Genomic DNA, 113,259 nt, shown 5'->3' with positions numbered 1-113,259 from the left:
CGCAAGGGATGCCCCGCAAGGAAGTCAGAGGAGTTCCATGGGACGCAACACGAGAAAACGCCGTACACCGCTGGCCACCAAGGTGATAGCCGGGGCGGCGGCCCTGGCGATCGGTGGGGGCGGTCTGGTCTGGGCCAACTTCTACGCCTCGGCGCACGAGAAGAACGGCGGGCAGAACACCACCAGGTCGGGGCAGGCACGGGTCGCCACGATCAACTGTCCCGACGTCGGCCAGAAGCTGACCAAGGTGCCCCGCAAGGCGCGCTGGGGCGTCGCGCGTGAACTGGCCCGGCTCGACCGGCAGATCACCGACGCGTACACGCGTCTCGCCGAGACGCGCCAGGCGCAGGCGGGCGACGCGAGCTACGTCGACAACGCCATCCTCGCCCCGCTGAAGGACAAGCGGGCGGCCACCCTGGACCGCATCAACATCAACATCAAGCGGGCCGGCGGCCAGGAGCGCGACCTCGGCCGGTTCGCCCGCTGCCAGGGCGTGCCCGCCGAGCAGCCCGGCAACGGTGACGGCGGCCAGGGCGACGGTCAGGACGGCGGAGGCCAGAACGACGGCGGCCAGAACGACGGCGGCCAGCAGGACGGCGGCCAGAACGGCGGCGGTCAGGACGGCGGCCAGGACAACGGCGGCCAGGCCGGGAACGGTCCGGCGGCGGACGACTTCATCCGCATCGAGGACGTCCAGCCGGGCACCCGCAACCTGCCCAACGGCCTCCCCGCGAACGGTGACTCCGGCTCGACCGGCAGCTTCACCACCGTGTGCGGCACCAACGAGAACGCGCTGCGCAACTCGGACAACGTGATCGTGGCCCCCGGCGTCAGCAACGGCGCCCAGCACCAGCACGACTACGTCGGCAACCAGGCCAACAACGCCTTCGCGAGCGACGAGGACCTGGCGGGCGGCGACACGAGCTGCCAGAACCAGGGCGACCGGTCGTCGTACTTCTGGCCGGTGCTGCGGATCCAGGACGGTACGCAGGACATCGACCAGGACCAGCCGGGCGGCGGCCAGGACGGCAACGTGGGCAAGATCGTCGCGCCCACCGAGGTGAACCTGACGTTCGTCGGCAACCGCACCAGCGAGGTCGTGGCGATGCCGCGGGCGCTGCGCATCATCACCGGTGACGCCAAGGCCTTCACCAACGGCCTGGGCAACGCCAACACCGCGTGGAGCTGCACCGGCTTCGAGGACCGTCAGGTGACGGACAAGTACCCGATCTGCCCCGAGGGCAGCGGCGTGGTCCGTACGACCGCCTTCCAGAGCTGCTGGGACGGCCAGAACACCGACAGCGCCAACCACCGCACGCACGTCGCGTTCGTCGGCGAGGACGGCAGCTGCCCGAACGGCTTCCAGGCCATCCCGCAGCTCCAGGTCCGCCTGGTGTACGACAACATCCCGGCACCGCAGGTGGACAACGGGCAGCTGGTGAACCCGTACGCGGTGGACACCTTCCCGGAGCAGCTGCACAAGCCGATCACCGACCACAACGACTTCATCAACTTCTTCGACGAGAACGTGATGAACGAGATGGTCGAGTGCATCAACAGCGGCCAGGACTGCCAGTAGACGGCAGGGCCGCTGAGGAACCCCCGGGGAACCGAGGGGACTGAGGGGAACTGAGGGAAAAGGGAGAAGGCCGGCGGTGGGAGATCCCACCGCCGGCCTTCTGTCGTACCGGTGACTCGAGCGGGTCAGCCGTGGTGACCGCCCTTGTTGTGGCTGCCGCCGGGGTTCATGTGCTCGGAGCCCTCCTCCAGCTCGCCGCCGAGCTTCGTCCGCAGCGCCTCGACCGTCCTCTCCTCGCCGACGGCGACCCACTTGCGGCCGACGAGGTAGTAACCGCCGTAGTCCTTGGCCGTGCTGAGCCACTCGGCCTGGCCGCGGTCGGTGGAGAAGGTGGCGAGGACGTACTTCTCGCCGCCCTTCCCGCACAGCGCCTGCCGGATGGTGTCGGCGTCGGTCTGCATGTCCGGGTCGCACTTCGCCTCGGCGGCCAGCTTCTCCAGGCTGCCGGTGGCGGTGGGCGGCACCTCGTGCCCCCCGTGGCCGCCGGACCCGCAGCCCGCCAGCGCCAGGGCCGCCACCGCGCAGGTCAGCGCGAGCTTCGGTCGGGTCACCCTCATGTGTTCCTCCGGTCCTGACGGCGACATCGTGGGGCGGCGACATGCCGCTCGGAGCCCCGGCGCGGGGCTCTCGGCATTCGATACGGCTGCGGCGCGCCGCGCGCTCAATCGCCGCGCCGGGTCCGCGCGGCCGGTGGCCGGAAGGACGCGGGTGTCAGGTGACCAACGGCGGATTCGCTCGTTCTGCTGAACGTGCAGTCACAGGATGCCGCCGCCCAGTCCCCCGCGCCCTCCTCCCCGGCCGGTCCGGCCGTGGACGTCGAACAGGCCGAGGCCGCGCTCGTCGAGCACTATCCGCGGCTCGTGCGGCTCGCCTACCTGGTGCTTCCGTCCCGTATGGGCCGCACCCGGCGGGTGCTCACCGCGCACGCGCTGGTCCAGCGGGCGCTGCCCCGGGGCACGGCCGACGCGCCGCTGATCCCCGCGCAGAGCGCCGGCCGGGACGGCGACCCCGGGTACGCGCTGGTGCGGCTGCAGGTGGTGCGGTCGGCGCTGGAGGCGGGTCTGCCGCTGCGCCGCCGGGGCCTGCCGAAGCGGGCCCAGCTGCCGCCGCTCCTGCCCCAGGTGTGGGGGTTGCGGGTGTTCCCGAGGCCGGGCGGCGCCGACGAACTGGCCCTCGACCAGCGGCTGTCGGGGCTGTCCGGTCCCGCCCGTGCCGCGCACGCGCTGCGCGGTCTGGAGCTGCTGCCGGACGCCGACGTGCGCCGGGTGCTGGACGACGCGGGCGTCGCGGACCCGGACGCCGTTCTCGTGGAGGCCGACTCCGTCCCCGACCCGTACCGGCTGCTCGAGTCGCCCGAGTTCGACCCCTGTTCGCTGCAGGCCCGGCCGACGGACCTGCTGCGCCGCCGCCGGCATCTGAAGGCCGCGCTGGTCGGGGCGGCGGCGCTGGCGGTGTGCGGGGCGCTGCTGTCGCTGCCCGGGGACGGCTGGGGCGCCGACGGCCCGGCCGCTCCCCCGTACGCGCGCAATCCGGCCGCGCAGGCCGCGCTCGACCCCGCGAAGCTGACCCGGGTGCCGGCGTCGGCGTGGAAGTCGTCGGCGCGTACGGACTTCTCGGTGTGGCCGGCGCGGGGCGCGCTCACCGGCGACCGGGCGCTGCTGCGCCGTGCGCTCGCCGTGTGGGCGCGGCCTGGTGAGGGCGTCACGGCGTCGGCGACCCCGGGCACCCCCACGGGCGGGCCCGCCGGACCGCCGCAGCTGCTGTACGCGGGCACGGTGGACGCCGCGCGCGTGGTGATCCTGTACGACGGCTGGCGTCTCGCCCGGTACGCCGAGCCGGAGCAGGGGGAACAGGGCGCGGTCCTGGACCTGGCGCGGGTCGACGGGGCCGGGCGGACCGGGGCGGGCGCGGTGGTGCTGAGCCGCTCGGACGGCAACGTCCGCTTCCTGCTGGCCCCGTGGGTGAGCGGGGCGGGCGAGCGGGATCTGCGCGAGCCGGACGAGGGCGCGAAGGAGCTGCCCCTGGAGGACGGGGTGACCGGGCCGTTCGTCTCCGGTCAGGGGCGGGAGCCGTGCACGGCGTGGAACGCGCTGGAGCTGACCGACGGCGCGGACACCCGGCTCCTCACCGACCTGGGCGAGCTGGTCCCGGCGCGGCTCACCACCGGCCGCCCGGGCGAGGTGAAGGACGTGTCCGGCGAGACGGCGCTGCGGACGTGGGAGCCGTACGCCTGCTCGCTGGCGGTGATGCGGTCGGCGGGCGTGCGCAGCGTCAACGCCTGGGCGTACGCGGAACAGCCGCTGCCCGGCACCGACGAAGAGGCCGAGTGGCTGTGCACGCGCGGGGAGACCTGGCGGGGCACCGGGGCGCGGGTGCTGGCGCAGTTCCATTCGCCGGGCGCGCGGTACGGGGCGGTGGCGGCGCGCGCGGAGAACACGCCGGCCTGCGGGAAGCGGCAACCGGACGTACTGGCGGGGGTGTTGTGGAAGTCCGCCGGCGGCACCTGGTACCTGCTCGCGGCCGGCAGCGAGGGGGTGACGTCCGTGGAGGCGACCGGCGGCATCGAGGGCAGGGCGAAGGACCGGCTGCTGTCGGTACGCGCCGAGAAGGGTGCGAGGGCCGACCTCGAGGGCACACTTGAGGACGGGGGGTCGGTCGGCGGGCTGCGGTGATCCGGGGGAACACCGGTGTCGGCTCCGGCCCGTGGGAGGCCGGAATCGATCGGTAAGGTGTTCGTATGAGTACCGGGGTGCGTCGGAGGATGGGAGTCGAGGAGCGCCGGCAGCAGTTGATCGGCGTGGCTCTCGAACTGTTCAGCAAGCGTTCCCCGGACGAGGTCTCGATCGACGAGATAGCGTCCCGCGCGGGCATCTCGCGCCCGCTCGTCTACCACTACTTCCCCGGCAAACTCAGCCTGTACGAGGCCGCGTTGAGGCGGGCGGCGGAGGACCTGTCGTCCCGGTTCGCCGAGCCGCACGAAGGCCCGCTGGGGTCGCGGCTGCGGCGGGTGATGGCGCGCTTCTTCGACTTCGTGGAGGAACACGGCCCCGGCTTCTCCGCCCTGATGCGCGGCGGCCCCGCCGTGGGCTCCTCCACCACCAACGCCCTGGTGGACTCCGTGCGTCAGGCCGCCTACGAGCAGATGCTGGCGCACATGGGCGTGGTGGGCCCCGCGCCCGCCCGCCTCGAAGTGGTGGTGCGCTCGTGGATCTCGCTGGTGGAGTCGACGGCGCTGATCTGGCTGGACGGGCGGCGGGTGCCGCGCGAGGAGCTGGAGACCAAGCTGGTCCAGGACTTCGCGGCCCTGGCCGCGGTGGCGGCGGCCCGCGACGAGGAACTCGCCACGCTGCTGCGGGGCCTGCTCAAACAGGAACCGGGCGACGGCCCCTTCACCGACCTCGCCACCCGGATGATCTCGCTGGCCCAGGAATGAGCGCGGTGACGACGCGGGGCCTGGTCGTCGGGACGACCGTGGGCACCGGGGAGCGCAGGCACACGGAGGCCACCGTGGTGGCGCACGTCGGGGGAAGCCGGGCGGAGGCGCTCGCGGAGCTGGAGCGGCGGGCGCGGGCGTATGTGCCCGCCCATCCCTTCCACCACGACCGCCGCCGCCTGCTCAGGGACGGCGACGGCTTCCTGCTCGTCGTCGACGGGGCGTGGCGCTCCCAGCGGGACGAGGACGGCGTGCCGGTGGTGCCGGCGTGGCTGGGCCGGCCCGACCTGCACTGAGGGCTACTCCCCCTCGAACTTCCGGTAGGACGGGTCCAGGTCGCGAATCTCGGCCGAGGCGTGCAGCATCTGGCCGTCGGCCGGCTTCACGTACTGCCGCAGCAGGTCAAGGGCCGTCTCCGTGAGGCGGGACTTGGTTTCGTCGGTGCGGCCGGGCAGCAGGGCGATGTGGACGTGGACCAGTGCGTGGCCCTCGGTGTCGGGGCCGACCACCGGGTCCTCGGTGCGCCGGAAGCGCGTCTTGCAGGCGGGCGGTTTCGCCGCCGCGATCTCCACCACGGCGGAGTGCAGGTCCCGGGCGAACGCGGGCCGGTCGAAACCGTCCGCGAGGTTGTCCGAGTAGTCGACGGTGATCTGCGGCATGGGCCCTCCTGGTCCAGGTCAGGAGGGCCCACACTAGCCGCAGCCACGGTCAGCCGGTCAGCCGGCGGTGAACACCGCCACCGTGCGGGCCGGCACCGTGAACGTGCCGGTCGCCGTCGCGTAGGACGAGGTCTTCACGACCGCGTCCCCGCCCGCCGCCTGCACCGGGTGCAGACGGTGGTCCGTCCCGGCGAGCGCGGCGACCCGCTGCTGCTGCCGCTCCGGCGTGGCGTTGAAAACCACGACCAGGTCGCCCAGCCTCATGGTGATCACGCCGGGCGTCTCGTCCTTCCCGGACAGCGGGAAGGAGAGCCGGGACTGCACCTGCTCGGCCGTGTCGAGGGAGAACACCTTCTCCGTCGTACGGATCTTCAGCAGGTCCCGGTACGCGGCCGAGGCGCCCTCGATCTGCGGGCAGCCCACCGTGACGGATCCGAGGAGCGGCTCGGCGTACGGCCACTTGTCCTTGTTGTCGGCGGCCGGCGGCAGACCCCGGCCCATGCCGTTGCCGTCCGCGCAGTTCCAGTGGATCGCGTTGAACCAGTCGCCGCTGTCGAAGGAGTTGCGGTCCAGGGACTTGGAGCGCAGCAGGTCGGTGCCCGCCTGGGAGAGCGCCGGGCCCTGCGAGAGGGCGGCGGTCGCCATGGCGAGGACCTGCATGCGCGCGCGGTCCGCGGCCGGGGTGTCCTTCGGCAGCTTGAAGGCGAGCGCGTCGAACAGCGACTCGTTGTCGTGCGCGTCCGCGTAGGCGAGGGCGTCGCCGGGGGCGGCCGCGTAGCCGGCGGGTGCGCCGTTGTAGTCGACCTGGGAGCCCTTGACCTGCTTGCCGTCGGTGTCGGTGAACGTGTAGCCGGCGAGGTTGCCGCTCAGGCCCACCTTGATGAGGTCCTGGTAGTGCAGCAGCCGGGCCTTCTGCTCCGCCGGGGTGCCGTTGGCGGCCGAGGAGTTGGGGTCGGTGTAGAGACCGGAGGCGAAGCCCTGCACGCCGGGGTCCTCGTCGAAGGGTCCGCCGCCGCGCACGGCGTCACGGGCCCGGTCGGAGAAGGTGGCGATGCCGGTGCCGGCCATGTTCTTCTGCGTGGCCTGCTCGAAGCGGGCGTCGTCGGCGATCTCGCCGAAGTTCCAGCCCTCGCCGTACAGGATGATCTTCTTGCCGTCGACGCCGTCCTTCTTCGGCGTGAGGGCGTCGAGGGCCTTGCGGACGGCGAGGATGTTCTCCTTCGGGTGGTGGCCCATGAGGTCGAAGCGGAAACCGTCGACCTTGTACTCCTTGGCCCAGGTGACGACCGAGTCCACGACCAGCTTGCCCATCATGGCGTTCTCGGGCGCCGTGTTGGAGCAGCAGGTGCTGTTGGCGACGGAGCCGTCGGCGAGCAGCCGCTGGTAGTAGCCGGGGACGATCCGGTCGAGCACGGAGGTCTTCGCCTGGCCGTGGGCGGCGGTGTGGTTGTAGACCACGTCCATCACCACGCGCAGGCCGTCCTCGTTGAGCGCCTTGACCATCCTGCGGAACTCGACCGTGCGGGCCGTGCCGTCCGGGTCGGTGGCGTAGGAGCCCTCGGGGACCGTGTAGTGGTACGGGTCGTAACCCCAGTTGTAGGCGTCCTTGGCGGCGGCCTTGGCGACGCACTCCTGCTGCTTGTCGGAGCCGGCCGGGTAGGAGGCGAGGTCGCAGTCGACGGTCACCTGGTCGGACTTCCGCTCCGGGATGGTGGCGATGTCGAACGCGGGCAGCAGGTGCACGTACGAGGTGCCGGCCTGGGCCAGCTTCCGCAGGTGCCTGCTGCCGTCGCTGTCCTTGTCGGTGAACGCCAGGTAGGTGCCGGGGTGCTCGGCCGTGCGGTCCTCGACGGAGAAGTCGCGGATGTGCAGTTCCTGGATCTGCGCGTCCTTCAGCGGCACGGCCTTGGGCTTGGTGTAGCCGTCCCAGCCGCGCGGCTGGAGCGACCGGTCGGCCAGGTCGACGACGAGGCTGCGCTCGGAGTCGGTGGTCAGGGCGGTCGCGTACGGGTCGGTGACCTTGTTGGTGACCACATCGCCGGCGGCGGGCGCCCACACGGTCACCGCGTACCGGTACTCCTTCCCCTTCCAGGAGGCGGGGCCGGTGACGGACCAGACGCCGGTGGCGTCGTCGCGGCGCATGGCGACCGTGCGGCCGCCGATCTCGAGGGCGACCTTCCGCGCGGTCGGCGCCCACACGGAGAGGGTGGGCCGGCCGTGGCGGAAGACCGGGCCGAGCTGTGCCCTGGTGGCGCCGGAGGCGTACAGGTCGTCGAGGACGCCGGCGGTCTGCACGCCGGTGGCCGCGAGCACGGCCCCGTTGGCGGCGCGCTGGGTGGCGACGACCTGGCCGCGCAGGGCCTCGCGCACCCGGTCGCGGTCACGCGGGTCGACCGTCCAGGCGGTGCCCTTGGCGAGGTGGGGGAACTCCGCCTTCTGCGCGTCGGTGAGGGCCGACTTCGTCAGGCGGATCCAGCGGGCGTCGCCGGTGTCCAGCTTCCCGTCCTTCACCACGACCGAGCCGGTGCGGGAGGCGAGGAGCTGGGTGGAGGCGGCCGCGGCGGAGCCGTCCCAGACGAGGGTGGAGCGGTCGGTCCAGACCGCCTTGGAGGTGGTCAGGTCGAGGGCGGCCGCGGACCCGGCGGGCTGCGGCAGCAGGTACTTCTCCTGCCCGCTCACCAGCCACACCTCGTGGCCGTTGGCCTTGAGGTCCAGCGACCGGTCGGTCGGGAGGTCCTTCTCGTCGCCCTTGTGGAGGATGTAGCTGAGGCTGGTCGCACCCTCGGCGAGCGGCACCTCGAACACAGCGCCGTACGCGTCGGTCTTCACCGGCTCCAGCGGCTTCGACCAGTCGGTGGGGTTCGCGGCGCCGGTCCAGGTGTGCAGGCCCCAGCCGTCGTACTTCCCGTCGGCGCGGTGGTAGTGCAGGACGGCCTTGGTGGTGTCCTGCGCCGGGTACTCGGGCCGCTCGGTGGTGACGGTCTCGTCGCCCTGCTTGATCCAGATCTCGCCGGTGCGGGTCACGTCGATGGTGCGGTCGGTCGCGACGTCCTTGTTGCCGTCCTTGTCGACGACGAGGAAGCCCACGTCGGAGGCGCCCGGCTTCAGCTTGACCCAGGCGAAGGCGCCGTAGGCGTCGCGGCCGGTGAAGGCGTGGCCCGTCGGCCACTCGGTGGCCTCGCCGTCCGCCAGGTCGCCCCAGGCGTACAGGCTCCAGTCCGCGTAGTCGCCGTCGGGGCGCTGGTAGTGGACGATCGCGTAGTCACGGGAGGCGGCGGCGGGCTCCTCCTCGGCGGGCGGGGTGCCGGTCGTGGAGGCGGCCAGGGCGCTCGCGGTGCGGCCGGCCGAGTCGATCACGACGGCCTTGTAGCGCAGGGCGGTGCCGGCGGGCACCTCCTCGCCGATGGTGTGGGTGACCTTGTAGGGGGCGTGGTCGGCGGAGCCGAGCGTCTGCCAGGTGCCGTTGCCTGTCTGGGCGGCGAAGACGACCCGGTTGAGCCGGCCGCCCTGGACGTCGGCGGTGACCTCGACGGTGCCGGTGGCGCCCGCCTCGGGGGCCTTCAGGGTGAGCGTGGGCTTCGCCTCGGGCTTGGCGAGCGGGGCGGCGGCCCTCAGGACGATCGCGGAGCGGGCCGGGACGGAGACGGTGATCTTCTTGTCGGCGTCGCTGCGCACGGTCGCGTCGGTGCCGTGGACGCCCTTGAAGGTCATCCCTGCGGAACCGGTCGCGAAGGTGGCCTGCCTGGTCTGAGCGGCGTTGTTGAAGGCGACGACGTACTCGGTGGTGTCCTTGCCGGCCGCGGTGCGCGAGAAGGCGTAGACGCCGGGGCCGTCGTCGGCGTACCGCTCCTGCTGGACGCCGTCGGTCAGCGCCGGGTGCGCCTTGCGGAGCTCGGCGAGGGCGCTGATCTGCCGGTACAGCGGGGAGCGGGTGTCGTAGGTGTCCTCGGCGTGGGTGCGGTCGGTGCCGATCAGGTCGTCGTCGAGGTAGTCGGCGGTGCGGGACGCGAAGAGGGTCTGGCGGGCGTCCTTGTCGCCGCCGGCGCCGGTGAAGCCCTGCTCGTCCCCGTAGTAGACGACCGGGTTGCCGCGGCTGAGGAACATCAGCTCGTTGGCGAGCATGGCCCGCCGCAGCAGCTCCGCGTCGGACGCCTCCGGGTTGTCCTGCTTCAGGAACGTGCCGATGCGGCCCATGTCGTGGTTTCCGAGAAAGGTGACCTGCTCGTACGCGTTGGCCTTGTCGGTCGTGTACTTGAAGTCGTCACCGAAGACCGAGGCGAGCTTCTTGGCGCTGCCGCTCAGGGAGGCGTACGTGCGGGCCGCCTCCTGGAAGGGGAAGTCGAGGGTGGCGTCGAGCCGGCCCTGCGTGACGTAGGGGGCGGTGACGTCCGTGTCGGAGGAGAACACCTCGCCGAACATGAAGAAGTCGTCCCTGCCGTGCTTCGCCGCGTACGCGTCGAGCGCGGTGGCCCACTGGGTCCAGAACTCCATGTTGACGTGCTTCACGGTGTCGATCCGGAAGCCGTCGATGTCGAAGTCCCGCACCCAGCGCTGGTAGATCTTCTCCATGCCGTCGACGACCTCGGGACGCTCGGTCCACAGGTCGTCGAGGCCGGAGAAGTCGCCGTACTCGGCCGACTCGCCGGCGAAGGTGGAGTCGCCGCGGTTGTGGTACATCGACGTGTCGTTGAGCCAGGACGGCACCTTGAGGCGCTTCTTCGCCGCGGGCACCACGGGGGTGCGCGGGAAGGCGCCGGCGTCCACGCCCGGGAACTTCCGCGTGCCGTCGGCGTAGTCGGAGTCGTCGAAGGGCACGCCGTCCTTCGTCAGGTACGGGAAGGCGCCCTTGGAGAGGTAGTCGTAGGACTTCTCCTCGTAGTCGACGACGTCGGCGGTGTGGTTGGTGATGACGTCGAAGAAGACCTTCATGCCCTTGGCGTGGGCCTTGTCGACGAGGGTCTCGAGGTCCTGGTTGGTGCCGAAGTGCGGGTCGACCTGCGTGAAGTCGGTGATCCAGTACCCGTGGTAGCCGGCCGAGGCGTCCTTGCCGGTGCCCTGCACGGGCTGGTTCTTGAAAATCGGCGCCAGCCAGATGGCGGTGGTGCCGAGCCCCTTGATGTAGTCGAGCCTCTGCGTGAGCCCCTTGAGGTCGCCGCCCTGGTAGAAGCCCTTGTCGGTCGGGTCGTACCCGTGGGCGAGGCGCGAACCGGTCAGTCCGCCGCGGTCGTTCCTGGGGTCCCCGTTGGCGAAACGGTCCGGCAGGACGAAGTAGAACTGCTCCCGCGTCAGGTCGTGGCGCGCCGGGGAGGAGGCGAGCTTCGCGTCCGAGGGGGGCGCGGGCGGGGTGGCGGCTCGGGCGGCGACCGGCTGCACGAGTGCCGCGGCGAGCGCGGCCACCGTGACGGCGGCGACGCGGCGGCCCCGCGCGGTGCGGCGCCCCGGGGGCGCGGGCCATCTGGGTATCAAGGCGTGAACTCCTTGCGCTTACGGCTCATTGGGTCCGACCCCACGCCCCGGCGGGGACTGTTTCGGCCACATCACCGGAGCGTCGGCGTGACCGTACCCTCGTTGAAAGCCTTACAGCAATAGTCGTGAAAGAGTCGGCAAGAACTTCCAGCGGGAGCTTTCCGGCAGGGGCGGACGAGTCAGACGGACGCGGAGGGTGCGTCGACGTCCGGCGGCCGAGGAGCGGGCCGCCGGACGTCTCGGTCAGTGCTTCAGCAACTGCTCCTGCCCGCATGCACGGCGAGGGCGGTGTTGCTGCCGAGGGTCGCGGTGAGCTGGCCCGAACCGTTCACCGTCACCGTCCTGTTGCTCTGCACGTCGCAGTACGTGCCGGCCGGGAGGGAGGTCTGGTAGGTGCGGGTCAGGGAGCCGGACTCGTGGTTGATGGCCACGAAGCCCTTGCTGCCCCGGCCGAAGGCGATGGCGTCACCGCCGTTGTCCCACCAGTTGGTGACGGCCTGGCCGCGGGTGGCGTTGCGGAAGCCGACCATCGACTTGATCTCCGGCCAGTTGTGCTGGCACTTCCAGCCGCTCTGCCAGCAGGCGTCCACACGGCCGCCGTTGGGCGGTCCGGCGTCGTTGTTGGAGAACTCGTAGCCGGAGTTGATGTCCGGGGCGCCGTAGGGCCAGGCCAGCATGAAGACGTTGGCCAGGGTGTAGTTGGCGTTGTCCTTGTAGCTGAGCGTGGAGCCGTTGCGCTCGGTGTCGTGGTTGTCGACGAAGACGCCGGCGGAGCCGCTGTTCAGATAGCCCCAGCCCTCGCCGTAGTTCTTCAGGTAGGCGAGGTTCTCGTTGGTGAAGACCCGCTTGAGGTCGTAGGCGTAGCGGAACTCCTGGACGTCGCCGGTGCCGGTGTACTCGGTGGGCTGGACGGCCTCGCCTGCGCCGTAGATGACCTCCTGCTTCCAGTACGCGGAGGGGTTGTTCAGGCGGGACTTGATGTTCGCCAGGTCGGCGGCGGCGATGTGCTTGGCCGCGTCGATGCGGAAGCCGTCCACGCCGAGGGAGAGCAGGTCGTTCATGTACCCGGCGATGGCCCCGCGGACGTAGTCCTCGCCGGTGTCGAGGTCGGCGAGGCCGACCAGTTCGCAGTTCTGGACGTTCCAGCGGTCGCCGTAGTTGTTGATCTCCGACGTGCAGTTGTCGAAGTCGTAGGAGGAGTACAGGCCGGGGTAGTTGTACTTCGTGTACGACGAACCGCCGGTGCCCGTGCCGCTGCCGGCGGACATGTGGTTGATGACGGTGTCGACGACGACCTTCACGCCGGCCGCGTGACACGTGTCCACCATGCTCTTGAAGGCGGAGCGGTCGCCGAGCCGTCCGGCGATCTTGTAACTGACGGGCTGGTACGAGGTCCACCACTGCGAGCCCTGTATGTGCTCGGCGGGCGGGGAGACCTGCACGTAGCCGTAGCCCGCGGGGCCGAGGGTGGTGGTGCACTCACGGGCTACCGAGGCGAAGTTCCACTCGAAGAGGACGGCCGTGACGTCCTTGGAGCCGGGCGGGGAGGCCTCTGCCACTGTCGGGGTCATGACAGCCGAGGCGGCCACGAGGGCGGCTATCCCGGCGAGGGTTCTGCGTGCCATGTGGGTCCTTCTTCATCGAAGGGTGTGGGGAGTACCGCACAGGTTGGTTGAATCTTCTTGCAGAAAGGTTCAGCAACCTTGCGGCAACGCAGATGTTAGAGGCCCGCAACCCGAAAGGGCAGCGGGCCGTACCAACTTGAAGGAAAAAAGTTGCGGGGCGTACGACCGTCAGGCCGTCGTCCACCACACGGTCGTGTCGGCCGCGACCACGGCCTCGCCGCCCGTCTCCTCCACCTCGCCGCTGGTGATCAGCACCCGGCCGTACGCGGGCACGGTCACCGGGGCGCCCGTGGTGTTGGCGACGCACACGAACTCACCGCGGCGGAAGGCCAGCACGCCCTCGGGCGCGGCCAGCCACTCGACCGCGTCGCCCGCACCCAGGTCCGCCTGCTCGCGCCGCACGGCGAGCGCCGAGCGGTACAGCTCCAGCGTGGAGCCGGGCACGCCGGTCTGCGCCTCGACGCTCAGCTCGCCCCAGCCCTCGGGCTGCGGCAGCCAGCTGCCGCCGTCGCCGAAGCCGTAGCTGGAGCCCTCACGGGTCCACGGGATCGGCACGCGGCAGCCGTCACGGAAGCCGTCCTGACCCGCGCCGCGGAAGTACGCCGGGTCCTGGCGCACCTCGTCCGGCAGGTCGACGACGTCCGGCAGGCCCAGCTCCTCGCCCTGGTAGACGTAGGCCGAGCCGGGCAGCGCCAGCATCAGCAGGGTCGCCGCGCGGGCCCGGCGCAGGCCCAGCTCACGGTCGCCGGCCTCGCGGATCTGGGTGCCGAGGCCCGCCGGGTTGGCGAAGCGGGTGGCGTGCCGGGTGACGTCGTGGTTGGACAGCACCCAGGTGGCCGGGGCGCCCACCGGGCGCATCGAGTCCAGGGTGCGGTCGACGACCTCGCGCAGCTCGGCCGCGTCCCAGTGGGACGCCAGGTACTGGAAGTTGAACGCCTGGTGCAGCTCGTCCGGGCGGACGTAGTTGGCGGTGCGCTCGACGGTGGGTGTCCACGCCTCCGCCACGAAAATACGCTCGCCGGAGTACTCGTCGAGGATCAGACGCCACTGCCGGTAGATGTCGTGCACGCCGTCCTGGTCGAAGAACGGGGTGACATCGTTGCCCAGCAGCCGCATCTCGTCGTGCGAGCCCAGGTCCGGCAGCCCCGGGGCCTTCACCATGCCGTGGGCCACGTCGATGCGGAAGCCGTCCACGCCCATGTCCAGCCAGAACCGCAGGATGGAGCGGAACTCGTCGCCGACCGCCGGGTGCTCCCAGTTGAAGTCGGGCTGCTCGGGCGCGAAGAGGTGCAGGTACCACTCGCCGGGGGTGCCGTCGGGCTCGGTGACCCGGGTCCACGCCGGGCCGCCGAAGATCGACTCCCAGTCGTTGGGCGGCAGTTCGCCGTTCTCGCCCTTGCCGGGACGGAAGTGGTAGCGCTCGCGCAGCGGCGATCCGGGGCCCTCCGCGAGGGCGCGCTTGAACCACTCGTGCTGGTCGGACGAGTGGTTGGGCACCAGGTCGACGATGATCCGCAGACCCAGCGCGTGCGCGTCACGGATCAGCGCGTCCGCGTCGAGCAGGGTGCCGAACATCGGGTCGACGGCGCGGTAGTCGGCGACGTCGTACCCGGCGTCGGCCTGCGGGGAGGCGTAGAAGGGGCTCAGCCACACGGCGTCCACCCCGAGGTCACGCAGGTACGGCAGCCGGGAGCGGATGCCTTCCAGGTCGCCCATGCCGTCGCCGTTGCTGTCGGCGAAGCTGCGCGGGTACACCTGGTAGATCACCGCGTCCCGCCACCAGTCACGGCGCCGCGCGACGGTGGCGACGGCCGAGTCGGTCGTGGGGGTCGGGGCCGGGGCGGCGGACTGCTGCTGACTCATGACGTCCTTGATACGGGGTTCGGGCAGGGAAGCTAAGTGGAGGCGGCCGCGATGACAGCGGGGTCGGATGGCCAACGCGGCCGCCTCGGACCCAGGGGAAGGGCAACGCCCTTCAGGGGCGCGGGACTGTGCTGATGTGCGGCTCCGCCGCGTGGGCGCCCAGCCACGGCGAATCCGCAGCCGGCCGACAGCAGAAGTCCCCCGGGACTTACCCCTTGGTGCCACCGGCAGTAAGGCCGGCGACAAGGTTCTTCTGCACGAGATAGAAGAACGCGGACACGGGTATCGCGATCAGCACAGCCGTCGCGGCCATCAGATTCCGCTGAGCGTCATGCTCACTCACGAAACTCTGCAGCCCCACGGCCAGCGTGTACTTCTTGTCGTCCAGCATGAACGTCGTGGCGAACGCCACCTCGCCGAACGCGGTGATGAAGCTGTAGAACGCCGCGACCGCGAGCCCCGGCTTGGCGAGCGGCAGGATCAGCCGCGCGAACGTGCCGATCGGGGTCAGTCCGTCGACGCGTCCCGCCTCGTCGATCTCGAACGGGATGGTGTCGAAATAGCCCTTCATCAGCCAGGCGCAGTACGGCACGGCCGTGGTGCAGTACACGAGGATCAGGCCGAGGTAGCTGTCGATGAGCTGGAGGTCCGACAGGATCTGGTACATCGGGACCATCAGCACGGCCACCGGGAACATCTGGGTGACCAGCAGCACCCACATGAACTTCTTGTAGCCCGGGAAGCGCATGCGGGAGACCGCGTAGCCGGTGGTGGCCGCCACCAGGACGCCGATGACCGTGGTGCCGAGCGACACGATCAGCGAGCTCTTCAGCCAGTCGAAGAAGTTCGTGTTCTGCAGCACGAACGAGTAGTTGTCCAGTGTCATCTTGCCCCAGATCCCGCCGGGACGCAGATAGTCGTCCTTGTCGGGGCCGAGGGACAGGAAGACCAGCCAGGCGACCGGGAACAGGGCGATCAGGCTGGCCACGATCAGGATGCCGTGGGAGGTGAGGCGGCCCAGGGGGCTGACCTCACCGCGCCGGCGGCCCTTGCGGGGCGCTGCGGTCCGCTCGCCGGCGGTTTCGCCGGCCCCGGCGGCGGTGGGGAGGGTCGAGGTGCTCATGAAGACTCCCGCCTCAGATCGCGAGCTGCTGGTCGTTGCGGTTCAGCCAGCGCCGGTAGAAGGACGTGAAGACGATCAGGACGGCCAGCAGCAGCATGCCGTAGGCCGCGGACTCGGCGAACTCGCGCGGCTGCTGCCCGAAGCCGAGCTGGTAGGCCCAGGTCACGAGGATCTGCGCGTCCGGCGCGGTGTTGCCGAACAGCAGGAAGATGATCGCGAACTGGTTGAACGTCCAGATGATGCCGAGCAGGACCACGGTGGAGCTGACCGAGCGCAGTCCGGGCAGGGTGACGTGGCGGAACCGCTGCCAGGCGCTCGCGCCGTCCATCTCGGCGGCCTCGTAGAGGCTGCTGTCGATGGACTGCAGTCCGCCGAGCAGGGAGACCATCATGAACGGCACACCGCACCAGGTGTTGACCATGATGGCGGCGAACCGCTGCCAGAAGGAGTCCTCCAGCCAGGCCGGGGTGGGCAGGTGGAGGAAGTCGAGGCCGGAGTTGATGATGCCGGAGTCGGCGAGCATGAAGCGCCAGCCGAAGACGGTGACGAAGGTCGGCACGGCCCACGGCAGGATGAGGATCAGCCGGTAGAAGGTGCGGCCGCGCAGCTTCTGGTTGAGCAGCAGCGCGAGGCCCAGACCGATGCCGTAGTGCAGGGCGACGCAGGCGGCCGTCCACACGATCGTCCAGATGAAGTGCGACCAGAACCGGTCGTAGGAGGTCTCCCCCCACAGGATCTCGGCGTAGTTGTCGATGCCGATGAACGTGTAGGTGGCCTCGATCTCGTTGACGCCGATGGTGCGTGCCGAGTTGAGGCTGTCCGCGTCGGTGAGCGTGAGGTAGAAGCCGTAGACCAGGGGGTACAGCACGATGACGCCGAGCACCAGGACGACCGGCGCGATCATGGCGTAGGCGTACCAGTGCTTCTGGTAGGAGCGCTTCAGGCGCTGCCCCGGTCCGGGGCGGGGCGCGCGGTCACCGCGGCGCTTGCCGGTCGCGCGGTCGATGGCGACTGTCATGGTTCGGCACCTTCTGGATGATCAAGGATTACGGCACACAGGCCGGCGGCCGCCGGACCCTCCCCTCCGGGAAGCGGGTCCGGCGGCCACGCGGGCATTACTTGGAGAAGTCCGGCACCAGCTTGGTGAACGCGGCCTCCGCGTCGCTCAGACCCTTGTCCAGGGACTCCTTGCCGCCGGCGATCTGCGGCAGCTCGTCGTCCATCGGGCCCCACAGGGAGCTGTACTCGGGCAGCGCCGGGCGCGGCTGGGCGGCCGAGAGGACCGTCTGGTAGCCGGCGATTCCCGGGTCGGCCTTGACCTGCGCGGTGTAGGCGTCGTCACGCGTCGGAAGCGTGGAGTTCTTCAGCGCGATGGTCTCCTGCGCCTTCGCCGAGGTCATGAACTTCACGAACTTCAGCGCGGCCTCCTGCTTCTCCTTGCTGGAGCCGGCGTAGACGGAGAGGTTGTGACCGCCGGTGGGGGCGCCCGCCTTGCCCGCGGAGCCGGCGGGGACGGTGGCGATGCCGAGGTTGTTCTTGTCCTTGAAGGCGGAGCCCTTGTAGAAGTTGGTGATCTCCCACGGGCCCTGGATGATCGAGGCGACCTTGCCGTTGACGAACGCGTCCTGGATGTGGGCGTAGGCGTCGGCGGTCACGTCGGCCTTGTGCAGGCCCTTGCCCTCGAAGAGGCTCAGCCAGGTGCCGTACGCCTTCTTGGCCTCGGCGGACTTGATCGTGATCTTCTTGGCCTCGGCGTCGACCATGTCGGTGCCCTCGCCGTAGAGGAACGGCTGGGCGTAGTAGCCGGCCGTGGAGCCCCAGTAGCCGTCGACGCCGGTCTTCGCCTTGATCGTGGCGGCGGCCTTCTTCAGGTCGTCCCAGGTCTTGGGGGCCTCGACGCCGGCCTTCGCGAAGAGCTGCTTGTTGTAGACGAACGCGAGGGTGTCCGTGGTGAAGGGGACGCCGTAGGTCTTGCCCTCGTACTTCGCCTGCTCGAGCAGGTTGGGCTTGAACTTGTCCTGCTCGGCGAGGGCTTCGGTGCCGTCGAGGGGCAGGAAGAAGCCCTTCTTGGCGAACGCGGGGGTCCAGCCGACCTCGGAGCGCAGCACGTCGGGGGCGCCCTTGGAACCGGCGGCGGTGTCGAACTTGTTCTGCGCCTGGTCGAACGGGACGTTGACGAAGTTGACCTTGATGTCCTTGTTGGCGGCCTCGAACTCCTTGACCAGGGCCTGGTAGGTCGGCGCCTCGTTGGTCGCGTTGGAGGTGTCCCACCAGGTGATGGTGACCGGGCCGCCGGCCTTGCCTTCGCTGTCGCTGTCGCCGCCGCAGGCCGTCGCCGCGAGGGCGAGGGACGCCACCAGCGCGGTGGCCGCTATGCCACGCCGCATGAGGTTCTCCTTGAGGGTTAAGCCCGTGAGGCGGGAACGGCCCCGTCTGCCGTCCCGCGAGGTGCCGACTGCGCCGTTGCGGCGGCCGGGCGACGTGAACGTAACAGCGCCGGAACTTTTCCGAAAGACCTTGCAGAAAAGTTTTGCAAGAGCCCGCGAGAGTTATGCCGCCGTGACCCGTTCTCGACCGTCGCGCAACCCTGGTTTCCGCCCGTACGCCTTGGGTTCGGACTGTTGTGCAAGACTCTGCAAACACTTGCCATCCGTTGCCGCCGGGGGAATCATCCCTTGCGGAGCGGACGCCGACCACGACTTGAGGGATCGCGATGAGCCAGCAGCCCACCACGGGCCGTCCCACGGCGCGCACCAGGCGTCCGATCGGTGTGCAAGGCGACAACCGGCAGATACAGTCCGGTCCTGTGACCACACGGCTTGCTGATATCGCTGCTCAGGCGGGGGTGAGCGAGGCGACCGTCAGCCGGGTCCTGAACGGGAAGCCGGGCGTCGCCGCCACCACCCGCCAGTCCGTACTCGCCGCCCTCGACGTGCTGGGCTACGAGCGGCCGGTGCGGCTGCGGCAGCGCAGCGAGGGGCTCGTCGGGCTCATCACGCCCGAGCTGGAGAACCCGATCTTCCCGGCGCTGGCCCAGGTGATCGGCCAGGCGCTGACCAGGCAGGGCTACACCCCCGTGCTCGCCACCCAGACCCCCGGCGGCTCCACCGAGGACGAGCTGACCGAGATGCTCGTGGACCGCGGCGTCGCCGGCATCATCTACGTCTCGGGACTGCACGCCGACACCACCGCCGACATGCAGCGCTACGAGCGGCTGCGGGCGCAGGGCGTGCCGTTCGTGCTCGTGGACGGTTTCTCGCCGAAGGTGCAGGCGCCGTTCATCTCCCCCGACGACCGGGCCGCGATGGCGCTGGCCGTCACCCACCTCGCGTCCCTCGGGCACACCCGCATCGGTCTCGCGCTCGGCCCGAAGCGGTTCGTGCCGGTGCAGCGGAAGATAGAGGGCTTCGTCCGGGCCGTCCAGGAGCAGTTGGGGCTGAGCGCGGAGACGGTCGAGACGGAGCTGATCCAGCACTCGCTGTACACGCTGGAGGGCGGGCAGGCCGCGGCCAGCGCGCTGATGGACCGGGACTGCACGGCCGTGGTGTGCGCGAGCGACATGATGGCGCTCGGCGCGATCCGCGCGGCCCGGCAGCGCGGGCTGGAGGTGCCGGACGACATCTCGGTGGTCGGCTTCGACGACTCGCCGCTGATCGCCTTCACCGACCCGCCGCTGACCACCGTCCGCAAGCCGGTCCCGGCGATGGGGCAGGCGGCGGTGCGCACGCTGCTGGAGGAGATCGGCGGCACGCCCGCCCCGCACAGCGAGTTCGTGTTCATGCCCGAGCTGGTGGTGCGCGGTTCGACGGCGTCGGCGCCCGGGGACCGCAATCGTCCTTGAGGGGGAGAGCGGGCGCGGGTGCGCCCTGCCCGGGGAGGAGACGGAGGGCCTGTTCCCGGGGCAGAACATGCGGGTGGGACCCGCCCGGGGGATGATCTGACCGAGAGGTCTTTTCTGGCAGACTCTGTGCCCATGGGTGACTCGACCGTGACCACGCTGGAAGGCCGCGAGGCGGCCTCGGCGAGCCCCGTCGAGGAGGCGGCGGCGACGGGTCGCCTGCGCCGATTTCGCGCTCCCCGCCGGCCTCGGCTGTGGTTCGAGATCCTGCTGATCGCGGTGAGTTACGCGACGTACTCGCTCGTGCGCAACGCGGTGCCCGAGCAGCGGGCGGAGGCCCTGCGCAACGCCGATCTGATCTGGCGGCTCGAGGGCCAACTCGGCGCGGCCTTCGAGGAGTCCGTGAACCACGCGGTGAACTCGGTGACTTGGCTCGTCGTCGGGATGAACTACTACTACGCCACCCTGCACTTCGTGGTGACGCTGGGTGTGCTGGTGTGGCTGTACCGCAGACACCCCGGCCGGTACGCGGCGACCCGCCTCGTCCTGTTCGTCACCACGGGTTTCGCCCTGGTCGGCTTCTACCTCTTCCCGCTCGCCCCGCCGCGGCTGATGAACGGCCAGGACTTCGTCGACACGGTCGTGGTCCACCAGACCTGGGGCTCGATGGCGTCCGGCGACCTGAAGAACGTCTCCAACCAGTACGCGGCGATGCCGTCCATGCACATCGGCTGGTCGCTGTGGTGCGGCCTCACCCTGTTCGCGCTGGCCACGGTGCCGTGGGCGCGGGTGCTGGGGCTGCTGTACCCGGTGGCCACGCTGGTGGTCATCGTCGCCACCGCCAACCACTTCTGGCTGGACGCGGTCGGCGGCGTCCTGTGCCTCGCCGTCGGCTACGGAGTCGCCCACGCCTGGTACGGCCGCCGTCCCTCCGCCCTCCCCCGTCACCTCCCGGACGCTCCCCCGGGACGACAGAAGCGGGCCGCCCCGGAAGGCGTGCCCCCGCAGAAGCAGGTCTGACACCGGGCTGTCCGTACAGCGGCTACAGCCCGCCGTAGAACAGCTCCTCCACCACCCCGCGCGCCCTGCGGGCCGTGCGGCGGTAGGCGTCGAGCATGTCGCCGGCGTGGCCGGGGCCGTAGCCCAGGTAGCGGCCGACGGCGGCCAGCTCGCGCGGGACGGTGGGGAAGGTGTCCCCCGCCCGGCCTCGGACCAGCATCACCGCGTTGCGGACGCGGGTGGCCAGCACCCACGCCTCGTCGAGGATCTCCGCGTCCTCCTCCGACACCAGCCCCGCCTCGCGCGCGGCGGCCAGCGCCTCACGGGTGCGGGTCGTCCGCAGCCCCGGCAGCTCGGCCGCGTGCCGCAGCTGGAGCAGCTGCACGGTCCACTCCACGTCGGACAGCCCGCCCGGGCCCAGCTTGGCGTGGAGTTTCGGGTCGGCGCCGCGCGGCAGCCGCTCGGACTCCATACGGGCCTTGAGCCGGCGGATCTCCCGGACCGCGTCCTCGTCCAGCCCTCCGGACGGGTACCGCAGCGGGTCTATCAGCTCCACGAAGCGGCGGCCCAGCTCCTCGTCCCCGGCCACGGGCTCGGCGCGCAGCAGGGCGTGCCGCTCCCACACCAGCGCCCAGCGCCGGTAGTACGCCTCGTACGAGCCGAGGGTGCGCACCAGCGGGCCCGACTTGCCCTCCGGACGCAGGTCGGCGTCGATCAGCAGCGGCGGGTCGGCGCTGGGCACCTGGAGCAGCCTGCGCATCTCGGCGACCACCTTGTTCGCGGCCTCGGACGCCTCCCGCTCGCTCACGCCCTCGCGCGGCTCGTGCACGAACAGGACGTCCGCGTCGGAGCCGTAGCCCAGCTCGTGCCCGCCGAAGCGGCCCATGCCGATGACGGCGAACCGGGTGGGGAGGGTGTCCCCCCAGCCCTCGCGGACCACCGCGCGGAGCGTGCCGGCGAGGGTGGCGGCGGTCAGGTCGGACACCGCGCCCCCGACCAGGTCCACCAGGGCGCCCTGGTCGGCCTCGGCGGGCTGCGACTCGGTGCCGTAGGAGCCGACGATGTCGGCGGCGGCCGTGCGGAACAGCTCGCGGCGGCGCACCCCTCGGGCGGCGGTGACACCCTGGACGGCGTTGTCGGCGCGGCGGACGGCGGCGAGGATCTCCTGCTCCAGGGACGCGCGGGAGCGCGGGGTGAGGCCGCCGCCGTCCCCGTCGCCGAGCAGCGCGACCGCCTCGGGGGCGCGCATCAGCAGGTCGGGGGCGAGCCGCCCGGCGGACAGCACCCGGGCGAGGTTCTCCGCGGCGGCGCCCTCGTCGCGCAGCAGCCGCAGGTACCAGGGCGTCTTGCCGAGCGCGTCGGACACCTTGCGGAAGTTCAGCAGGCCCGCGTCGGGGTCGGCGGAGTCCGCGAACCAGCCGAGCAGCACCGGAAGCAGGGTGCGCTGGATGGCGGCCTTGCGGGTGACACCGGAGGCGAGCGCCTCCAGGTGGCGCAGGGCGGCTGCGGGGTCGGCGTAGCCGAGGGCGACCAGGCGTTCACGGGCGGCCTCCGCGCTGAGCCGGGCCTCGCCGGGGGCGAGCGCGGCGACGGCGTCGAGCAGCGGCCGGTAGAACAGCTTCTCGTGCAGCCGCCGCACCACGCCGGCGTGGCGCCGCCACTCGCGGGTCAGCTCGGCGACCGGGTCGGTGCGCAGCCCCAGGGAGCGGCCGAGGCGCCGCAGGTCGGCCTCGCCCTCGGGGACGAGGTGGGTGCGGCGCAGCCGGTGCAGCTGGATGCGGTGCTCCAGGGTGCGCAGGAAGCGGTACGCCTCGTCGAGCTGGGCGGCGTCCGCGCGGCCCACGTACCCGCCGGCGGCGAGCGCCTTGAGCGCGTCGAGGGTGGTGCCGCTGCGCAGGGAGGCGTCGGCACGGCCGTGCACCAGCTGGAGCAGCTGCACGGCGAACTCGACGTCCCTGAGGCCGCCGGGGCCGAGCTTGAGCTGGCGGTCGACCTCGGCGGCGGGGATGTTCGCCACGACCCGGCGGCGCATCTCCTGCACGTCGGCGACGAAGTTCTCCCGCTCGGCGGCCTTCCACACCAGCGGCCGCAGCGCGGCCGTGTACTCCTCGCCGAGCGCGAGGTCGCCGGCGACCGGGCGGGCCTTGAGCAGCGCCTGGAACTCCCAGGTCTTCGCCCACCGCTGGTAGTAGGCGAGGTGGGAGGCGAGGGTGCGGACGAGCGGGCCGTTGCGGCCCTCGGGGCGGAGGTTGGCGTCGACGGGCCAGATGGAGCCCTCGACGGTGGTCTCCGAGCAGATCCGCATCATGTGCGAGGCGAGCCGGGTCGCGGCGCGCAGCGCCTTGCCCTCGTCGGCGTCGCCGGCCGCCTCGCCGACGAAGATGACGTCGACGTCGGAGACGTAGTTCAGCTCGTGGCCGCCGCACTTGCCCATCGCGATCACCGCGAGCCGGCACATCGCGGCGTCCTCGGGCGCGTCCGCCTCCGCCAGGGCGAGGGCCCTGCGCAGGGTGGCGGTGGCGAGGTCGGCGAGCTCGGCGGCGGTCTGGGAGACGTCGACGGTGCCGCAGACGTCGCGGGCGGCGATGGACAGCAGGCAGCGGCGGTAGGCGACGCGCAGGGCGACCGGGTCGGCGGCGTCGGCGAGGCCGCGTTCGAACTCCTCCACGCCGGGGTGCAGGTCGCGCGGCTCGTAGGTGACGAGGGCCTGCCAGTCGTGGGGGTGGCGGGCCAGGTGCTCGGCGAGCGCCTCGGAGGCGCCGAGCACGCCGAGGAGGCGGTCGCGCAGCGGCTTGGCCGCTATCACCGTGTCCAGCAGTTCCTGCCGGTCGGTGGCGCTGTCCTGCGCCTCCAGCAGCCGCACCAGTCCGTGCAGGGCGAGGTCGGGATCGGCGGTGCCGCCGAGGGCGTCGAGCAGCACCGGGTCGTTGCGGACGGTCGCCAGCTCGGGGCTGTCGAGGAGGCGTTCGGCGGCCGACGGATCGGTGAAGCCGTGCCGCAGCAGCCGCGTGAAGATACTGCTCCTGCGCCCCGGCGCCGACGTCATCCCCGGCCTCCCTCGTGCCTCGGTTCAGGGTCGTACGGCCCTGAGCCTAACCGGAGGACGCGATCACGGCCCCGAGGCGGCCCGCGGTGAATTCCCGGGCCGGGCGGGGTCTGATGAGGAGACCGCGGTTCCGCGGCCGCGTCCGTCCGACCGTCGAGGAGTTCCCATGACCGACGTTCCCGACACCCCCGCCACGCCCGAAGCCCGGGTCGATCCCCGCTACAGCGACCCGCGGGCGGGTGCGCCGCCCTGGCGGGAGGTGGAGCGGCTGATCGCGGAGGCGGAGCTGTTCTGGATCTCCACGGTCCGCCCCGACGGCCGCCCGCACGTCACCCCGCTCCCGGCGGTCTGGTCGTCCGGCGCCCTGCACTTCTGCACCGGACCGGAGGAGCGCAAGGCCCGCAACCTCGCCGAGAACCCGCACGTCGTGCTGACCACCGGCGTCAACACCTGGGCGGAGGGCTACGACGTGGTCGTGGAGGGCCGCGCGGAACGCGTCGCGGACGACGCGCGTCTGCGCGAGCTGGCCGCGCTGTGGGAGGAGAAGTACGGCGACTTCTGGCGCTTCGAGGTACGGGAGGGCCATTTCCACCACGGTCCGGGCCGCGCCGTGGTCTTCTCGGTGGCGCCGCGCACCATCTTCGGTTTCGGTAAGGGAGAGCCGTTCAGCCAGACCCGGTGGCGGTTCGCCTGACGCGGTACCCGACGAAGGAGCCGGAGGCTCTCATGGACATGACCCTCGAAGTGATCCCGCTGCCGGTGAGCGACATCGACCGGGCCCGGGACTTCTACCGGGACAAGGTCGGCTTCCACGTCGACATCGACCAGGAGGTCATGCCGGGCATGCGCATCGTCCAGCTGACCCCGCCGGGCTCCGGCTGCTCGATCGCACTCGGCGAGAGCATCTGGGAGATGACCCCGGGCCCCACCCCGGCCCCGGGCGCCTACCAGGGCCTCCAGCTCTGCGTCGCCGACATCGGCAAGGCTCACGCGGAGTTCGTCACCCGCGGCCTGGAGATCTCCGAGCCGGTCCGCTACGCCGACTCCGACGGCGCCACGTTCATGCACTTCACCGACCCGGACGGCAACGGCTGGGCGGTCCAGGAGTACCGGCGGCGAGCGACGGAGCCGCTGCACAAGGTCCTGGCGGAGCAGGCCGAGTCCTAGACGCGGCGCGTCGGAAGGCCAGAGGTCGTCGGGCAGGACCAGTACCGGCGTTTCGCCCGCCAGCACATGGTACGTGTGCTGGGCGTCCCCTGTTCACCTGCGTCTTCGCAGGTCAACGCCGATCCATGGGTCCGCGCGAATCCGCTGACGTCAGGCTCTGGCGGGTCCGGTTGCCGTCAGTGTTGCCGTCAGAAGGCCTCTACTGCCGGGAGAGTCCAGCCGGATCGATTGCGATCGGATACGGGGCGTCCAGGTGGGTGGTCGCGCCCGCGAGTGCCGTGGTCCGCTCTACGTAGCGACCGCCCTGCAGTTCATGGATGACGAGCATGGGGGCGGGGTCGAACTCCAGGCGCCAGAAGTGCGGGATGGCGGCCTCGGCGTACAGCATGGGCTTGACCTTGCGGTCCATGGTGCTGTTGCCGGGGGAGACCAGTTCGACGACAAGCTGGACCGCGTCGATGTCGACGGTGACAGGGTCGTCGGCGGTCGCGCCGGCGTCGGCCACGACCAGGTCGGGCACGACGAGCCCGGACGGCAGGACGACGTTGACGCCTTCCAGGATCTCCACCGGCGCGCCGACGGCTCGGGCAGCCGCGTCCAGGGCGACGTGGAGGCGGAACGAGGCCCGCTGGTGGCGGACGCCGGGGGCGGGGGACATGACGAGGGACTCCCCCAGCAGTTCGTAGCGGGTGGTGCGGTCTTCGGGCAGGGCCAGGACGTCGGCGACGGTCCACGGCCCGGTGTGGTCCATGGCAACGCTCATTCCCTTTCGCCTCCTCGTCCGACCGGCAGTCTCGGTGTGACCTGGACACGCGGTACACGGCCAGCATACGGGCGCTCCCACCTGCTGACACGAGGTTTCGCCGCCGTGAGCGAGACCTCGAACGAGTGTGCCGCTCAGGCGCCCACCCCAGGGGCGTCGGCATGGCTCGTCCATGTCTGGTCCGGTCCCGCCGAGTGCTGGCGGTGAGCAGGACGCCCCGACACTGCCGTGGTTCCGGAGCAGCTACAGCAGCAGCGGGGACGGAAACGACTGCGTGGAGGTCGCGATATCCCCCGGTACCGTCCACGTCCGGGACTCCAAAGCCCCCGACGGCCCCCGCTTCACCGTCACGTCCGCCGCGTGGAGCCGCTTCGTGTCGCACAGCGCCTGCTGATGCGGGGGCCGCCGCGAGGACGGCCCCCGCATCGTTCAGCTCGCGTACGTCTCGAACTCCGCGATGCGCGGGGTGCCCGAGGCGTTGGTGATCTCCAGGGTGATCTTCTTCAGGGAGGCCGGGGAGAAGGCGACCGTGCCCGCTCCGCTGCCGGTGGCCAGGACCGCGCCCGTGTCGTGGTTGAGCAGGCGGTAGGCGCCGATGGTGCCGGAGCCGGAGGCCAGGCGGATGTTGACCTTGGACACCGTGGTGGCGGAGCCCCACTTCACCGAGACCGAGCCGGTCGAGCCGGACGGCGACCAGTAGGTGCTGGTGTTGCCGTCGACCACGTTGCCGTAGCTGGTGCCGGAGGCCTTGGAGGAGCCGTCCGCGCCCGCGCCGAGGCTCAGGTTGGTGCTGGCGGGCGGGTCGGTGGGACCGGGGTCGGTCGGCTCACCCGGGTCCGTCGGGCCGGGGTCGGTCGGGTCCGGGCTCTGCGGGGTGCAGCTGCCGTCCGACACCTTCAGCCCCTTGTTCGCGCCCGCCGTCTGCGCGACCACGCTCGGCACGCAGTTCGCCCCGTCCAGGGTGAAGCCGTACGGGATGCTCACCGATGTGTTCGACGTGGGGTTCGGGCCCGCCGGGTTGTGGTCGCCGCTTCGCGAGGACCAGGTGACGTTGTCGAAGACGTTGCCGCCGACCTGCCAGTAGCCGGCCTCGCTGGTGTAGAAGGTGCCGAGGACGTCCTTGGAGTCCTCGAAGTAGTTGTTGTCCACCTTCGCGCGGGCGCCGGCGCGGGAGTTGATGCCGGACTCGTTCAGCCGCTTGTAGTGGTTGTTGTACATGTGCGCGATGCCGCCGCGCAGCAGGGGCGCACGGGAGTCGATGTTCTCGTACAGGTTGTGATGGAAGGTCACGTACCCGTTGGAGCGGTCGCTCTCGCTGGAGCCGATGAGGCCGCCGCGCCCGGAGTTGCGCAGGACGCTGTACGAGAGCGTCACGTACTGGGTGTTGTCCTTCATGTCGAACAGGCCGTCGTAGCCCTCGGACTCACCGCCGGACGCCTCCAGCGTGACATGGTCCACCCAGACGTTTCTGACATCGCTTTCCATGCCGATGGCGTCGCCGCCGTTCGACGTGGGCGAGCCGGACTTCTTGACGTTCTTGACCGTCACGTTCTGGATGACGATGTTGCTCGCCTCGCGGATGTGGATGCCCAGCTGGTCGAAGACCGCGCCGTTGCCGACGCCCACGATGGTGATGTTGCTGACCTGCTTCAGCTCGATCTTGTCGGCGGCGGTGTTGCAGCTGGAGCCGGACACCTTGGTGGTGTTGCCGTGGTTGATGGTGCCCTCGACCTGGATGGTGATCGGGGTGGAGCTGCTGGCCCGACTGCAAAGGGCCTGATGGATCGCGGTGCCGGTGGTGGCGCGGACCGTCTGCCCGCCCGCCCCGCCGGTGGTCCCGCCGTTCTGGGTCGCGTAGCCGGTGACCCCTCCGGTGGCGGCGGACGCGGAGGTCGTGGACAGCGCCACGCCGGTGGCGGCCGTCAGGGCCCCGGCGGCCAGTAACGCGGAGAGCCGTACGGCGACTGCTCGTCTCATGGTCGTTTTCGCCTTTCGTCGTTCACTGTCATGGAAGCTGTCAGGGGCATGTCAGTGGCACCGATGAGCGTGAGGCGGGGTAAGCCTGACCCATCGATGGAGAAAGCGCTTTCTGTCTGTGTGTCGCGACAGTAGAGGCGCGGCTGCGGGCTGACAAGGTTCCGCGCGAGAACGGAGCGGGAGCCTCCGAATCACGAGGCGGAGGCGGCTCCCACTAGGTCATGATCCGACCTACATGGCTCCTAGCGTGTCTCTCGTCGCGCCGGGCACGTACGGCGCGGAACACGCAAGATCACCGAACCCACCACGAAGGCGGAGACCATGACCGCGAACCAGCTGACCACCGACCAGTCCGCCGAGGCCCCCGCCGTCACGGGCGAGCACGCCGACCTGCTGGAGACGCTCGCCAAGCACCGGGACTTCCTGCGGTTCACCACGCGTGGGCTCTCCGACGAGCAGGCGGGCCTGCGGACGACGAAGAGCGAGCTGTGTCTGGGCGGCCTGATCAAGCACGTCACCGCGATGGAGCGGGCCTGGGTGGGCTTCATCCTGGAGGGCCCGTCGGCGATGCCGGACTTCGCGTCGATGACGGAGGAGGACTTCGCGCGCCGGGAGGCCGAGTTCAGGATGCTGCCCGGCGAGACGCTGGCCGGCGTCCTCGACGCGTACGCGGAGGTGGCCCGCCGCACGGAGGAGGTCGTCGCGGGCCTCCCCGACCTGGACACGTCGTGGCCGCTGCCGAAGGCGCCGTGGTTCGAGGGCCAGCCGGAGTGGAGCGCGCGCCGAGTGCTGCTGCACATCCTCGCGGAGACGGCGCAGCACGCGGGTCACGCGGACATCATCCGTGAGGCGCTGGACGGGGCGAAGACCATGGGGTGACGCCCCGGGTCGTCGGACGCACGAACGGGGCCGGCGGTCGTCGACCGTCGGCCCCGTTCGCCGTGCCCGCCGTGTCCGCCGTGTCAGTGGAATCAGGCTCAGCGCCTACAGAACAGGCAGGTTCTTCCTCAGCTCGAACGCCGTGACCTCCGAGCGGTACTCCTCCCACTCCTGCTTCTTGTTCCGCAGGAAGAAGTCGAAGACGTGCTCGCCGAGGGTCTCGGCGGCCAGGTCGCTGCGTTCCATCAGGGCGAGCGCCTCCCCGAGGTTCTGCGGGAGGGGCTCGATGCCCAGCGCGCGGCGTTCCGCGTCGGAGAGGGCCCAGACGTCGTCCTCGGCGCCCGGCGGGAGCTCGTAGCCCTCCTCGATGCCCTTGAGGCCGGCCGCGAGGAGCAGGGCGTAGGCGAGGTACGGGTTGGCGCCGGAGTCGAGGGAGCGGACCTCCACGCGCGCCGAGCCGGTCTTGCCTGGCTTGTACATGGGCACGCGGACCAGGGCCGAGCGGTTGTTGTGGCCCCAGCAGATGTACGAGGGGGCCTCGCCGCCCGCGCCCGCGGTGCGCTCGGTACCGCCCCAGATGCGCTTGTAGGAGTTGACCCACTGGTTGGTGACCGCGGAGATCTCCGCCGCGTGCCGCAGCAGGCCCGCGATGAAGGAGCGGCCCACCTTGGAGAGCTGGTACTCCGCGCCGGACTCGTAGAAGGCGTTGCGGTCGCCCTCGAAGAGGGAGAGGTGGGTGTGCATGCCGGAGCCGGGGTGCTCGGAGAACGGCTTGGGCATGAACGTCGCCTGCACGCCCTGCTCCAGCGCCACCTGCTTCATGACCAGGCGGAACGTCATGATGTTGTCCGCGGTCGACAGCGCGTCCGCGTAGCGCAGGTCGATCTCCTGCTGGCCGGGGGCGCCCTCGTGGTGGGAGAACTCCACCGAGATGCCCATCGACTCCAGCATGGTGATCGCCTGGCGGCGGAAGTCCATGCCGACGTTCTGCGGGGTGTGGTCGAAGTAGCCGGAGTTGTCCGCCGGGGTCGGGCGGGTGCCGTCGACCGGCTTGTCCTTCAGCAGGAAGAACTCGATCTCCGGGTGGGTGTAGAAGGTGAAGCCCAGGTCGGAGGTGCGGGCGAGGGCGCGCTTGAGGACGTAGCGCGGGTCCGCGAAGGACGGGGAGCCGTCCGGCATGAGGATGTCGCAGAACATCCGGGCCGTGCCGGGCGCCTCGGCGCGCCAGGGCAGGATCTGGAAGGTCGACGGGTCCGGCTTGGCGATCATGTCGGACTCGTGCACGCGGGCGAAGCCCTCGATGGCGGAGCCGTCGAAGCCGATGCCCTCGTCGAAGGCCTGCTCGAGCTCGGCCGGGGCGACGGCCACGGACTTGAGGAAGCCCAGGACGTCGGTGAACCACAGGCGTACGAACCGGATGTCGCGCTCCTCCAACGTCCGGAGCACGAACTCCTGCTGCTTGTCCATCTTCCGCTTCCCCATTCCTGCCGGTCAGGCCGCCCGTACCTCCCGGTCCCCAGGAGACGGTCCGGCACTCGTGCATCCCACCACACCAGCGTTTCATACGCGTTGCCGGGCCCGGTCGGGCGACCGGCCGCGGCCTGAACCGCCGGGGCCGTCGAAGGCACGGCTCCTTCGCTCATCTTGCCCGGTCACAGCGGTCGCCACGACAGCGGGAGGAGCGGTACGGGACCCCCGCCTAAATTTGAGTTTCAGATGCAAGTTTTAATGGGGGCGCAGGCATCCGAGCCACGAGGAGACCCGATGCTGTCCGAGCACTCCGCCGCCACCGTCCGCGCCACCCTGCCCGCCGTGGGCGCCTCCCTCGGCGAGATCACCGAGCGCTTCTACGCCGGGATGTTCGCCGCCCGTCCCGAGCTGCTGCGCGACCTGTTCAACCGCGGCAACCAGGCCGCCGGCACCCAGCGCCAGGCCCTCGCGGGGTCCATCGCGGCGTTCGCCGCCCACCTGCTGGACCACCCGGACGACCGGCCCGACGCGATGCTGTCGCGCATCGCCCACAAGCACGCCTCTCTCGGCGTCACCCCGGACCAGTACGCGATCGTCCACGAGCACCTGTTCGCCGCGATCGCGGAGGTGCTGGGCGACGCGGTCACGCCCGAGGTCGCCGCCGCCTGGGACGAGGTCTACTGGCTGATGGCGAACGCCCTGACCGCCGTCGAGAAGCGGCTGTACGAGGAGCGCGGCGGGGCGTCCTGGCGGCCCTGGGAGGTCGTCGAGCGGGTCGCCGAGACCGCCGACGTGGTGACCTTCCGGCTGCGTCCGGCCGACGGCGGCCCGGTGCGCGACTTCCGCCCGGGCCAGTACGTGTCCGTGCGGGTGCCGCTCGCGGACGGCGCCCGTCAGATACGGCAGTACAGCCTCTCCGGCGTGCCCGGCGCCGGCCTGCGGCAGTTCAGCGTGAAGCGGGTGCACGACGGCTCGGCGCCCGACGGCGAGGTGTCCGCCCACCTCCACGCGCGCGTCCGCGTCGGCGACGTCCTGGAGCTGTCCGAGGCGTACGGCGACCTGGTGCTCGACGCCGACGACGACACCCCGCTGCTGCTGGCCTCCGCCGGGATCGGCGTGACCCCGCTCGTCGCGATGCTCGCGCACCTCGCCGGCTCGGGGCACCGCGCCCCGGTGACCGTCGTGCACGGCGACCGCTCCCCCGCCGACCACGCCCTGCGCGCGGACCACGAGGCCTACGCGGCGAAGCTGCCGGACGCGACCGTGCGGTTCTGGTACGAGCAGGACGCCCCGGCGGGCGCCGGCACCGGGTACGTCGACCTCACGGACGTGCCGGTCGCGGCCGGCACGCGCGCGTACCTGTGCGGTCCCCTGCCGTTCATGCGGATGGTCCGCGAGCAGCTCATCACCATGGGCGTGGCGCCTGCGGACGTGCACTACGAGGTGTTCGGGCCCGACCTGTGGCTCGCGCGGTGAGGGTGTGAACCGCTAGCGGACGCGCGGGACGCCCAGCAGCAGGGGCCCTGTCGGGTCCGCGGTGAGGTCCGTGACCGTCAGCGGGTCCAGCGAGGCGTAGAACGCCTCCTGGGCCCGCCGCAGCGCGCCGCGCAGCCGGCAGTCGGAGCGCAGGGGGCAGGGCGCGGTGCTCGCGGCGCCGTCGCAGTCGACGACGTCCCCCTCCCCCTCGAAGGCGCGGACCAGGCCGCCGACGGAGGCCCCGCGGCCCTTCTCGGTGAGGGACAGGCCGCCGCCCCGGCCGCGCCGGGCGGTGAGCAGTCCCATGTGCTGGAGCTCGGCGACGACCTTCGCGGCGTGGGTGTACGGCACGTCCATGGCCGCCGCGACCTCTCGCGTCGTCGGACTGGTGTCGCCGGCCACGGCGAGGCGCATGAGGACCCGCAGGGCGAGGTCGGTGGAGCGCAGCAGCCGCATACCGGCAGCGTAGGTAATCGGAATCCTGGCTCAAAATTTACGGCCGGACCTTCACCGGATCCGCCCGGGGCCGTCCGTCGCCGCCGCCCCCTACGACTCTCCCGGCTCCCCCCTTACGATCAGCTGACCCGATCACCACTCAAGGCCCCACCTCCTCCGACCCGAAGGACACCTCCATGGGCTCCGCCAAGAAGAGCAGCGCGTCACGCACGGCCCGCATAGAGGAGATGCGGCGCGCCGAGCAGGCCCGCGAGCGCCGCAACCGGATCCTCGTCGTCGCCGCCTCCGTGGTGGTCGTCGCCGGCCTGGTCGCCGGCGGGGTGGTGCTGGTCCAGGCGCAGTCGGACGACGGCGGCGGCAGCGCGGCGGACGACGCCAAGAGCGCGGGCACGTTCGTCACGGACGCGGACGGCGTGCGTGCCTGGAAGGGCGAGCTGGGCCGCGAGCACGTCACCAAGTCCGTCGACTACCCGGTGACGCCTCCCGTGGGCGGTGACCACAACCCCGTGTGGATGAACTGCAACGGGGACGTCTACGAGGACGAGATCAACGCGACCAACGCGGTCCACTCCCTCGAGCACGGCGCGGTGTGGGTGACGTACAACGGCGACGCGCCGAAGGCCGACGTGGAGGCGCTGGCGGCGAAGGTGAAGAAGACGCCGTACACGCTGATGAGCCCGGTCGACGGGCAGAAGGACCCGATCGTGCTGACCGCGTGGGGCCACCAGCGCACGGTGAACGGCGCCACCGACCCTGCCGTGGACGCGTTCCTGGAGAAGTTCGTGCAGGGGCAGCAGACGCCCGAGCCGGGTGCGGCCTGCACGGGCGGGCTGTCGAAGTGAGGCGGCCCGCACCGGCCGCCGGCGCGGTGGCGGCGGTGCTCGTCGTCGGCGCGGCGGCCGGGTGGGCGGTCGCCTCGGCGGCCGGCGAGGAGGAGCGCGCCCTGCCCGTCCCGGCGGCGGACTCCGCCGACGCCGGGTTCGCCCGGGACATGGCGGTGCACCACCAGCAGGCCGTGGAGATGTCGTACGTCGTGCGCGACCGCACCGACGACGAGGAGGTGCGGCGGCTCGCCTACGACATCGCCCAGACGCAGGCCAACCAGCGGGGCATGCTGCTGGGCTGGCTCGACCTGTGGGAGCTGCCGAAGGTGTCCGCCGACCCGCCCATGACCTGGATGGGGATGCGCGCCATGGCCGCCGGCGAGGACGGCGCGCTGATGCCGGGCATGGCGACGGACGCGGAGATGGAGCGGCTGGGCCGGCTGAACGGCAGGCAGGCCGAGGTGTTCTACCTCCAGCTGATGACGGCCCATCACCGGGGCGGTGTGCACATGGCCGAGGGCTGTGTGCGCGCCTGCGAGGTGGAGGCGGGCAAGCGGCTGGCGCAGGGGATGGTCGAGGGCCAGGAGTCGGAGATCCGGCTGATGGCGGGGATGCTGAAGGCGCGGGGAGCGGCCGCACGGCCGTGACGGCGCGGAAGGCCCGCAGTGCCGCAACCCCACATCGCGTCGCTCTGACGATTACACTGGCCGGGTGCCTCAACTACGACTCGCCCTGAACCAGATCGACTCGACCGTCGGCGATCTCGCCGGCAACGCGGAAACGATTGTCCGCCGGGCCCGTGAGTCCGCCGGGCAGGGGGCGCATCTCGTGGCGTTCCCGGAGATGGCGCTGACCGGGTATCCCGTCGAGGACCTCGCCCTGCGGTCGTCCTTCGTGGAGGCCTCCCGGGCGTCCCTGCGCGCCCTCGCCGCGCGCCTCGCCGACGAGGGCCTCGGCGACGTGCCGGTGGTCGTCGGCTACCTGGACCGCAGCGCCGCCGCCCAGCCGAAGTACGGCCAGCCCGCGGGCGCCCCGCGCAACGCGGCGGCCGTGCTCTACCGGGGCGAGGTGGCGCTGAGCTTCGCCAAGCACCACCTGCCGAACTACGGCGTCTTCGACGAGTTCCGCTACTTCGTGCCCGGCGACACCCTGCCGGTGGTGCGGGTGCACGGCGTGGACGTCGCCCTCGCCATCTGCGAAGACCTGTGGCAGGACGGCGGCCGGGTGCCGGCGGCGCGTTCCGCGCGGGCCGGGCTGCTGCTGTCGGTGAACGCCTCGCCGTACGAGCGGGACAAGGACGACACGCGTCTGGAGCTGGTGCGCAAGCGGGCGCAGGAGGCCGGCTGCACCACCGCGTACCTGGCGATGATGGGCGGGCAGGACGACCTGGTCTTCGACGGCGACTCGATCGTCGTCGGCGCGGACGGCGAGGTGATCGCGCGCGCCCCGCAGTTCTCCGAGACGTGTCTGCTGGTCGACCTGGACCTGCCGGCCGCGGCGGCCGACGCGCCGGAGGGCGTGGTGGACGACGGGCTGCGCATCGAGCGGGTCGTGCTGTCCGAGGACCCGCTCCCCGCGTACGAGCCGGAGCACACGGGCGGCTACGCGGAGCGCCTCGACGACGACGCGGAGGTGTACTCGGCGCTGGTCGTGGGCCTGCGGGCGTACGTGCAGAAGAACGGGTTCCGTTCGGTGCTGATCGGGCTGTCCGGCGGCATCGACTCGGCGCTGGTCGCCGCGATCGCCTGCGACGCGGTCGGCCCGGAGAACGTGTACGGCGTGTCGATGCCGTCGAAGTACTCCTCCGAGCACTCCAAGGGCGACGCGGCGGAGCTGGCGCGGCGCACCGGGCTGAACTTCCGCACGGTGGCGATCGAGCCGATGTTCGACGCGTACATGGGGTCGCTGGAGCTGACCGGCCTCGCGGAGGAGAACCTCCAGTCACGGCTGCGCGGCACGATGCTGATGGCCATCTCCAACCAGGAGGGCCACATCGTCCTGGCCCCGGGCAACAAGTCCGAGCTGGCGGTGGGCTACTCGACGCTGTACGGCGACTCGGTCGGCGCGTACGGGCCCATCAAGGACGTGTACAAGACGCTGGTGTTCCGGCTGGCGCGGTGGCGCAACCGCGCGGCCGAGGAGCGGGGCGAGACGCCGCCGATCCCGGAGAACTCCATCTCCAAGCCGCCGAGCGCGGAGCTGCGCCCCGGCCAGGTGGACACGGACTCGCTGCCCGACTACCCGGTGCTGGACGCGATCCTGGCGCTGTACGTGGACCAGGACAAGGGCGCGGACGACATCGTCGAGGCCGGCTACGACCGCGAGCTGGTCGAGAAGACGCTGCGGATGGTGGACCGGGCGGAGTACAAGCGTCGCCAGTACCCGCCGGGCACCAAGATCTCCCCGAAGGGCTTCGGCAAGGACCGCCGGCTGCCCATCACCAACGGCTGGCGCGAAGGTCTGCCGCCCGAGGTGTGAGGTCCGGTACGACGACGGCGGGCGGGGTGCGGTGTTCCGCGCCCCGCCCGCCGTCGTGCGTCCGGGCCGTTTCAGCTATTCCGCGGTGTCGGTGACCCGTACCCGTGCCGCTATCGGCAGGTGGTCGCTCGCCGTCGGCGGGAGCGTCCAGGAGCTCTCCGGCTCGGCGCCCCTGACCAGGATCTGGTCGATGCGCGCCATCGGGAACGACGCCGGCCAGCTGAAGCCGAAGCCGCTGCCCACCGCGCCCTGCGTGGAGCGCATCTGGGAGGTGACCGCCTTCAGGGAGCGGTCGTTCATCGTGCCGTTGAGGTCGCCGAGCAGCACCACGTTGTCCAGCGGCTCGTCCGCGATGGCCTCGCCCAGCGCGTCGGCGCTCTTGTCGCGCTGACGGGCCGTGAACCCGGCCTCCAGCTTCACCCGCACCGACGGCAGGTGCGCGACGTACACCGCGACCCGGCCGGCCGGCGCGTCCACCGTGGCGCGCATCGCCCGCTGCCAGCCCAGCCGGATGTCCACCGACCTGATGTCGCTCAGCGGGTACTTGGACCAGAGGCCGACCGTGCCGACCACCGCGTGGTAGTCGTACGTGTCGGACAGCGCGGCCCGGTAGGCGGGCACCTCGGACGCCTTCAGCTCCTCGAGGGCCAGCACGTCCGCGCCCGCCGCGGCCACCTCGCGGGCGGTGCCGGACGGGTCCGGGTTCTCGGCGTTGACGTTGTGCGTGGCCACCGTCAGATCGCCGCCGGAGGCGTTCTTGTCGCTGAGCAGGCCGCCGAACAGGTTCAGCCACACGACGACCGGGAGCACCGTCGCGATCAGCGCCGTCGCCGAGCGGCGGACGAACGCCAGGATCAGCAGCACCGGCACGAACAGGCCGAGCCACGGCAGGAACGTCTCCAGCAGGCTGCCCAGGTTGCCGACCGCGTTCGGGACGTGCGCGTGGGCCAGCATCACCAGCGCCAGCAGGAGCGCGCAGACGGCCACCAGCCGGCCCCTGCGCCAGATGCCGCGGTCCCCGCGCAGGGCGCCCAGCCGCCGGATCAGGCGCCGCAACCGGGAGGCCGGGGTCCGGGGGCCCTGGCGCCCGTCGTCCGTCTCCGTCATGTACGCCTGCTGCGCCATACCGTTGCCTCACAACCTGCCGTGCACACCGTCGCCCCCCGTTGTCCGTAAGACCCTAGGGGATGTTCGGTTCCTTTCCCGCCGCCGCCCGGGCGGCCGTACGGAAGCGAGGACGTGCGGGACCGCGCGGGCAGTTCCTGATGTGCGTGACGGGGGTGGCGTCTGTGACGAAACCCGCACATCGCGGCCACGTCATGACGGGCGCAGTCCTTCCAGCAGGGTGTCGACGACGCGTTCGGCGAGGTCGGCGGGCAGCTCCGCGTCGGGCCGCAGCACGGTGCGCACCAGGACCGTGCCCACCACCATGTCGTTGAGGAGCTCCAGGTCGACGTCGGCGCGCAGTTCGCCGTTGTCGCGGCCCCGGCGCAGCACCTCCAGGCCGACGCGGCGGCGCGGCTGGACGACGGTGTCGTGGTAGGCGGCCCACAGGCGGGGGCTGGACTTCATCTGTGCGCGGACGTTGTGCAGGATCGCGGAGGTGCGGCCGGCCAGGCCGCGCAGCCGCAGCGACTCCAGCAGCACCACCAGGTCGTCGCGCATGGAGGTGCCGGGCAGTTCCGGGTCGGGGGGCTCGGCGGCGCGCATGACGTCGACGAAGAGCTGCTCCTTGCCGGTCCAGCGCCGGTAGATGGCGGCCTTGCCGACGCCCGCGGTGCGGGCGATGCGCTCGATGGAGAGTTCCGCGAGCGGGACGCCGTCCTCCAGGAGCTTCATCACCCCCTCGATGATGGCGCGTTCGACCGCCTCGCTGCGGGGGCGTCCCCGTGCGGGGCCGCCCCGTCGGGGGCCGGTGCCGGCCAGGCTCACGTCGTCGGTCCTTTCGGTGGGCGGGGACGACGATTCTCCCCGGTGGGCGCGGGTGCGGCGCCCCGGTTCAGCCGTCGGCGGACTCCGCGGCGGACACCAGCTTCCCCTCCGCCTCCGCGCCGCCGGGGCCCGGGGTGCGCCCGGGCAGGAACACGGCGACGACGACCGCGCCCAGCACGGCCACCCCGGCGCCCCACAGCGCCGTGACGTGCATGGCGTGCAGGAAGGCGTCGTCGGCCGCGGCCACCAGGGCGTCGGCGCGCGGGCCGAGCCGCTCCGCGACGGCCAGGGTGGCCTCGATGGACTCGCCGGCCGCGTGCCGGGCGCCGGGCGGCAGCACGCCCAGTTCGTCGCGGACCGAGCCACGGTAGGCGGTGGACAGCACCGAGCCGAGGACCGCGATGCCGAGGGCGCCGCCGACCTGCCGGAAGGTGTTGCTGAGCGCGGACGCGGAGCCGGCCTTCTCGCGGGGCAGCGCCTGCATGATGACCACGCTGACCGGGGTCATCACATGGGCCATGCCCGCGCCCATCAGGAAGAAGATCACTTCGAGGATCCAGATGGGGGTGCCGGCGTCCAGCGCGGCGAACGCCGCCAGCATCCCCGCGAGGAGCAGCAGTCCGGCGGTGGTGGTGGCCTTGTTGCCGAAGCGGTCCACCAGCAGCCGGGCGCGGGGCGCGAACACCATCTGGGCGACGGCCAGCGGCAGCATCAGCAGGCCGGTCTCCAGCGGCGAGTAGCCGCGCACGCTCTGGGTGTAGAAGACCGCGAAGAAGGTCACGCCCATCAGGGCGAAGAAAACAAGGGCGATGGCGCCGATCGCGGCGGAGAACACCTTGTCGCGGAAGCAGTCCATGTCGATGGACGGGTGGTCGCTGCGCTTCTCGGCGATCACGAACACGGTGAGGACGGCGAGACCGCCGCCGATGGCGCCCAGCACCACGGGGTCGCCGAAGTCGGCGAGCTGGCCGCCCTTGATGATGCCGTAGACCAGCAGCACCAGGCCGGCCACGGACAGCACCACGCCCAGCGGGTCGATCCGCCCGGGGTCGGGGTCCCGGGAGTCCGGGACCAGCCACAGCATCAGGCCGATGCCGAGGACCACGATGGGCACGTTGACCAGGAAGACCGAGCCCCACCAGAAGTGCTCCAGGAGCAGCCCGCCGGTGATCGGGCCGATGGCGATGGCGAGGCCCACGCCGCCCGCCCAGATGCCGATGGCCTTGGGCTGCTCGTCCCGCTCGAAGACGTTCATCAGCACCGCCAGCGTGGCCGGCATGACGAACGCGGCGCCCAGGCCCATCACCGCGCGGAAGCCGATCAGCTCGGCCGGGGTGCCGGAGAACGCGGCGAGCGCCGAGCCGATGCCGAACACCGCCATCCCGCCGAGCAGCACCTTCTTGCGGCCCAGCCGGTCGCCGAGGAGCCCGGCGGTGAACAGCAGGCCCGCGAAGACGAGGGTGTAGGAGTTGATCGCCCACTCCAGCTCGCTCTGCGTGGCGCCGAGGCCGGTGGGGGCGGGCGTGGAGATCGTCTTGATGGCGACGTTCAGGATCGAGTTGTCCAGGACGACGATCAGCAGGCTCAGCATCAGCACGCCGAGGATCGCCCAGCGGCGGCGGTGGACGGCCTCCGGTACCCGGCGGGCGGGGGCGGCGGGAGAAGTCATGCGGACCAGCCTAGGGACTTCCGATACGGAACGGTCTCGTATTGGAAAGGCTTTGCCGTAGACATGCCCCGGTATTGCACCGCGTTGGGCCGTCCGGAGCAGCGCGGCACGGCGGGGCGGAGTTCACAGGGGTGCCTCTGGCCCTCGTCCGGCGGAGGTGCCACCATGGACGTGGTCCGGGGACGCCGTCAGGGCGCCTCGAGATGACGTGTTGGGAGACGGATCCATGACGCAGCTTTCGGCTGCCCAGACCGGGACGCCCGGTTCCTCCTCCGGCGGCAAGACGCTGTACGGGGGCAAGGGCTCGCGCCGCATCACTGTCCGGGACATCGCCCTCGCCAAGGAGCGCGGCGAGAAGTGGCCCATGCTCACCGCGTACGACGCGATGACCGCGTCCGTGTTCGACGAGGCCGGCATCCCGGTGATGCTGGTCGGCGACTCCGCGGGCAACTGCCACCTCGGGTACGACACCACCGTGCCCGTCACCCTCGACGAGATGACCATGCTGGCCGCCGCCGTCGTCCGGGGCACCTCGCGCGCCCTGATCGTCGGCGACCTGCCGTTCGGCTCCTACCAGGAGGGTCCGGTGCAGGCGCTGCGCTCGGCGACCCGGCTGGTGAAGGAGGCCGGGGTCGGCGCCGTGAAGCTGGAGGGCGGGGAGCGCTCGCACCGGCAGATCGAGCTGCTGGTGGAGTCCGGCATCCCCGTGATGGCCCACATCGGGCTGACCCCGCAGTCGGTGAACGCCATGGGCTACCGGGTGCAGGGCCGAGGCGAGGAGGCCGCCCAGCAGCTGCTGCGGGACGCGAAGGCCGTGCAGGACGCGGGCGCGTTCGCGGTGGTCCTGGAGCTGGTGCCGGCCGAGCTGGCCGCCGAGGTGACCCGCACGCTGCACATCCCGACGGTCGGGATCGGCGCGGGCCCCGAGACGGACGCCCAGGTGCTGGTGTGGACCGACATGCTCGGTCTGACCGGCGGCCGGGTGCCGAAGTTCGTCAAGCAGTACGCGAACCTGCGGGACGTGATGGCCGGGGCGGCGAAGGCGTTCGCCGAGGACGTGGTCGCCGGGTCCTTCCCGGCCGAGGAGCATTCCGTGCACTGACCCGCGCCCGGGTGGGGCGAGCCACCGCGTACGCCCCTGTGAGCCACTGTCGCACCACCACGACGGCCCGCCGATCTTCCCCCGTCGGCGGGCCGTCGCCCTTTCCACAACCCCCCTCAGCACCCCGCCGACACGCTGCCCGGACGTCTGTCGGCGGGGTGTCGGCGGTCTGTCGGGGCTTTGTCGGCGAGCGCTGCGACCGTCGGGGACATGACGCGACACGACGAACGCACGGGGGGCGCGAAGAGCGCCGTGACCGTCCGCGGACTGGTCAAGCACTACGGGGAGACGAGGGCTCTCGACGGGATCGACCTGGACGTGGCCGAGGGGACCGTGAGGGGGGTGCTCGGCCCGAACGGGGCCGGCAAGACCACGCTGGTGCGCATCCTGTCCACGCTGCTCGCCCCGACCGCGGGACACGCCACCGTCGCCGGGTACGACGTGGTCCGCCAGCCGCGGCAGCTGCGCCGGGTGATCGGGCTGACCGGGCAGTACGCCTCGGTGGACGAGAAGCTGTCCGGCTGGGAGAACCTGTACCTGATCGGGCGGCTGCTGGACCTGCCGCGCAAGGAGGCGCGGCGCCGCTCCGACGAGCTGCTGGAGCGGTTCTCCCTCACCGAGGCCGCCCGGCGCCCGGCGGGCGCCTACTCCGGCGGCATGCGCCGCCGACTGGATCTGGCGGCCTCGATGATCGGACGCCCCGAGGTCCTCTTCCTCGACGAGCCGACCACCGGCCTGGACCCGCGCACCCGCAACGAGGTGTGGGACGAGGTGAAGCGGCTGGTCGGGGAGGGGGTGACGGTGCTGCTGACCACCCAGTACATGGAGGAGGCCGAGCAGCTGGCCTCCGAGCTGACCGTGGTGGACCGCGGCAAGGTCATCGCCGGCGGTGGCATCGAGGAGCTCAAGGCCCGGGTGGGCGGCCGCACGCTGCGGATCCGTCCCGCCGACCCGCTCCAGTTGCGTCCGCTCGCCGCCGCGCTCGACGAGCTGGGGATCACCGGCCTGGCCGGCACCACCGTGGACGCCGAGCGGGGCTCGGTGCTGGTGCCCGTGCTCAGCGACGAACAGCTGACCGTCGTGGTCGGCGCGGTCACCGCGCGCGGGATCACCCTCAACTCCCTCACCACCGAACTGCCCAGCCTGGACGAGGTGTTCCTGTCCCTCACCGGCCACCGTGCCGGTGTCCCGCAGGACGCCCTGTCCGCCGACACGTCCGAGGAGGTCGTCGCCGTATGAGCGCCGCCACCGCCGCTCCCGCCGCCGGCGTCCGCCCGGACGCGCGGATCTCGCCGCGGGCCCATCTGCGTCACACCGGGGCGCTGGTGCGCCGCAACCTGCTGTGGATCCGGCAGGACCCCGAGTCGATGTTCGACGCCGTGCTCTTCCCGGTCGTCTTCACCCTGCTGTTCGTGTACGTCTTCGGCGGCTCGATCGGGCAGTCCCTGGGCGGCGGGCAGGAGGCGTACGTGCAGTACATCGTGCCCGGCCTGATGGCCATGATGGGCATGAACATGTCCCAGGGGGTGGGCACCGGGTTCAACCAGGACTTCAACACCGGTGTCATGGACCGCTTCCGGTCGCTGCCCATCGGACGCGGCTCGGTGCTGTTCGCGAAGATCTCCGTCGAGCTGGTGCGGATGCTGATCGCCACCGCGATCCTGCTGGTCGTCGGGGTGCTGGTCGGGTTCGACGTCACCAACTGGCCGGGGCTGTTCGCCGCCGTGGGTCTGTCCACGGTGTTCGGCTCGGCCCTGATGTGGGTCTTCCTCACGCTGGGCGTGGTGATGAAGAACGCCCAGTCCGTGCAGGCGATGGGCTTCCTGGTGCTGATGCCGCTGCAGTTCGGTTCGTCGATCTTCGCGCCGACGCAGTCGATGCCGGGCTGGCTGCAGAACTTCACCGCGTACAACCCGCTGTCCGCGCTGGCCGACGCCGCCCGCGGGCTGATGGTGGGCGGGCCCGTCGCCCACGACCTGTGGATGGTGCTCGCCTGGTCCGTGGGGATGACGGCGGTGATGGCCCCGGTCGCCATCCACAAGTTCCGTACGAAGACCTGATCTCACGCCGGGTCGAACAGGGCGGCGGCCTCCTCCGGGGAGAGGCCGTCGCCCCCGGCGTACGCGGCCTCGAAGGCGGCCTCGTCCAGCAGCCGGCGGATCCGCTCCTCGGCGCGGGCGCGGGAGGTGCGCTCCACGAGGCCCGCGCGGTGTTCCTCGGGCAGCCAGGAGTCGGCGGCGCCCAGGCAGCGGGCCGCGTCCCGGGCGTGCCGTCCGCCGTCCAGTCCCGCGAGGGCGGCGGCGGCCAGGACGACGTACGAGGCGCGCAGGTGCGGGGCCATGGCGACGACCAGCGAGTCGTTCGCCTGCCGCATCGCCTCCCTGACGATGACGAGCGCCCGCTCGTCGTCGCCCTCGGCCACCTCGATCCAGGCCTCGGCGCCGAGGATGAACGCGTCGAAGACCACGTAGTGGGCGAGGCGGAACTCCTCGCGCAGCGCCCGAAGATGCTCACGGGCCTCCCCCGTGCGTCCGCTCACGCACAGCCAGCCGATCAGGAAGAGGCGGGCGGCGGGCAGCGCCTCGACGTGCCGGCCGCGGGTGGAGTCGATGACCTCACGCAGCAGCCGCTCGCCCTCCTCGGTGTCGCCCGCCTCGATCAGCGCGCCGCCGAGCCGGGCGGTGAGCACGGCCGTGTGGGAGCGGGCGCCGAGGCGTTCGGCGTGCTCGATGGCCGCCCGGTAGTCGGCGGCGGCCTCCCGGTAGGCGCCCGCGCGTTCCTGGGCCTCGCCGCGCGCGGAGAGCGCCTCGGCGATGCCCCAGGTGTCGCCGAGCCGACGGTGGATCTCCAGGGCCTCGTCGGCGTCGCGGCGGGCGTCGCCGGCCCAGTCGCTGCGGTTGGCGAGGAAGTTGGCGCGCAGCTGGAGGTTGCAGGCCAGCTCCCACTCGAAGCCCGGGTTCTCCCGGCAGGTGCGGATCGCCGCGTCCACCACCTCGCGCAGCCGCTCCATGTCGCCGGTGAGCATCACGGCGAACGTCCACAGCAGCCCCGGCGGGCGGCAGACCTGCGGCAGTCCCGGCTCGTACGTCGCGGACACCAGGCGCAGCCGGTGCTGGGCCCGCGGGGTCTGCCAGTCGTCCAGCTCGGTGTCCATCTGGGCGAGATGGGCCAGGTGCGCGCCGCGGCGGGCCTCGGCGAGGACCTCGCCGGTCATCGGGGGCGGCGCGTCGGTGCAGCGCTGCCACAGCGGTGCGGCCGGCCGGACGGGTTCGGTGAACGGGTCGGGGGCGAGCGCCATGACCTCCCGGCACCAGTTGCGGGCCTCGATACGCAGGTCGCGCATCTGCCAGTACCAGACCAGGGACAGGACGATGCAGAGCGCCTCCTGCTCGTCGCGCCGGGCGACGGCGTGCCGCAGCGCGGTACGCACGTTCTCGTACTCGCGCTCCAGCCGGGCGACGCCCTCCACCTGGCGCGGGCCGCGCAGCAACGGCTCGGTGGTGCGGGCGAGTTCGCGGTAGTACGTCAGATGGGCGCGTTCGGCGTCGTCGCGTGAGCCGGTCTCGTCGAGGCGTTCGCCCGCGTACTCGGCGACGGTCTCGAGCAGCCGGTAGCGCATGCCGCCGTCGCCCGACGGGGCGGCCGCCACCAGGGACTTGTCGACGAGGGAGCCGAGCGCGTCCAGGGCGGCGGGGCCGCACACGGCCTCGGCGGCGGTGAGGTCGCAGCCGCCCGCGAACACCGACAGGCGGCACAGCACGTCACGTTCGTCCGCGTCGAGCAGCTCCCAGGACCAGTCGACGACGGCCCGCAGGGTCTGCTGGCGGGGCAGGGCGGTGCGGCTGCCGGAGGTGAGGAGGCGGAAGCGGTCGTCGAGCCGGTCGGCGATCTGGCGCGGGGTGAGCATCCGCAGCCGGGCGGCGGCGAGTTCGATGGCGAGGGGCAGACCGTCGAGGCGGCGGCAGATCTCGGCGCACGCCTCCGGGTCGTCGCCGGTGCGGAAGCCGGGGCGGGCGGCGGCCCCGCGCTCGGCGAGCAGGCGCAGCGCGACCGGCTCGGGCAGCGGCTCGACCGGGCGCAGCGACTCGCCGCGTACGCCCAGGGGTTCGCGGCTGGTGGCGAGGACGGTGAGGCCGGGGCAGCGTTCGAGGAGGGTCTCCACCAGACGGGCGGCGGCCTCGACGACGTGCTCGCAGTTGTCGAGGATCAGCAGCATGCGGCGGGGTCCGCAGTGCTCGGCGAGCCGGTCCACGGGGGCGCTGTGCCGGTCGGCCACGGCCCGCATGCCCTCCGCGCCTGCCCCGTACAGCACGGTCTGGCGGGCGCCCACGGCGGTGAGGACCGCCTCCGGCACGGCCTCGGGGTCGTCGACCGGGGCGAGTTCGGCGAGCCACACGCCGTCGGGGTGGGCGGCCCGTACGGTCTCGGCGGCCTCCTGCGACAACCGGGTCTTGCCCGCCCCGCCCGGGCCGAGGAGCGTCACCAGGCGGGCGGCCGACAGGTCGGCGCGGATCGTCTCGATGTCCGCCTCGCGGCCGACGAAGGAGGTCAGGCGGGCGCGGAGGTTGCCGGGGGCGGGGCCGTGCGCGGGCGGTTCAGGCCTCCGCCGCTCTTCGGGGTTGAGCAACTCCGCGTGCAGGGCGCGCAGTTCCGCGCCGGGGTCGGAGCCGAGGCGGTCGGCGAGGAGCCGGCGCACCTCCTCGTAGGCGGCGAGCGCCTCGGCGGTGCGGCCGGTGTCGCGCAGGGCGCGCAGCCGCAGCGCCTGGAGCGGTTCGTCCAGGGGGTGGCTGTCGCAGAGGGCGGTCAGTTCGGGGAGGGACTGCTCGGCCTCGCCGAGGGCCAGGGCGGCGGTGTGGCGGGCCCGCACGGCGTCCAGGTGGCGGGTCTCCACGCGAGCCGCCTCGGCGGTGCGGTCGGGCAGCCCGGGCAGCGCGGGGCCGCCGCGCCACAGGGTCAGGGCGTCGTCGAGCACGGTGGCCGCCTTGGCGGGGTCGCCGTCGGCCAGGGCGCGCAGGCCCTCGCCGGCCAGCCGCTCGAAGCGGTGCAGGTCGACGTCGTCGGGGGCGGCGGTGAGGCGGTAGCCCCCGTCGGCGGAGGCGACCGCGTCCGCGCCCAGCGTCCGGCGCAGCCGTCCCACCAGGGCCTGCACCGCGCCGGTGGCGTCGGCGGGCGGGTCGCCGTCCCAGACCTCGTCCACCAGCAGGCCGACCGGCACGGTGCGGCCGGCCCGCAGGGCGAGCACGGTCAGCAGGGCGCGCAGCCGTGCGCCGCCCACGGGGACGACGGTGCCGTCGGGGCGGACTGCCTGGGTGGTGCCGAGAATGCGGTAGCGCACGGGGTCCATTCTCTCCGGTGCCGGCCGGGGTCCAGGGCGGGGGCGGGGCAGGGGCGACCTCACCTTGCACGGAACCAGGTGGCCGCGCGAAGCGTTTTCCGGGCGTGGCGGGTCCCGGGTACGGTCGGGCGGGCCCGCGCGCCCTTCTCTCCACAGGGAGTCCCATGACCACCGCCGCCACCCGTCCCAGCGACCGGAGGGTCAGTCCCGTCTTCCTGGGCATCCTGGCCGTCTCGGCCGTCACCGGCTGGGCCACCTGGACGGGGTTCGCGGCCGTGCCGGGGCCGGCGGTCTTCCTGTTCGTGACGTCCGCGTGGATCGTCTCCCTGTGCCTGCACGAGTACGCGCACGCGCGGACCGCCCTGCACGGCGGGGACATCTCGGTCGGCGCGAAGGGGTATCTCACGCTGAACCCGATGAAGTACACGCACGCGCTGCTGAGCATTGTGCTGCCCGTGCTGTTCGTGATCATGGGGGGCATCGGTCTGCCGGGCGGGGCGGTGTTCATCGAGCGCGGGCGGATCCGGGGGCGGTGGCGGCACAGCCTGATCTCGGCGGCGGGGCCGCTGACGAACGTGCTGTTCGCGGTGGTGTGCACGGCGCCGTTCTGGCTGGACGCCCTGGACGGCGTGCCGCCGGCGTTCCGGTACGCGCTGGCGTTCCTCGCGCTGCTGCAGGTGACGGCGGCGATCCTGAACTTCCTGCCGGTGCCGGGGCTGGACGGCTACGGCGTGATCGAACCGTGGCTCTCGCACGGGGTGCGGCGCCAGGTGGAACCGTTCGCCCCGTTCGGCCTGCTGTTCGTGTTCGCCCTGCTGTGGGTGCCGTCCGTCAACGGCGTCTTCTTCGCCATGGTCGACGGCTTGCTGGGCTTCTTGGGCATCGAGGAACTGGAGACCTACTGCGGCTTCGACCTGTTCCGCTTCTGGCAGGGGGCGGACGGGTACTGCGCGGTCTAGGCGTCCCGACAACGGCGGTCATCGCCCGGCGGGTTCCGGCCGGCGGCCCGTACCGGTCCCGTGCCCGGCGGACATCAATGGGCGGGCCCTGACTCATTCAATGATTTCAACCCTCTTGATGAAATGCTGGAAAAGCAGCTTCGAGGCCTTGCTCTCACCCAGACCGAGACTGAAGTCGCCGCGCTCCTCCTGCTTCATACCGATGTAACCTCCGAGCGCACCCGAGGACGACGCGGTGCAGTCCGGCCCCTGTCCGCGGTGGGCACGCTCGGGCCGCTGACGGGATGAGGCCGCTGCGCCCACCCGTGCCGCCCCGGCGGCACGACTGCCCGCAGCTTGGCGGACTCGCCGGCCGCTCGACGGGGCAGCCGCAGCGACGCCGGAGAGCTGCCCGTAGCTCACGCAGCTCGCGTGACTGAGCAGCAGAGGCGTCCCGCCGGGACGTGGAGGGCGCTGACCCCCGCGGGGTCAGTTCGTCGCCGGGGTGTCCTCCCGGGACGCCCGGCCACGGCGGACGTAGTACCACGTCATGTTCGACGACAGGCCCGCCAGGAGAATCCACACCACACCGATCAGCACGCTGCCCTGCACGAAGGACACGACGGCCGCCACGACGGCGAGGAGGCATACGGCGAGGGCGTAGACGGCGAGGCGGGGCATGGCGGGGGGCTCCTGTCGGGGGACACTGCTTCCGCTCCAGTGTCCCCCATCGCCTCATACGTCCGTGACGCGGAGCCCGGCGTGCGCCTTGTAGCGGCGGTTGACGGAGATCAGGTTGGCGACCAGCGACTCCACCTGGTGGGCGTTGCGCAGCCGCCCCGCGAAGATGCCCCGCATGCCGGGGATGCGCCCGGCCAGCGCCTGGACGATCTCCACGTCGGCGCGGACCTCGCCGAGGACCATCACGTCGGTGTCGATCTCGTCGATCTCGGGGTCCTGGAGCAGCACCGCCGACAGGTGGTGGAAGGCGGCGGTGACCCGCGAGTCCGGCAGCAGGGCGGCCGCCTGCTGCGCGGCGCTGCCCTCCTCCGGCTTCAGCGCGTAGGCGCCCTGCTTGTCGAAGCCGAGCGGGTTGACGCAGTCGACGACGAGCTTGCCGGCCAGTTCCTCACGGAGGGACTCGAGGGTCTTGCCGTGCCCGTCCCAGGGGACGGCGACGATGACGACGTCGCTGCGCCGCGCGGTCTCGGCGTTGTCGGCGCCCTCGATGCCGTACCCGAGCTCCTCGGCCGCGGCCTGGGCCCGCTCGGCCGCGCGGGAGCCGATGATCACCTTCTGGCCGGCCTTGGCGAGCCGGTAGGCGAGGCCCTTGCCCTGCGGTCCGGTGCCGCCGAGCACGCCGACGACGAGACCGGAGACGTCGGGCAGGTCCCAGGGGTCCTTGGCCGGAGCCTTCTTCGGGGGCTGCTGTGCGCTGTCGGTAGAGGTCATGGGCCGACTCTACGGCCGCGGACGTCCTCGCAGAGGCTGGGCGTGAGGCCCGTCACGCGGCACACCGCCGGTGTTCGCCCCGTGTCCCCGGGTCGGGCGAACCCTCCCCGAACACCGGGACACGGGCGCGCCGTTGGGGGCAGGATGCGGCGGCATGGATGCCGTACGGGTGGCGCTGCTGAGGGAAGTGCTCGCGGGGACGGAGTGGCTGGGGGCGACCCGGCACTTCGCGGGGACGCTGCGCGGGTCGGTGGTGTCGCACGGCGGCGGCCTGCTGCTGGTGGGCACGCCGGAGTACGAGCCATGGCACCTGGCGGCGCACCTGGTGGACGAGGCGGCCTGGTCGGGCACCCCGGAGCTGGCGCCGACGCTGGTGCGGCACGACGCGCGCCCCACGGACCCGGCGCACCTGGCGGTGGGCCTGGGCCGGCTGGAGGCGGCGCGGCGGGGCGAGACGCTGCTGGTGGTGGCGCCCGGCGAGCCACCCGCGGCGCTGCTGGAGCGGGTGTCGGACGCCCGCCGCGCCGGGGCGACGCTGCTGTCGCTGGGTCCGGAGGCGGGCGAGCTGCCGGCGCTGGCGCACGAGGTGCTGCCCGTCCCGGACGGCTCCGAGCTGGACCTGGACACCGTGCAGCACCTGGTGAGCGCGGCGGCCGGGGAGAACGCGCTGCCCGCCCGCCGGGGCCGCCGCCGTTTCCGGGACCGGCTGTCCCGGCTGGCCGACCTGCTCACCGCCCCGCCGCCGACCCGCTGGTGACGCGGCGGCTCAGTCCTCGTCGCCGCCCTTCGGCGCGTCGTGCCACGCGGGGTCGTTCTCCCACTGGAGATTGCGCTCGCGGGCCTTCTCCATCGCGTGCTCCGCCTCGGTGCGGGTCGCGTACGGGCCGAAGCGGTCCTTGGCAGGGCACTCGGGCCCTTCCTCGACCTTCTTGTGCTCCAGGCAGTAGTACCACTCGCCGGGTTTGCCGGCCGTGCGCTTCTTGAACAGGGGCATGACGGCTCCTCTCGCCACGGAAGATGGTCCCCCATCGACGCTGAATTAGACTCGCGGCATGTCTGGCCAGTCACTCCTCGTACCGGGGAAGCTCTCCCCCATCCGCACCGTGCCCGGGAACATCCGCCGTCCCGAGTACGTCGGCAAGCCCGCGCCGACCCCGTACACCGGGCCGGAGGTGCAGACGCCCGAGACGATCGAGGCGATGCGGCGCGCGGGCCGGATCGCGGCGCGCGCGATGGAGGAGGCCGCGAAGCTCATCGCGCCCGGCGTGACGACGGACGAGCTGGACAAGGTGGCGCACGAGTACATGTGCGACCACGGCGCCTACCCGTCGACGCTCGGCTACCGCGGCTTCCCCAAGTCGCTGTGCACCAGCATCAACGAGGTCATCTGCCACGGCATCCCGGACTCGACGGTGCTGCGCGACGGCGACATCGTCAACCTGGACGTGACCGCGTACATCGGCGGGGTGCACGGCGACAACAACGCGACGTACCTGGTCGGCGACGTCGACGAGGAGAGCCGCCTGCTGGTGGAGCGCACCCGTGAGGCGCTGAACCGCGCGATCAAGGCGGTGAAGCCGGGCCGCCAGATCAACATCATCGGCCGGGTGATCGAGTCGTACGCCAAGCGGTTCGGCTACGGGGTGGTGCGTGACTTCACCGGTCACGGCATCAACTCGTCGTTCCACTCGGGCCTGATCATCCCGCACTACGACAGTCCGCACGCGACGACGGTGATGCAGCCGGGGATGACCTTCACCATCGAGCCGATGCTGACGCTGGGCACCCACGAGTACGACATGTGGGACGACGGCTGGACGGTCGTGACGAAGGACCGCAAGCGCACGGCGCAGTTCGAGCACACGCTGGTGGTCACGGACACCGGGGCGGACATCCTGACCCTGCCGTGACGCCCGGCGCGTCCGCGCCGGCACCTTCGAGGGCCCGCCTCCTCCGGGAGCGCGGGCCCTCCGCTTTTCCCGTGTCTCCCGCTGTTCGCCCAGGCTGTGTGCCGGGCACCCGGACGGGGGAAGTTCCCGACACATTGTCGGCAAGGCATTGACTTAGGTAAGCCTAACCATAGAAGATCGGCCCATGGACTCCTTCTCGACCCTGATCCGCACCGCCTCCCACGAGCAGCACGTGGAGGCGGAGACCTCGACCTTCATGACCGATCTGCTGGGCGGACGGCTGGGCGTGGACGCCTACGCGCGCTACACCGAGCAGCTGTGGTTCGTGTACGAGGCACTGGAGTCCGGCGCGCAGGCCCTGGCGTCGGACCGGGTGGCGGGCCCGTTCGTCCGCCCGGAGCTGTTCCGGCTCGCCGCCCTGGAGCGGGACCTGGAGCATCTGCGCGGCCCGGACTGGCGCGCGACCCTCACCGCCCTGCCCGCGACGCGGGCCTACGCGGACCGCGTGGCCACGGTGGCCCGGGAGTGGCCGGCGGGGTACATCGCGCACCACTACACCCGCTACCTGGGCGACCTCTCGGGCGGCCAGATCATCCGCGACAAGGCGGAGCGCACCTGGGGATTCGCGAGGAAGGGCGACGGGGTCCGCTTCTACGTCTTCGAGGGGATCTCCAACCCGGCCGCGTTCAAGCGGGAGTACCGCGCGCTGCTGGACGCGGTGGCGGTGGACGACCTGGAGAAGCAGCGGATCGTGGCGGAGTGCAAGCGGGCGTTCTCGCTGAACTCGGACGTGTTCCGCGCGCTGGGCGAGGAGTTCCCGCTGTCGGCGTGAGCTTGCCGTGCGTACGGGCGGCGCCCGACGCCGATGCCGGATCCGGCCTCCGGCACGGTGAGCTAGCCGTGCGTACGGGCGGCGCCCTGGACGGCGCCACCCGTTCGCCGTGCCGGTCAGCGCTCCAGGTAGACCCGGCCGCCGACCTCCGTCCAGCCTCCCGGCTGGGGCGCTGTGAGGATCTGTGAGCCGGTGCCCTGGGTGATGTTCAGGGCGCGGCCCAGCCGGTCGGTGAGCAGCAGCGCCGCGGCGCCGGTGGCCTCGTCCTCGTCGATGCCGTCGTCCCGGCCGGGAAAGGCGCGGGCCCGGATCCGCCCGGCGGGCTCGTCCAGCCAGGCCCAGGCGTAGATCCACTCGCCCTTCGGGGGCACGGGCAGCTCGTCCACCTCGGCGGCGGTGGCGTACCGGCGCAGGGTGCGCGGCGGCACCCACTCCGCGCGGGCCTCGATCCAGCAGAACTCCCCGTCCTGCCGGGCGCCCACGACGCCGGCGGGCGTGACGAGTTCGGGCACGTCGAGCAGCCAGGCGGCGCCGACGCAGGGGTGGCCCGCGAAGGGCAGGCGGGTGGTGGGGGTGTAGATGTCGATCACCCCGCGCTCGGGGTCGTCGACGAACACGGTCTCACTGAAGCCGAGTTTGGCGGCGAACTCCTGGCGCTCGTCCGGCCCGGGCAGCACCGAGCCGTCCCGGACGACGCCCAGCTCGTTGCCGTATCCGCCGCGTGGGCCGCAGAAGACACGCAGCACGTCGTAAGCAGTCACGGGGGCATTCAAGCACCGCGGACGGGGTCTCAGGACCGGTGGCCATGGATCTCGTTGCCGTAACGAACTGATCAACTTCGCTGATGCGACGCGCAAACGAATGAGCCGGAAGAGTCGGGGTGAAGGCCCATGTTCACGGCAAAGACCCCTTCGGACATGTCCAGGACTTGTACGAATTGAGAGAACTTCCAGGTCACGGGCACCGCTCCCGCCAGGCCGTCGTTCCACCCTCCTCACGGAAACCGGCTGTTACGGTGCCGCACGTTTGCGGGCTCAAACAGCCCGCCTTTGTGTGAACGCACCCGGTCAGCCATGAGGAGGTGGCGCGTGTGGAGGGACTGGAGACGGCCCGCTTCAGCGCACTCGTGGTCGTGGGTCTGCTGGTCCTGTTCTACGGAGGGACCTTCCTGATCTCGGCCCGTATCGGCAAGAAGGAAGAGAACGCCGACGGTTACATGACCGCCGGCAACAACATCGGCTTCGGCATCTCCGCCGCCAGCATGACGGCGACCTGGATCTGGGCGTCCTCGATGTACGCCTCCGCGACCTCGGGGTACACCTACGGCATCTCCGGCCCGATCCACTACGGGCTGTGGGGTGCGCTGATGATTTTCTTCATCTACCCCTTCGGCAAGCGGATCCGTGAGGTGGCCCCGAAGGCGCACACCCTCGCCGAGGTCATGTACGCCCGGCACGGCCGCTCCAGCCAGCTCATGCTCGCCGGTTCGAACATCGTGGGCAGCCTCATCAGCCTGATGTCGAACTTCATCGCCGGCGGTGTGCTGATCTCCATGCTGTCGCCGTTCACCTTCACCCAGGGCGTCTTCGCCGTCGCGGCGGGCGTGCTGCTCTACACCCTGTGGTCCGGCTTCCGCGCGTCCGTGCTCACCGACTTCGTGCAGGTCGTCGCGATGCTCGGCGCGGTCGCCGTCATCGTGCCGTTCATCTTCTTCGCGGCGGACTTCCCTGCCGCCTTCGAGACCGGCGCCGGCCGGCTGACCCCGGAGCAGGGCGACTTCTTCTCCAGCACCGCGTTCATGGAGCAGGGCGCCCCGTACATCGCGGCCGTGCTCGCCTACGCGATCGGCAACCAGACCGTCGCGCAGCGGCTGTTCGCGGTGAAGCAGGACCTGATCAAGCCGACCTTCGTCACCGCGACCGTCGGCTACGGCGCGATGGTCATCGGCGTCGGCATGCTGGGCGTGCTCGCCCTGTACCTCGGGTACGAGCCCACCGGCGGCGACGTCAACAACATCGTGCCGGGGCTGGCCGCCGAGTATCTGCCGCCCGTGCTGCTGGCGTTGTTCTTCATCATGATCGTCGGTGCGCTCTCCTCCACCGCCGACTCCGACCTCGCCGCCCTCTCCTCGATCATGATGGCCGACGTCTACGGCCAGAACGTGGCCGGCAAGGAGAAGGCGAACCCGCGCACGATGCTGCTGGTCGGCCGCATCACCATGGTGGTGGCGACCGCTGCGGCCGTGGCGTTCGCCAGTCTGCGGCTGAACATCCTCGATCTGCTGGTGTTCGTGGGCGCGTTGTGGGGCGCCCTGGTCTTCCCGGTGCTCTCCAGCTTCTACTGGGACAAGGTCAGCGGGAGGGCGTTCACCACCTCGGTGCTCGCCGCGCTCGCGGTGTTCCTGCCGGTGCGCTTCTCCTGGATCCCCGTGGACGGCGTCTTCGGCATCGTCGTGGACGTGCTGTCGGTGCTCGGCATCGGCGTCGTGCTCGGCCTGATGGTGTTCGGCTTCTTCGGCGCCCGCGCGGCGAAGGCGGTGGGCGTGGCGGCGGTCGTGGTGTCGGCGCCGTTCTCCCTGGGTTCGCTGCACGAGTACGCCACCCTGTGCGGCTCGCTGGTGGCCTACTCGGTGTCCACCGTCGTCTGCTGGGCGTTGAGCGTGCGCCGCAGTGAGGGCTTCGACTTCTCCCTCGTCGCCCGCCGCACCGGCGACTTCGACCAGGGTCCGCGGGCCGCGGAGAGCCCGGCCCCGGACACCCCGGAGGCCCCGGAGCCCGCCGGCACCACCACCCCGTGACCCCCGAGGAGGCACCGTGTCCACCGCAGCGCTCACCGCGTACGTCCTGATATGGCCCGTGCTCGTGGCCCTCGTGCTGTTCGTCATCGGCCGCGGCTTCTTCCGCGAGTGGGCGGAGGCCCGCCGCAAGGGCGAGGACCTGATCTGACGCACCGCACCGACGTGCCGTGGGGAGAAGGGACGTCCCTTCTCCCCACGGGCCGTCTCGGGGTCGCGCCCCCAGGAAGTCCCCTACGCGGCGAACGAGTTGATGAGGGGCGTGTCAGGGGCGGCCTCGTCAGCGCGTACGATCCGGCGGCCGGCCTTGATCACCAGGATGGTTCCCGTCCGCAGCACCCACCGCCGCGATCGGAGCCCTTCCATGACCGCACGTCCCACCGCCCGTGCCCGCGCCACGGCCGTGTCCGCCCTGCTGGCCTCGTCCCTGCTGCTCGTCCCCCTCGCCGGGACGGCCGCCGCCCAGCCCGCGCAGTCCTCCCCCGCCGTTCCCGCTTCGCGAGCTGACGGATTCGACGCGACCGCGCTGGAGCGGGCGCTCGCCGAGGTTCCCGACGGGGACGTCTCCGCGGCGCTGATCCGTGTCGGCGGCAGGGGCAGTTGGGCGGGCAGCGCGGGCGTCCGGGACCTGCGCACGGGGGCGGCCGCGCTGCCGCACGCCCGGTTCCGGGCCGGCTCCACGACCAAGGTGGTGACCGCGGCGGTCGTGCTCCAGCTCGTCGGGGAGAAGCGCGTCGCGCTCGACGCTCCCGTCAGCCGCTATCTGCCGGACCTGCTCCCACCGTCCTTCACCGAGCCCCCGACCGTGCGCCAGCTGCTCACCTACACCAGCGGACTGCGCCCCGGCGCGAACCTCGGCTCCACGACCGAGGAGATGTACCCGCACCGCTTCGAGACGCTCACCCCCGAGGAGGTGGTGGCCGCGTCCGTCGCCCAGGGTCCCGCCCACACCCCGGGCGAGCGGCAGGTGTACGGGAACATCCACTACACGGTGCTCGGCATGCTGATCGAGGCGGTGACCGGCGACAGTTACGAACACCAGACCGCCGTACGGGTCTTCCGCCCCCTCCGTATGCGGCACACCGGCTTCCCCGGCGGCCCCGACCCCCGCATCCACGGCCCGCACAACCGCGCCTACGCCGACATCGGCGGCCGTACCACCGACGTCACCGAGTGGAACATGTCCGACCGCTGGGCCGCGGGGGACATGATCTCCACCACCGCCGACCTGGAGCGCCTGGTGTTCGGCCTGTTCGGCGGGAAGCTCGTGCCCCGCCCGCTGCTGGACCAGATGCTCACCGTGCCGGACGTCGACGGCGCCACCTACGGGATGGCGCTCCAGCGGTTCGTGGTCGACGGCCGGGAGATCTGGGGCAAGACCGGCTCCCGGCCCGGCTACCACACGGTGCTGGGCGCCACCCGGGACCTGTCCCGCACGGTGGTCTACTCGGTGAACGCCGAGAGCGCCCGCGACGACGCCTTCCCGCTGGTGCAGCGGTTCGCCCTGCCGGCCTTCGCCGGCTGAGACGTACGCGGAGAGGGCGCCCCCCGGGGTGAGGGCGCCCTTCCGCCGCGTGGCGACGCGTCACATGGGGGGACGGCCTGCGTCCCCGTGGCTCACTCGGCCGCCGGGCGCCTCCGGCGCAGGGCGAGGACGACGCCCGCTCCGGCGGCCACGGCCACGCCGGCCGCAGCGCCGAGAGCGCCGACCGGGACGTCGGAGCCGGTGCTGGCGAGGCTGCCGCCCTGGTCGCCGCCGACGGTCGAGCCGACACCGCCGGTGGTGGAGCCGGAGGCGTCCGAGCCGCCGTCCGTGTCCGTGCCGCTGCCGCCCGTGCCGTTGTCGCCGCCGTCCGTGCCGCCCGTGCCGGCGGGCAGCTCCGCGCCCTCGGTGAGGGCCACGGCCAGGCTCACCGGGTCGAGTTCCGCGCCGGCGGCGTAGAACCCGCCGAAGGCCTCGGCGCCGGCCTCGGTGAGGGTGGCGGTCACGCCGTCGAGCGTGATGACGTCGTCCTTCGCGGTGAGCGCGGCCGACGGGGCGGTCAGGTCGGCGAGGACGACGTCCTGGGTGGTCTCGCCGAGGTCGTCGACGTCGGCGGACAGCGTGCCCTTGCCCTTGCTCAGGTTCACCCGCAGGTCGCTGAACGTGAGGTCGAGGCTGTGGGCGCCGTCGTGCTCGTGGCCCTTGAAGGTGACCGCCCCCTTGAAGGCGGCCGTGAGGGTGCCGGCCTCGGTGTCGTAGGTGCCGGTGGCGTCGGAGAAGGTGAACGCGCCGTTGCCGGAGGCCTGGGTGGCGCCGTCCGAGGCGGTGATCGTGCCCTTGGCGACCGGGCCCGTGACGTACGTACGGAAGGACTGCTTCACGCCCCAGTCGAGGGCGCCGTCGGCTATCTCACCCCGGGTGGCGGGCGCGGTGGACTGGGAGGCGGTGGCGGTCGGGGTGGGCGTCGGGGCCTGCGTGGTGGGCGAGGCGGTGGGGCCGGCCGTCGGGGTGGCCGAAGCGGTGGGCTCGGGCTCGGTGGTGGGGGTCGCTGGAGGGGTGGTGACGGGCTCGGTGGTCGAGGGCTCGGGCTCCGGTTCCGGGTCGGCCTTCTTCACGACGGTCAGCGGGTCGCCCGCCGCGCCGGCGTACTTGTCGCTGCCGAAGACCTCGCCCGCCTCCTCGGTGAGCGTGGTGGCCATGTCGGTCATCGCCCGGGTGACCGTGACGGTGGCGAGCGGGACGTCGTCCTCGGTGGTGCCGTTCCGCTCGACGTCGGCGGTGATCTCGCCCTTGCCGCTGTCGAACTTCACGTCGGACAGGGTGAGTTCGAAGCGGTGCGCCGCCGACTTGATGTTCAGCTCGCCCTGGAAGCCGAGCGACATCACGTGGGTGGTGGAGTCGTAGGTGCCCGTGCCTCCGGTGAAGGTGAACGCGCCGTTGTTCCCCGCCTGGCTCGCGCCCGCGGCGGGCGTGAAAACGCCCTGGGCGTAGGTGGCGACGTAGGTGCGGTACGACTCCTTGATGCCCCAGGTCAGTTCGTAGCCGGAGAGGGGGATCTCGGCGGCGGAGGCGGAGGGGGCGGCCGTGGCGCCGAGGGCGGCGGCCGTGGCGACCGCGGCGGCGAGGGCGAGGGGGCGGCGGCGTCTTGCGGACATGGCGGGGTGTCTCCTCGGGAGGGTGGAAGGGATCAGTGGTTCTGCGGGGTGTCCGCGGCGTCCTGGCCTGCGCGGCGCCTGCGGACGAGGAGTGCGGCCGCGCCGGCGAGCACCAGCAGGGATCCGGCCGCGAGGGAGAGGGGAAGTACGGGGGACGTGCCGTCGTCGTCCGGCCCGGTGGCCCGCGCGACCGGCTCGAGCGAGGCGTCGGAGGGGGACGGGGACGCCGTCGGGGTGGCGGTGGGTTCGCTGCCCAGGTCGGGCAGGGCGGGGAGTTCGGCGGTGTCGGTGAGGGCGACGGCCAGGGTGACCGGGTCCATCGCGGTGCCCGCCGGGTACATCCCGCCGAAGGCCTCGGCGCCTCGGACGGTGAGCTTCGCCGGCGCCTCGGTGACGGTGACGAGGCCGTTCCTCGCCTCGAGGTTCTTGGCGGTGAAGGTGACCAGCGGGACCTTGCGGCCGGTGTGGTCCGGTGACGTGACGTCGGCGTACAGGGTGCCCTTGCCGTCGTCGACGGTGACGCGGACGCCGGTGAGCCGCAGGTCGAGACCGTGGTCGCCGGTGAAGCGGACGGCTCCGCGGAAGGCGGCGGTGAGGTCGCCGTCGTCGAACGTGCCCTGGCCGCCGGGGAAGCGGAAGAGGGCGCCGCCGTCGAGGGCGCCGGAGGTCAGGGCCCAGCTGCCGCGGGCGATGTCGCCGGTGACGTACTCGCGGAAGGTGCGGCGCACGCCCCAGTCGACGGCGCCGTCGACGAGCGCGGTGCTCTTCACGGCCGCCTTCTCCGTCGTCTTCGGCTGCGGGCTCTTCGTGGCGGGGCTCTCGGTCGCCGTGCTCCTCGCCTGCTGGACGTCGGCGGAGAGGCTGACCGGGTCGAGGGCGGTGCCGGCCGTGTAGTAGCCGGCGAAGGAGGCGGCGCCCTGGGCGGTGAGGGTGGCGGGCAGGTTGTTCAGGACGACGGAGGCGCCGCCGCCGCGCATGTCGATGCCGCCGAGGGAGAGGGAGGCGAAGGGCACCTGACGGGACGTCGTGACCGCCCCGGTGTCCTTCGCCTTGCCGGTGACGTCCACGTAGAGGGTGCCGGAGCCGCCCGATACGGACACGGTGGGGTTGGCGAGGGTCAGGTCGAGCTGGTACGCGCCGCTGTCGGTGCGGTGCCCCGTGAAGTGCACCCCACCGGAGAAGGCGGCGCGGAAGGCGCCCGTGCCGCCGTCGTACGTCCCGGTCGCCGAGTGGAAGCGGAAGCCGCTGCCGCCGACCGTGGCCGCACCGCCGGTGAGGGCGTAACTCCCTTTCGCGACGGGGCCGGTGATGTAGCGCTGGAACGACGTCTTGATGCCCCAGTCGAGCCTGCCGCCCTGGACGGTACGGCCCTCGGCGTGCGCCGTCGTGGCCGGGACGAGCGCGCCCAGGACGGCCGCGCAGAGCACGGCGGCCAGGACGCGAAGACGCGTGGGCATGGGAAGTCCTCCGGAGGCGGGGGCCGGTAGCGAACGAAGGTAAGGCTAACCTAAGCTGCACCTCGGTCAACATCCACCCACAGCCGGAAGGAACGGACGGAACCGTGCGACGCTTGCGCACAGAACTGGCGGGAGCACTGCTGTCCGTGCTCGCCCTCTCCCTCACCATGACCGCGTGCGGAGGCTCCTCCGACGCGGCCTCACCCACCGCCACCGCCGCTTCCGCGGAGACGGCCGACCGCGTCGAACCCCTCGCCGGCACTCCGGAGCCGAAGCTCCCGGTGACCGTCCGTTCCGCCGACGGCCGGGAGGTGACGGTGGAGCGGGCGGAGCGGGTCGTCCCGCTCTCCGGCAGCCTCAGCGAGATCGTGTTCACGCTGGGTCTCGGGGAGCGGGTCGTCGCCCGGGACGTCACCGCCACCTTCGAGCAGGCGGCCGACCTGCCCGTCGTCACCCGGGGCCACGACGTCTCCGCCGAGAGCGTGCTGTCCCTGCGCCCCGACCTGGTGATCGCCGAGTCCGGCACCGGCCCCGACGAGGCCATGGACCAGATCCGCGCGGCCGGCGTGCCCGTCCTCGTCGTCGGGGCCGCCACCGGGCTCGACGACGTCGGCCCGCGCATCGCGGCCGTCGCCGAGGCGCTCGGCGTGCCGTCGGCGGGCGAGGAGCTGACCCGGCGTACGGAGGAACGCGTCGCCGCCGTCGCGGAGTCGGTGCCGGCGGGGAAGGAGAAGCCACGGGTCGCCTTCCTGTACCTGCGCGGCTCCGCCTCCGTGTACCTGATCGGCGGCAAGGGCTCCGGCGCCACCTCGCTGATCGAGGCGGCCGGGGCGGTGGACGCGGGCGCCGAGTCCGGCCTGGAGAAGGACTTCACCACCATCACCAGCGAGGCGCTGGCCGAGGCGGCGCCCGACGCGCTGCTCGTGATGTCGAAGGGGCTGGAGTCGGTCGGCGGCGTCGACGGGCTGGTGAAGATCCCCGGCATCGCGCAGACCCCGGCCGGGATGGACCGGCGGATCGTCTCCGTCGAGGACGGCGTGCTGCTCAACTACGGGCCGCGTACGGACCAGGTGCTCGCGTCCGTGGTGGAGCAGCTGTACGGCGAGGGCGGTGCGCGGTGAGCCTGCCGGCCAAGACGCCTTCCGGTACGTCCCCCCGGGAGGCCGCTCCGCCCGCCCGGCGGCGTGGTGTTCCGTGGCTGCTGACGGCCGGGCTGGTCGCCGCGCTCGTCGTGCTGGTGCCCGTGGCGGCCCACACCGGCGCCTATCCCGTGCCTGTCGGAGACGTGATCGCCTCCGTGCAGCACCGGTTGGGGCTCGGCGGCACGGAACTGGACCGGGTCGCCGAGTCGGTGCTGTGGAACGTGCGGTTCCCCCGGATCGTGCTCGCCCTGCTGGTCGGGGCGTCGCTGGGGTGCGCGGGCGCGCTGATGCAGGGCGTGTTCGGCAACCCGCTCGCCGAACCCGGCGTCATCGGCGTCTCCTCCGGCGCGGCGGTCGGCGCGGTGGGGGCCATCGCGCTGGGGCTGAACTTCGCGGGCAACTGGACGGTGTCGCTGCTCGCGTTCGTCGCGGGTCTCGTCACCGTGCTGCTCGTGTACGTGATGTCCCGTTCGGGCGGGCGGACCGAGGTGGTGACGCTGATCCTCACCGGTATCGCGGTGAACGCGTTCGCGGGCGCGCTGATCGGGCTGTTCCTGTTCTTCGCGGACACCGCCGCCGTCAACCAGATCACCTTCTGGCAGCTCGGATCGCTGTCGCAGGCCACCTGGCCGAAGGTGCTGGCGGTGCTGCCGTGCGCGGTGCTCGGACTGGGCGTCGCGCCGCTGTACGCCCGCCGGCTGGACCTGCTGGCGCTGGGCGAGCGGCCCGCCCGCCACCTGGGGGTGGACGTGGAGCGGCTGCGGATCGTGCTGGTGCTGGTGATCGCGCTGCTGACCGCGGCGGCGGTGAGTGTGTCCGGCATCATCGGGTTCGTCGGACTGGTCGTCCCGCATCTGCTGCGGATGGCCGCCGGGCCGGGGCACCGGTTCCTGCTGCCGGGCAGTGCGTTGCTGGGCGCGCTGGTGCTGCTGGCGGCGGATCTGGCGGCCCGTACGGTTGCCTCGCCGGCGGAGTTGCCGTTGGGGGTGCTGACGGCGCTCCTCGGGAGTCCGTTCTTCTTCTGGCTGTTGAGGAGGACGCGGCGGCGGCATGGGGGGTGGGCGTGAGGTTGTGTCCCGTCTGCGGCAGGGGCGGGGGCGGGGCGCGCAGTTCCCCGCCCCCCTGAGGGGGTCCGCCCCGCCGTTCGTCCGTCAGCCCCCGGCCCCTTCCCGTTGTCGAGTGCCGTTCGCGGGTCCGGTGGGGACCGGGCGCGCAGTTCCCCGCGCCCCTCAGGGTGTTTGTCTGGAAGGACCTTTCATGCGTCTGCTTCGTTCTCGTCCCGCTCCCCCGGCTCCCGTCTCCCCCGGCGACGTCCTTGCCGCAGCTGAAGGGCTTCGCGTCCGGCTCGGGGCGCGGGACGTGCTTCACGGTGTGGACGTGGCCGTTCGGGCGGGTGAACTGCTCGCGCTCGTCGGGCCCAACGGGGCCGGGAAGTCCACCCTGCTGGGCGCCCTCGCCGCCGACGTCGCACCCTCGGACGGTGCCGTACGGATTCACGGGCGCCCCGCCTCGGACTGGTCCGCACCCGAACTCGCCCTGAGACGTGCGGTGTTGCCGCAGTCGTCCACGCTGAGCTTTCCCTTCTCGGTGGAGGAGGTCGTACGGATGGGGCGGGCGCCCTGGGCCGCGCTCGACCCGGAGGACGACGAGGCGGCCGTCGCCGAGGCGATGGCCGCGACCGAGGTGACCGCGTTCGCGGCGCGCCCTTTCTCCGCGCTGAGCGGCGGCGAACGCGCCCGGGTGGCGCTCGCCCGGGTCCTCGCCCAGCGCGCGCCGCTGTTGTTGCTGGACGAGCCGACGGCCGCGCTCGACCTGCGCCATCAGGAGCTGGTGCTGCGGCTGTGCCGGGAGCGGGCGCGGGCCGGGGACGCGGTGGTGGTGGTCCTCCACGACCTCGGCCTCGCCGCGGCCTACGCCCACCGGGTGGCGGTCCTGCGAGCGGGCCGGGTCGCGGCGGCCGGTCCCCCGGAGGAGATCTTCACGGAGTCCCTCCTGTCGGAGGTCTACGACCAGCCGGTCCAGGTGGTGCCGCATCCGCGGACGGGGGCGGCGCTGGTGCTCCCCGTGAGGGAGCGGTGAGGGCGGGTGCCCGCCGGGCCGGCGTCAGATCACGGTGTGGCTGCTGTGACCGGTCCCCGCGTCCGGGCGTGTGGCGGTCCCGGTAGGGTTCGCCTCCGGGAAGGGGAAGGTGAAGCAACCGGATGAGCAGGGATCTCGGTCTTCGTAGGCTCCACGGACTCCGCGGGACCCGCGGGACCCGCCGTACCGTGCTGGTCGCGGCCTCCGCGACCGCGCTGGCGTTGACGGCGAGCGGCTGTGTGGTCGTGCACGGCGAGCGTGAGGTGCTGCCGGCGGCCACCCGCGCCGAAGCCGCCGAGGCGCTCAAGGAGTTCACGGCCGCGTACAACGCCGCCGACAAGGCGTACGACTCCTCCCTGGACGCCGACCGCACCACCGGCGCGCTCGCCGACATCGACGGGGCGCGGCTCAAGGCGGGCAAGGTCAACCATCCGGACGGCAACCCGAACCACGCGCCGCTGGAGCTGACCGACGCGAAGTTCACCATCCCCGCCAAGGCGGGCTGGCCGCGCTGGTTCCTCGCCGACACCGCCGCCAACAAGGGCGGTGACGTCCGCTGGCTGCTGGTGTTCACCCGCGACGCGCTGGACGACCCGTGGGAGGTGGCGTTCCTGACGCTGGTGTCCCCGGACGACGTGCCGGAGTTCAAGAAGGACAAGGACGGCCGGGCCGAGGCCGTGCCCGCGAACTCCACCGAAGTCGCCGTCGCGCCGGGCGAGTTGAGCCAGAAGTACGCCACGTATCTCAAGGACGGCGGGGAGGGTTTCGCGGAGGGCCCGCACACCAGCGGGTGGCGGGACAATCGGAAGCAGAAGTCGGTGCGGCCGGGTCTGGCGACGCAGTACATCGACGAGCCGCTGGTGAACGGCGACTACGCGCCGCTGGCGCTGCGCACGGCGGACGGCGGGGCGCTGGTGTTCTTCACGACGCGGCACTTCGAGAAGCAGACGGCGGCGGCCGGGGCGACGGTGCCGACGCCGAACGAGGACGTGCTGGCGCTGACCAGCGGGGAGATACGTCAGTCGCTGACGATGCAGTTCGTGTCGAACGAGGTGGCGCTGGACCCGGCGGAAGGGCCGGTGGAGGTGCTGGGGCGGATCCAGGGGCTGACGTCCGCGAAGGGCGAGTAGGAGCGGGCCGCGCCGGTCAGTGGCGGAGGGGCCAGGCGGCGCCGGTGGGGTCGGGGCGGCCGTCCGCGTACCGGGCGCAGGCGTCCGTGAGGTACTCCAGCAGACTCAGCGGGTCGGGCAGCGCGTGCTCGGGGCCGCGTACCCAGCGGACCGACGGGTCGTCGTCGCCGGGGAGGCGGGCCGGGGGGACCAGGACGTAGGAGCCCCGGCAGTGCCAGCGCAGTCCGGGATGCTCGTCCATGGTCTCGGGATGGCAGTCCAGCTCGCAGGGCCACCACTCGTCCTCGTCCTCGGGGGTGCCCCGGGTGAGGGTGAAGAACAGCATGCGGCCGTCGTCGCTCTCGGCGACCGGGCCGACCTCGACCCCGTCGGTCCGCAGGCGCTCCAGGGCCTCGCGGCCCGCGTCGAGGGGGACGTCGAGGACGTCGTGCATCATGCCGGTCGCGGTGATGAAGTTGGCCTGCGGCTGGTGGCGGGCCCAGCGCTCGATCTGGGCGCGGTCGGTGGTCGACTGGGTCTGCCAGGCGAAGGAGACGGGGTGCCGGGCGGGGGTGGGACAGCCCACGCGGTCGCAGGAACAGCGGTAGCCGGCGGGGTGCGCGGCGGGCGCGAGGGGCAGTCCCGCTTCGGCGGCGGCGAGCAGCAGGGCCTCACGGCCGTCGTCACCGGCGGCCTGCTTCGGGCGGCGTCCTCGCAGCCACTGGGAGAGTTTGCCCTGCCGGCCGCTCCGGCCGCCGAAGTCCGCGCTCATCTATCCCCTCGCCTCGCCGTCGTGCGCTCCAGCATGCCCTATGGTCCCACGATCGTGCGCATCGGGGGCCCGGAGCGCGTAATCACCGCAGGTGGGACGAGGGTGACGGCACCGGGCGGAAGCTGACCGGTGGGGCGAAGAGGACATCCGCCGGGCGGCCGCGGACCGGGTGTCGGTGCACGGTTCGCCCTGGCGGGCCCGCCTACCGTGGCGCCATGGTCACGTGGATCGCGTCGTCGGCGCCGGCCGCCCTGGTGTCCGTGGTGTCCCTGGCCACGCTGACGCTCACCGGGCACGGCGGCTCGCACCCGCTGGAGTGGGGCGACGGCCCGCTGACGGTGGACTCGCTGCCCCGGGTGACGTACGTGGCGCACCGCGGCGGGGCACGCGAGGTGCCGGAGAACAGCATGTCGGGGCTGATGGCGGCGTACCGGCGGGGTACGGCGCAGGTGCTGGACCTCGACACCCGGGTGCTGCGGGACGGCACGCCGGTGGTCTTCCACGACGCGACCCTGAACCGTACGACCTTCCTGGGCGGGCTGGTGCGGAAGCTGGACGCGGAGGAGTGGAAGGGCGTGCGGCTGCGTCCGCGCGACCGGCTGCCCGGGAGCTGGCGGTCGGAGCCGCCGCCGACGGTCGAGGAGGTGCTGGACCGGCTGGGCGGGCGGATCCTGCTGATGCTGGAGCTGAAGGACCCGGCCGGGCTCGGGCGGGTGGCGGGGATGATCCGGGAGCGGGGGCTGACCCGGTCGGTGTTCGTCAACACCAACGACCCCCGGGTGGCGGAGCGGGTGCACCGGCTGGGGCTGCTGACCCAGGTGTGGCGCTCGGCCGAGCAGATGCGCACCGACCGGCCCGAGCGGTGGCGTTCCTTCGTCGACCTGCTGGACGTCGACATCCGCGCGCGGGACGGGGATGTGAAGCGGGCGGTGCGGTCGGGGATCCCGCGGGTGTGGGCGCACACCGTCGTCACCCCGGCCCAGCGCGACCGTGCCCTGGCGCTCGGCTGCGACGGCGTCCTCACGGACGCGCCGGGGCGGCTGGCGCGGTACAGGGCGCGGGTGCCGGGGCCGGTCAGCTCGGTGACGGGACGGTGAGGTGCGGGTTCAGCGGGGGGCGAGGCCGGTCAGCTCGGTGACGGACGGTGAGGTGCGGGTTCAGCGGGGGGCGAGGCCGTACAGGGCGTAGTCGACGAGGGTGTCGGTGTACTCGTAGGTGATGGGGCCGGTGTACTGCAGCCAGCGCTGGGCGAGCGGGGAGACGAAGAGCTCCAGGGCGATGCGCGGGTCGATGTCGGGGCGGACCTCCCCGGTCTCCTGCGCGGCGCGCAGCCGCTCGACGTAGAGCTCGAGCTGCGGTCCGAGGAGTTCGGCGACGAAGCGGCGGCCGAGCTCCTCGTTGACGACGCCCTCGGCGGCCAGGGCGCGGGAGGGCGCCTCGAAGGCGGGGTCGCTCAGCTCGTCGACGGTGGCGCGCAGGACGCCCTTGAGGTCGGCGGCGAGGTCGCCGGTGTCGGGGATGGTGTACGGCATCTGTCCGGCGGCCTCGGCGGCCTGGTCGCCGAGATCGAGGAACGCCTCGAGCAGCACGTCGGCCTTCGACGACCACCAGCGGTAGATCGTCTGCTTGCCGACGCCGGCGCGGGAGGCGATCCCCTCGATGGTGGTCTTCGGGTACCCCACCTCGGCGACGAGGGCGAGGGCGGCGTCGTAGATGGCGCGACGGGACCGCTCGCTGCGGCGCGAGGTGTCGGGGGCGGACGACGACTGGTTCCGGGCCATGGCCCGAATTTATCAGGTTGACAAGACGATGCGTCTCGCCGGACGCGGGGCTGATGCTCAGGCGGTCAGTCCTGCGCGGACGGCGGCGGCCAGGGGTCGCCCCAGCCGGTGTCGCGGGCGGCGCGGTAGAGGGCGCCGTGGCGCTTGGTGACCGTGGTGCGGTTCAGGGCCGGGTCCTTCTCGCAGAGGTCGAGGAGGACCTGGCCCTTGCGGATCTGGGGCTTGCGGACGACGCGGGCGGGGGCCGGGGTGACCGGCAGCCGGGTCGCGGCGACGTAGCTGAACTTCTCGTCCTCGTAGGGGAGGGTGCCGCCCTTGATCTGGCGGTGCAGCGAGGAGCGGCTGACGCGCGCGGAGAAGTGGCACCAGTCGGTGCCGGGCACGATGGGGCAGGCCGCGCTGTGCGGGCAGGGCGCGGCCACGTGGAAACCGGCGGCGATCAGCCGGTCGCGGGCCTCGATCATGCGGGCGTAGCCGTCGGGGGTGCCGGGCTCCACGATCACCACGGCCTGGGCGGCGCCGGCGGCGGCGTCGACGAGGGCGGCGCGGTCGGGGGCGGTGAGTTCGTTGAGGACGTAGGAGACGGTGACGAGGTCGGCCGGCTCCAGGGTGAGCGCGGACCCGATCCGGGCGCGCTCCCAGCGGGCGCCGCGCAGGGCGGGGTGGCCGGCGGCCAGTTCACGGCCGAGGTCGAGCGCGGGCGCGGCCCAGTCCAACACGGTCACCGGCCGCTCCCCGTCCCAGGTCGCGCTCACCGCCCACGCCGCCGCGCCGGTCCCGCCGCCCACGTCGACATGGCTCCCGGGCGCCCACCCGGGCAAGGCGTCGGCGAAGGCCCGCAGCGCGGAGTGCACCGCCTCGAAGGTGGCGGGCATCCGGTACGCGGCGTACGCGGCCACGTCGGCGCGGTCGCGCAGGATGGGGGTGTCGGTGGGGGTGGCGCCCCGGTAGTGCGCGATCAGCCGCTCGACAGCCGCGGCGGCCTGCCGCGAGGGCACCCCGTCCAGCAGCCCGGTGAGGGCGGCACGCAGGGAGTCGGCGGCGGGGAGGGGGGCGGGGGCGTTCACCCGGAGATTCTATTGCCCCCTCCGGGGGCCTCTGTTTCCCCCGGGGCGAGCCCCCTCACCGCCCTCGTACCGCCCGCGCCACCCGCGTCCCCGCCTCCGCGCGGGGTGTGCTGTCCGGTGGGGTCGGGCGGCGGGGGTGGACCGTGTTGGCGAGGAGGACGGTGAAGGTGTCCGTGGCTCTGTCGAGGACCAGGGACGTGCCGGTGAAGCCGGTGTGGCCCGCCGCGCCGTGGCCCGCGAGGGCGCCCATGAAGTACGGCTGGTCGACGGCGAAGCCCAGGCCCGGGGGGCGGAGCATCAGGTCGACGTGGTCCGGGCCCAGGACGCGGGCCGGGCCGTAGGAGCCGCCCGCCAGCAGGGTGCGGCAGAAGACCGCCAGGTCGCCCGCCGTGGAGAAGAGGCCGGCGTGGCCGGCGATCCCGCCCAGCGCCCAGGCGTTCTCGTCGTGAACCTCGCCCCGCAGCATCCCCCGGTCCGCCTTCGCCCACGGCCGCCGCTGGTCCTCGGTCGCCGCCGCCGTCGGGCACGGCCCGAACCCGGTCGCGTCCATGCCGAGCGGCCGGGTGATGCCGTCGCGCACCAGCACGTCGAGGCGGCGGCCGGTGAGCCGTTCCAGGACGTGCTGGAGCAGCAGCATGTTGAGGTCGGAGTAGCGGTACGTGCCGGGCGCGGCGACCGGGCGTTCCGCACGCAGCAGTGCCAGGCGTTCCGCGTCGTCGGCGCAGTCGTACAGGGGCAGTTCGGGGCGCAGCCCGGAAGTGTGGGTGAGCAGGTGGCGCACCGTGATGCCGTGCCGTACGGCCGCCGTGAAGTCCGGCAGGTACGTGCCGACGCGCGAGTCCAGGCCCAGCGTGCCCCGCTCGATCTGCTGCACGGCGGCCACGGCCGTGAACAGCTTGGTGAGGGAGGCCAGGTCGAACGGGGTGTCCACGGTCATCGGCACCCGCTGCTCCGGCGGCAGCTCCACGGGCGCGTCGGCGTGCTCGTCCCAGCCGGCGTACCGCACCGCCCAGCCCGCCGCCTCCTCGACGGCGATCACCGGACCGCGTCCGACGACCACCACCGCGCCCGCCGCCCAGGGCCGTGGCCCCTCGGTGCGGGCGCGGACCTCCTCGGCCAGGCGCCGCAGTTCGCCGGCGTCCAGCCCGGCGCGTTCCGGCGTGCCCCGGCGCAGTCGCGGGGTGCTCAGACGCCCCCGCCCTTCGTGTTCGTCCCGCTCTTCCACGGGCGGCACATTCCCAGGAAGCAGGCCGTCGCCACCAGGGCGGAGGCCAGCTGGACGACGGCCATCGGGACGGCGGTGTCCTCGCCGGCGATGCCGACCAGCGGGGAGGCGATCGCGCCGATGAGGAAGGACGTCGTGCCGAGCAGGGCGGACGCGGAGCCGGCCGCGTGCCGGGCCCGCATCAGCGGAAGCGTCTGGGTGTTGGGCATGACGACGCCCATGGACGACATGAGTACGAACAGCGCCACGGCGACCGGCACCAGGCCCGTCTCACCGAACACACCCACCGACATCAGCAGCAGCGCCGTCGCGGCGGCGACCACGACGGCGAGTCCGGCGCCGAGCGCCTTGTCCAGCCGGACCCGGCCGACCAGGATCTTCCCGTTGACCTGACCCATGATCATCAGGCCGATCGAGTTGAGCCCGAACAGCAGGCTGAAGGTCTGCGGGGAGGCGCCGTAGATCTCCTGCATGACGAACGGGGAGGCCGCGACGTACGAGAAGAGGGAGGCGAAGGCGAAGCCGCCGGCGAGCATGTAGCCGGTGAAGACCCGGTCGGCGAGCAGCCGGCGCATCGGCGCCAGGGCCTCGCGGACGTTCCCGCCGTGCCGGTCGGCGGGCGCCAGCGTCTCGGGCAGCTTCGTCCACACGAGCGCCGTCAGCAGCACGCCGAGGATCGTGAGGACGACGAAGACGCCCCGCCAGTCGGTGAACCGCAGGACCTGACCGCCGATCAGCGGCGCCAGGATCGGCGCCATGCCGGAGATCAGCATGAGGGTGGAGAAGAAGCGGGCCAGGGCGACGCCGTCGTACAGGTCACGGGCGATCGCTCGCGCGATGACGATGCCGGCGGCGCCCGCGAGCCCCTGCGCCAGCCGGCAGGCGACGAGGAGTTCGACGGTCGGCGCGAAGGCGCACAGCGCGGTGGCCACGACGTAGATGACGAGACCGACGAGCAGCGGACGGCGCCGGCCCCAGCGGTCGCTCATCGGGCCGACCACGAGCTGCCCGAGCGCCATGCCTGCCAGACACGCGGTGAGGGTGAGCTGGACGGTCGCGGCGGGCGCGCTCAGCGACCGGGTGACCTCCGGCAGGGCCGGGAGGTACATGTCCATCGCGAGCGGCGTCACGGCGGTCAGGCCGCCGAGGATGAAGGTGACCAGCGCGCCGGCCCGCGGCGCCCCGCCGCCGGTGCGCCGTCCCGGCGGAGCCGCCGCCGCGCCCGGAGGGGCCACCGCCCCGGCCCCGGCCCCCGCCCCCGCGCCCGGCATCCCGTTATGAGTCGATTTCGATATGGACGCCCCACCCTCGGGCATGTGCCCCTCCCTTTTCATGCCATCGGCTCCCTATGCTCTCAGCTCGTACGGAGTGCTCGGCGTCGACGGCGATGTCATGGGAGCGCTTCCATCGGCCTTCGTCGACGATACGGCGAACGACACGATCAGGGTGGGACGGATGACAGAGCAGAAGGTGCGCTGGGGGATCCTGGCGACCGGCGGCATGGCCGCGACGTTCACGGCGGACCTGGTGGACATGCCCGACGCCGAGGTCGTCGCGGTGGCGTCCCGCTCGGTGGAGTCGGCCAAGACCTTCGCCGACCGGTTCGGCATACCGCGCGCCTACGGCGACTGGGAGACGCTCGCGGCGGACGACGGCCTCGACGTCGTGTACGTCGCGACCCCGCACTCGGCGCACCGCGCGGCCGCCGGGATGATGCTGGAGGCCGGGCAGCACGTGCTGTGCGAGAAGCCGTTCACGCTGAACGTGCGCGAGGCGGCCGAACTGGTCACGCTGGCGCGGGACGGCGGGCGCTTCCTGATGGAGGCCATGTGGATGTACTGCCACCCCATGGTGCGCCGCCTCAAGGCGCTGGTCGCCGACGGCGCGATCGGCGAAGTACGCCATGTGCAGGCGGACTTCGGGCTTTCGGGTCCGTTCCCGGCCACGCACCGGCTGCGCGACCCCGCGCTCGGCGGCGGCGCGCTGCTGGACCTCGGGGTGTACCCGGTGTCGTTCGCGCACCTGCTGCTCGGGGAGCCGTCGGACGTCGTGGCGCGCTCGATGCTCTCCGAGGAGGGCGTCGACCTGCAGACAGGGGCGCTGCTCTCCTGGGAGAACGGCGCCCTCGCCTCGGTGCACTGCTCCATCGTGGGCGGTACGGCCACCTCCGCGTCGGTCACCGGGTCGGAGGGCCGGATCGACATCCCGGACGGCTTCTTCTTCCCGGAGCGGTTCGTGCTGCGCCGGGACGGGCGGGACGCCGAGGAGTTCACCGCCGACCCGGCCCACGGTCCGCGGGCGAGCCTCAAGCACGAGGCGGCGGAGGTGATGCGGGCGTTGCGGGCCGGGGAGACGGAGTCGCCGGTGGTCCCGCTGGACGGCACCCTCGCCGTGATGCGGACGCTCGACACGATCCGGGACCGCGTCGGCGTCCGCTACCCGGGCGAGGAGGCCGACGGCCTGGCGGTCACGCCGGCTTGAGCCCCGGGTCACCCGCCTCCGTGACGAAGGAGGCGGCGGTGGTGAGCGGCGCGCCCTGCGTGGTGACGTGGGAGACCGTCTTGAAGTCGGCGCGCGCCTGCTGCTGGCCGAGGGTGACGGTCGTGTAGCCGCGCAGGCCGTTGTAGAACCTCAGATGCGGGTTGGCGGCGGTCAGGTTGCCGTGATTGGCGGGCTTCTCCGACCCGTTGCCGCCGCTGGTGACGGACGTGGTGACGATCTCGGTGCCCACGGTTTTCGAGCCGGGGTCGGCGAAGTCACGCTTGATGTCGAAGCCGTAGTGGACGTGCACGTCGCCGGTGAGGACCATCAGGTTCTCGACGCCGGCGGCCTGCGCGCCGGCCAGGACGCGTTCGCGGGAGGCCGGGTAGCCGTCCCAGGAGTCCATGGAGACCTTGGCGGGCGGGGTGGGGGTGTCGAGCCGCTGGGAGAAGGTGACCTGCTGCGGCACGACGTTCCACACCGCGTCGGAGCGGCGCCAGCCGTCGAGCAGCCAGCGCTCCTGGGCGGCGCCGGTGAGGGTGCGCGAGGGGTCCTCGGAGTCCGGTCCCGGATACTGCCAGCCGTCGCCGTAGGCCTGGTCGGAGCGGTACTGGCGGGTGTCGAGCACGTCGAACTGGGCGAGCCGGCCCCAGTGCAGCCGGCGGTACAGCCTCAGGTCGGGGCCCTCGGGGAGCTGGGGCCGGCGCAGCGGCATGTTCTCCCAGTAGGCGCGGTAGGCGGCGGCCCGGCGCAGCAGGAACTCCTCCGGCGGGACGCTGTTCTCGGGGGTGTCGTCGGCGTAGTTGTTCTCGGTCTCGTGGTCGTCCCAGGTGACGACGAAGGGGTGCGCGGCGTGCGCGGCCCTGAGGTCGGGGTCGGACTTGTAGAGGGCGTACCGCAGCCGGTAGTCCTCCAGCGTGACGGTCTCGTGGCCGAAGAGGCCGGAGGGCAGGGTGCCGGCCGGGTAGGCGCGGGCGCCGGCGGCGTCGTTGACGGCGTACTCGTAGAGGTAGTCGCCGAGGTGGAAGACGACGTCGAGGTCCTCGTCCGCGAGGTGCCGGTAGGCGGTGTAGTAGCCCTGATCGTAGCGCTGGCAGGAGACGACGCCGAAGGTCAGGGCGTCGGCGCGGCTGTGGGCGGCGGGGGCGGTGCGGGTGCGGCCGACCGGGCTGACGTGGCGGCCGGCGCGGAAGCGGTAGTGGTAGACGCGGCCGGGGGCGAGCCCGCCCGCCTCGACGTGCACGGTGTGGTGGAACTCCGGGTGGGCGGTGGTCTTCCCGCGTCTGACGACGCTGCGGAAGCGGGCGTCCAGGGCGAGTTCCCACTCGACGGTGACGCGGCGGGCGGGCAGCCCGCCGTCGGCCTGGTACGGGGAGGGGGCGAGGCGGGTCCACAGCAGCACCGAGTCGGGGTGCGGGTCGCCGGATGCGACGCCGAGGGTGAAGGGGTCGGCGGGGAGCCGGCCCGCGTCCAGCTCGGCGGCGGCCGCGGTGCCCGCGCCGGGCACACCGACGGCGAAGGCGAGCGCGGCGGCGGCGCCGGTGGCGGTCAGGAAACGGCGGCGGCCGATGTGTCGGGCGGCGGCGCGGAGTTCGGGGTGGTGGGACGGGCGGCCGTGGGGTGTCCTGAGGTCCTGCGTCATGGGTCCTCCCCTGCGGGACGGGTGGGTACGGGAGGAATTGCAGTGGCCGGGGACGACGTCACGTTGACGCGTACACAGCATCCGGATGACGGTCGTATGAGGTCCGCATGGCGAACCCTCCCGTACGCTGCGGGCCCATGAACGCCAAGGAAACGGACGGACGGGACGGGCGGACCGGGGTCGCGGTGGTCACCGGGGCGGGCTCCGGCATCGGACGCGCGGTGACCCGTGAACTGCTGCGCGGCGGCTGGGCGGTGGCGCTGGCGGGGCGCAGGGCCCAGGCGCTGGAGGAGACGGCGGGGGACGACGGACAGGCTCTGGTGATTCCGACGGACGTGTCCCAACCGGCGGAGGTGGAGGCTCTGTTCGCGGCGACGGCCGGGCGCTTCGGCCGGGTGGAACTGCTGTTCAACAACGCGGGTACGTCGGGCCCGGGCGGGGTGCCGGTGGAGGAGCTGCCCTACGAGGCGTGGCGGCACGTGGTGGACACCAACCTCAACGGGGCGTTCCTGTGCGCGCAGGCGGCGTACCGGCAGATGAAGGGGCAGACCCCGCAGGGCGGCCGGATCATCAACAACGGCTCGGTGTCGGCGCACGTGCCGCGCCCGCGGTCGGTCGCCTACACGGCCACGAAACACGCGCTGACGGGCCTGACCAAGTCGCTGGCGCTGGACGGGCGTCCGTACCGCATCGCGGTGGGCCAGATCGACATCGGCAACGCGGCGACGGAGATGACGGAGCGCATGCGGAGGGGGGTACCGCAGGCGAACGGGGAGATCGCGCCGGAGCCGGTGATGGACGTGGCGGACGTGGCGCGCACGGTGCGGCACATGGCGGAGCTGCCGCTGGAGGCGAACGTGCAGTTCGCGACGGTGCTGGCGACGGGGATGCCGTACGTGGGGCGGGGCTGAGGCGATCCGCGCCGCGGGGGCCGGGTGATCCCCACAACCGGAATTAACACATCCGCCCCATTGCGGCCGGTGGAGAATCTATGCTCAACTTCTCTGCACCAAAGCTTCACAGTTGAGGCAGCGGTCTTCCGTTGAGCCACATCCAGGGGGGAGGCGGCAGCCGTTCCACACCGCCGGCTGGGGGTGGACCCGCGCGGGACCGCGGGTACACGCCGGCGGGTGGAACGGCTGCCGCACGTCTTACGCGGCCCCTGCCGCTCGTCGCTGGAGGATGTGCTCGACCTCCGTCATCTGCCGCTCGCTCAAAGGCCCCTTGGCCAGCGCACCGGCGTTCTCCTCCGCCTGGGCGACGGAGCGGAAGCCGGGGATGGGAACGGTGCGCGGGCTGCGTGCCCAGAGCCAGGCGAGGGCGCCCTGGGCGAGGCTGCGGCCGCCGCTGGTGAGGACGTCCCGCAGCGCGTCGACGCGGGCCAGCCACTGGGGGTCGGCGCCGCTGCCGTCGCCGAAGCCCCGCAGCCAGGCGGGCGGACGGCTGCGGATGTCCCCGGCCTCGAGCGGCCGGCCGCCGCGGTGCTTGCCGGTGAGCAGCCCCATGGCGAGGGGGCTGCGGTTGACGGACGCGAGGCCGGCCTTCTCGCAGAGCAGCAGCATCTCGGGGGCGTCGTCGAGGATGTTGAGCGCGTGCTGCACGGCGGCGCAGTGCGGCCCTTCGGCGAACACGGCGGCGCGGGCGGGGTCGTCGGTGCTCCAGGCGTACGCCCGGATCAGCCCCTCCGCGACCAGTTCCTCGCACGCGTCGCGCAGCACGGCCGCCCGCTCGGGGTCGGCGTCGGCGATGTGTAGCTGGTACAGGTCGACGTGGTCGGTGCCGAGCCGGCGCAGGGAGGCGGTCAGGGCACGGCGGAGGTGCTCCGGGGAGTCGTCGGTGCCGGAGGCGGTGCGGGTACGGGGGTCGAAGAGGTTGCCCCACTTGGTGGCGACGACGACATCGTCGCGCCGCGGGCCGAGGGCCCTGCCGAGGATCAGCTCGCTGTGCCCGGTGCCGTAGACGTCGGCGGTGTCGAAGAAGGTGACGCCGAGATCGAGGGCGCGCCGGATCGCCCGTACGGACTCGTCGTCGTCCACCTTCCCCCACCCGAGCGGCTGCCCGGCCCTGTCCCGCCACTCCCCACCGATGGCCCAGCACCCGAACCCGAGCGCGCTGACCTGGATACCACTGCGTCCCAGTGTGCGTGTGAACTCCATGCCAGGGACGGTAGGAGTTGGAGTGCGCGCCAGGGCAAGGGGGTTGTCGATCTCCGGCGGGCGACGGGACGCGGGGAGTCACTCGCCCGTTGCCACCGCCCGCTCGACGCTCCCGGGGGTCGCCCCCACCGTGACGGGTACCGCGAAGGCGTACGTGTCGTCGCAAAAGATCAGCTCCTCCGTCGCAGGGACCAGGCGTCGGTACCAGCACGCGAAGCGCACCGCGAGGTGCAGTGGGCCTTCGAGGTAGAGGCAGGTGCCGTCGGCGTGGGAACGGCCTTCGAGACGGTCGCCTGCCTCCTCGTACTGCCACGTCACGTCCCGCACTTCGCGTCCAGGTGTATCGGGGCTGGTCACGGAGATCCGCGCGTCGGGCCAGCGCGTGCGGAGGGATCGCGTCAGGTCGTCCCGGTCGACGGCCTGGCCGGCCTTCCTTCCGAACACGGCGAGGTAGGTCACGAGTCCACCCTCTCGCGGAGCGCGGAGCGCGGACGTGGCGGGGCCCGGGAGTCGTATCCAGCTCCCGGGCCCCTGGGGATGCCACCCCATTCGCACGCCGGCGGCGCATGAGGACGGATCAGTCATCATGCCGTCGTGTTCTTCCTTTGAACTACCGCGCCAAGAAGAGAGGCGCAGGCGAGAGTCGAACTCGCATCCGACGGCGTCCGTCCGCCCCCGTTCGGTCCGGCGATCGGCGGCGATGCTGAGACTGGAGCGAGAGTCTGAGATTGACCGCGGCCGCCTCTGCGACGACCGCTCTTCAGGCTGAACTTCAGTTTCAGCTTGCGCTCCCGGCGCGAACCGGTCCTCACCCGGCCCGCGCCCCGTAGCGCACCCCCGCGCTCGCACGCGGGGGCGATCGTGGATGCCACCTGTGGCCGCGCCGCGCGTCAGCCGAACAGGTAACCGAACACCGCGTCGCCGACCCGCTGGTCGGTGACCTCGGTGCCGTTGGCCTCCTCACGGGCGAACTTCACGGCCTGCTGAAGCTTCTCCACCCGCTCCAGCAGCTCGTTCACCCGCCGCGCCGGAAGGGCGCCGGAGAACTTCACCGTGGTCCAGTAACCGATCGGCACGTCCTCGTAGTACACCTCGACCTGCGCCGGGTGCTTCTCCGTGGCCTCCGCCTTGACGTGGTTGCGCGGCACCTTCTTCGTGCGGATGGTGCGCACCGGGTCCGTCTTCCACCAGTCCGTGGACGGGTCGAGGGACCAGGACTCCGCGGCGTCGAGGGCCGGCCGACATCACCCTCCACGGTGTCCGCCGGACGACATCGACGCGGGCACCCGCCCTCCAACCGGGGGCGATTTTCGGCCTGTTCATTGTTCAAACAAATCTGGCCATCAGGCGGTCTGTCGCCGCTGACAGATGATCAATAACCTTGTGCAGTAAATGAATCACGATCGCAGGGAGCCCCATGTCCACCGCCCAGCAGGTGCCCGACATCCTCTCGCCCGAGTTCGCCGCCGACCCCTATCCGGCCTACCGCGTGATGCGCGAGACCGCGCCCCTCATCTGGCACGAGGCGACCAAGAGCTACATCGTCTCGCGCTACGAGGACGTCGAGCGCGTCTTCAAGGACAAGGCCGGCGAGTTCACCACCGACAACTACGCCTGGCAGCTCGAGCCGGTGCACGGCAAGACGATCCTGCAGATGAGCGGCCGTGAGCACGCCGTCCGCCGCGCCCTGGTCGCGCCCGCCTTCCGCGGCAGCGACCTGGAGCAGAAGTTCCTGCCGGTCATCGAGCGCAACTCCCGTGAACTGATCGACGCCTTCCGCCACAAGGGCTCGGCCGACCTGGTCGACGACTACGCGACCCGTTTCCCGGTCAACGTCATCGCCGACATGCTGGGCCTCGACAAGGCCGACCACCCCCGTTTCCACCGCTGGTACACCGCCGTCATCGCCTTCCTCGGCAACCTGGCCGGCGACCCCGAGGTGACGGAGGCCGGCGAGCGGACCCGGCTGGAGTTCGCCGAGTACATGCTGCCGATCATCCGCGAGCGCCGCGAGAACCCGGGCGACGACCTGCTGTCCGCGCTGTGCAGCGCCGAGGTCGACGGCGTGCGGATGAGCGACGAGGACGTCAAGGCGTTCTGCAGCCTGCTGCTGGCCGCCGGCGGCGAGACCACCGACAAGGCCATCGCCGGCATCTTCGCGAACCTGCTCGCGCACCCCGACCAGCTCGAGGCCGTCCGCGCCGACCGCTCGCTGATACCCCGCGCCTTCGCCGAGACCCTGCGCTACACCCCGCCGGTCCACATGATCATGCGGCAGTCCTCGACGGAGGTCACCCTCAGCAGCGGCACCATCCCCGCCGGCTCCACCGTCACCTGCCTGATCGGCGCCGCCAACCGCGACGAGCGCCGTTACGCGAACCCCGACCGGTTCGACATCTTCCGCGAGGACCTGGCCACCACCAAGGCCTTCTCCGCCGCCGCCGACCACCTGGCCTTCGCGCTCGGCCGGCACTTCTGCGTCGGCGCGCTGCTGGCCAAGGCCGAGGTGGAGGTCGGCATCAGCCAGCTCCTCGACGCCATGCCGGACGTCCGCCTCGCCGACGGGTTCCAGCCTGCCGAGCAGGGTGTGTTCACCCGCGGCGTGCAGAGCCTCCCGGTGCGGTTCACGCCGGTCCAGGGCTGAGCACGGTCGGCGGTCCGCGCCCACCGTCACACGCGCCGCCCCCGCCCCGGGCCGGGTTCCGTTCCGGCCTGTCCGCCGCGGGGGCAGCGCCCGTCGTCGTGCCGCCCGACGCCTGACGCCGGACGTCCAGACCCCGCCGCCTGTCCCCCGGTGAGGGCTACTGCACCACCGGCGTGAACTGCACCGGCAGTTCCATCAGGCCCCGCATCCAGATCGACGGACGCCAGACCAGCTCCTCCGGCTCCACGGACAGCACCAGGTCCGGCAGCCGCTCCAGCAGCGTCTCGACCGCCGTACGGGCCATCACGTCCGCCAGCAGCGGGGCCGGGTACGGGCAGCGGTGCTCGCCGTTGCTGAAGGACAGGTGCGCCGCGTTCTCCGCGCCGACGTGCCCCTCGGGCCAGATCTGCGGGTCGGTGTTGGCCGCGGCCAGGCCCAGGACCAGGCAGTCGCCCGCCCTTATCTGCCGGCCGCCGAGCTGTACGTCCCGTACCGCCCAGCGCCCGATGAAGTTCTGCGTCGGCGTGTCCAGCCACAGCACCTCGTTGAGCGCCTCGCCGACGCTGAGCCGGCCGCCCGAGACGTTGACGGCGAAGCGTTCGTCGGTGAGCAGCAGACGCAGCGTGTTGCAGACCCAGTTGGACGTCGGCTGCTCGCCCGCCGAGATCACGGAGATGAGGTCCTGGACGATCTCCTCGTCCGAGAGCCCCGCCGGGTGCGTCACCATCCGCGAGGTGACGTCCGGGCCGGGCGCCATCCGCTTCTCCTTGACCAGCTGGCGCAGCCGTTCGCCCACCCGGTTGTACCCGGCGACCGGGTCCTCGCCCTCCGCCGCGTCCAGGGAGATGCGCAGGTCGTCGACGAGCTGCCGGGTGTCCTCACCGGTCGCGGGCATCCCGCACATCTGCACGACGGCGCGCATCAGCAGCGGGTGCACGTAGTCGGACATCAGCTCGACCTGGCCGCTGCCGGCGAACCCGCGGATGAGGTCGTCGGCGATCAGGCCGCACTCGTTGGCCAGCTCGAACTGGTCGACGCCCTCCAGCGCGTCGGTGATCACACCGGCCCGCCGCCGGTGCTCCTCGCCCTCGGCGAACAGCACCGACGGCTGATAGCCGACGTACGGCAGCAGCGGCCAGTCCGACGGGATGTTCTCCCACTGGTTCCAGCGCCGCGAGTCCCGTGCGAACAGCTCGTCGTGGTTGGTGACGTACGTGAGCTCGGTGTAGCCCAGCACCAGCCAGGCCGGGATGCCGCCGTCGAGCAGCACCGGCGCCACGGGGCCGTGCTCGCGGCGCATCGTGCGGTACAGCTCGGACGGCGTCTGCTGGAAGTCCAGCCCGGTGAGGCCCACCGCCCCGGCGTGCGCGGGGCACCCCGGGGGCGGTGTGATTCCGGCCTGCTGCGCGAAGGGATCGGCCTGATCGGTCACAGTGTCGCCTCCTTGGCGGTGGCCAGGTCATGGAGGTGGTTCACGAGGGTGATCAGCACGTCCTTGCCGGAGGCCCGGACCCGGGCGTCGCAGTCGACCATCGGCACGTGCTCGGGAAGGGCGAGCGCCTGGCGTATCTCGTCCAGGGAGTGCCGGACGCCGTCGTCGTCGAACCGGTTGACGGCGACGACGAACGGCGTTCGGTGGTGCTCCAGCCGGTCGATGGCGTACCACGAGTCGTCCATCCGGCGCGTGTCGACGAGGACGACGGCGCCGAGGGTGCCGGAGAACAGCCGGTCCCACAGGAACCAGAACCGCTCCTGCCCGGGCGCGCCGAACAGGTACAGCACCATGCGGTCGTTGAGGCTGATCCGTCCGAAGTCGAAGGCGACGGTGGTCGTGGTCTTCGCCGCCACTCCCTCGGTCTCGTCGACGCCCACGCCGGCCTGCGTCATCACCTCCTCGGTGTTCAGCGGCCGGATCTCGCTCACCGAGCGGACCAGGGTCGTCTTGCCCACGCCGAACCCGCCCACGACGACGATCTTCAGCCCCGTCTCCGCGGTGTCGCGGAGGGGTGTGCGGTGGGTGGGCAGCTCAGAGGTTGCGGAGTCCATGGAGCACCTCTTGGAGTAGGGCGGAATCGGGCAGGGAGGCGACGGACGCCGCCGCGCGCGGGTGGCGCGCGGTGATGCGCCCGGTGTCCAGCAGGTCACCGAGCAGGATGCGTACGACCGTGACCGGCAGCCCGAGTTCCGCGGCGATCTCGACGACGGCGACGGGGTGTTCGCACAGCTCGAGGATCCGGGCGTGCTCCGACTGCATCCCCGGCGTCGGCGCGCTCTCGCTGACGATCAGGGTGACCAGGTCGAAGGACTCGTCGGCGCGGCTGCGCCCGCCGGTGACGGTGTAGAGCCGGTCCGGGTCACCCGTGTCTACGGGTTTGCGGGGGGTCACGAGGTGCCGCTCCCCGCGGCCTCGGTTCGGGGTTCGGCCCGCAGGTGGTCGCCGATCTGCTCGACCAGCTCCATCATCTGGTGCCCGACCACGCCCGGGTCGGCGTCCTCACCGGCGACGACGGCGAGGTGGGCGCCCTGGCCGGCTTCCACGATGAACAGCAGACCGCCGTGGAACTCGGTCATCGACTGCCGTACACCGCCGGTGCCGTCGCCGAACTCCATCGAGGCGCCCTGGGCGAGGGCCTGGATGCCGGAGCAGATGGCCGAGAGCTGGTCGGCGAGGTCGAGGGTCAGGTGCTCGCTCCAGCAGAGCTTGAGGCCGTCCCGGGACAGGACCAGGGCGTGCCGTGCGCCGGGGGTCCGCTCCAGAAGACCCTGCAGGAGCCAGTTGAGGCTGTTGTCGGTGGTCGTGGTCTGCATGGTGGGTGTTGGGACGGTGGTGTCCGGCCTGGCCGGTCACCGGCCCGTTCCTCCTATCTCACGTGCTCGAGCGGGAAGGGGCGCCGTCGCCCCGGGCGCCGTACGGGGCCGGGCCGCGGCGCCGTACGGGAGGGGTGGGACTAGGGAGCCGCGGGGGGCAGGGAGTCGGCGGTGCCTCCGGAGGTGCCGGCGCCCGGCGTGTCGGTGGCGCCGGTGGTGGTGGCGCCGTTTTCTGAAGTGCCGGTGTCGGAGGTGCCGTTGCCGGACTGGCGTGCGCCGCGGTGGAAGGCGCCGAAGCGGGAGCCGGCGTCGCGCGCCCCGCGCCGGCCGGACGCGGTGTCACCGGAGCGGGCGGCCGCCGACTGGCGCTGTTCGCGCTCGCGTTCGGCCTCGGCCATGGTGCGGCCGGGGGCGCGGACCGGGAGGCCGTTCGGGGTGGTGCTGGCCGGCTGGCGGTGCCGTCCCTGGCCGGGGACCGTGGGCAGTGCGGACAGCCGCTCGGTGACGGAGGCCGGGCGCTCGGTCCGGGGGGCCGACGGCTCCGGGGTCGCGGGGCGGGCCTCGGCAGCGTTGTCACGGTCGCCGCGGGAGCCGTTCGCGCCGCGGACGGGCAGGGCGTCGACGTCAAGGGACGTACGGCTGGGCAGCGCGTCCGCGTCGCCGCGGGAGCCGGTGGAGGAGCCCGCGGCGGGCAGGGCGTCCGTGTCCGGGGAGGGCAGCGACGCGCGGGGCGCCGACGGGGACTCCACGGGCAGGCCCCGGGCCGCGGCGCCACGCCCGGCCAGGGACTCGCCGCGCCCGGACGTCTCGTGCGGGGCGGGCTCACGGTGCTGGGCGAGCAGGTGCAGGGGCAGCAGGATCACGACGCCGGTGCCGCCGCGGGAGGACGGACGGTAGTTGACGCTGATGTCGTACTTCGAGGCGAGCCGGCCGACGACGGCCAGGCCGAGGCGGGTGCCCTGGAGGGAGGCGAGGTCGGTGACCCGGCCGGTGACGGCCTCCTCGGCGCGGCGCATGGCCGCGTCGGCCATCTTCAGGCCGCTGTCCTCGATGGTGACGACGATGCCGGCGCTGCGGTCCTCGACGTAGACGTGCACCTCGTCGATGGGCGGGGAGAAGTTCGCCGCGTTGTCCATGAGTTCGGCGAGGAGGTGCATGACGCCTTCGGCGGCGAACCCGGCGACCGCGGTGCGGGTGGAGCAGTGCAGGCGCACCCGCTGGTAGGCGGCGATACGGCCGGCGGCGCCGCGGAGGATGCTCTCCATCTTGATCGGCTTGTTCCAGGCGCGGCTGGAACGGCCGCCCATGAGCAGCGCCAGCCGGTCGGTCATCAGGCCGAGCTGGGAGGTGCTGTGGTCCAGCTTGAGCAGGTCGCCGAAGACCTCCTCGCCGTGCCGCTCCTGCATCTCGCGCAGGTCGGCGAGCATCTGGACGGCCTTGGCCTGGACGCGGCTGAGCGCCTTGGCGGAGGCGGCCTGGGCGGCGGCGGCGCGGCGCTCGCTGTGGGCGAGTTCACGGATGAACGATTCCGCCGGGACGCGCAGGGCGGGGTGGTGCGGCAGTTCGATCTCGGCGAGCACGGTGTCGGCGGAGCGGCCCTCGCGGAGCCGGGTGATCGCGGTCGGCATCGTCTCCCGCGCGAACCGGTCGTGTTCGGTCGCCGTCTGCTCGAGTTCGTCCCGGATCGCGCGGTACTCGTCCTCGAGCGTCATCACGCGCCGTACGTCCTCCTCGACGGTGGCGGCGAAGGCGCGGGTGACGCGGGCGAGCTGCGGGTCGGAGGGCGGGGGCACGGCGGCCAGCACGTCGGCGGCGCTCGTGCCGTCGCGGAGCCGTTCGGCCACGGCGGGCAGGGTGGCTCCGGCCAGGTGGGAGATCTCGGCGGAGCGGCGGGCGGCTTCGGCGCGCAGGCGGCTTGTCTCGGACTCGCGCTCGGCGGCGGTGGCGCGGGCCTTCCGGACGAGGCGGTGGTCGACGAGGACGGTGACGGCCACGCACGCCCAACCGGCCAGCACCACGGCCAGGGTCCACGAGGTGGCGCCGGACGGCGCCAGGGCGAGCGCCGCACCACCGGCGGCGGCGGTCACCACCAGCACGGCCGCCCGTGCGGCGAACGAGGTGCGCGGCGCCCCCGCCGGTGGGTGCTGGCTGGGAGAAGCAGGCACTGGCATGGAGCGGTCCCTCGGTCGGTGAGAGCAGGGGAAGGGGGCGGCCGTACGAACGACGGCCGCGGGCCGGGGACGGGATCTGCCGACAGAAGGCGATCTTCCGACCACGTACGGCTCATGCTAATCACCCCGATGCACGCGGAAGCCCCGCTTGCTGAACAGCTCGTCAGCAAAATCAGTTCGTCGTGAACCCATCGCTCGTACGTTCCGCTGTGGTAGCCGCGCCGAGGCCGGACGAGCCGGGCCGGAGTGCGACAACGCGCCCTCCGAATCACCTGACGGGTCGTCACATCTGCTTCACAGCGCTCCTCTCAGCGCTCCCCTCACTCACGTGAGGGGTCACTTTTCGGCCAACTGCGTTTATGCCAGCGGCGCTTCACACCCGGGAGCGGTAACGAGGAGGACATGAAGATGAAGGATTTCCGACGCTCGTGAAGAACTGGTGACGACGGGTCGCGCCGGGTTGCGTGAGCGGGGGCGCACGGGGGCTTGCGCGCGGGCGGCGGCGGAGAGGAGGAGGGCCCTTTCGGAGGGCGTCGGGAGTGCTCCCGGAGCTGCCGGAGCTCCCGGAGGGAGAGGGGAGCGGCAGACGAGTCGGGCTGTACGCCGGGTTCTCCAGAAGCACCCTTCTGACCTGCGGCTTTGTGGGCCGAACCGGCTGTGACCTGCTAGGACGGGTTGCAGAGGTGATCGGAGGCAGTCAGAGGAAAACGCTCTGATTCGACCCCGGATCGACCCGGGTCGCTCAGAGGCAGCCAGAGGCAACCCCTCTGCTTCTGCCGCCTGAGCGGCTCTGGGAGTCCGGAGTCGGACAGGCCGACGACTCCGACTTCTTCACGGTCTCCCCGGTCGAGCCGCGATGGGGATGCCTGCCTCCACCGGAGCCAGGCACACGAAAGCCTCCAGGACGGCCATCCTGGAGGCTCTTCGCTGGCACCGATTGGAGGTCGGTTCCGGACACCACCCGTGGTTTTAGCGGGCCCCGGTGGCGTCCATGTCTTTCGCGAGACGACCCCACGTGCCACAGCAGACCCGTCACCCAGACTCATCCCGACGACCAGTAGACCCGAGCCGAGGGCTGGGCCTTCACATGCTGCCGCCAGCCGCGGCTGATCTCGTCCTCCTCGGTGACCTCACCGGCCGCTACGCGACCGGCAGTTACAGCAAGCTCGCTCCAGACGGCCACAGCGTGGCCCTGCGCGGGGAGCGTCAGGGCGTGGCCGAGCACGGGCACCGGGTCACGGCGGCCATCGCGTGCCATGTCGCCCGTGCCGGCGGAAGCGTCGACGACCTGACCCGGCTGCTTCTGCACCCGGATCACGAGGGTGGCCGGCATGCCCGGCACATTTCGGTGCGGTCTGGACAGGCCCGTGCCCTGGACTACATCCACCGCGTGTGGGCCAGCGCCTCAGCCGCAGTCATCAGCACGGCATCCCTGACGTCGCGCCAGCACGCACACGAGGTGCTCTCCTCGCTGCGCGACCGAATCGAGACGACGCCCTGGCCCGGGGAGCGGGGGCGTACCGCGCTGCGAGTACTGCGGGCACATCTGACCTTCGCCGAGATCGCCGGCGGACCCCTGCACCACGCCAGCGAGCGGCAGACCGCGGAGGAAGCAGGCATCTCCCGCACGACGCTCCGGGCCGTCTACGAGACCGTCCTCAAGCCAGGCGGCTGGCTGCAGCGCCTGAAGGTCGGCCACGGCCGGGAGGGCTCCACCTGGTACATCAGCGACGGCAGTACCAGCCATCACGACATTCCTGCTGCCCTGTCTCGTTCCCGGACCACTCAGTACCCCCCCGACCCGGCACTTGAGGAGTGGCACACCCCTGAGACAGACACGCGGGCCGACATCGACTCCACCGTCATCGGCCACCTGATGGGCCACGACGCCTTCACCCACCACGGCCTCGGCAGCTCCGCCCTCGTGATCATCGGCGCCCTGCACACCCGCCCATCCCAGACCATCGGAGAGCTCGTGCGCTCCGCGTCGGTGTCCCGGGCCACCGCCTACCGGGCCCTGCGTCGCCTGGCCGACCACGGCCTGGTCCACCACCACGGCGAGACCTGGTCCCTCGCACCCCGCGCCGTGGAGGGCTTCGGCACCGCCCCACCGCATGCTGCTCCCGCCCCGTCCGCCCAGCTCGCACGCGGCTGGGACACGGTGGCCCAGCAGTACGGCACCACGGGTGTCGCGGCCCGTCGCAGGGCACGGCATGCCGCGGAACGCGCGGCATACCGAGAGCTGCTGGACCAGCTCGCGGAGCACCGCAGCAAGGCCATGGTGATCGTCCGCGACGGCCGCCAGGTCCTGGTGCCCCCGCCCCGCCCGGACGAAGTACCGCCCTCGTGGTGCGCCCCGAACGGACGCGTCCTGGACCCGGTCACGGGCCGCCTGGCCCCGGACTGGCGCGTGGCCACCGACGGCCGGTTGATCCTCATCACGCCTGCTGACCAGCGCAGTTATGACGAGCTGGCAGCCGCCCATGCCGAAGCCCTCAGCGAATGGGAGACCGCTGCATGACCTCACCACCCCCCGCCACCCCTGACGCGAACAAGGCGGTGACGCCCGAAGCCCTGCGCGCGCAGTACGAGTCCGGTGCCACCGTGCAGGAACTGGTCGCCGCCAGCGGCCTGTCATACGGCACGGTCCTCAACCGGCTGCGCAGTGCCGGAACCGTGATGCGCACCTCGTGGCAGACCCGCCGAATGCGCCAGGACCCGCAAGCACGCCGACGACTCGCCACACAGCTCCGCGCGCTCTACGAGCAGCACGGCGCCACGCTCGCCGAGCTGGCCGCGGCGGCATCCATGACACAACGCGCCGCCCGGCGCCTGCTGATCGAGGCCGGCGGCACCCCACGGACGACGCAGGAAACCCTCCGGATGCGCGCCGCAAAGCGGGCGGCCGAGCGGCACCGGCTCGCGGTGTCACTGCGGGAGCGGTACGAGGCCGGCGCCACGGTCCCGGAACTGGCGACCGACTGCGGCTACTCCGCAGCAACCGTCTACCGGCTCCTGCGCCAAGCAGGCACCCGGATGCGGCCCCAGCAGAACCGCCCACGGGCCCTCGGCGTGCGGAGGCAGTCGTGAGCGCCTCCGCGCCACGGGCGCCGCCGATCATCGGCCCACCCGCGCCGTACCCCAGCCATACCCATCTACCTGCTGGAGATCAAGCACACATGAATGAGAAGACCCGGTCCAAGACCCTGGCGGCGGCGACAACCCGCACCTGGGACGCCTTCGTCATCGTCGTCGGCATGCTCAAGGGCGGCACGGGCAAGACCACCTCCGCCTGGTTCATCGCCCTCTACCACGCCGTCGTCCTGAACCTGCCGACGCTGCTGCTGGACGCCGACGCCACCAGCCAGTCCGCCTACGACTGGTTCAAGGTCGCCCAGGCCGAGGGCTTCGAGATCCCGGGGAACCTTGTGGTCGAGCGGTACCCGTTTGACGACATCGCCGAGTACATCCAGGCCAAGCGCGCCGAGTTCGGCGCGATCGTGGTCGACGCCGGCGGCGGCAGCGCCCGCATCTTTTATGAGGCGGTCACCGAGGCGAACCGGCTGATCGTCCCCGTCGCCCCCACCAAGATCGAGCGCCGCAAGCTCGTCGCCACCTTCGACGAGGCCGAACGCGCCGCCGCACGCAACGAGCGCGACGTCACCGCCCACGTCGTGCTGGTCAAGGCCGACGACCGCACCAACCTGCCCCGCACCGCCAAGGACCGGCTGCTCCACCCCGCCGAGGGTGAAGGCATCGGCCCCGACCGCGACGAACCGTTCCCGCTCGCCGAGACCACCATCCACTCCTGGGTGCACTACATGGAGGCCTTCGGCGAAGTCCCCACCGAACTGAGCGAGTACGCCCAGCTGATGAAGGAGCTCACCGCATGAGCGAGCGCATGAAACCCCCTACCCGCCGCACCGGCCGCACCCTGGGCGGGGCCAAGAAGACAGCCCCGCCGCCCCCTCCCCCCGCCGCCGAGCTCACCCCCGAGCAGTACGCCGCCGAACAGGCCACCGCCCAGAGCGAAGGCCGTCCCGCCACCAGCGAGCCACAGGCTCAGCCCGCTCCTTCCACCATTCCCGCCGAGGCATCGGCCCAGGGCCGGACCGAGGCGGTACCCGAAGTGACACGGACCTCCGCCCAGCCGACCGGTGACGTCGCACCGAGCGGCCCGGTGCAGGCGGAAGCCGTCAGTCAGCCAGTTGGCCCGGCTGTGACTCCGCAAGAGCGGCTGGAATCGGCTGCGGAGCCTACGGTCCAGACCACGCAGCCGGGCGAACCCGTTGCTCGGCACGGGCATACCCACGTCACGTCCACTCCTTCTGGTGCAGCCCCGCCCACCGAGGTGGCCATTCGCCCGGCAGCTCCTCCGGCCGCAGGCGGCACGGCATTCCCGGTGAGGACCGACGTCACCTACTCTCATCGGGAACAGGACATGCGATCGCAGGAGACGCCCAGCCAGGGAACCTCGTGGGCTCGAGGGCCTGGCCGTCCCAAGGACATTCCCGAGACCGCCGTCGTTCTCAACCAGCGCATCATCGCTCGCGAGAGCCTCGACTCGTCGGTCCCCGCCGCGCTGAAGCTCAAGAAGCGGATCAAGCGCTTCGCACTGGACAACGAACTCGATCACCTGCCCATCGGCGACATCGTCTCCGTCGCGCTGGACGAGTGGCTCACCGCTCGCGGTTTCTGAACCCGACTGCAGTGCACGAGGGGCGGCCACCCCGCGCGGGGGTGCGGCCGCCCCTCGTGCCGACTATTCCAATAGCCCAGTAGGCGGATAGCTATCCGCCTAGCCGGACAGACCGGAGCAGCTCTCGTGCCTGATCACTCCCCCTACGCCCGCCGACTGCGTGAAATCGCCGACGCCCTCGACGCCGAGTTCCAGCCAGCCGACGACGCTCTTATGCCGCACCCGGACACCCTGACCGTCATCAAAGACCGGCACACCAAACGAGGGCAGCTCAACTACGCCGTCCCTGAAGTCCTTCAGTTCCAGCGCCGGATCCGCCGCTGCAACGCCGACACCGACATCCCTCACGGTGACATCGTCGCTCTCGCCCTTGATGCCTGGCTCCGTGCAAAGGGCTATCCACCGGACCTCAATCCACCGGGGACAGAGGTTCTTTAACCAGCCGTATCACAGCGGAATACTGGGGGCACCGTACTTCACGGCGAGGGTGGCTCTGCCCATCATTCCAGATCTCGTTCTGTCCGCTGCGGAGTGCCGTGGCGAATCTTCATGTCCGCCCCCAGCCGGGCTATGACGCTCGATTCGACATAGGGATGTTGGCCTTGGTGGTAGTCGTCTCGTAGCTGCATTCGTTCGTACCAGTGCCACACGATCAGCTCAAGGTCGCGCTCCATCAGGAAGTTCTGGAGGAAGGACTTCCTCACCAGGATCGCCCGGCTGTCATTCCCAAGTTGTTCGTAGTGGGTGAACATGGGCGCGCCGGCAGAGTCGAGCCAACTGGGGCCCCGCATATCGAAGGTCAATCCCGCGGCTTGTTGGATGAAGGTCGCGGGCAGGACAACGCTTGCGGTTTCGCCGATGGAGCAGTCGAGGATGCTGCCTTCCCAGGTGTACTGCTCGATGGTGGGTACGACCTCGATCTCTTTTTCACCGATCGATACCCGGCGAAGGGTGTCGTGCCGGTGCGGGCAGTTCGGTCCGATACGGCCTACTTCGCCGACATAGCAGCAGTCGGTGTGGCCGTGCGAGTCGAGGAGATCACGGGTGTCATGACGTGATTCGTCTCGCAGGGCCTTCAGGAGGTCTTCGGCGTCATCCGCCTTGACGAGCAGTGTGTGGATGGTGCTTTTCTCCTGCAGGCCACGCCATCCCTTATCGGCCATCGGATCGACCTTGTTCACGAAGCTCTCGAGTGTCACCCAGTCGCGGCCTTCTCGGTCACTCAGGAACAAGGAGTTGGCAACGGTCGGCTCGGAGGCGGTATCGGCCAGGAACCGTCTGATGTCTCCGCGGTATCGGCTAAAGTCGATTGGGGCTGGTGGCCACGCTTCGAGGCTGATCAGCGGCGGGCTCCATGCCGTTACGCCGTTTCCGCCTTCTTCGTTGAAGGCGTGGTAGTCGATCGGGGGCAGGCTGGGATCGATCTCACGGTCGCCGATGATCTGGTGCAAGCCCTCATAGGGCTCGCTATGTCCGAAATGACGCGGTGCCTGGTAGTTGTCCGCAACTCGGGCCATCAGCTCGTGGTAGGCCATCCACTGGTACTTCTTGCCCCAGCGTTCGGCCTTGTGTCCTTCTCTTCCACCGCGCCCACGGCCGATTCGTCGATCTTCATCTCCGAACAGCTTGGGTGTCCAGCCGAGACGGAGTGTGCGGCGGAAGATCCAGCGGCATGCGATGTCTGCCGGGTAGGCGTGATCCACCGGCTGGGGATACACGAACGAGGCGTCCCAGAGCTTGCGCTGCTCTTCACTCAGCGGATCCTCTGCACGGCACAGAAGGGACTTGAGCCGGCTCAGCGCTTGCTCTTCAGGGTTGCGCAACTTGTCGGCCAGCGTCACCTTCTGTTCTTCACTCAGCGACGCGACGAACTTCTCCCAGCGGCTCTTGATGAACCGCGGCTCCCGGGCCTGCCGTTCGGGATACGTCTGCCCGAGGCGGTAGCGCGAGAAGCGATGAACGCCAGGCTGGACGACGTAGCGGGCGAAATCACCCATGCCCATCAGCGAGAGGTAGATCGACAAATAGCTCTCGTCAGCCGACTGCCCCTCGCGCCCACCGTACTTGGCCTTGATTGTCGCCTCCGTCGGCGGCGGACCAGGCACCGCCAGCCCGTATGGACGTCGGGATGTGTCAAGCGCCGATGCGGATAGCAGCTGCTGCGCTACGGCCCATCGGACGATGCCGCGGGCAGCGTCGAGGAGCAGCTCGTCCGGTCGGACGGGTGGGGTGAAGACCAGGTTGCGGACCAGTTCTGCGAGAGATTTTGCCTGATCATGGTGTTGAGGAGAGCTGCGCAGGAGTGCACCGTAGGCGATCGCGACTACACGTTGGACCACGTAAGGATCATCGACCGCCCAGAAACGCTCGACGAGTGCGCGCATGACGTCGAGATGCCCACGTAGCAGGTGGACCAGGGCTTTGGTGGTCCAGTCGCGCATGAATCGGTTCGGCGAAGAAAGGAGCCAGCACAGCGGGATGCAGGCAAGCTCGACCACCTTGGGGTCGTAGGCGGGGTAGGGTCCCGCTGCCGCCCAGCGTGCGAGTCGGGCTGTCGTGCCCGATGCGTCGGACAGAGCGTGATACATCGCGATACCGAAGTCGCTGTCGCGCTTGGGCATCTTCCGCTGAGAGAGATACCGGTGCAAGCCGTCGCCGTTAAGTCGGTTGTCGGGCTGCGGTGCAAGGGCGAAGAGCACCTCGTAGAGTGCCGGTCGACGCAGATAGCGCTGAGCCTCGTTCAGCAGGTCGATCGTCCGCTGAGTAACGGCTTCCGAGGCACGGTACGGCAGGGTCTCCACAAGTACCTCATATAGCCGAGGGGCGCGCCGGTACCGGTTCCAGGCGTCCCTGTCTTCGTGTCCGTCCGACGCCTCGGTCATTCTGATACTCAGGAAGTCCAGCAGCTCCACACCGTAGACCTCGGGGAACAGGATGGTCGCCGCCTCATGGATTCCCCAACTACTCTCCTCCGTCAGCCACTGCCTGACCGCTTCGTCGTTCAGCGGGTCGTCGGACAGCGCAAGGCGACGTCTCAGGAGCAGGAAGTCAGCGAAGGCCTGGAAGACGATCCGAACACCTTCCCCAAACCTTCCGCTGCCCAGGTGGAGACGCTCGCGTGTGAGCACTCCCTCCTCCTGCAGGAGGCCCATGAGCCGCACGGCGTCAATTCGGGTGTCTTCGAGCGACGAGCTGACTGTTTCATGGGCGCTGGCTGCGCTCATGCTTTCACGGCCAAGCCTGGACAACTCGTCAAGGAGAGCGTTCAGCGCATGGCGGACATGGTTCTGTGCCGCCTCTAGTTCGTAGCTGGAGGTTGCGTCGGGGCGTAGGCGGCGAGCTACGGTGCGGATCTTTGCGTCGAGATAGCGCTCGAAGATGGCGACGCGCCCCTGGTGGCCGGTTGGAAGCGAGTGGGTTTCGGCCTCCGAGAGACTTTCGCAGTACAGGCGGAGGAAGAGCGGCAGCGTGAACTCGGGCGTCAGGAGCGGGATTTTGGGGGCTTCAAGACCATAATGATCGAAGTAGCGCTGTGTCGCCTCGACTTCCCGCTCGGCGAATCCCGGATGTGCGCGGTGGACGTAGTGTTTGTCCTCAGCGCCCTCCAGCACGAGATCGCGGTAGGTGTCACGGCAGGAGACGACGAGGGCGACGTGCGGATGCCGGACGACGGCAGCTCGCAGCCTCGGGAGGTGCGTTCGCCAGAAGTCCGCTGGTGTCGTCTCATTGAGCGCATCGATGAAGATCAAGAAGCGGCTACCAGACGTCGTGGCAGCTTCGCCGGCGGCATCCATGGCGCTCAGGAGCACATCGCCGCCGACCGGCTCCAGGCCAAGTTGGTCCGCGACGCTCGCCCAGAGGTCGCCTCTGCCAAACTGCGCACCGGCCAGGAACACTGCGGGCCGATCAGCGAGCAGAGCACGGTGGGTAGCGTCTAGGAGCAGGTGCGTCTTGCCCGACCCTGCCTTGCCTGTCAGAAAGTAGGTGCGCCGCTGGAAGGCTCGGCCGACCGAAGAGTCAAGCCACGAGTGCAGTTCGTTGATCGCTTTGCTCAGCACACCGAGGTCATAACCCTCGGCGCGTTCGGGAGGGTTCTGGTTCCGCTTGGGGTCATCGCTCCGCAGCTCCCGCCACTCGGCCTTCGCCCGGCGCTCGTAGTCCCTGGCAGCTTCAATGGCTTCAGCAGTGGTCGACAGCTGATCTGTGAGGTGCCGGAGTGTAGTTGCAGGATCCCCGGCTTGTGCTGCGATGGAGCTTGCGGTCGACTTCAGGGCTGCGGCCGCGTCATGGATGGCTTGATAGGCGAATGCGCCGGGGTCGTCCTCATCCTTGACCAGCACGTGTAGATCGTTTACGGCGGTGATGACGTCGCGGCGCAGACGATTGAAATGAGTGAGGACCGTCTGGTCGAAGCCGAGCGCGATGAGGTCTTCCTGGATGGGAATGTCGACCTGCAGGTCGGGCCGGTACTTCTCGCCGGCAGCATCGGCCTGCTCCTTGTAGCGCTGCTCCAGCCAGTCGCGCCCGAGCACGACGTGATGCCACCAGAACCAGCGCCGACCGCGGTGCTCCGGCTTGGCCAGCTCGTCCAGCAGGTCGCTCTCCTGCACCAGCTCGAACTGAATCCTGTCGGCACCGGAGATCGTTTTCTTCCAGGTTGCGACCTTTGCCTCATACTTCTGTCGCTGAGACTTGCGCTCCCCGCCGCGCGTTCCGGTAGCAAGGTTCCAGGAGATCGCGAACGTCAGCTTGCGGAGTTCCGGCCGCTCCTTGGCTACGCGCTTCACCGAATCCGTCATGGCGGTCAACAGCGGATCGATGCCCTCCACATGCTTGGCCTGCCAGCCCCACTCCGTGCCGTCCTGCAGCGTGGCGTACCACTCGACGCCACCATCAGGGTTACCGGTTCGGATGGCCTGAGTACCTGTTGGCACGCGGTTTTTGAGCAGCTGATACGACAGCTCTTCGAATGCCCGACTCTGCTCACCGTTCCAGGCACGTAGCGTCCTGAAGCTCAATCCGTCTCCACCCTTCGTGTCCCCTTCCGGCTTGTAGACCCATATGCGATCACCCCTATGCCCGTCGGGGCCGATGCCAAGTCACGGGACTGGCGGAGCAGGTGAGGAGCCATGGTAGGCCCGGCGCCGCTCAGCTTCGCCGCTGGGCCATGACCACATGTCTGGCCTCAAGTGCACAGAGGTCGGGCCCGATCGCCAGGCGATCTTTGCACCGGAAGCAAGGGTGCGCGTCGCCCGCGGAATATTTTGAGGGATGTTTCTGCGTATACTGTGTTGAGTTGCATGGTGCTGCACGCTGGAGAGCCTGACCGCGGGAGGTGTATGTCGTCGTGGATGACATCGTCGACTTGGTGGCGCAGCCCGCCATGTTGACACTGGCGCGTGAGTCGCGCGGCTGGACGCAGGCTGACCTGGCACGGGAGATGACGGGCCGCGCGGCCAACGAAACGGTGTCGCAGGGGTATGTCAGCCGAGCCGAAGCCGGTCGCCTGGCAGTAAGGGGCGAGCGACTCGCCCTGTTCGCTGCAGCTCTCAGGTACACGCCCGAGATGCTATGCCGCACCACTGACAACGGCGGGGTTGGCGTCGGGCTCGTTCACCACCGCAAGCGCGCCTCCATGGGCGCGCTGGCACTGCGACGCGTCCACGCCACTCTGGCAGTCACACGCCTCCAGGTGGAAGCCCTGACGGCCGCGAGCCACGACGACGAAAAGCATACGTTCAGGCACATCGTAGTTGACGACTTTGATACGCCGGCTGACGCAGCGGAGACGCTGCGGATGGAGTGGGGCCTCCCGCATGGTCCCGTCTCCAGTGTGGTAGAGGTGCTCGAAACCGCCGGTGCTCTGCTCGTGGTCCGCGATCTGCAAACTCTTGAGCTGGATGCCGTGAGCCAGTGGCCGCACGGTGAACGCCCGCTCGTCCTGCTCAACTCGACTGCCCCTGCGGACCGTTATCGTTTCAGCCTGGCGCATGAACTCGGGCACATCGTGATGCACACTGAGCCTGGGGACGGGCGCTTGCAGGAACAGCAAGCCGATGAATTCGCAGCCGAGTTCCTCATGCCGCACGAGGACATCGTGGCCGAGCTTCGGCCGCGCGTGGACTTGGCGCGGTTGATGGAACTGAAGCGTCGGTGGAGGGTCTCGATGGCAGCACTCGCCCGCCGAGCCAAATCACTGGGCGTCCTCACCGAGTGGCAGTACCGCTCGCTCATGGTGGAGATGTCCGCCCTGGGCTACCGAACCACCGAACCCGCTACCTTCGAACTCGAGACCCCGCGTCACCTTGCCGAGGTCGTGACCCGGCTGAGGCAACAGCACAACCTCGACCTGTCCCAGGCAGCCCACCTAGCCGGCCTGGAACTCGAGGAGTTCACCGAGATCTACTCGTGTCCTTCCTCCACCTCGGTGACCACACGGCCACCGGAATCACCAACAAGTAGGTGACAATGGCAAACTCGCCGTTCCCCGGCCGCACCCCCGCCCTGCGGGTCCTCGATGCGTCGGTACCGGCCACGCCCCTACTGCAGGGCCGTGTACTGCTGCATGAGAACGCCCGCTTCGTACCGCAGATGCGGACTCCGCTCGACGATGACCTCGGTGGCGTCGTCATGACTGGGGAGAAGGCGGGTGAACGCGCCTACCAGCTCCGGACCTCCGGTTTCACAGGCGCCCTGCTGATCGACACCGCGGCCTACAAGACGCACACGGCGACAGCCGATGAACCCTTTCTGCTGGACGGCAACGAGCTGTTCGCGACGGTCGACACCTCGCTTCAGCTGCAGAAGGCCCGCGGCGCCAGCGCCGCTCTCACACCGACCGGATACATCCCTCCGGGAGCCTCCAAGGCGCTTAAGGCTGTCATGCGCCAGTCCGAACGCATCGAACGGGCAGACACGATCGTCAACCTCCCGATCGACATTGCCTGGCTCACCGACGAGTTCCTCAGCCAGCTAATCGCCGTCTGCAAGCGCATCCCGCATCCGAAGGCCCTGACGCTGTTCCGGCAATTCGATCCGATGGAACAGGCCAAGAGTGTTCCCGCCAACCTGCGCCATGTCGTAGCCGAGCTGCCTGATGTCGCCCTCCTGCGGACCGATCTGGCCGCACTGGACGTACTCGCCCACGGCGGGCTGTTTGTCGGTATCGGCGCCGACAGCGCCAGCCGGCACAGCATTCCCCCTGGCGAACGCGCGTTGTTCAACCCCAACGGCGGTGGACCACAATATCCGTCAGTGCTGATGCCAAGCCTGATGTGCTTCAAGGGCACCCAGTCTCTGGCCCGCCTGTACGCCAATCACCCGCCAGCAACGTGCAGCTGCGACGTCTGCGACGGTCGCGGCCTGGACCGATTCAACGACCCAGGCGGCGAAGCGCGGCGCGAGTCGGAGGACCACAACATCAGCACCTGGAGCGCCTGGGTCATCGAGATCGCCAGCAGGAAGCCCGGGCTGGAGCGCAAAGCGTGGTGGCGCGACAAGTGTGCCACAGCCGTCACGCACTACGCCCTGGAAAACCAGCGTCTGGGGCTGTCGGCAAATTCGAAGGCGGGCTTCGTGGTCCCGGGCCCCCTGGAAGCCTGGGCAACGCTGCCGATCACGCCCTGAGGCGGCTCACCGAGCCGCGAGCTGCTTATACGCCTCTTCCACGAACCTCCAGCCGGCCACGGTATGCCGGCGCCGAACGAAGGGACGAGGCGGGACAACGACCTCAACGTCATTGCCGGTCGCGACGAGCAACCCAATGCCGTAGAACTCTGCCTCCATCACGGCGTCATCTCGGCGCCGCAGAGGCCGGTCAATCAAGACGGCCCGTGCGCAGAAAGGTGTAAACCATTCGGCTTTTTCCCTAGCGGAGGCCCAGCCTTTGCCCGGGACCACAACCAGATCGACTCGAATGGGGTGGGTTGCTTCGCGAACCACGACGTTGTCATGACGGGCAACCGTTCCCGGGGGCATCCGCCGCAGCACACGCTGCTCCTTGTCGCTCAGCGAAGTCACCGGGACAGGCTCGCCCAAGGGAAGGTTCATCAACAGGTCCAGCACCCGGGGATTGGAGACCTCCCGCGTGCCGACGCGAGCGCGTCGCTCGATCTCGTCCCCGTTTTCGCTGTACGCAACTACGGCATCGATACCGAACATGTTCAACACGCCGATGTCCGCACCCCGTGGGAACAGAGTGCCAGGCGCCGCCGCACCGGAGATCGCTTCCGCCGGCCCTCGCGCCGCCACAGCCATGTTGCTACCTCTGCCCTCGCCTCAAGGAGGCTCGCCTTTCACAGACGACCGCCTACTTACCTACCGGTAGGAAACCTTTCACGGAATGGGCTGAACGCGCCAGCATTGCCGACCGCGGCTGCCATACCCATGACGACCACGCTGCCTGCCAGGCACAACGGAGGCACTACGGCCCAGGACACGGGCGCAACCCTCTGTCTTCAGGTCAGGCTAGTGCTGTCATACCTGCCCCGCCGACGGAGTGACAGCGATGACCCTAGTGCGAGCCCTCAGCGGTCCACAACGGTCGTCTTGCCATGCAAACCAAACGTTTCCCACTCTTGATCGATCATACGGATTGCTCACTGGAGTCGTTCAAGGGTGGGGCAGTGATACGGAGATCCCGCTCTGGAGGTTGTCCCGTAACTGCTGGTCAGAGGTGTGATGATCTTGTTGTGACCGATGTGATCACGGCGTCGGAGCCCTCGCGGATCGCCTCGTTCACCGGGCTGAGCCCGCGGCAGTGCAACAAGCTGATCACCTCGCTGCGTCTTGAGGGGGCGGGCCGGCCCGGTCCGCAAGAGCCAGCCGTGGTCGCTCCCACTGGAGGACCGGGTGCTGCTGGTGGCCGCGTACTGGCGCACCAACCTCCCCCTGCGCCAGCTCGCCCCGTTGTTCGGCGTCTCGAAGTCGGTGGCCGACCGGATCGTGGACCATCTCGGGCCGGCCCTCGCGCTCCAGCCCCGGCGGCGGTTCCGCAGGGCCAGACTGGCTGAAGTCGAGCACGTGGCGGTCAGCCGCCGAGGACGCTTCACCGGCCACCCGCTCGACGCAGCCCTCGCGGAGCACGGGCTCAGCAGACGAGTCAGCGCCGTCCTGCCCGGACACTAGCGGCGATGGCGCTGGCCGCAGCCAGCGACTTGGTCTGCCTGCCCGCTGCATTGTCTGCCACACAGTCTCATCGGCGGACGTGATCGCTCCTGAGGTTTTGATCCGAAACAGACGGGGTGCTGCGGCGGCGCTGCATATGCGGTTGTGACCCCACGGCACACGTTAATCAGGCGCCGGAGCCCCCGAGTAATTGATGCAGATCGGGCCTCGGTCGTCGACCCCATGTGTGGTTCCACAGCGTTTTCACGACATCCACCGGCCCGTCTGCGTCAGACACCACAAAGACGCCCGCTCTGCCCTCTTCAACCAGAGGCGTCAGGGAATCGCGGACGAGGAAATTCTTCGCTGATGCCCGAAATAGGCCAAGCAGCGGGTTGGTGTCCGGTCAGCGACGCTTCCCGTGCCGGTGAACTGCGAGGGCTGTCTCCCCGTCGAACGGCTGGAGCCGAATACTTCTGCCGAAACCCGACGGCCAGGAGGACTACGACAGCATACGACCACCCGCCTTGCCACAGACCAGGTCACAATCCTGGAAGGTCGCAGCCAACGAGTCCTGAGCGTCCCCCGGGTTAGGGAGGCATCCGGCAAATCAACGGCTCGCCCTAGCCATCAGTCGGACCCCAATCACCTGTCACTTCGTGAGGGAATTTCGGTGAAGCATCTTCCACGCTGATGCAATGAGGATGAATAGAGTGGAACCAAGCATGCCACTACCGCTCTGACTTACGGGCAAGCCACTCCTTGAAACGAACAGAAAGTGATGTGTGCCCGTAGGGCGGCAATCCGTCACCGAATTTGCGAAGCTTTTCGTAGATCTTCTTGAGATCACCCTCGGTGGAGAATTTTCCAAATTCGACGGCCATCTCCAGCACATCCTCCACGGTGATGATCTGGAGATCACGGTCTGCCGCGAGGGCCTGGCCGCCCTGGTCATCGATGGCGACCAGGACCTCGTGACCCTGGTCCTGGTAGTGCACTCCGTGAGCTACGACGACTGCTTCGCCAAGGTCTTTCGACTCCCGCAGGGCATCTTCGAGTTGACGGCCTCGCATCTCCACGAAGACCTCAACCACACGGTCGGGTACTGACTGGGCTTGGAGCGCCGGAAGCACCCTGACGCAGTTACTGTTCGTGAAGCGGGCCCACCTGGGCTTGATCCCCTTGTACTTCCGGTCTTTACCTGCGACTTCGTCGCAGACTTCTTGCGGTACGAGGAGCACTAGATCGGCCCGCTGCAGGACGTCCACCAGGAGGCGCTGGAGATTTGCGCCAACAAAGTGCACACAGATGACCGCGTCCAGAATGCAGACCGGTTCCTGTTGCTCCAGCGAAGCGTCCTCACCGGATGCCTCTATCTGCTCCTCGGGCAAGCCCCACCCCTTCGACGCCTCCGTCAGGACTACTCTACTAGTCCTTCGCCAAGCCGCGGGCGACCAACCGCGAGAGATTAGCGCGCTTTGGGCTCGGAGGGTTGGGAACTATGCCAGCTTCCCTGAGCCCGGCTTCGACCTCTTCCGGGCGGCGCCCTTCAAGCATAGCTAGAGCGCGGACTCCAATCATATTCCGACGGTACGCTTCGACAGCGCGCTCCAAGATACGCCGAGGGGCCCTTACTGCTTCGGCGGCCTGTTGTTCTTGTTTGTATGCCGGCCCCCAGCCATACCGCTGTGCCAGTTGGGCGCCGGTCGGCCCACGAAGCTTCTTTTTCTGACTCTCCGTGATCAGCGACATCAATTCGAGCTGAATTAGAATCACGACGAAGCTGACCCGGAAGTGACGCGCTAGGAGCGCTACCGTGCGCTCGTTTATATCGCCATTTTCAGATACCCTCGCGGCGGATAGCCATGTGTTAATTCCTTCCTCTGGCGCCAAGAGATGGCGGGCGAAAGCATCACATCGCCGCTCCCCCGGCGTTCGCCCGTCATCCAGCTCATGCACTTGGGCACCGTCGTTCCACAGCAGGTGCCCAAGCTCGTGAGCGAAGCTGAACCGTTGACGCTCTGGGACGTCACAGGCGCGCACAGCGATGAGTGTGGTCTCACGCTCTGGGTCTGTGGCGGTGAATCCGTCCGTCGTCTTGGGTAGCTGCAGCACTGCTGTGTCTACGCCGGTGAGTTGCTCGATCAGCTCATCCACGTCAGCGATGGGCGCACTACCGAGGTTAAGAGCCGTCCGAACACGCTGCGCCAGTTCCTTCGCTTGCTGCTCCTGCGGCAAACGCTCATCCGGGACGGGCAAAAACCCGTTCGGCTTGCGCTTCTGGGTTGCACTGGGCCCTAGTTTGTCCAGGCGGGCATCCAGCTCCAGCACCTCAAGGGTGTGTCGCAGGGCCTCTTCCCGCTCTTGAGTCACAACATCGTTAACTCTGGCCGCGATGCGCACTCTGTTGCGCACAGGGTTTCCGCTGGTCAACAGCCGCACCGGGATGTCTAGGGCCACTGCGATGCGGTCCAGCTCAGCGAGCGTCACCTTGGTGCGAGCACCGTTTTCGATGCGCGTCAAGGTTGGCTGGGAGAGGTGAGCGCGAGCAGCGAGGTCGCGCTGGCTGAGCCCAGCACGTTCACGCTCGCGGCGGATCCGCTCCCCCACAAGCTTAAGATCCACGTAGCACCTCCTTCTGAATCAATTCTACCCACCTGATTCACGATGGCCAGTGGTATGTCTATCACTCGCCACTGACAGTCTGCGCCTGAGCTGCTCGCAGAGATGGGAGCCAGGAGCCCGCCATGCAGCGAGCATGTTCGGACGTGTGCGGTGTGAACGCCGACCGAGCCGAGCAGCTGCGGCCACACCGGCCGAGGCCTGGCCCCCTTCGTCACGCTCCGATTCAGTGCTCATTCTCCCCTGCGCCACGACGCAGCAGCATGCTCTTGCGGCAAGAACCGCCCGAGCTACAGCCCCCTCGACATCTCACCCGCCGGTGCCCGGAGCCTGGGACCAGACCCTCCGCTGGGTAGCGACCGAAGTTCCGCTTTGCCCGGAGGAGTCAGGAACAGGTCTGCACGGTCCAGCAGGCGTGAACGACCTCGATTGCTGCTCTGACACCACTGATCGCTTGCCGAGGATGGACGCCGAGCACTGGGGGTGCAATAACCCGTCTTGCCCGGGTAGGTGCGAGCCCGCACCTACGGCTCTGACGGAGTACCCGGCGTACGGCGGCGCTACGTGCCACCGTCGGGCTCCTTCGGCGGGGTGGTGTGGGTGCCAGGCTGATCGTCAGTGGTGGCAGCTGCCGCGGGATGTCCAGCAGATCCAGTCCGTGCGCATACGCCGCGTCGCTGAGGGGTGAGGTGGCGTCTGCTGGCGGGGTCAGCCAGTCTGGTGACATGAGGGTTCTTTCGGCGAGCGGATGCCCGCTCTGACACTGGCAGACATACGCAGCGTGACCAGCTTTTCGACCTGGGTTTTTGGGTCAATGTGGTCGATGCTCATCTCCAGGTCGATACGACCTTCGCCTAGCGCGGAGCCCGCCTCCCACTCCTCGGCCAGCTCCGCAGCAAGACGCCGGGCGCCTGTCGTCGGGCCAGCGCGAGCAGGCCGGGTGCCAGTGCCGCGCCGACCAGGCCCGGTGTGGACGGTGAAGGGACGCCGCAGGGCCGCGGGGGCGGTTCCGCCGCTTGGGGGGAGCAGCACTTCCAGCCAGCGCATCCCCGCGGCTGCCTCGTCGCGCAGCGCCTCGGAGCCAGATGTGGGCGTCAGTCCTGTCCGTACCAGCAGCGAGTCCTGGAACACCCGGTGCAATCGGGACACGGTGCAACTGATGGCCGAAGGAACAACCGACGACAGCCTGCTGGGGTGAACGGAACGGTCACCGCTCCTCGCGACCGGGCTCTACTACAGCCAGGGATCCGTGACGTGGTGGACGGTCCAGTTCCGTTCGGCCAGGGCCTCGGCATACGGTTCGGCCCGCTCCCGCAAGGCAGCCAGGGCAAGCAGGTGAGTGGGGCGAGTGGCTCCGACGAAGATGAGTTGTGCCGCTCGGCGGACTGTCGCGGAAGCACCGGCGATGTCGCCGGCTCCGGCCAGCACTGCCAGTACCTCCGAGACGTCGTGCTTCTTGCCGGTCCTGTCTAGGCATTCAAGGACGAGGGTTGCGGCGTGGGTTTCACCCTTGGCGCTCTGAATGGTGCCGGCCACTGCGGATACGTGGCCGGAGTCGTCGATGTGGCGATGTGCGTCCGGTTCTGCTTCGGGAAGGTAGGCAGTCGGATCTTGCAGAGCGGAGAGGTCGTCCCATGGTGCTTGAGTGAGTTCGGGCAGCGTCTCAAGCAGTTGCCGCGTCAGCCGTCCCCAACTTTGCTCATCGTCCAGTGGGTCGGTCAGTAGCGAGTTCAGCAATGCGCGGATGCGTCCGCCGGCTGTGCTGGGGTGGCGGTCGAGACGGGCAAGTGAGGGGAGACCTTCTGGGGCGCAAGGGCGGACGGCGCCACGCACCGTGTTCCAGAGCTGCTGGACAGCCGCATGGCTGTCACCATGCCGGCGCTGCTCCCGCGCGGTACGGACCGACGTGATGAGGAGGCCACGAGTCTCGCCGCGGCCGGGGAGCTGGAAGCCGGGGATGTAACACGCCAGGGATTGGGGAAACTTGGCGGAGCTGCCCGGGTGTCGTCGGGCGCCCAGCACCCTGGGGGGATTGTGCAGGAGCACGTGCCGGGGGACCAGAGAGCCAGCCAGGCGCTCGAAGACGGGCACCACCTGGTCGATAGAGTCCTGGTCGAAGAGCAGCAGGGCGATGCTGCCCTCGTGTCCTGTGCCTTCGATGCGCTGTGGGCGGTGGACGGTGAGGTCGCTGGCCAGGGCGGCGATCTTGTTTCCGAATCTCCGGCTGACTGGGAGTTCGGCGGACATGGGCAGGGGGAAGGCGGAGGGGCTGGTCTGGGTGTCTCCGCGGTCGTCGAAGATGCGCTGGTTGATGTCTCCGACGCGCTGGACGACGGTGTGTCCGTCGGTGAAGACCTTGTCCAGCAGTCGTTGCTGCATGGAGCTGGTGTCCTGCATCTCGTCCAGCAGGACGAAGGGGAAGCGCGTGGCCGTGGCTTCAGCCAGGGTCGGATTTCGCAGCAGATGGCGTTCCGCGATCGCGAACATGTCGTCGTAGCGGAAGACGCCGGCTCGGGCGAGTCGGCGTTTGAGGTGGTCGAATTGTTTTCCGCTGTTGGTGTCGGCGGAGAAGGGAAGCGGCCGTGTGGTGACCACGGTCAGTTGGCTTCCTTCGCAGACGAAGCGGGCCTCGGAGATGAGTTGGTGGCCGTCTCGCTGGCGCTCCAATGTGCCCTTGAGGACTCGGTAGCGGGGGCGGTCCAGTTGCCGGAGTGCCGCTGCTGCGTAGGCGTCGTCGTCCACCGTCTGGATCTCGACGTTCATGGAGCGCAGGGCGGGCAGCGCGAGGAAGGTGTTGACGAAGGACTGGATGGTGCCGATGAAGTGCGGGTAGTGCAGCAGGTTGCGGCCGGCCGGTACCGCGTCGAGGCGGGCCGTGATCTCGTCCTTGGCCGTGTTGGTGTGGGAGATGACGCACACGCCGCGCGTCGCTGACCTCCATCCTTGGGCTAGGAGCGCCAGTTTGAGGCCCACGAGGCTGGTCTTGCCCGAGCCGGGTGCGGCCTGGAGGTCCAGGGAGATCATCTGCTGGATGAAGTCCCATTGTTCCTGGTGCGGGAGGTCGAGTTCGAGGAGCGCGGCGGCTGCCTCGATCCGGTCCTTGGCGAAGGAGGCAGGATCGTACGGAATCGTCATGTCACGCCCCGCTGCAAAGGTGGCTGAAGGCATCGCGCAGATAGGGCGGCAGATCGTCGTCCGTCAGCGTGACGTTCTTCAGCAGGCGAGCCGCGTGCTGGGCGGCGATGGCCTTGCTCGCGTTCTTCATGCGCAGGGGCCGGTAGACGCGCAAGCCGACCTCGGGCAGCCCAATGCCTTCCGCTTCCCAGGCCTTGACCTCGCCTGTTGCTCGCCGCTCGGTCTCGTCCAGCTTGTCTGCTGCGGGCCATGACCGCTCAGAGATGCGGGCGCACTGGATCGCCTGGTGCATGACGGTGGCCAGTGGCCAAGACGCGGCCGCCAGGTCGTACTCCAGAGTCCAGTGGTCGGATACGTAGGTCTGGACGTTGCCGCTGTCCCCGGCCTTCAAGAGCACGAGGTGGGCGGCGATCTCCGCTGGGGTCATCTCGTCCGAGCTGCGCAGTTCGCCGCGCATGTCTTTCGGGGTGTTTTTCGGGACCAGATCCCGGTCGCGGATGCGGGCGACGGCGACGGGGATCTGCTCACCGCTGCGCTGGAAGATGCGGCTGTAACGGAACAGGCCCGTGTGTCCAACATTGACCACGCTGACGCCGGCTCGGCTGAAGGATCGGCCGGTTGCGTGGGCGAGAGCCGGCAGCAGCAGAGCTTCCGCGTCCCCCTCGACGATGGCGACGGCGCGTGCGAAGAACAGGTTCGCCTTGGTCACGTCGAGGAAGCGGGAGAGGAAGGCGTAGTCGCCGGCCTCCAGCTGTGTGCAGTCGGGGGCCAGGCTGAAGGCCTTGCCGCGCGCCACGAGGGTGAGGTGCTGGACCGGTACGGCGCAGGCGAGGTGGGGGCTGTGTGTGCTGAGGATGACCTGTACCCGCGGGCTGGATTCCTCGGCGCGTTCTTGCAGGAGTTCCATCACCCGGCTTTGGAGCTGGGGATGGAGATGAGCCTCGGGTTCCTCGATCAGCAGGAGCGGCGCGGTCTCGCTGTTGCCGAGCAGCAGCAACTCGGCTGCCATGAAAAGGGCGTTGTTGTATCCGAGTCCTCGCTTGGTCCATTCCTCCGCTCCGCCCACTCCCGTGGACAGTTTCAGTTCCAGCCGCTCCAGTGCGCGGGGGAGGGTGGCGTCGCCGGCGACTCCGATTTCTCCGCGCAGGACGTCGGAGCCGATCGAGAACTTCTCCAGGTAGTCGGTGTTGATGGCGTCGCGCGCCTCCGCCACAGCGGTGTTGGCGCTGATGTGGTGTTCGGCCCTGCTGAGGATGCCGACCAGCGTCGTCGCTGTGTCGTTGTCTGCGTCGAAGTCGTTTTCGGTCTGCTTGGCGATGGCGGGGTAGCTGGCGAGGATGTGCGACAGCCGTGATCCGCGACCGGAGCGCAGCTCGGCCTCGGCGTCGCGCAGGGGTCTGAGATAGGTGGCCTTGAGCAGTTCCCGGGCTGCGCCGTCGAGCGCAGGCCCCTTGCCGTCGGGCCCGGTCCGTGTGGTGACCGACACTCGGTTCGACCGCAGCGGATCCATCAACTGCGCCTTGAGGGTGACGTAGAGAGTCGTCTCACCGCTCTCCTCAGTGGTGACCAGCTCCAGGAACGTTCCCTGTTCCTGAACGGTGAGACCCCGGAACACGCATGTGATGGTGAACGTGTCCACCCGTCCGTTGCGTCCCGCGTGGAAGTCGTCCTTGGTGATGCGGTAGAAGTCAGCCGCCGTCGTGAGCAGGCACAGCCGGATCGCGTCGACGATCGCTGTCTTCCCGCTGTCGTTCTCCCCCACCAGCACGCTGATGCCCGGGCCGAAGTCGATTCGCAGCGACTTGTCGTCGTCTCCCTGCCGCTGCGGCACCGGGCCGAAGATCCGAAAATTTTCGGCCCGCACATGTGCCAGGTACACCGAAGCTCCCCCCGGACAAGCCCGCACCCCTGCACAGCACAGGCGACAACAGCCGCCTCAAGTGCCCCACCCATGGCGGCTCGTGGCGCAAGCATACGAGAGTCACGTACACCCCGAAGAGGGAAACGTGCTCGCTGATATCCGGGTGTCAGCAGCCGACCGCAGTGATCTCCCCGGCTTCGCGCACGACCAGGCCCGGAAAGTACCGGCGCCCCAGATCATCGTCGTACATCAGATCCCATAACAGGGAGCGGGCCACCTCGAACGGCACGGAGCCCTTGAGGTTTGAGAACGGTACCGGGTCCGCAACATTGGCGAACCGATTCCGCTCGATACGGTCATGGCTGCACCAAGGCTTTCGCCGGCGCACCGCAGCACGAAGCAGGTGAAGCCCCGCCACTGAGTGCCGCTGGTCGGTCGTGAGGGAAGGGGAGTCAGCACGCCGCTCTCACCGCGACGGCAACGCAGCTTCACCCTGGGTGACGCAGTAAGAGCCGACTCGGACGCGCTCTCCCCCTCCCCCGTGAAACCTCACCGGCCAGGAGAGTACGCCAGGCGTGCAACCGCCGCCCTGCCTTCGCCCTCCAAGACCCAGATGTCGGCTTGCTACAGGCGAGGGCGCGCCGAGGCGACATGTCGGACAGTATTTCCCGGTCGAGCGATGGGGTCTTACAGCCATCCTCGACTGCTCTATGGAACTGCCCGGTACCCAAAACACCCCGTCCATCCCTTATGGATGCGACAAGACGGGCAGTACACGGCGTACATCTTCAGCTTGTCTCCCCCGTGCCCGGTTCGAATTCGACCCGGAATCGACCCGGGTGACTTGACCACGCCGGGAAGGTGGCATCCGACCTGCGAAAATAAGGGGCGGCAGACGAGTCGGGCTGTACGCCGGGTTCTGTTCCGGCGGGTCCTCGCGGTCCCGCCGGCGACGGCCATCCATCTAGGACCGGTGTTGCCACCGGCCTCGTGCGGTCTACCCGCGGACTCGGGCGGGCAGCCCTCGAACGTCCGCGCAGAGCGCTTTTCACGGCGCTCCTTTTGACCTTGCTCCGGGTGGGGTTTACCTAGCCGCCTGAGTCACCCCAGGCGCTGGTGGTCTCTTACACCACCGTTTCACCCTTACCCGGCGCCGAAGCGCCGGGCGGTCTGTTTTCTGTGGCACTGTCCCGCGGGTCACCCCGGGTGGCCGTTAGCCACCACCCTGCCCTGTGGAGCCCGGACGTTCCTCGGGGAGCCCCTCAAGGGGACTCCACGCGGCCGTCCGCCCGGCTCGTCTGCCGTACCGACCATGGTACCCGCCGGCCGGCCGGTTTCCGTTCCCGCGCGTTGGCCAGCACCGATCCGGTGAGGATGAGGAGGAAGGCGGCCGCCACCGTCGCGGTCAGGGCCTCGTCCAGGAAGAACGCGCCGGCCGCCACCGCGATCGCCGGATTGACGTACGTGATCACCGAGGCCCGGATCGGGCCCGCCTCCTTGATCAGTTCCAGGAAGGCGACGAACGCCACCGCCGTGCAGACGACGCCGAGGGCGGCCAGCGCGGCCAGGGTCTCCGGGGTGGGGAGGGACGCGGGACGCGAGGCGATCGCGGCGGGGGCGTAGACCAGGGCGGCCAGGGCCAGGCACGGCGTGATCAGGTGCAGCGTGGGGACGTCCTTGAGGTGGCGGTCGGCGATCAGCGGGGCCGTCGCGTAGCCGACGACCGTGACCAGGACCTCCGCCAGGGAGAGGGCGTCGCCGCCGGTCAGGTGGGGAAGGGTGAGGACGGCCACTCCCCCGAGCCCGAGCGCCAGGCCCGCGATCCTGCGGGGGCCGAGCGACTCCGCCCGGCCGAAGGCGCGGGACAGCAGCACGCCGACGATCGGGACGCCCGCGATCAGCAGGCCGGCCGTGGAGCTGGAGAGGTGGCGTTCGGCGTCGGTCAGCGTGTACCAGGGGCCGACGATCTCGATGACCGCGAACGCCAGCATCGGCTTCCAGTGCGCCCGCAGGTTCCGGGCGAGGCCCGCCTGGCGCAGGGCGAAGGGGAGCAGGAGGAGCGCGCCGACGGCGCAGCGGGCGAAGACGACGCCCGACGGGGACACCTCGTCCACCGCCACTTTGATCATCAGATAGGGGATGCCCCAGACCACTCCCATCAGGGAGAACAGGAACCAGCCGCGTGCAGTCATGGGAGGAGTGTCCGCCCGCTCAGCACCCCGCGTCTTGAACGCTGTTGCGGTACGCCGCCGGGGTCACGCCGAGCACGCGGCGGAACCACCGGGTGAGGTGCGCCTGGTCGGCGAAGCCCACGAGGACGGCCGCCTCGGCCGGCCGCACCCCGGCGTCCAGCAGGGCGCGCGCCCGCGCCACCCGGTACTGGGCGAGCCACGCGTACGGCGGCACGCCCATCGTCGTACGGAACGCGCGGAGCAGCTGGTAGCGGGAGAGGCCGAGGTCGGCGGCGAGGTCGGCCAGGGACGGCGGGGCGAGGAGTTCGTCGGCGAGGCGGTCGCGGACGGTGAGGGCGACGGAGCGGGCGCCGGGGAGGGCGCCGTCGTCGGCGCGGGACGTGGAGTGGCGGCGGGCCAGCGCGGCGAGCAGCCAGGGCAGGCGCGACTCGGCCTCCAGCGGGTCGGGGTGGGCGCTGAGGTCGGTGTGCGTACGGCACAGGGCGGCGGCCAGCTCCGGGTCGTGCAGGACGGGGTCGGGGAAGTACGGCAGTGCGGTGCCGAGGGTGCCGTCGCCGAGCAGGGCGGGGGCGGCGTAGAGGGCGCGGTAGGCGTAGCCCTCGGGGGCGGCTGGGCCGCCGGTGTGCATCTCGCCGGGTTCCAGGACGACGATCGAGCCGGGCCCGGACACGATGCGTCCCCCGCGGTACGCGATCGTCTCGAGGCCGCCGACGGTGACCCCGACCGTGTACTCGTCGTGCGCGTGCGGCGCGTACTCGTGCCGGGCGAACCGCGCGGTGAGCAGATCCAGCGCGGGCCCGCACCGCCCCAGCCGAGCCCTGGTCCACCTGGCCTGTTCCCGCCCGTCCCCCATGCCGCCACACCCCCGCCCCTCAGGGGATCAGAGGAAGTCGGCGGTGTCCAGGGCGGCGCGTGCGTCGCCGCTTGACCCTGCCGCGACGTCAACGTTTCTACTGGGGGCATGCGGATCGGAGAGCTGGCCGCGGTGGTTGGGGTGACCACGCGGGCCGTGCGGCACTATCACCATCTCGGGCTGTTGCCGGAGCCGGAGCGGCTCGGGAACGGGTACCGGGACTACACCCTGCGGCACGCCGTCGTGCTGGCGCGGATCCGGCGGCTGACCGAGCTGGGGCTCGGCCTCGCCGAGGTGCGGGACGTGCTCGCGGACGACGCGGGCAAGGATCTCGCCGAGGTGCTGGCGGAGCTGGACGAGGACCTGACCCGGCAGGAGGAGGCGGTCCGGGAGCGGCGGGCGCGGCTGCGGACGCTGCTGGAGCCGGAGGGCGGGACGCCGGCGGAGGGCCCGGTGTCGCCGGAGCTGGCCGCGCTGTTCCGTGGCACCGCCCACCTGACCGACTCCCCCATGGCCGCGAAGGACCGCGAGATCCTCGCGCTGATCGAGACGTCCGCGCCGCCGGAGGAGCGGAAACGGCTGATGGGCCTGATGAGCGGGGTGGTCGACGCGCCGGGCGGGACGGAACGGGCCATGACCGTGTACCGGCTGCTCGACGAGCTCGAAGGGGTCGGCACGGACGACCCACGGGTCGACGAGGCCGCCCGTGCGCTCGCGGAGTGCGTACCGGCCGCGTTGCTGCCCGAGGACGCCGTCCTCGACGAGAGCAACAGTTTCCTGGCCGCCCTGTACGCGGACTTCGCCCCCGCCCAGGGGGAGGCCTTCCGGCGGGCGCTGCGGATCGTCGCGGAGGGGCGGGCATGAGCCGGCGGACGGAGGGAGAGGGCGCGGTGGGGGCGGCGGTGCGCGTGGGGTGGGCGCTGGTGCGGCACGAGGCGCGGCTGATGGCGAGCCTCGTGCTGTGGCTGGCGCGGCGTACGCACGGGACGGGTGCGGGAGGCACGGCGTTCGGGTACGCGCGCGGCGAGGCGGCCATGATGTTCGGGTTCGCGTTCGTGTGCGTCGTGGAGACCGTCGCGATGTCGGCGCTGCTGGGCGACTGGCCGACGCTGCACGCGGTGGTGCTGTTCCTGGACGTGTACACGGTCGTCTTCGTCGTCGCCCTGTACGCCGCCTCCGCCGTACGCCCGCACGTCGTCACCCCCGACGGGCTGCGCGTGCGCCGGGCCGTCCACGTGGATCTGCGGATACCACGGGGGCGGATCGCGTCCGTCCGGCGTGAGCTGCGGATGACGCACGCCACGGCGGAGGGCGAGCTGAACCTCGCCGTCGGCTCGCAGACGACCGTGACGGTGGAGCTCGTGGAAGCGGTCCCGCACCGGTCGTTCTTCGGGCGCGTCCGGGACGTGCGCGTGGTCCGCCTCCACGCCGACGACGCGGACGGCCTGGTACGGGCGCTCACCGCCGCCCCGCAGGGGCCCGCGGGCCACGCCGTACCCTGACAGGCGAGCTCGATCGAAGGAGTACCTGTGCTTGTCCTGCTGCCGCCGTCCGAAGGCAAGGCCGCTTCCGGCCGCGGTGCCCCGCTGCGGACGGAGTCCCTGTCGCTGCCGGGACTGACCGCCGCGCGGGAGGAGGTTCTCACCGAGCTGGTCGACCTCTGCTCCGGCGACGAGGACAAGGCGCGCGAGGTGCTCGGGCTGAGCGAGGGTCTGCGGGGCGAGGTCGCGAAGAACCGTGAGCTGCGCACCGCCGGGGCCCGTCCGGCCGGGGAGATCTACACCGGCGTGCTGTACGACGCCCTCGACCTGGCCTCCCTCGACGCGGCGGCGAAGCGGCGGGCGGCAGCGTCGCTGCTGGTGTTCTCCGGGCTGTGGGGCGCGGTCCGGGTGACCGACCGGATTCCCTCGTACCGCTGCTCGATGGGCGTCAAACTGCCCGGTCTGGGCGCGCTGGGCGCGTACTGGCGGGCGCCGATGGCGGACGTGCTGCCGGAGGCGGCGGGGTCAGGGCTGGTCCTCGACCTGCGCTCGGCCGCGTACGCGACGGCGTGGAAGCCGAAGGGCGAGGTGGCCGGGCGGACGGCCACGGTCCGTGTGCTGCACGCGCCGACCCGGAAGGTGGTCAGCCACTTCAACAAGGCGACCAAGGGGCGGATCGTGCGGAGTCTGCTGACGGCCGGGGCCGTGCCGGAGGGGCCGGCGGAGCTGGTCGAGGCGCTGCGGGACCTCGGGTACGTGGTGGAGGCGGCAGCGCCGCCCCGGGCGGGGGCGGCGTGGGCGCTGGACGTCCTGGTGGACGAGATCCACTGACCGCGCTCTCGTTGCAACATCCGCAACGACCTTTGCGCAGGATGCGCGCCGACGGCAGGATGAGCGCCATGAACGCTCCCCTGCCGTCGTCCGGCGTGCCCGGTGTCCCCTTCTCGGTGCTCGGGCTCGCCCCCGTGGTGCCCGTGGTCGTGGTCGAGGACGCCGCCGACGCCGTGCCGCTGGCGCGGGCGCTGGTGGCGGGCGGGCTGCCCGCGATCGAGGTGACCCTGCGGACCCCGGCCGCGCCCGACGCGATCCGGGCGATCGCCGCCGAGGTGCCGGGCGCCGTGGTCGGCGCGGGGACGGTACTCACGCCGGGGCAGGTAACGGACGCCGTGGCGGCCGGGGCGCGGTTCCTGGTCAGCCCGGGGTGCACGGACGCGCTGCTGACGGCGATGCGGGCGGCCGGGGTGCCGTTCCTGCCGGGGGTGTCCACGGCGTCGGAGGTGATGGCGCTGCTGGAGCGAGGGGTGCGGGACATGAAGTTCTTCCCGGCGCGCGCGGCCGGCGGCACGGCGTATCTGAAGTCCCTGGCGGGACCGCTGCCGCAGGCCCGCTTCTGCCCCACCGGGGGGATCGGCCCGGAGACCGCCCCGGAGTACCTGGCACTGCCCAACGTGGGTTGTGTCGGCGGGAGTTGGATGCTGCCGGAGGACGCGGTGGCCGCCCGTGACTGGGACCGCGTGGAGCGGCTGGCTCGTGAGGCGGCGGCGCTGTAGCCCGTCCGGGGCCTTTCACCCGAGTCATCCAGGTGTCGCGGGTCAGGCGCCCACTCGCCCACTGCCCTTCACCGCGTGGACAGCGCCCCAGCGGCGTCGCCGTCGCTTGCCGCCGCCGTTGTCGGCTGTGCCCGGGCGAGGACCCCGCTCGGCTCGGCCAAAGACGCACCGCGTCCAGCAGCCGGCCCGATGCGGACGACAGGCCCTACCTCAGGTGCGACGTGTCGTTGAACAGCCGGACGCTCGCGTTGCCGTCGGCGTAGTACGCCACGGCGGACAGCGAGGCGGCGGACAGTTCCATGCGGAACAGCGCCTCGGGCGGGGCGCCCAGGGCGAGTCGGATCAGGGTCTTGATCGGGGTCACGTGCGTGACCAGCAGGACCGTGCGGCCCCGGTACTCCGCGACCAGTTTGTCGCGTGCCTCCGCGACCCGGGCGGCCGTCGCCGCGAAACTCTCGCCGCCGCCGGTGGGCTGGGCGTCCGGGGACGCCAGCCAGGCGTCCAGGTCATCGGGGTACCGCTCACGCACCTCGCCGAAGGTGAGGCCCTCCCAGGCGCCGAAGTCGGTCTCCCGCAGCCCGTCCTCGACGGCCACGTCGAGCCCGAGCCGGGCGGCGACGATGCGGGCGGTCTCGCGGGTACGGGCGAGAGGTGACGCGACGACCGCCTGCACGGTGCCGCGCCGGGCGAGCGCGGCGGCGACCTTTTCGGCCTGCTCGCGCCCGATGTCGGAGAGGGAGGGGTCGCTGCCCCCGCTGCCGGAGAACCGCTTCTGGGGGGTGAGCGGCGTCTCGCCGTGCCGCAGCAGCACGAAGGTGGCGGGCGCGCCCATGTCGGCGGGCGCCCACCCGGAGGAGGGAGTGGCGACGGCCTGCGCGGCCCGCCGGTCGGCGTCGGCAGGCGCTGCTCCGCCGAGTCCGGCAGCGGCGTCCCGCGCGGAGGTGTCCGTCACCGGACGGTCCACGGCCGAGCCCTGCGCACCGGCGCCCTGCTCGACGACCGTCCCTTCACCGGAGGCGTCTTCGATGCCGCGGCCCCGGGCCGTCCCCGCACCGCCGGTCGCGGCGGCGCCCTCGGCCGCGGGACGCCGTTCCGACTCCGGCTCACCGGACACGGCCGAGCCCTGCGCACCGGCGCCCTGCTCGACGACCGTCCCTTCACCGGAGGCGTCTTCGATGCCGCGGCCCCGGGCCGTCCCCGCACCGCCGGTCGCGGCGGCGCCCTCGGCCGCGGGACGCCGTTCCGACTCCGGCTCACCGGACACGGCAGCGCTGCCCGCCGGCGCCGGCGCCTCCCGCACCCGCGCGGCCCCCGCCGCAGCGTCCCCGGGCGGACCCTCAGGCACCGGTACGGCGGGGGCCGCCGGCGGGGTGTCCAAGTCGGCGCGGCTGTCCGCAGGCGACCACGCCTCCCCCCGCGCGCCCGCGTCCATCGCCTCGTTGGCCAACCGGTCCGCGTGGGTGTTGCGTTCGCGAGGGATCCACTCGTAGGTGACCCGGTCCGGCGGGAAGACCGTCGCGGCCTCCGCCGCGAGCGGCTTCATCGACGGATGCTTGATCTTCCAGCGTCCCGTCATCTGCTCGATGACGAGCTTGGAGTCCATGCGGACGTGGACCCGGGCCTCCGGGTCGAGGTCGCGGGCGGCGCGCAGGCCGGCCAGCAGGCCCCGGTACTCGGCGACGTTGTTGGTGGCGACGCCGATGTACTCGGCGGCCTCCGCCAGGGTCTCCCCCGTCGCCGCGTCGCTCACCACGGCCCCGTAACCGGCAGGCCCCGGGTTGCCCCGTGACCCGCCGTCCGCCTCGACGACGAACTCCCGCATCGGACTCGATCCCCTGCCGTAGGTCCTACAGTCCCGACTCCGCCGTGCGGACCAGGATGCGGCGGCAGTTCTCGCAGCGCACCACGGTGTCCGGGGCGGCGGCGCGGATCTCGTTCAGCTCGGTGATGGCCAGCTCCTGACGGCACCCCTGGCAGGTGCGCGCGTACAGCTTGGCCGCGCCGATGCCGCCCTGCTGCTCGCGCAGCTTGTCGTAGAGGCTCAGCAGCGCGGCCGGCACCGAGGCGGCGACGACCTCGCGCTCCTTCGTCACGGACGCGGTCTCGCCGTCGATCTGCTCCAGTGCCGCGTCCCGGCGGGCGGTAGCGTCGTCGATCTTGCCCTGGACGGAGCCGACGCGCTCGGTCAGTTCGGCGACCCGCTCCTGGGCGGACTCGCGGCGCTCCATGACCTCGAGGACGACGTCCTCCAGGTCGCCCTGGCGCTTGGCGAGGGAGGCGAGTTCGCGCTGGAGGTTCTCCAGGTCCTTGGGCGAGGAGACGGCGCCGGAGTCGAGGCGCTTCTGGTCGCGGGCGGCGCGCTGGCGCACCTGGTCGACGTCCTGCTCGGCCTTGGTCTGCTCGCGCGCGCAGTCGCTCTCCTCGGTCTGCGCGGCGACGAGCAGGTCGCGCAGCTGGGCGAGGTCCCGGTTCAGGGACTCGATCTCGGCGTGCTCCGGGAGCGACTTCCGCTTGTGCGCGAGCTGCTGGAGGCGGACGTCGAGGTCCTGGACGTCGAGAAGTCGGATCTGGTCGGCGGGCTCGGCGTTCAGTTGGGGGCTCCAGATGAATCGGTGGTGGCACCGGACGACGCCGCGTGGGCGGTCCAGGGGTCGGTGACCGTGCGCGAGACGTGGACCCTGAGGTCCCAGCCGTGACGGTCGGAGATCTCGTCGAGCTGGGCGGCGGCCAGCTCGCACCAGGGCCACTCGGTGGCCCAGTGCGCCGCGTCGAGCAGCGCGAGAGGACTGTGGGCGCGGGCTTCCGACGCCGGGTGGTGGCGCAGGTCCGCGGTGAGGAAGGCGTCCACGCCGGCGGCCCGGACGTGGTCGAAGAGGCTGTCGCCGGAGCCGCCGCTGACGGCGACCGTCCGCACCGGTGCGTCGGGGTCGCCGGCGACGCGGATGCCCTGCGCGGTGGCCGGAAGCCGCTGGGCTGCGCGGGCCGCGAACTCACGCACGGTGAGCGGCGTGTCCAACTCGCACACGCGGCCCAGTCCCCGCCGCCCCTCGGGGTCGGAGGGGTCCGGCACCAGCGGCCGTACGACCCTGAGATCGAGCGCGCCGGCGAGGGCGTCGGAGACTCCCGGGTCGGCGGTGTCGGCGTTGGTGTGGGCGACGTGCAGCGCGATGTCGTTCTTGATGAGCGTGTGCACCACGCGGCCCTTGAAGGTGGAGGCCGCGACGGTGGTCGTGCCGCGCAGATAGAGCGGATGGTGCGTGACCAGCAGGTCGGCGCCGAGCTTCACAGCCTCGTCGACGATCTCCTGGACCGGGTCGACGGCGAACAGGACGCGCGTGACCTCCTGGTCCGGGTCGCCCACGACGGTGCCGACCGCGTCCCAGGACTCGGCCCGCTCGGCGGGCCACAGGTTGTCCAGCGCGGCGATGACTTCTGACAGACGGGGCACGCCGCCAAGGCTACCTGCCCCTTTCGCACGGCAGTACCGGATCCGGGTACCGCCGGGACGCCCGCCGGGCGGAGCGCCGCACCCACGGAGCACACTCCCCGCGCATCCTCAGCAGAATCGTTCCTGGAGCACCCTTACGTGTGAAGCGCGCTCCTCCGCTCCGCCGCCTCCGTCCGCGAAAACTACCGTTCGTCACCGGAGGTGACCGAAAGATGACGGTCTGCGCCATCGAACCTGCGGCGGCACACGAGAACGGAGCGGGACGGGCGGGCTGCACCATCACCGCGGACGGCTGTTACGCCGCCCGCCTGGCCCTCGCCGGCGACTCCCTGTTCCCGGAGCGCTGGACCCTGGACGGCCCCGAGCCGTACGCGGTGCCGCTGCCCGGCAACCAGCCCGAGGAGCCCGGCACCGAGGTGCAGCCCCTCGCCGACGGCCGGGTCCTCATCCACCGGCTGGTGGACGGGCGGCACGCCTTCTCCCTGCTGTACCCGACCGGCCCCGGCACCGGCGAGCTGCCGCTCGGCACGGTCGACCACGCCGGCGACGGCACCCGGCTGCGGCTGCTGCCCCCGGCCCCGGACGGCCGCCGTGCGTACGCCCTCGCCGCGGGACGGCACAGCGCGGCGGTGTGGCTGGTGGCGGGCGGCGCGTCCGGGCCCGAGCGGGTCGCGGAGATCCCCGGCGGCTGCTCGGGCGGGGCGTGGCTCGACCGCGAGGGGCGGATGCTCGCCCTGGACCGGGAGTCGGGCGGACGCACCAAGTCGGTGGTGGTCGACCTCGGACGCGGCGGCGAGGTGTCGCCGCTGCTGCAGATCGCGCCCGGCAGCGACGACCGGGTGCTGCTCGCCGACCCGGACAGCGGTCTGCTGCTGATCCGCTCGGACGCGCCCTCCCCGGGCCGGCCGCGGCTGGGCTGGGGCGTGCTGGGCAGCACGCTGCCCGTGCGGTTCCCCGAGTGCCTGCGGCTGCCGGTCCGCACGGTGACGCCGTTCGCGGTGCAGCCGGGTCAGATGCTGACCCCGGAGGGGTGCGCGGTGGCGCTGCACGTCGAAGGGGCGGACGGCGCCGGCTGGATCGGGCTGTGGCGTCCCGCCGAGCGGCGCGTCCACCATGTCCCGGCCCCGGCGGGCTGGCTCACCGGCACGGGACTGTGGACGGCGGACGGGGCGCTGCGGCTGCCGTACTCCTCCGGCGCGGTGCCGTGCGGGGTGGCGACGCTGACGATGCCGGGTGAGGAACGGCGGCCGGAGGACGGCTCCCGGGACGGCGCCGCGCCGGACGCGGAGGGCGCGGAATCATCACCCCCGACCGGTGATCAGTACAGCGGTCAACTACCCACGGGTAAAACGGAGATGACCGTTCATCACCTCAACTCCCTGGCCGACGCGCCGCGTCCCGTGCCCCTTCAGCAAGCACCCCTCGGACGGCTTGTAACGAACTAGTGGCGGTTGGCGTGGCCGCCTGGATCCGGGGTGCGGTGGGCCGGTTAGACTCGCCCGGCTGTAGGAAAGATCATGTTTACGGGGTGAAATCCTTCCGATGAGCGACGTCAT

Annotated in this window: 93 protein-coding genes, 1 tRNA gene, 1 other RNA gene and 4 pseudogenes (1 of these 99 running past the window's edge); 46 read left to right on the top strand and 53 right to left on the bottom strand. The window is 71.1% G+C overall.

Annotated elements, in window-relative coordinates:
• The first annotated feature begins 37 nt into the window (after positions 1-37).
• A complete protein-coding gene (locus tag ACQY0Z_RS14275; protein WP_189896642.1) occupies positions 38-1,579 on the top strand; it encodes a DUF1996 domain-containing protein in 1,542 nt (513 codons plus the stop codon).
• Between the two features lie 125 nt (positions 1,580-1,704).
• On the opposite strand, the gene ACQY0Z_RS14270 is transcribed toward ACQY0Z_RS14275, so the two are convergent.
• Positions 1,705-2,136: a hypothetical protein gene (locus ACQY0Z_RS14270; RefSeq protein ID WP_189896640.1), complete on the bottom strand. Its 432-nt coding sequence runs from the start codon at positions 2,134-2,136 to the stop codon at positions 1,705-1,707.
• A gap of 192 nt (positions 2,137-2,328) precedes the next feature.
• On the opposite strand from ACQY0Z_RS14270, the gene ACQY0Z_RS14265 reads away from it, so the two are divergent.
• The 3 genes from ACQY0Z_RS14265 (at position 2,329) to ACQY0Z_RS14255 (ending at position 5,308) form a co-directional block, all read left to right on the top strand.
• Positions 2,329-4,251, top strand: coding sequence for a hypothetical protein (locus ACQY0Z_RS14265; RefSeq protein ID WP_439812368.1), 1,923 nt, complete (start codon positions 2,329-2,331; stop codon positions 4,249-4,251).
• A gap of 65 nt (positions 4,252-4,316) precedes the next feature.
• On the top strand, positions 4,317-5,012 hold the full coding sequence (locus tag ACQY0Z_RS14260; protein ID WP_189896637.1) for a TetR/AcrR family transcriptional regulator: 696 nt from the start codon (positions 4,317-4,319) through the stop codon (positions 5,010-5,012).
• Entirely contained in the window at positions 5,009-5,308 is a 300-nt protein-coding gene (locus tag ACQY0Z_RS14255; protein ID WP_381730154.1) for a hypothetical protein, read from the top strand. The genes ACQY0Z_RS14260 and ACQY0Z_RS14255 overlap by 4 nt, the downstream gene beginning before the upstream one ends.
• Positions 5,309-5,311: 3 nt before the next feature.
• Here the strand turns inward: ACQY0Z_RS14255 and ACQY0Z_RS14250 are convergent, their stop codons facing one another.
• From ACQY0Z_RS14250 to ACQY0Z_RS14220, 7 genes are all read right to left on the bottom strand, one after another.
• Complete coding sequence (locus tag ACQY0Z_RS14250; protein ID WP_189896634.1) at positions 5,312-5,671, bottom strand: 5-carboxymethyl-2-hydroxymuconate Delta-isomerase; 360 nt, start codon at positions 5,669-5,671, stop codon at positions 5,312-5,314.
• A 57-nt stretch (positions 5,672-5,728) separates the two neighbouring features.
• Positions 5,729-11,137 carry a pullulanase-type alpha-1,6-glucosidase gene (pulA, locus tag ACQY0Z_RS14245; protein ID WP_439812367.1) on the bottom strand — a complete coding sequence of 1,803 codons (5,409 nt, stop codon included), beginning with the start codon at positions 11,135-11,137 and terminating at the stop codon, positions 5,729-5,731.
• A gap of 251 nt (positions 11,138-11,388) precedes the next feature.
• Positions 11,389-12,762, bottom strand: coding sequence for an alpha-amylase (locus ACQY0Z_RS14240; protein WP_439812366.1), 1,374 nt, complete (start codon positions 12,760-12,762; stop codon positions 11,389-11,391).
• Between the two features lie 168 nt (positions 12,763-12,930).
• A complete protein-coding gene (locus ACQY0Z_RS14235) occupies positions 12,931-14,625 on the bottom strand; it encodes a glycoside hydrolase family 13 protein (RefSeq protein WP_189896628.1) in 1,695 nt (564 codons plus the stop codon).
• A gap of 208 nt (positions 14,626-14,833) precedes the next feature.
• Positions 14,834-15,748 carry a sugar ABC transporter permease gene (locus tag ACQY0Z_RS14230; protein WP_189896626.1) on the bottom strand — a complete coding sequence of 305 codons (915 nt, stop codon included), beginning with the start codon at positions 15,746-15,748 and terminating at the stop codon, positions 14,834-14,836.
• Between the two features lie 13 nt (positions 15,749-15,761).
• Entirely contained in the window at positions 15,762-16,766 is a 1,005-nt protein-coding gene (locus ACQY0Z_RS14225; RefSeq protein WP_189896625.1) for a carbohydrate ABC transporter permease, read from the bottom strand.
• A 97-nt stretch (positions 16,767-16,863) separates the two neighbouring features.
• Positions 16,864-18,135, bottom strand: a complete 1,272-nt coding sequence (locus ACQY0Z_RS14220; protein ID WP_189896623.1) for an extracellular solute-binding protein — start codon at positions 18,133-18,135, stop codon at positions 16,864-16,866.
• Positions 18,136-18,554: 419 nt separating this feature from the next.
• Between ACQY0Z_RS14220 and ACQY0Z_RS14215 the strand changes: the two genes are divergently transcribed.
• On the top strand, positions 18,555-19,589 hold the full coding sequence (locus tag ACQY0Z_RS14215; RefSeq protein ID WP_189896622.1) for a substrate-binding domain-containing protein: 1,035 nt from the start codon (positions 18,555-18,557) through the stop codon (positions 19,587-19,589).
• Positions 19,590-19,721: 132 nt separating this feature from the next.
• Entirely contained in the window at positions 19,722-20,606 is an 885-nt protein-coding gene (locus tag ACQY0Z_RS14210; protein WP_189896620.1) for a phosphatase PAP2 family protein, read from the top strand.
• Between the two features lie 22 nt (positions 20,607-20,628).
• Here the strand turns inward: ACQY0Z_RS14210 and ACQY0Z_RS14205 are convergent, their stop codons facing one another.
• Positions 20,629-23,631 carry a bifunctional [glutamine synthetase] adenylyltransferase/[glutamine synthetase]-adenylyl-L-tyrosine phosphorylase gene (locus tag ACQY0Z_RS14205; RefSeq protein ID WP_254586555.1) on the bottom strand — a complete coding sequence of 1,001 codons (3,003 nt, stop codon included), beginning with the start codon at positions 23,629-23,631 and terminating at the stop codon, positions 20,629-20,631.
• 166 nt (positions 23,632-23,797) lie between these two features.
• Between ACQY0Z_RS14205 and ACQY0Z_RS14200 the strand changes: the two genes are divergently transcribed.
• Entirely contained in the window at positions 23,798-24,325 is a 528-nt protein-coding gene (locus tag ACQY0Z_RS14200) for a pyridoxamine 5'-phosphate oxidase family protein (protein WP_254586556.1), read from the top strand.
• A 32-nt stretch (positions 24,326-24,357) separates the two neighbouring features.
• A complete protein-coding gene (locus ACQY0Z_RS14195; protein WP_189896615.1) occupies positions 24,358-24,798 on the top strand; it encodes a VOC family protein in 441 nt (146 codons plus the stop codon).
• Between the two features lie 199 nt (positions 24,799-24,997).
• Here ACQY0Z_RS14195 and ACQY0Z_RS14190 read toward each other — a convergent pair whose 3' ends face one another.
• A complete protein-coding gene (locus ACQY0Z_RS14190; protein WP_246886866.1) occupies positions 24,998-25,561 on the bottom strand; it encodes a Uma2 family endonuclease in 564 nt (187 codons plus the stop codon).
• A 172-nt stretch (positions 25,562-25,733) separates the two neighbouring features.
• Between ACQY0Z_RS14190 and ACQY0Z_RS14185 the strand changes: the two genes are divergently transcribed.
• Positions 25,734-25,955: a DUF397 domain-containing protein gene (locus ACQY0Z_RS14185; RefSeq protein ID WP_189896613.1), complete on the top strand. Its 222-nt coding sequence runs from the start codon at positions 25,734-25,736 to the stop codon at positions 25,953-25,955.
• A gap of 35 nt (positions 25,956-25,990) precedes the next feature.
• Here ACQY0Z_RS14185 and ACQY0Z_RS14180 read toward each other — a convergent pair whose 3' ends face one another.
• Complete coding sequence (locus ACQY0Z_RS14180) at positions 25,991-27,538, bottom strand: pectate lyase family protein (RefSeq protein WP_439812365.1); 1,548 nt, start codon at positions 27,536-27,538, stop codon at positions 25,991-25,993.
• Between the two features lie 321 nt (positions 27,539-27,859).
• Here ACQY0Z_RS14180 and ACQY0Z_RS14175 point away from each other — a divergent pair, with 321 nt between their 5' ends.
• Positions 27,860-28,417, top strand: a complete 558-nt coding sequence (locus ACQY0Z_RS14175) for a DinB family protein (RefSeq protein ID WP_189896609.1) — start codon at positions 27,860-27,862, stop codon at positions 28,415-28,417.
• A gap of 105 nt (positions 28,418-28,522) precedes the next feature.
• Here the strand turns inward: ACQY0Z_RS14175 and glnA are convergent, their stop codons facing one another.
• Entirely contained in the window at positions 28,523-29,884 is a 1,362-nt protein-coding gene (gene glnA / locus ACQY0Z_RS14170; RefSeq protein WP_189896608.1) for a type I glutamate--ammonia ligase, read from the bottom strand.
• Positions 29,885-30,181: 297 nt separating this feature from the next.
• On the opposite strand from glnA, the gene ACQY0Z_RS14165 reads away from it, so the two are divergent.
• On the top strand, positions 30,182-31,363 hold the full coding sequence (locus ACQY0Z_RS14165) for a globin domain-containing protein (protein ID WP_347226294.1): 1,182 nt from the start codon (positions 30,182-30,184) through the stop codon (positions 31,361-31,363).
• A 12-nt stretch (positions 31,364-31,375) separates the two neighbouring features.
• On the opposite strand, the gene ACQY0Z_RS14160 is transcribed toward ACQY0Z_RS14165, so the two are convergent.
• Complete coding sequence (locus tag ACQY0Z_RS14160) at positions 31,376-31,819, bottom strand: RrF2 family transcriptional regulator (protein WP_189896604.1); 444 nt, start codon at positions 31,817-31,819, stop codon at positions 31,376-31,378.
• 176 nt (positions 31,820-31,995) lie between these two features.
• Here ACQY0Z_RS14160 and ACQY0Z_RS14155 point away from each other — a divergent pair, with 176 nt between their 5' ends.
• From ACQY0Z_RS14155 to ACQY0Z_RS14145, 3 genes are all read left to right on the top strand, one after another.
• Complete coding sequence (locus ACQY0Z_RS14155; RefSeq protein ID WP_189896602.1) at positions 31,996-32,661, top strand: DUF3105 domain-containing protein; 666 nt, start codon at positions 31,996-31,998, stop codon at positions 32,659-32,661.
• On the top strand, positions 32,658-33,290 hold the full coding sequence (locus tag ACQY0Z_RS14150; protein WP_189896601.1) for a DUF305 domain-containing protein: 633 nt from the start codon (positions 32,658-32,660) through the stop codon (positions 33,288-33,290). The genes ACQY0Z_RS14155 and ACQY0Z_RS14150 overlap by 4 nt, the downstream gene beginning before the upstream one ends.
• A 64-nt stretch (positions 33,291-33,354) precedes the next feature.
• Positions 33,355-35,121, top strand: coding sequence for an NAD+ synthase (locus ACQY0Z_RS14145; protein WP_439812364.1), 1,767 nt, complete (start codon positions 33,355-33,357; stop codon positions 35,119-35,121).
• A gap of 75 nt (positions 35,122-35,196) precedes the next feature.
• Here the strand turns inward: ACQY0Z_RS14145 and ACQY0Z_RS14140 are convergent, their stop codons facing one another.
• From ACQY0Z_RS14140 to ACQY0Z_RS14130, 3 genes are all read right to left on the bottom strand, one after another.
• Positions 35,197-36,246, bottom strand: coding sequence for an endonuclease/exonuclease/phosphatase family protein (locus ACQY0Z_RS14140; protein ID WP_439812363.1), 1,050 nt, complete (start codon positions 36,244-36,246; stop codon positions 35,197-35,199).
• A gap of 192 nt (positions 36,247-36,438) precedes the next feature.
• Positions 36,439-37,053, bottom strand: coding sequence for a TetR/AcrR family transcriptional regulator (locus tag ACQY0Z_RS14135; RefSeq protein ID WP_381725405.1), 615 nt, complete (start codon positions 37,051-37,053; stop codon positions 36,439-36,441).
• Between the two features lie 67 nt (positions 37,054-37,120).
• A complete protein-coding gene (locus tag ACQY0Z_RS14130) occupies positions 37,121-38,722 on the bottom strand; it encodes an MFS transporter (RefSeq protein ID WP_439812362.1) in 1,602 nt (533 codons plus the stop codon).
• A gap of 226 nt (positions 38,723-38,948) precedes the next feature.
• Between ACQY0Z_RS14130 and panB the strand changes: the two genes are divergently transcribed.
• From panB to ACQY0Z_RS14115, 3 genes are all read left to right on the top strand, one after another.
• Positions 38,949-39,824: a 3-methyl-2-oxobutanoate hydroxymethyltransferase gene (panB, locus tag ACQY0Z_RS14125; RefSeq protein WP_189896592.1), complete on the top strand. Its 876-nt coding sequence runs from the start codon at positions 38,949-38,951 to the stop codon at positions 39,822-39,824.
• Between the two features lie 210 nt (positions 39,825-40,034).
• On the top strand, positions 40,035-41,063 hold the full coding sequence (locus tag ACQY0Z_RS14120; RefSeq protein WP_189896590.1) for an ATP-binding cassette domain-containing protein: 1,029 nt from the start codon (positions 40,035-40,037) through the stop codon (positions 41,061-41,063).
• Positions 41,060-41,884, top strand: a complete 825-nt coding sequence (locus ACQY0Z_RS14115) for an ABC transporter permease (protein WP_189896588.1) — start codon at positions 41,060-41,062, stop codon at positions 41,882-41,884. The genes ACQY0Z_RS14120 and ACQY0Z_RS14115 overlap by 4 nt, the downstream gene beginning before the upstream one ends.
• Before the next feature lie 2 nt (positions 41,885-41,886).
• On the opposite strand, the gene ACQY0Z_RS14110 is transcribed toward ACQY0Z_RS14115, so the two are convergent.
• Positions 41,887-45,168 carry a BTAD domain-containing putative transcriptional regulator gene (locus tag ACQY0Z_RS14110; RefSeq protein ID WP_439812361.1) on the bottom strand — a complete coding sequence of 1,094 codons (3,282 nt, stop codon included), beginning with the start codon at positions 45,166-45,168 and terminating at the stop codon, positions 41,887-41,889.
• Between the two features lie 155 nt (positions 45,169-45,323).
• Between ACQY0Z_RS14110 and ACQY0Z_RS14105 the strand changes: the two genes are divergently transcribed.
• Complete coding sequence (locus ACQY0Z_RS14105) at positions 45,324-46,118, top strand: site-2 protease family protein (RefSeq protein WP_254586562.1); 795 nt, start codon at positions 45,324-45,326, stop codon at positions 46,116-46,118.
• Between the two features lie 468 nt (positions 46,119-46,586).
• On the opposite strand, the gene ACQY0Z_RS14100 is transcribed toward ACQY0Z_RS14105, so the two are convergent.
• The gene (locus ACQY0Z_RS14100) at positions 46,587-46,778 is read right to left on the bottom strand and encodes a hypothetical protein (protein WP_189896583.1); all 192 of its coding nucleotides are present in this window, start codon (positions 46,776-46,778) and stop codon (positions 46,587-46,589) included.
• A gap of 54 nt (positions 46,779-46,832) precedes the next feature.
• Positions 46,833-47,549, bottom strand: coding sequence for an NADPH-dependent F420 reductase (npdG, locus tag ACQY0Z_RS14095; protein WP_189896581.1), 717 nt, complete (start codon positions 47,547-47,549; stop codon positions 46,833-46,835).
• Positions 47,550-47,703: 154 nt separating this feature from the next.
• On the opposite strand from npdG, the gene ACQY0Z_RS14090 reads away from it, so the two are divergent.
• A complete protein-coding gene (locus tag ACQY0Z_RS14090) occupies positions 47,704-48,306 on the top strand; it encodes a hypothetical protein (RefSeq protein WP_189896580.1) in 603 nt (200 codons plus the stop codon).
• Between the two features lie 9 nt (positions 48,307-48,315).
• Here ACQY0Z_RS14090 and ACQY0Z_RS14085 read toward each other — a convergent pair whose 3' ends face one another.
• Entirely contained in the window at positions 48,316-48,543 is a 228-nt protein-coding gene (locus ACQY0Z_RS14085; protein ID WP_189896578.1) for a hypothetical protein, read from the bottom strand.
• Between the two features lie 58 nt (positions 48,544-48,601).
• Between ACQY0Z_RS14085 and map the strand changes: the two genes are divergently transcribed.
• Together map and ACQY0Z_RS14075 are read left to right on the top strand one after the other, a co-directional pair.
• Positions 48,602-49,459: a type I methionyl aminopeptidase gene (map, locus tag ACQY0Z_RS14080; RefSeq protein ID WP_189896576.1), complete on the top strand. Its 858-nt coding sequence runs from the start codon at positions 48,602-48,604 to the stop codon at positions 49,457-49,459.
• 184 nt (positions 49,460-49,643) lie between these two features.
• A complete protein-coding gene (locus tag ACQY0Z_RS14075) occupies positions 49,644-50,291 on the top strand; it encodes a heme oxygenase (biliverdin-producing) (RefSeq protein ID WP_189896574.1) in 648 nt (215 codons plus the stop codon).
• Positions 50,292-50,407: 116 nt separating this feature from the next.
• On the opposite strand, the gene ACQY0Z_RS14070 is transcribed toward ACQY0Z_RS14075, so the two are convergent.
• Positions 50,408-51,052 (bottom strand): PhzF family phenazine biosynthesis protein, encoded by a 645-nt coding sequence (locus ACQY0Z_RS14070; RefSeq protein ID WP_189896572.1) that lies wholly within the window; start codon positions 51,050-51,052, stop codon positions 50,408-50,410.
• 329 nt (positions 51,053-51,381) lie between these two features.
• On the opposite strand from ACQY0Z_RS14070, the gene ACQY0Z_RS14065 reads away from it, so the two are divergent.
• The 3 genes from ACQY0Z_RS14065 (at position 51,382) to ACQY0Z_RS14055 (ending at position 54,610) form a co-directional block, all read left to right on the top strand.
• Positions 51,382-53,088, top strand: a complete 1,707-nt coding sequence (locus ACQY0Z_RS14065) for a sodium:solute symporter family protein (RefSeq protein ID WP_439812360.1) — start codon at positions 51,382-51,384, stop codon at positions 53,086-53,088.
• 16 nt (positions 53,089-53,104) lie between these two features.
• Positions 53,105-53,236: a putative transporter small subunit gene (locus tag ACQY0Z_RS14060; protein WP_347226300.1), complete on the top strand. Its 132-nt coding sequence runs from the start codon at positions 53,105-53,107 to the stop codon at positions 53,234-53,236.
• Between the two features lie 213 nt (positions 53,237-53,449).
• The gene (locus tag ACQY0Z_RS14055; RefSeq protein ID WP_439812359.1) at positions 53,450-54,610 is read left to right on the top strand and encodes a serine hydrolase domain-containing protein; all 1,161 of its coding nucleotides are present in this window, start codon (positions 53,450-53,452) and stop codon (positions 54,608-54,610) included.
• Positions 54,611-54,702: 92 nt separating this feature from the next.
• Here ACQY0Z_RS14055 and ACQY0Z_RS14050 read toward each other — a convergent pair whose 3' ends face one another.
• A complete protein-coding gene (locus ACQY0Z_RS14050) occupies positions 54,703-56,223 on the bottom strand; it encodes an HtaA domain-containing protein (RefSeq protein WP_439812358.1) in 1,521 nt (506 codons plus the stop codon).
• Positions 56,224-56,255: 32 nt separating this feature from the next.
• Positions 56,256-57,680: an HtaA domain-containing protein gene (locus tag ACQY0Z_RS14045; protein ID WP_439812357.1), complete on the bottom strand. Its 1,425-nt coding sequence runs from the start codon at positions 57,678-57,680 to the stop codon at positions 56,256-56,258.
• Between the two features lie 104 nt (positions 57,681-57,784).
• Between ACQY0Z_RS14045 and ACQY0Z_RS14040 the strand changes: the two genes are divergently transcribed.
• From ACQY0Z_RS14040 to ACQY0Z_RS14020, 5 genes and pseudogenes are all read left to right on the top strand, one after another.
• The gene (locus ACQY0Z_RS14040; protein ID WP_381725386.1) at positions 57,785-58,801 is read left to right on the top strand and encodes a heme/hemin ABC transporter substrate-binding protein; all 1,017 of its coding nucleotides are present in this window, start codon (positions 57,785-57,787) and stop codon (positions 58,799-58,801) included.
• Positions 58,802-58,803: 2 nt separating this feature from the next.
• On the top strand, positions 58,804-59,889 hold the full coding sequence (locus tag ACQY0Z_RS14035; protein WP_381725408.1) for a FecCD family ABC transporter permease: 1,086 nt from the start codon (positions 58,804-58,806) through the stop codon (positions 59,887-59,889).
• Positions 59,890-60,079: 190 nt separating this feature from the next.
• On the top strand, positions 60,080-60,901 hold the full coding sequence (locus ACQY0Z_RS14030; protein WP_347226305.1) for a heme ABC transporter ATP-binding protein: 822 nt from the start codon (positions 60,080-60,082) through the stop codon (positions 60,899-60,901).
• A gap of 25 nt (positions 60,902-60,926) precedes the next feature.
• Positions 60,927-61,049 (top strand): annotated as a pseudogene (locus ACQY0Z_RS14025) (iron transporter); the annotation flags it as partial.
• Positions 61,024-62,031 (top strand): hypothetical protein, encoded by a 1,008-nt coding sequence (locus ACQY0Z_RS14020; protein WP_347226306.1) that lies wholly within the window; start codon positions 61,024-61,026, stop codon positions 62,029-62,031. The pseudogene ACQY0Z_RS14025 and the gene ACQY0Z_RS14020, both read left to right, overlap by 26 nt.
• 16 nt (positions 62,032-62,047) lie before the next feature.
• Here the strand turns inward: ACQY0Z_RS14020 and ACQY0Z_RS14015 are convergent, their stop codons facing one another.
• Positions 62,048-62,782: a bifunctional DNA primase/polymerase gene (locus ACQY0Z_RS14015; protein WP_347226307.1), complete on the bottom strand. Its 735-nt coding sequence runs from the start codon at positions 62,780-62,782 to the stop codon at positions 62,048-62,050.
• A 215-nt stretch (positions 62,783-62,997) separates the two neighbouring features.
• Here ACQY0Z_RS14015 and ACQY0Z_RS14010 point away from each other — a divergent pair, with 215 nt between their 5' ends.
• Positions 62,998-63,879 (top strand): glycerophosphodiester phosphodiesterase, encoded by an 882-nt coding sequence (locus ACQY0Z_RS14010; protein ID WP_439812356.1) that lies wholly within the window; start codon positions 62,998-63,000, stop codon positions 63,877-63,879.
• Between the two features lie 60 nt (positions 63,880-63,939).
• On the opposite strand, the gene ACQY0Z_RS14005 is transcribed toward ACQY0Z_RS14010, so the two are convergent.
• The 4 genes from ACQY0Z_RS14005 to ACQY0Z_RS13990 form a co-directional block, all read right to left on the bottom strand.
• Complete coding sequence (locus tag ACQY0Z_RS14005) at positions 63,940-64,563, bottom strand: TetR/AcrR family transcriptional regulator (RefSeq protein WP_189896563.1); 624 nt, start codon at positions 64,561-64,563, stop codon at positions 63,940-63,942.
• Between the two features lie 65 nt (positions 64,564-64,628).
• Positions 64,629-65,630: a small ribosomal subunit Rsm22 family protein gene (locus ACQY0Z_RS14000; RefSeq protein ID WP_347226309.1), complete on the bottom strand. Its 1,002-nt coding sequence runs from the start codon at positions 65,628-65,630 to the stop codon at positions 64,629-64,631.
• Positions 65,631-65,685: 55 nt separating this feature from the next.
• Complete coding sequence (locus tag ACQY0Z_RS13995) at positions 65,686-66,855, bottom strand: serine hydrolase domain-containing protein (RefSeq protein ID WP_439812355.1); 1,170 nt, start codon at positions 66,853-66,855, stop codon at positions 65,686-65,688.
• Positions 66,816-68,171 (bottom strand): multidrug effflux MFS transporter, encoded by a 1,356-nt coding sequence (locus ACQY0Z_RS13990; RefSeq protein ID WP_439812354.1) that lies wholly within the window; start codon positions 68,169-68,171, stop codon positions 66,816-66,818. Before ACQY0Z_RS13990 ends, ACQY0Z_RS13995 begins: the two co-directional genes overlap by 40 nt.
• A gap of 139 nt (positions 68,172-68,310) precedes the next feature.
• Here ACQY0Z_RS13990 and ACQY0Z_RS13985 point away from each other — a divergent pair, with 139 nt between their 5' ends.
• On the top strand, positions 68,311-69,336 hold the full coding sequence (locus tag ACQY0Z_RS13985) for a Gfo/Idh/MocA family protein (protein ID WP_189896560.1): 1,026 nt from the start codon (positions 68,311-68,313) through the stop codon (positions 69,334-69,336).
• Here the strand turns inward: ACQY0Z_RS13985 and ACQY0Z_RS13980 are convergent.
• Positions 69,323-70,978, bottom strand: a complete 1,656-nt coding sequence (locus ACQY0Z_RS13980; protein WP_189896559.1) for an alkaline phosphatase D family protein — start codon at positions 70,976-70,978, stop codon at positions 69,323-69,325. The two genes, ACQY0Z_RS13985 and ACQY0Z_RS13980, sit on opposite strands and share 14 nt — an antisense overlap.
• 137 nt (positions 70,979-71,115) lie before the next feature.
• Between ACQY0Z_RS13980 and ACQY0Z_RS13975 the strand changes: the two genes are divergently transcribed.
• Positions 71,116-71,889 (top strand): SDR family oxidoreductase, encoded by a 774-nt coding sequence (locus ACQY0Z_RS13975; RefSeq protein WP_439812353.1) that lies wholly within the window; start codon positions 71,116-71,118, stop codon positions 71,887-71,889.
• Positions 71,890-72,129: 240 nt separating this feature from the next.
• Here the strand turns inward: ACQY0Z_RS13975 and ACQY0Z_RS13970 are convergent, their stop codons facing one another.
• From ACQY0Z_RS13970 to ACQY0Z_RS13955, 4 genes and pseudogenes are all read right to left on the bottom strand, one after another.
• Complete coding sequence (locus tag ACQY0Z_RS13970) at positions 72,130-73,134, bottom strand: aldo/keto reductase (RefSeq protein WP_254586489.1); 1,005 nt, start codon at positions 73,132-73,134, stop codon at positions 72,130-72,132.
• Positions 73,135-73,212: 78 nt separating this feature from the next.
• The gene (locus ACQY0Z_RS13965; protein WP_189896555.1) at positions 73,213-73,593 is read right to left on the bottom strand and encodes a hypothetical protein; all 381 of its coding nucleotides are present in this window, start codon (positions 73,591-73,593) and stop codon (positions 73,213-73,215) included.
• 169 nt (positions 73,594-73,762) lie between these two features.
• Positions 73,763-73,885, bottom strand: a tRNA-OTHER gene (locus ACQY0Z_RS13960).
• Between the two features lie 139 nt (positions 73,886-74,024).
• Positions 74,025-74,372 (bottom strand): annotated as a pseudogene (locus tag ACQY0Z_RS13955) (DUF7873 family protein); the annotation flags it as partial.
• A 179-nt stretch (positions 74,373-74,551) separates the two neighbouring features.
• Here ACQY0Z_RS13955 and ACQY0Z_RS13950 point away from each other — a divergent pair.
• Complete coding sequence (locus ACQY0Z_RS13950) at positions 74,552-75,778, top strand: cytochrome P450 (RefSeq protein ID WP_189896554.1); 1,227 nt, start codon at positions 74,552-74,554, stop codon at positions 75,776-75,778.
• A gap of 157 nt (positions 75,779-75,935) precedes the next feature.
• On the opposite strand, the gene ACQY0Z_RS13945 is transcribed toward ACQY0Z_RS13950, so the two are convergent.
• From ACQY0Z_RS13945 to ACQY0Z_RS13925, 5 genes are all read right to left on the bottom strand, one after another.
• Complete coding sequence (locus ACQY0Z_RS13945; RefSeq protein WP_189896553.1) at positions 75,936-77,210, bottom strand: cytochrome P450; 1,275 nt, start codon at positions 77,208-77,210, stop codon at positions 75,936-75,938.
• Positions 77,207-77,824 (bottom strand): GTP-binding protein, encoded by a 618-nt coding sequence (locus ACQY0Z_RS13940; protein WP_189896551.1) that lies wholly within the window; start codon positions 77,822-77,824, stop codon positions 77,207-77,209. Before ACQY0Z_RS13940 ends, ACQY0Z_RS13945 begins: the two co-directional genes overlap by 4 nt.
• Positions 77,805-78,164, bottom strand: a complete 360-nt coding sequence (locus ACQY0Z_RS13935) for a DUF742 domain-containing protein (RefSeq protein ID WP_019522447.1) — start codon at positions 78,162-78,164, stop codon at positions 77,805-77,807. Before ACQY0Z_RS13935 ends, ACQY0Z_RS13940 begins: the two co-directional genes overlap by 20 nt.
• Positions 78,161-78,586 (bottom strand): roadblock/LC7 domain-containing protein, encoded by a 426-nt coding sequence (locus ACQY0Z_RS13930; protein ID WP_019522448.1) that lies wholly within the window; start codon positions 78,584-78,586, stop codon positions 78,161-78,163. Before ACQY0Z_RS13930 ends, ACQY0Z_RS13935 begins: the two co-directional genes overlap by 4 nt.
• 140 nt (positions 78,587-78,726) lie before the next feature.
• On the bottom strand, positions 78,727-80,757 hold the full coding sequence (locus tag ACQY0Z_RS13925; RefSeq protein ID WP_189896550.1) for an ATP-binding protein: 2,031 nt from the start codon (positions 80,755-80,757) through the stop codon (positions 78,727-78,729).
• Positions 80,758-81,844: 1,087 nt separating this feature from the next.
• Between ACQY0Z_RS13925 and ACQY0Z_RS13920 the strand changes: the two genes are divergently transcribed.
• The 4 genes from ACQY0Z_RS13920 (at position 81,845) to ACQY0Z_RS13905 (ending at position 85,456) form a co-directional block, all read left to right on the top strand.
• Complete coding sequence (locus ACQY0Z_RS13920; protein WP_439812352.1) at positions 81,845-83,278, top strand: helix-turn-helix domain-containing protein; 1,434 nt, start codon at positions 81,845-81,847, stop codon at positions 83,276-83,278.
• Positions 83,275-83,847, top strand: coding sequence for a helix-turn-helix domain-containing protein (locus ACQY0Z_RS13915; RefSeq protein WP_439812351.1), 573 nt, complete (start codon positions 83,275-83,277; stop codon positions 83,845-83,847). The genes ACQY0Z_RS13920 and ACQY0Z_RS13915 overlap by 4 nt, the downstream gene beginning before the upstream one ends.
• 89 nt (positions 83,848-83,936) lie before the next feature.
• Positions 83,937-84,650 (top strand): ParA family protein, encoded by a 714-nt coding sequence (locus ACQY0Z_RS13910; RefSeq protein ID WP_439812350.1) that lies wholly within the window; start codon positions 83,937-83,939, stop codon positions 84,648-84,650.
• A complete protein-coding gene (locus tag ACQY0Z_RS13905; RefSeq protein ID WP_439812349.1) occupies positions 84,647-85,456 on the top strand; it encodes a hypothetical protein in 810 nt (269 codons plus the stop codon). The genes ACQY0Z_RS13910 and ACQY0Z_RS13905 overlap by 4 nt, the downstream gene beginning before the upstream one ends.
• Before the next feature lie 99 nt (positions 85,457-85,555).
• Here the strand turns inward: ACQY0Z_RS13905 and ACQY0Z_RS13900 are convergent, their stop codons facing one another.
• Together ACQY0Z_RS13900 and ACQY0Z_RS13895 are read right to left on the bottom strand one after the other, a co-directional pair.
• The gene (locus ACQY0Z_RS13900) at positions 85,556-85,804 is read right to left on the bottom strand and encodes a hypothetical protein (protein WP_439812348.1); all 249 of its coding nucleotides are present in this window, start codon (positions 85,802-85,804) and stop codon (positions 85,556-85,558) included.
• 152 nt (positions 85,805-85,956) lie between these two features.
• Positions 85,957-90,474 carry a hypothetical protein gene (locus ACQY0Z_RS13895; protein WP_439812347.1) on the bottom strand — a complete coding sequence of 1,506 codons (4,518 nt, stop codon included), beginning with the start codon at positions 90,472-90,474 and terminating at the stop codon, positions 85,957-85,959.
• A gap of 329 nt (positions 90,475-90,803) precedes the next feature.
• Between ACQY0Z_RS13895 and ACQY0Z_RS13890 the strand changes: the two genes are divergently transcribed.
• Together ACQY0Z_RS13890 and ACQY0Z_RS13885 are read left to right on the top strand one after the other, a co-directional pair.
• The gene (locus ACQY0Z_RS13890; RefSeq protein ID WP_439812346.1) at positions 90,804-91,922 is read left to right on the top strand and encodes an ImmA/IrrE family metallo-endopeptidase; all 1,119 of its coding nucleotides are present in this window, start codon (positions 90,804-90,806) and stop codon (positions 91,920-91,922) included.
• A 2-nt stretch (positions 91,923-91,924) separates the two neighbouring features.
• Entirely contained in the window at positions 91,925-93,082 is a 1,158-nt protein-coding gene (locus tag ACQY0Z_RS13885) for a hypothetical protein (protein ID WP_439812345.1), read from the top strand.
• Positions 93,083-93,088: 6 nt separating this feature from the next.
• Here ACQY0Z_RS13885 and ACQY0Z_RS13880 read toward each other — a convergent pair whose 3' ends face one another.
• Positions 93,089-93,712 (bottom strand): hypothetical protein, encoded by a 624-nt coding sequence (locus ACQY0Z_RS13880; protein WP_439812344.1) that lies wholly within the window; start codon positions 93,710-93,712, stop codon positions 93,089-93,091.
• 434 nt (positions 93,713-94,146) lie between these two features.
• Here ACQY0Z_RS13880 and ACQY0Z_RS13875 point away from each other — a divergent pair.
• A pseudogene (locus tag ACQY0Z_RS13875) lies at positions 94,147-94,454 on the top strand (helix-turn-helix domain-containing protein); the annotation flags it as partial.
• Between the two features lie 838 nt (positions 94,455-95,292).
• On the opposite strand, the gene ACQY0Z_RS13870 reads toward ACQY0Z_RS13875, so the two are convergent.
• The 9 genes and pseudogenes from ACQY0Z_RS13870 to ACQY0Z_RS13830 form a co-directional block, all read right to left on the bottom strand.
• Positions 95,293-95,952, bottom strand: coding sequence for a hypothetical protein (locus ACQY0Z_RS13870; RefSeq protein ID WP_439812343.1), 660 nt, complete (start codon positions 95,950-95,952; stop codon positions 95,293-95,295).
• 37 nt (positions 95,953-95,989) lie between these two features.
• A complete protein-coding gene (locus tag ACQY0Z_RS13865; protein WP_439812342.1) occupies positions 95,990-97,186 on the bottom strand; it encodes a helix-turn-helix domain-containing protein in 1,197 nt (398 codons plus the stop codon).
• A gap of 705 nt (positions 97,187-97,891) precedes the next feature.
• Positions 97,892-98,323 (bottom strand): hypothetical protein, encoded by a 432-nt coding sequence (locus ACQY0Z_RS13860; protein ID WP_439812341.1) that lies wholly within the window; start codon positions 98,321-98,323, stop codon positions 97,892-97,894.
• Positions 98,324-98,416: 93 nt separating this feature from the next.
• Positions 98,417-100,318, bottom strand: a complete 1,902-nt coding sequence (locus tag ACQY0Z_RS13855; protein ID WP_439812340.1) for a UvrD-helicase domain-containing protein — start codon at positions 100,316-100,318, stop codon at positions 98,417-98,419.
• Position 100,319: 1 nt separating this feature from the next.
• Positions 100,320-102,197, bottom strand: coding sequence for an ATP-dependent nuclease (locus ACQY0Z_RS13850; protein WP_439812339.1), 1,878 nt, complete (start codon positions 102,195-102,197; stop codon positions 100,320-100,322).
• Positions 102,198-102,345: 148 nt separating this feature from the next.
• Positions 102,346-102,468 (bottom strand): hypothetical protein, encoded by a 123-nt coding sequence (locus ACQY0Z_RS13845; protein WP_439812338.1) that lies wholly within the window; start codon positions 102,466-102,468, stop codon positions 102,346-102,348.
• A gap of 603 nt (positions 102,469-103,071) precedes the next feature.
• An RNA gene (gene rnpB, locus ACQY0Z_RS13840) (RNase P RNA component class A) lies at positions 103,072-103,476 on the bottom strand.
• 112 nt (positions 103,477-103,588) lie between these two features.
• Positions 103,589-104,308 (bottom strand): annotated as a pseudogene (locus tag ACQY0Z_RS13835) (DMT family transporter); the annotation flags it as partial.
• Positions 104,309-104,390: 82 nt separating this feature from the next.
• The gene (locus tag ACQY0Z_RS13830) at positions 104,391-105,224 is read right to left on the bottom strand and encodes an AraC family transcriptional regulator (RefSeq protein ID WP_189904315.1); all 834 of its coding nucleotides are present in this window, start codon (positions 105,222-105,224) and stop codon (positions 104,391-104,393) included.
• A 108-nt stretch (positions 105,225-105,332) separates the two neighbouring features.
• Here ACQY0Z_RS13830 and ACQY0Z_RS13825 point away from each other — a divergent pair, with 108 nt between their 5' ends.
• The 4 genes from ACQY0Z_RS13825 to eda all read left to right on the top strand — a co-directional run bounded on the left by ACQY0Z_RS13825 (position 105,333) and on the right by eda (position 108,255).
• Positions 105,333-106,088: a MerR family transcriptional regulator gene (locus ACQY0Z_RS13825; protein ID WP_189904317.1), complete on the top strand. Its 756-nt coding sequence runs from the start codon at positions 105,333-105,335 to the stop codon at positions 106,086-106,088.
• Positions 106,085-106,726, top strand: a complete 642-nt coding sequence (locus ACQY0Z_RS13820; protein WP_189904320.1) for a hypothetical protein — start codon at positions 106,085-106,087, stop codon at positions 106,724-106,726. Before ACQY0Z_RS13825 ends, ACQY0Z_RS13820 begins: the two co-directional genes overlap by 4 nt.
• A 27-nt stretch (positions 106,727-106,753) precedes the next feature.
• The gene (gene yaaA, locus ACQY0Z_RS13815) at positions 106,754-107,536 is read left to right on the top strand and encodes a peroxide stress protein YaaA (protein ID WP_439812337.1); all 783 of its coding nucleotides are present in this window, start codon (positions 106,754-106,756) and stop codon (positions 107,534-107,536) included.
• A gap of 68 nt (positions 107,537-107,604) precedes the next feature.
• Complete coding sequence (gene eda, locus ACQY0Z_RS13810; RefSeq protein WP_347226318.1) at positions 107,605-108,255, top strand: bifunctional 4-hydroxy-2-oxoglutarate aldolase/2-dehydro-3-deoxy-phosphogluconate aldolase; 651 nt, start codon at positions 107,605-107,607, stop codon at positions 108,253-108,255.
• Positions 108,256-108,460: 205 nt separating this feature from the next.
• Here the strand turns inward: eda and ACQY0Z_RS13805 are convergent, their stop codons facing one another.
• From ACQY0Z_RS13805 to ACQY0Z_RS13795, 3 genes are read right to left on the bottom strand one after another with little or no spacing between them, the layout of a single operon-like run.
• On the bottom strand, positions 108,461-110,077 hold the full coding sequence (locus ACQY0Z_RS13805; RefSeq protein ID WP_439812336.1) for a bifunctional RNase H/acid phosphatase: 1,617 nt from the start codon (positions 110,075-110,077) through the stop codon (positions 108,461-108,463).
• 25 nt (positions 110,078-110,102) lie between these two features.
• On the bottom strand, positions 110,103-110,846 hold the full coding sequence (locus ACQY0Z_RS13800; RefSeq protein ID WP_189904411.1) for a CT398-like coiled coil hairpin domain-containing protein: 744 nt from the start codon (positions 110,844-110,846) through the stop codon (positions 110,103-110,105).
• Positions 110,843-111,703, bottom strand: a complete 861-nt coding sequence (locus ACQY0Z_RS13795; protein ID WP_254586506.1) for a Nif3-like dinuclear metal center hexameric protein — start codon at positions 111,701-111,703, stop codon at positions 110,843-110,845. The genes ACQY0Z_RS13800 and ACQY0Z_RS13795 overlap by 4 nt, the downstream gene beginning before the upstream one ends.
• Positions 111,704-111,915: 212 nt before the next feature.
• On the opposite strand from ACQY0Z_RS13795, the gene ACQY0Z_RS13790 reads away from it, so the two are divergent.
• A complete protein-coding gene (locus ACQY0Z_RS13790) occupies positions 111,916-113,148 on the top strand; it encodes a hypothetical protein (protein ID WP_347226320.1) in 1,233 nt (410 codons plus the stop codon).
• A 97-nt stretch (positions 113,149-113,245) separates the two neighbouring features.
• Positions 113,246-113,259, top strand: the beginning of a protein-coding gene (locus ACQY0Z_RS13785) for a hypothetical protein (protein WP_189904329.1). It continues 145 nt past the right edge of the window; the window shows 14 of its 159 coding nt (coding positions 1-14); the start codon lies at positions 113,246-113,248; its stop codon lies off the right edge, out of view.

The sequence above is a fragment of the Streptomyces sp. P9-2 genome (assembly GCF_051903975.1).
In the GTDB taxonomy this organism is placed as follows: Bacteria; Actinomycetota; Actinomycetes; order Streptomycetales; family Streptomycetaceae; genus Streptomyces; species Streptomyces cellulosae.
The sequence above is the reverse complement of the archived record's forward strand: the minus strand, read 5'-3'. Positions and strand labels throughout refer to the sequence as shown.

Bases quoted from the DNA above. Each gene is read 5' to 3' on its own strand.
- ACQY0Z_RS14275 (WP_189896642.1), top strand. From the start codon at position 38: ATGGGACGCAACACGAGAAAACGCCGTACACCGCTGGCCACCAAGGTG.
- ACQY0Z_RS14270 (WP_189896640.1), bottom strand. From the start codon at position 2,136: ATGAGGGTGACCCGACCGAAGCTCGCGCTGACCTGCGCGGTGGCGGCC.
- ACQY0Z_RS14260 (WP_189896637.1), top strand. From the start codon at position 4,317: ATGAGTACCGGGGTGCGTCGGAGGATGGGAGTCGAGGAGCGCCGGCAG.
- ACQY0Z_RS14255 (WP_381730154.1), top strand. From the start codon at position 5,009: ATGAGCGCGGTGACGACGCGGGGCCTGGTCGTCGGGACGACCGTGGGC.
- ACQY0Z_RS14250 (WP_189896634.1), bottom strand. From the start codon at position 5,671: ATGCCGCAGATCACCGTCGACTACTCGGACAACCTCGCGGACGGTTTC.
- ACQY0Z_RS14240 (WP_439812366.1), bottom strand. From the start codon at position 12,762: ATGGCACGCAGAACCCTCGCCGGGATAGCCGCCCTCGTGGCCGCCTCG.
- ACQY0Z_RS14235 (WP_189896628.1), bottom strand. From the start codon at position 14,625: ATGAGTCAGCAGCAGTCCGCCGCCCCGGCCCCGACCCCCACGACCGAC.
- ACQY0Z_RS14230 (WP_189896626.1), bottom strand. From the start codon at position 15,748: ATGAGCACCTCGACCCTCCCCACCGCCGCCGGGGCCGGCGAAACCGCC.
- ACQY0Z_RS14225 (WP_189896625.1), bottom strand. From the start codon at position 16,766: ATGACAGTCGCCATCGACCGCGCGACCGGCAAGCGCCGCGGTGACCGC.
- ACQY0Z_RS14220 (WP_189896623.1), bottom strand. From the start codon at position 18,135: ATGCGGCGTGGCATAGCGGCCACCGCGCTGGTGGCGTCCCTCGCCCTC.
- ACQY0Z_RS14210 (WP_189896620.1), top strand. From the start codon at position 19,722: ATGGGTGACTCGACCGTGACCACGCTGGAAGGCCGCGAGGCGGCCTCG.
- ACQY0Z_RS14205 (WP_254586555.1), bottom strand. From the start codon at position 23,631: ATGACGTCGGCGCCGGGGCGCAGGAGCAGTATCTTCACGCGGCTGCTG.
- ACQY0Z_RS14200 (WP_254586556.1), top strand. From the start codon at position 23,798: ATGACCGACGTTCCCGACACCCCCGCCACGCCCGAAGCCCGGGTCGAT.
- ACQY0Z_RS14195 (WP_189896615.1), top strand. From the start codon at position 24,358: ATGGACATGACCCTCGAAGTGATCCCGCTGCCGGTGAGCGACATCGAC.
- ACQY0Z_RS14190 (WP_246886866.1), bottom strand. From the start codon at position 25,561: ATGAGCGTTGCCATGGACCACACCGGGCCGTGGACCGTCGCCGACGTC.
- ACQY0Z_RS14185 (WP_189896613.1), top strand. From the start codon at position 25,734: ATGTCTGGTCCGGTCCCGCCGAGTGCTGGCGGTGAGCAGGACGCCCCG.
- ACQY0Z_RS14180 (WP_439812365.1), bottom strand. From the start codon at position 27,538: ATGAGACGAGCAGTCGCCGTACGGCTCTCCGCGTTACTGGCCGCCGGG.
- ACQY0Z_RS14175 (WP_189896609.1), top strand. From the start codon at position 27,860: ATGACCGCGAACCAGCTGACCACCGACCAGTCCGCCGAGGCCCCCGCC.
- glnA (WP_189896608.1), bottom strand. From the start codon at position 29,884: ATGGACAAGCAGCAGGAGTTCGTGCTCCGGACGTTGGAGGAGCGCGAC.
- ACQY0Z_RS14165 (WP_347226294.1), top strand. From the start codon at position 30,182: ATGCTGTCCGAGCACTCCGCCGCCACCGTCCGCGCCACCCTGCCCGCC.
- ACQY0Z_RS14160 (WP_189896604.1), bottom strand. From the start codon at position 31,819: ATGCGGCTGCTGCGCTCCACCGACCTCGCCCTGCGGGTCCTCATGCGC.
- ACQY0Z_RS14155 (WP_189896602.1), top strand. From the start codon at position 31,996: ATGGGCTCCGCCAAGAAGAGCAGCGCGTCACGCACGGCCCGCATAGAG.
- ACQY0Z_RS14140 (WP_439812363.1), bottom strand. From the start codon at position 36,246: ATGGCGCAGCAGGCGTACATGACGGAGACGGACGACGGGCGCCAGGGC.
- ACQY0Z_RS14130 (WP_439812362.1), bottom strand. From the start codon at position 38,722: ATGACTTCTCCCGCCGCCCCCGCCCGCCGGGTACCGGAGGCCGTCCAC.
- panB (WP_189896592.1), top strand. From the start codon at position 38,949: ATGACGCAGCTTTCGGCTGCCCAGACCGGGACGCCCGGTTCCTCCTCC.
- ACQY0Z_RS14120 (WP_189896590.1), top strand. From the start codon at position 40,035: ATGACGCGACACGACGAACGCACGGGGGGCGCGAAGAGCGCCGTGACC.
- ACQY0Z_RS14115 (WP_189896588.1), top strand. From the start codon at position 41,060: ATGAGCGCCGCCACCGCCGCTCCCGCCGCCGGCGTCCGCCCGGACGCG.
- ACQY0Z_RS14110 (WP_439812361.1), bottom strand. From the start codon at position 45,168: ATGGACCCCGTGCGCTACCGCATTCTCGGCACCACCCAGGCAGTCCGC.
- ACQY0Z_RS14105 (WP_254586562.1), top strand. From the start codon at position 45,324: ATGACCACCGCCGCCACCCGTCCCAGCGACCGGAGGGTCAGTCCCGTC.
- ACQY0Z_RS14100 (WP_189896583.1), bottom strand. From the start codon at position 46,778: ATGCCCCGCCTCGCCGTCTACGCCCTCGCCGTATGCCTCCTCGCCGTC.
- npdG (WP_189896581.1), bottom strand. From the start codon at position 47,549: ATGACCTCTACCGACAGCGCACAGCAGCCCCCGAAGAAGGCTCCGGCC.
- ACQY0Z_RS14090 (WP_189896580.1), top strand. From the start codon at position 47,704: ATGGATGCCGTACGGGTGGCGCTGCTGAGGGAAGTGCTCGCGGGGACG.
- ACQY0Z_RS14085 (WP_189896578.1), bottom strand. From the start codon at position 48,543: ATGCCCCTGTTCAAGAAGCGCACGGCCGGCAAACCCGGCGAGTGGTAC.
- map (WP_189896576.1), top strand. From the start codon at position 48,602: ATGTCTGGCCAGTCACTCCTCGTACCGGGGAAGCTCTCCCCCATCCGC.
- ACQY0Z_RS14075 (WP_189896574.1), top strand. From the start codon at position 49,644: ATGGACTCCTTCTCGACCCTGATCCGCACCGCCTCCCACGAGCAGCAC.
- ACQY0Z_RS14055 (WP_439812359.1), top strand. From the start codon at position 53,450: ATGACCGCACGTCCCACCGCCCGTGCCCGCGCCACGGCCGTGTCCGCC.
- ACQY0Z_RS14050 (WP_439812358.1), bottom strand. From the start codon at position 56,223: ATGTCCGCAAGACGCCGCCGCCCCCTCGCCCTCGCCGCCGCGGTCGCC.
- ACQY0Z_RS14045 (WP_439812357.1), bottom strand. From the start codon at position 57,680: ATGCCCACGCGTCTTCGCGTCCTGGCCGCCGTGCTCTGCGCGGCCGTC.
- ACQY0Z_RS14030 (WP_347226305.1), top strand. From the start codon at position 60,080: ATGCGTCTGCTTCGTTCTCGTCCCGCTCCCCCGGCTCCCGTCTCCCCC.
- ACQY0Z_RS14020 (WP_347226306.1), top strand. From the start codon at position 61,024: ATGAGCAGGGATCTCGGTCTTCGTAGGCTCCACGGACTCCGCGGGACC.
- ACQY0Z_RS14015 (WP_347226307.1), bottom strand. From the start codon at position 62,782: ATGAGCGCGGACTTCGGCGGCCGGAGCGGCCGGCAGGGCAAACTCTCC.
- ACQY0Z_RS14010 (WP_439812356.1), top strand. From the start codon at position 62,998: ATGGTCACGTGGATCGCGTCGTCGGCGCCGGCCGCCCTGGTGTCCGTG.
- ACQY0Z_RS14005 (WP_189896563.1), bottom strand. From the start codon at position 64,563: ATGGCCCGGAACCAGTCGTCGTCCGCCCCCGACACCTCGCGCCGCAGC.
- ACQY0Z_RS13990 (WP_439812354.1), bottom strand. From the start codon at position 68,171: ATGCCCGAGGGTGGGGCGTCCATATCGAAATCGACTCATAACGGGATG.
- ACQY0Z_RS13985 (WP_189896560.1), top strand. From the start codon at position 68,311: ATGACAGAGCAGAAGGTGCGCTGGGGGATCCTGGCGACCGGCGGCATG.
- ACQY0Z_RS13980 (WP_189896559.1), bottom strand. From the start codon at position 70,978: ATGACGCAGGACCTCAGGACACCCCACGGCCGCCCGTCCCACCACCCC.
- ACQY0Z_RS13975 (WP_439812353.1), top strand. From the start codon at position 71,116: ATGAACGCCAAGGAAACGGACGGACGGGACGGGCGGACCGGGGTCGCG.
- ACQY0Z_RS13970 (WP_254586489.1), bottom strand. From the start codon at position 73,134: ATGGAGTTCACACGCACACTGGGACGCAGTGGTATCCAGGTCAGCGCG.
- ACQY0Z_RS13950 (WP_189896554.1), top strand. From the start codon at position 74,552: ATGTCCACCGCCCAGCAGGTGCCCGACATCCTCTCGCCCGAGTTCGCC.
- ACQY0Z_RS13940 (WP_189896551.1), bottom strand. From the start codon at position 77,824: ATGGACTCCGCAACCTCTGAGCTGCCCACCCACCGCACACCCCTCCGC.
- ACQY0Z_RS13930 (WP_019522448.1), bottom strand. From the start codon at position 78,586: ATGCAGACCACGACCACCGACAACAGCCTCAACTGGCTCCTGCAGGGT.
- ACQY0Z_RS13925 (WP_189896550.1), bottom strand. From the start codon at position 80,757: ATGCCAGTGCCTGCTTCTCCCAGCCAGCACCCACCGGCGGGGGCGCCG.
- ACQY0Z_RS13920 (WP_439812352.1), top strand. From the start codon at position 81,845: ATGCTGCCGCCAGCCGCGGCTGATCTCGTCCTCCTCGGTGACCTCACC.
- ACQY0Z_RS13915 (WP_439812351.1), top strand. From the start codon at position 83,275: ATGACCTCACCACCCCCCGCCACCCCTGACGCGAACAAGGCGGTGACG.
- ACQY0Z_RS13910 (WP_439812350.1), top strand. From the start codon at position 83,937: ATGAATGAGAAGACCCGGTCCAAGACCCTGGCGGCGGCGACAACCCGC.
- ACQY0Z_RS13905 (WP_439812349.1), top strand. From the start codon at position 84,647: ATGAGCGAGCGCATGAAACCCCCTACCCGCCGCACCGGCCGCACCCTG.
- ACQY0Z_RS13885 (WP_439812345.1), top strand. From the start codon at position 91,925: ATGGCAAACTCGCCGTTCCCCGGCCGCACCCCCGCCCTGCGGGTCCTC.
- ACQY0Z_RS13880 (WP_439812344.1), bottom strand. From the start codon at position 93,712: ATGGCTGTGGCGGCGCGAGGGCCGGCGGAAGCGATCTCCGGTGCGGCG.
- ACQY0Z_RS13855 (WP_439812340.1), bottom strand. From the start codon at position 100,318: ATGACGATTCCGTACGATCCTGCCTCCTTCGCCAAGGACCGGATCGAG.
- ACQY0Z_RS13830 (WP_189904315.1), bottom strand. From the start codon at position 105,224: ATGGGGGACGGGCGGGAACAGGCCAGGTGGACCAGGGCTCGGCTGGGG.
- ACQY0Z_RS13825 (WP_189904317.1), top strand. From the start codon at position 105,333: ATGCGGATCGGAGAGCTGGCCGCGGTGGTTGGGGTGACCACGCGGGCC.
- ACQY0Z_RS13820 (WP_189904320.1), top strand. From the start codon at position 106,085: ATGAGCCGGCGGACGGAGGGAGAGGGCGCGGTGGGGGCGGCGGTGCGC.
- eda (WP_347226318.1), top strand. From the start codon at position 107,605: ATGAACGCTCCCCTGCCGTCGTCCGGCGTGCCCGGTGTCCCCTTCTCG.
- ACQY0Z_RS13805 (WP_439812336.1), bottom strand. From the start codon at position 110,077: ATGCGGGAGTTCGTCGTCGAGGCGGACGGCGGGTCACGGGGCAACCCG.
- ACQY0Z_RS13790 (WP_347226320.1), top strand. From the start codon at position 111,916: ATGACGGTCTGCGCCATCGAACCTGCGGCGGCACACGAGAACGGAGCG.